This window comes from Desulfobulbus sp., from assembly GCF_030824455.1.
Taxonomy (GTDB): domain Bacteria; phylum Desulfobacterota; class Desulfobulbia; order Desulfobulbales; family Desulfobulbaceae; genus Desulfobulbus.
Genome location: NZ_JAVBXR010000122.1, coordinates 1 through 100164, shown reverse-complemented (window position 1 = coordinate 100164; position 100164 = coordinate 1). Strand labels below are relative to the sequence as shown.

Here is a 100164-nt window from a genome sequence, read left to right as displayed (position 1 = left end):
ACTGCCATAATGAAACCATCCTTTTTTATATTTTTTGGGTTCCTGCTCGTCCTGCAAAAAGTTCCTGCCTCTCTTTGGATCCAAATATGCGCACTTTCTCTATCGCAAACGGTGTGCCAGGATTAAATCTTATCTTTTCAATGGTTTGTCAGCTAATTGCCAGGGGGCGAACCTTCTGTTTCCAACCGAAAACGACAGGGAGTGTTTTTGGCGCGTCAATCTGACTCGTCAGGTGGCGAGCTTTGGATAAAAAGTCCCTGGGTGGGAAAAATGAGCAAAAAATAGCAGCGCGGCAGGAAAAGGGGCAAAGTGTCTTAGGCTTGGTGAAACGAGGAAGATAGAGAGGGAAATCGGACCGATTGGTTGGCGTTAGGCCCGTGAAATCATGGACTACAGCGGCACGTGTCAAAAGGACACGGGGAAAATGAGGGGTGGGACAGAATGACCGAAGTGAAAATTTTTTGCGATAACTATTTGAAAATAAAAGATATATTTTGTTGCTGGGGAGAGTGGTGAATTCTTCCTTTTCCCCGTTCCCTATGGTAGGACGAAACGTAGAATGAAACCTGTGGCTCTCAAAAAACTATCCTCCCGCTTGAGGTTGTAAAAATTATGCGTCCCTCCCCTGATGCTTCTCCATTGGTCCTGACCTTGCCGTCGGAATCGTTCGCCGGATTCGCTTCTCTGCTCCAGCACGGCATGCTTTTTCCCGTCGAGCGGCCGGTGGCCATGCTGCCCTTTCTGCTTACGCTGCCCGGATTCACTGCCGACTACATCAAGCAGACCGTGCAGACCATCTTCATTGACGGCGTTGCCGCCGACAGTCTGGACCGCGAATTGACCGGCGGGTCCACCTTGGCGCTTTCCGCCGCCATGCCCGGACTTGCCGGCGCCATCTTTCGTCGCCAAGGAGTGCACGGGAGTCTGCGCAGTCAGCCAGGCGAAAAGAAGGGTGTTGCAGGGCCTGTTTCGGGATTCATTACCCTGAAGCTGTTCAACAGCATAGCGGCCGACCGGATCCGCGATCTGCTGACCTTGGGTTTTCTGATGCCCGGCAAGGCGGTGCATGATTTTGCCGTTATGCGCGAGGGCTTGTTGCAACCGCCGGCGGTCCTCACCTTGGGCGGGCGGGACCTTGCGTGCGACGAGTTGCTGCGAGTGGTTGGCGAGTGTCCGCTTGTGGCTGTCCGGGCGATTGCGCTGCCGGAAAGGTGATGCAAAAGCCTTGATTTTGAGGCTTTCCAGAGCGAAGGCGACTGACCTCTGAGGCCTGCCGGGCAGGAGAAGGGATGGGCGGGTTACAACTCGAACTGGACCCGCCGGTATTGAATGGCCTCGGCGACGTGGGCCAGACTCGGGGCTTTGACTTCGGCCAGGTCGGCGATGGTGAGGGCAATTTTTAGGATGCGGTGGTAGGCGCGGGCCGACAGCCCGAGGCGGGTGATCGACTGGTTGAGCAGGTCGGCTGAGGCCGCGTCGAGGCGGCAGAAATGTTTGACCTCCTTGGCGCTCATCTGGGCGTTGCAGTAGAGTTTGGCTGCGCCGGCAAACCGTTGCCGCTGGCGGGTGCGCGCCCGGTTGACCCGCTCGCGAATCACGGACGAGGGTTCGCCGGCCGGTTGGCCGATCAACTCCTTGACTTGCACCGCCGGCACGTCGATGTGCATGTCAATCCGGTCCAGCAGCGGCCCGGAAAGGCGGCTGCGGTACCGCTGCACCTGGAGCGGGCTGCAGGTGCAGGCGCGGATTTGATCGCCCAGATAGCCGCAAGGGCAGGGATTCATCGCCGCCACCAACATGAAGCGGGCCGGAAAATTGAGGCTGGTTGCGGCCCGGGCAATGGTCACTGTGCCGTCTTCAAGCGGCTGACGCAGCACCTCAAGCACATGTTTTTTGAATTCCGGCAGTTCATCAAGAAAAAGCACTCCGTTGTGAGCCAGGGAAACCTCGCCGGGACGCGGCATCTGGCCGCCGCCGATCAGGCCGGCGTCGGAAACGGTGTGATGCGGCGAGCGAAAAGGGCGGGTGACAAGCAGCGAAGTCTGTTCCGGCAGCAAGCCGGCGGTGGAGAAAATCTTGGTGGTTTCGATGGCCTCATCCAAGGTCAAATCTGGCAGAATGGTGGGCAAACGCCGGGCCATCATCGTCTTGCCGGTACCGGGAACGCCGCTGAGTAAAAGGTTATGCCCGCCAGCGGCGGCGATCTCCATAGCCCGTTTGGCGTATTGCTGCCCCTTGACGTCGGCGAAATCAACCGCATAACCGTCGTGACGGGCAAAAAGCTCCGCCGGATCAATGACCAGCGGCGTGAGCGCTATCCTGCCCACCAGGAATTCCACTGCCTGATCAAGACGCTCGATGCCGTAAATCTCCAAACCCTGCACAATAGCGGCTTCGGCGGCGTTGGCCGCCGGGACCAGAAAACGGGTGAGCCCTTCCTGGCGCGCGGCCAGGGCCATGGGCAGCACGCCGGGCACTGGCCGAACCGAACCGTCGAGCGAGAGTTCGCCGACGATGGCGGTGCGGGCAAGCAGATCGCTGGGCAGCATGCCGCCCGCCGCCAGGATGCCCAGGGCAATGGGCAGGTCGTAACCGGTGCCCTCTTTCTTGACTGCGGCTGGGGCCAGATTTACGGTGATGCGGCGCTGGGGGAACTCGTAGCCCGAGTTCTTGATCGCGGCCCGCACCCGATCCTTGGCCTCGCGCACTGCGCCCTCGGGCAGGCCGACGGTGGAAAAGCTGGGCAGCCCCTGGGCCAGATCGACCTCCACCTGCACGGGCAGTCCGTCCACGCCGGAAACAGAGCAGCTGATCACCTTGGCAAGCATGGGCGGTTAATCCTTGTAGAGCGCGAGCATGGCCGGAGCATAGTCGCCGTTTTGGTGTTCGTAGATATAGAAAGGGGGTAAAATGTCGATCTGTTCGCCGCCGTTTTTCACTGCCTCGACCAGCACCAGACGGGCATTTTCCGTGCCGGGGTAGGAATAGACCGGCTGCAGCCGTTTGGGCGTGAGCTTGTGCGCGTGCAGGGCTGCGAGCAGGGTGTTGCAGCGCCGGGCCGGGTAGACCAAAGCAACTTGGCCGCGATTTTTGACGCAGAAAGCGCTGGCGCGGATAAAATCGTCAATTGTGCCGTGCAACTCATGGCGGGCCTGGGCGGCTTGGTCATGCTGGTTGATCCGACCGCTGCCCGGTTTGCCGTAGGGCGGATTGCAGACCACGCAATCAACGCTTTCTGCAGCAAAGGTTTCGGTCACGGCGCGCACGTCGCCGCACCTCACCTGGAACCGGTCGGCAAAGCCGTTGAGGCGCACATTTTCCGCCGCCAGCGCCGCCAGTTCGGGCTGCAGTTCCAGGCCGTCGAGTGCAATCTGCGCGTGGCGATGAGCCAGGATAAGCCCGATCACGCCGCACCCGCACCCGAGATCAAGCACCCGCTGCCCTGGTTTGGGCGCCAGGAAGTGGGCCGCCAGCACCGCATCCACCGAAAAACGGTAACCTTCACAACCTTGACGGCAGATCAATCTGCCGTCAAACAGGGTGTCGTTGCTGAAGCGGTGCGGCTGGGTTTGCGGCAAAGGGAACTCCGGTTGGCGGGAGGGCGAAAAAACATCAGGACTGGCGAAGCAACTGTTTTCCTGCTACACTCCGCCGCCTTTGGCAAATGTATCGACAGCGCAGCAATGCTGTTTACCATTTTAATTCAGTGGCGCGCAAGCCGCTTTTCGCCGGCCTGCTTCGGCCCCGGCTCGATCTTCTTTTCCCCACACCACACAAGGAGCGCGTGATGGACGTCTTTATTAGAACCCACTTTTCCGGAGGGCACCACCTGCGCGCCTATCCGGGCAACTGCGAGCGGCCGCATGGCCACAACTGGAAGGTCAAGGTCACGGTGCGGGCAACGCAACTCGATCACCTCGGCATGGGCATTGATTTCAAGCAGCTCAAGCAAGCGGTCAATGCGGTGGTCGACCAACTGGATCACCGCGACCTCAACGATCTGCCGGCCTTTCGCGACATCAATCCCTCCTCCGAACACATCGCGATGTTCCTCTTCAGGTGCCTGAAGGAGCCGCTGCACACCGAGCGGTACGGCCTGTACAGCGTTGAGGTGCGCGAGACCGATTCCAGCGGCGTGGTATATTATGGCGACTGAACCCTTGCTGGTTTCGGAGCTGTTTTACTCAATCCAGGGCGAGTCGACCCGCGCCGGCCTGCCCTGCCTGTTCGTCCGCCTGGCGGGCTGCAACCTGCGCTGCGCCTACTGCGACGCCAGCTACACCTGGGACGAGACCGGCAAACCGATGAATGTTGCCGACATTGTCGCCTGGACCGATCAACAACCCGGCGTGCTGGTGGAGATCACCGGCGGCGAACCGTTGCGCCAGGCCGGGGTCTATCCGTTGATGCAGACCCTGCTCGACGCCTGCCGTTCCGTGCTGCTGGAGACCAACGGCAGCCTGCCGCTGTGCGGCGTTCCAGATGCGGTAGGGATTATTGTCGACCTGAAATGCCCGGATTCCGGCATGGCCGGCCACAATCTGGCCGATAATCTTGCCTTTCTGCGCGAGCGCAAGCGCCGAGGCTGCTTCGATGAAATCAAGTTCGTGCTCAGCTCGCTTGACGATTATCACTGGGCGCGGGAGGTGGTGGAGCGGCATCGACTCGACCGCGTGCTTCCCGTTCTGTTCTCGCCGGTTCGGGAACGGCTTGATCCTGCAACCCTGGCGCAACTGCTGCTCGAGCACCGGCTCAACGTCCGCCTGCAGCTGCAACTGCACACCCTGCTCTGGCCCGGCCAGTCCCGAGGCGTCTGATTTTTTTGAAAAACCGCTTTTCGAATGGCCTGCTTCGTCCTATACTCCCTGAAGCATTTCAAACCAATAGCCCACTTTCCCCAAACAACCTGAAAGGACGCGTCCATGCCTGCTTTGGAAAACACCCGCATCGGAATTATCGGACTTGGTTATGTCGGCCTGCCGCTGGCCGTTGAATTCAGCAAGAAAAAACCGACCGTGGGCTTTGACCTCAAGGCGCAGCGAATCGAGGAACTGCAGCGACATATCGACGTAACCCTTGAGGTGACCACCGAGGAGTTGCAACAGGCGGGCGACCTCAGCTTTACCTGCGACATTGAGACCTTGCGCCCCTGCAACGTCTTCATCGTCGCCGTTCCCACCCCGATCGACACCAACAAGCAGCCGGACTTCACCCCGCTGGTCAAGGCCTCGGAAACGGTGGCCAAGGTGCTGAAGCAGGGTGACGTAGTGATTTACGAGTCCACCGTCTACCCCGGCGCCACCGAAGAAATATGCGTGCCGATCCTGGAGCAGAACGCTGGTTTGGTCTTTAACCGCGATTTCTTCGCCGGCTACAGCCCGGAACGAATCAATCCCGGCGATCATGAGCACCGACTGCCCACCATTATGAAGGTCACCTCCGGCTCCACCCCGGAGATTGCCGACTTTGTCGACGCCCTCTACGGTCTGGTGATCACCGCCGGCACCTTCAAGGCCAGCTCAATCCGGGTGGCTGAGGCAGCCAAGGTCATTGAAAACACCCAGCGCGACGTCAACATCGCCCTAATCAACGAATTGGCCTTGATTTTCAACCGATTGGGCATCAACACCCTGGAAGTGTTGAAAGCAGCCGGCACCAAATGGAATTTTCTCCCCTTCCGGCCCGGCCTGGTGGGCGGCCACTGCATCGGCGTCGACCCCTATTACCTCACCCACAAGGCCCAGGAGGTCGGTTATCATCCGGAAATGATTCTGGCCGGCCGCCGTCTCAACGACGACATGGGCCGCTATATCGCGTCGGAAACGGTCAAGCTGATGCTCAAACGCCGCATCCACGTGGCCGACGCGCACATCCTCATCCTTGGTCTGACCTTCAAGGAAAACTGCCCGGACCTGCGCAACACCAGGGTGATCGACATCATTGCGGAGCTGAACACCTTTGGCGCCAAAGTTGAAGTGTATGATCCTTGGATCAACCCGGATGAGGCCCGCAGGCTCTACGGGGTGACGATGATCGATCATCTGCCGGAAAATCGCTGTGACGCCGTGATCCTGGCCGTGGCCCACCGCGAGTTTGCAGCCCTTTCCATCCAGGATTTGCGTAAGATGTGCAAACCGGCCGCCGTGATCTATGACGTGAAAAACATCCTGCCGTCTGAAGCGGTTGACGGATGCTTGTAATTTCCCTTGGGTAAACCCCCGGCTTTGCCGGGGGACAACAACAGTTTGACGGTTCCGGCAAAATAAAGAAGCCTCCGGTTTCGTGGACCGCTCAAAGTCACGAAAAAGGAGGCTTCATGAACAACGTACAATGTTTAAGCCACACGAAATGGGAATGCAAGTTCCATGTAGTGTGGATACCGAAATGCCGGAGGAAAATGCTTTACGGCCAACTCCGGAAAAACCTCGGGGATGTGTTTCACGATCTTGCCCGACAAAAGGAGAGTCGGGTGTTGGAAGGGCGCCTACAACCCGACCATGTGCATATGCTGATCTCGATACCACCGAAATATGCGGTATCGCAGGTGGTAGGCAATATGAAAGGGAAGAGCGCGATCCATATAGCGTGGACATGCCTCGGCCAGAGGAAGAACTATAGCGGTATGAATTTTTGGGCACGAGGTTATTTTGTTTCAACGGTCGGCGCCGATGAAGATGTTGTGCGGGCGTATATACGCGAGCAAGAACAGGAAGACCATCGTATCGAGCAATTAAACCTTTTCAAATAGTCGACCACCGAATGGTGGTCAGAGAATCTGTTGAATAGACCGCTTTGAGCGGTTCACAATCTTTCAAGCCACCGGCTTTGCCGGTGGTTACTGACTCCAATTTGCTTTCAAGATGACACCATGTATCCATCGCAGCGCTGGAAATTCAGGTGCTGAGTGGTTTTCTTAAGTGCCACCTTGATTGCAATTGCGAATAAGTCTGTTTTTTTTGGTCAAACCTGGCGCATTCCTTTCTATCCTTCCATAAGCAGGTACAATGGCTCTTCTTGTGACCGGCGGCGCCGGTTTTATCGGCAGTAATTTTGTGCTCGACTGGCTGGCGCAGTCGGACGAACCCGTTGTCAACCTCGACAAACTCACCTATGCCGGCAACATGGAGAACCTGGCCGCCCTGGCAGGCGACGCCCGCCATGTTTTTGTCCAGGGCGACGTCTGCGACCGCAGCCTGATCGATCATCTGCTGGCCACCCACCGGCCGCGCGCCATTGTCCACTTTGCCGCCGAAAGCCATGTGGACCGCAGCATCCACGGGCCGGGCGAGTTCATGCGCACCAACATCGACGGCACGTTCACCCTGCTGGAGGCGGCCCGAGCCCACTGGAGCAGCTTGAACGAGGCCGAAGCCCGGCAATTTCGCTTTCACCATGTGAGCACCGACGAGGTGTACGGCTCGCTGGCGCCCGACGATCCGCCGTTCACCGAAACCAGCCCCTATCAGCCCAACAGCCCTTATTCGGCCAGCAAGGCGGCCAGCGATCATCTGGTGCGGGCTTGGCGCCACACCTACAGGCTGCCGGTGACTATCAGCAACTGTTCCAATAATTACGGGCCGTTTCATTTTCCGGAGAAGCTCATTCCGCTGGTGATCACCAACGCCCTGGCCGGCAAGCCGCTGCCCATCTACGGCGACGGCCTGCAGGTCCGTGATTGGCTCTACGTGACCGACCACTGCAGCGCCATCCGCCGTATTTTGGAGGCTGGGCAACCAGGCGAGGTGTACAATGTCGGCGGCTGGAACGAGATGACCAACATCGAAATCGTCACCACCATTCTTCGCCTGCTTGAAGAGCTCAGGCCCGATCCGGCCGGCAGCTACGCCCGGTTGATCACCTATGTGGCTGATCGACCCGGCCATGACCGACGCTACGCCATCGACGCCCGCAAGATCGAACGCGAACTCGGCTGGCGTCCGGCCGAGGTGTTTGCAACCGGGGTGCGCAAGACCGTGGAATGGTATCTGGCCAATCAGGAATGGGTTGGCCGCGTGACCAGCGGCGAATATCGCCAATGGCTGGACTGCAATTATGGAGATCGAAAATGAAGATTCTGCTGACCGGAAAAAACGGTCAACTTGGTTTTGAACTGCAACGGGCCCTGGCGCCGCTGGGAAGCATTGTTGCCGTGGATCGGGAGGAATGCAACCTTGCCGACGGCGACGCGGTGCGCGATCTGGTGCGTTCGGTTGCGCCGGATCTGATCGTCAACCCGGCCGCCTACACCGCGGTCGACAAGGCGGAAAGCGAACCGGAGCTGGCTGCGGCCATCAACGCCCGCACACCGGCGATTTTCGGCGAAGAGGCGGACCGGCTGGGCGCCTGGGTGATCCACTATTCCACTGACTACGTCTTTGACGGCGAAAAAACCGGCGCTTACCGGGAAACCGACCTTACCCGGCCGCTTAACGTTTATGGCCTGACCAAAAGCGACGGCGAGTTGGCCCTTCAACACAGTTGCGCTCGGCATTTGATTTTGCGCACCAGTTGGGTGATCGGCGCCCATGGGCAGAATTTCGCCAAAACAATGCTGCGGTTGGCCGCTGAACGCGACAGCCTCAGCATTGTTGCCGACCAATTTGGCGCCCCAACCTCCGCCGCCCTCCTGGCCGACGTCACGGCGCAACTGGTGGGCCGGGCACAGCGGGAAGGTCTGGAAACCTTCCCCTTTGGCCTCTATCACGCGGTCTCCGCCGGCGTTACTTCCTGGCACGAATACGCCTGCTTTGTGGTTGAGGAGGCCCTCAAGGCCGGTAAAACCTTGCAAGCCGCGCCCGAGAACATCCGGCCGATCACCACCGACGAATACCCCTTGCCGGCCAAACGACCGCTCAACTCCCGCCTGGACGCCTCCTTGTTTGCCGCCACGTTCAACTTGGCCTTGCCGGATTGGCGTTCCGGCGTCGGGCACATTCTTCAACAGATTCTGCAGCCATGACGACACGCAAAGGCATTATCCTGGCCGGAGGTTCCGGCACCCGGCTCTACCCGGTCACACGCACGGTTTCCAAGCAGTTGCTTCCGGTGTACGACAAACCCATGGTCTATTACCCGCTCTCGACCCTGATGCTTGCCGGCATCCGCGAGATCCTGCTGATTTCCACCCCAGAGGACACGCCGCGCTTCCAGTCGCTGCTTGGCGACGGCAGCCAGTGGGGCCTGGACGTCACCTATGCGGTACAGCCTTCTCCGGACGGGCTGGCGCAGGCCTTTGTCATCGGCCGCGATTTCCTGGACGGCAAGCCTTCGGCCCTAGTGCTGGGCGACAACATCTTTTACGGCCACGATTTTCATCAGATCCTCGGCAGCGCCATGACTCGCACCGAAGGGGCCACCATTTTCGCCTATCACGTCCATGATCCGGAACGCTACGGCGTGGCCGAATTTGACGCCGGCGGCACGGTCATTTCTCTGGAGGAAAAACCGCTGCAGCCGAAATCGAGCTACGCGGTCACCGGGCTCTATTTTTACGACAGCCAGGTGGCTGATTTGGCGCAATCGCTGAAGCCTTCCCCGCGCGGCGAGTTGGAAATCACCGACCTCAACCGTCTTTATTTGGAGCAGGGGCGATTGCAGGTGGAAATCATGGGGCGCGGCTATGCCTGGCTGGACACCGGCACCCACGAATCGCTGTTGGAGGCCGGCCAGTTTATCGCCACTCTGGAGCGTCGGCAGGGCCTCAAGGTTGCCTGCCCGGAAGAAATTGCCTATCGGCAGCAGTGGATAGATGCCGAGCAATTGGAAAAGCTGGCGCAACCGCTGGTGAAAAGCGGCTATGGCCAGTATTTGTTGCGTATTCTCAAAAAGCGAGTGTTCTGATGAACGTCACCCTCTTAGCCATCCCTGAAGTGTTGCTGTTGGAACCCAGAGTGTTTGCCGACGCCCGCGGTTCGTTTTTCGAGAGCTTCAATCAGAAGAAATTTGAAAGCGCCGTTGGCAGGAGCGTCCAGTTTGTTCAGGACAACCATTCCCATTCGGTGCGTCACGTGCTGCGCGGGCTGCATTATCAGATCCGGCAACCGCAGGGCAAACTGGTGCGGGTTGCGCAGGGTGAAGTGTTTGACGTGGCTGTGGACCTTCGCAGGCAATCCCCGACCTTCGGTCAATGGGTGGGAGCCATGCTCAGCGAGGAGAACAGAAACCAGCTGTGGATACCCGAGGGCTTTGCCCACGGTTTCCTGGTGCTCAGCGAAACGGCTGATTTTCTCTATAAAACCACCGACTATTACGCCCCGGAATTTGAGCGCACTATCATCTGGAATGATCGCGACCTTGCTGTTAATTGGCCGTCAGGCGCTGAGCCGGTTTTGTCGGCCAAGGATGCGCAGGGACTTTCCCTGCATCAGGCTGAGGTGTTTGCCTAAATCAAGGGGAAAAGCGCAGGTTGGTTTTGCCAGTTGGCGCCTTGTCTCGTTTTCGTGATCAACGTCGTCTTATTCCATTTCTCAATCAAGCGAAGCATGATGCACAGCGCAAAACATCGCCGACGAAGGTTTGTCATATTAAGGCCACAGCCGGAAAAGCTTGTGTCTTGGATGGGAGAGATTGCTGCACAAGACTGAACCTTGATCGCGATGTGAATTCTGAATTGTTGCATCTACTCGGATGTCGAACGAAGTGAGAAATCTCGTGCCATAACGGGATTTCTCCTCGCAGTGCTCGTCGAAATAACGCACTCCCTCCACCCGTAGCCTGGATGCAGTGCAACGGAATCCGGGAACTCATGACATCAAACAAATGCGTTTCACTTTTGAAACGGAAACGGAACAACAGTCTGCGCCGGACAAGGGGCAAGGCTTCGGCAATGCGCAATTTTCTCCTGCAGGCTTGAAACCTTTTGCTTTTATTGTCATTTCTGCTCTAATCCTTTCAGACTCTTTCCCCTCTTATCCTGTGGAGTATGGCTATGGAGCAGAAAACGAAATACGAGGTCACCGTCCTCCTGCCGGCGTATAATGAAGAAGGCGTCATCGGCGCCACCATCGAAAAGATTCGCGCCCTGCATCCAGATTTTGAAATTCTCGTGGTGGACGACGGTTCCATCGACAATACCCTGCACGAGGCCATGGCTGCCGGGGCTAACGTCTGGCCGCACCCCTACAACATCGGCAACGGTGCCGCCGTTAAATCCGGTCTGCGCTGCGCCCAAGGGGAATGGGTGTTGATGATGGACGCCGACGGCCAGCACCAACCGGAAGACATTGCCCGCCTCCTGGAACATCGAGACGCCTTTGACATGGTCGTGGGCGCGAGGACCAAGACCTCGGAAACCAGCGCCCACCGCGATCTGGCCAACTGGGTCTACAATCAGTTTGCCTCCTACGTCACCCGGTTCAACGTCGAGGACCTGACTTCCGGTTTCCGCCTGGTGCGGCTTTCCGTGGCCAAACAGTTCATCTATCTTCTGCCCAACACTTTCTCTTACCCCTCCACCCTCACTCTGGGCTACCTGCGCAGCGGTCGCAGCGTCAAATACATCCCGATTCAAACCAAGGCGCGGACCGGCAAAAGCAAAATCAAATTGATGAAAGACGGGACCCGTTTTTTTCTCATTATTACTAAGATAGCCACATTGTTTTCGCCCTTTCGGGTGTTCCTGCCAATCAGTTTTGCCTTCTTTGTCATCGGCCTCTGCTACTACGCCTACACCTTCTTCACTCAAGGCCGATTCACCAACATGTCGGCCTTGCTCTTCAACAGCGCGATCATTGTTTTCATGATCGGCCTCGTTGCCGAACAGATCAGCCAGATGCGATATGACCGGGTGGAATAGTGTTTGCGCATACCCCTCCACCCCTTTTACTCAATGCATGAATAAACCAAGTGTTCTAGTTGTTACTCGTAATTTACCTCCGCTTGTTGGAGGGATGGAGCGGCTGATTTGGCATGTCGTCGATACCCTTCGTTCGCATTATACCGTGCATGTTGTTGGACCTTTAGGCTGTAGATTCTCTTTGTCTGCTGATGTACATGTTGTTGAAGTAGGGGCGAAGTCAGTGCTTCTTTTTCTCTTGAAAGCCACGTTAGCTGCTTTATGGTCGGCTATACGTCATCGACCGGTCATTGTTTTTGCTGGTAGTGGTTTGCTGGCTCCTGTTGTATGGCCTATAGCTCGTATAACAAAATCTCGGTGTGCAGTTTATTTGCACGGCTTAGACATCCAAGTGGCCCACACTGTTTACCAAACTTTTTGGGTGCCATTTTTTCGCTATTTTGATTGTGTTCTTGTTAATAGTCGTTTCACAAAAAAATTGGCGTTGGGTGTAGGGGTAGTGCCTGACCGTATTCAAATTGTACATCCAGGTGTAGAACTCCCCAATTTTGCAGATGCTGCCGTTCGGTCTCAATCCTTTCGGTCTCGTCATAATTTGGGGCAACGGCCAATATTGTTGTTCGTTGGACGAATAACGGAACGCAAAGGTTTGGCCTGCTTTGTTGAACATATATTCCCATTTATTTCCTTGGAAGTGCCAGATGCAGTTCTTCTGGTTCTTGGTGGTTCCCCTGTCGATGCATTGCAAGGTGGAAGAAATGCAATCCAACGAGTTGAAACAATTTTAAAAGAAAACGGATTGGGCAAGCGAACAATTTTTCTGGGGCAGTGTTCTGATCAGGAATTAGGAGATGCGTATTTTTCGGCTAATATTCTTGTCTTTCCTGTACAAGAAAGTGAATTCGACATAGAAGGTTTTGGCATGGTCGCCCTAGAGGCCGCAGCCCATGGACTGCCAACAGTTGCCTTCGCAGTCGGAGGTATACCTGATGCTGTGTCCAATGGTTGCAGTGGGAAGTTGATTCCTCCAGGGTGCAACATGAGCTTTGTGCAAGCAGTTGTTGAATTGTTGCATGAGAATGCAGGAGTTGAAAAAGTCGTTCGATGCAGGAGGTTTGCTCAAGAATTTGAATGGGGGAACTTTGGACAAAAGATAATAAGATTGTTTCGTAACCTTGTTCGAAACGAAAATTAATTGCACGGAATTTCAGTTGATTTGCGTAATAGACTATTTTGGCAGGGCACAATTTTTCAAGCCACCGGTTTTGCAGGTGGTTGCTGATTTTTGTTTAACAATGGCTGTGTTTCGATGATGAAAGTCAACCCCGAGCCAGCTGTTTGGTTTCCCACCATTAATGCTGGTACTGGCACTGATGTTTTTACTAGGCGGCTAGTTGATGGGTTAAGGCGGTCTAACATACGTGCAGAAATTACTTGGTTGCCGCACAGAGCCGAGTATCTTCCTTGGTCGGTCAATATTCCCCCAATACCCACTTGGGTTAATGCAGTTCACGTCAACACTTGGCTTCATCGACGTTTTTTGCCGAAAAATTTGCCAGTAACAGTTACCTCTCACCTCTGCGTTCATGACCCCGCACTGCGACCGTATAAACGCATTTCTCAGTATTTATATCATCGTTTTTGGATTAAAAGGGTGGAGCGATCCGTTTTGGCGCAAGCAACCTGCGCGGTGGCGGTTAGTCATTATACCGCACAGCAAACTCAGAGAATGTTTGGGCGTTCAAATTTTCATATAATATACAATGGAGTCGATACTCGTCGTTACAAACCCATCTTTCGGGAAAATCCTAATCAGCAATTTCGACTTCTCTTTGTCGGCACCCTTTCGCGTCGAAAGGGTGCCGAGCTCCTGCCTCTTATCATGAATAAGCTTGGGAAAAATTTTGCCCTTCAGTGCATTGGTTTTCCCGAAGCGGGCTTTTCAATCGGGCCTTTGCCGGAAAACATGACGATTCTCGGCTACGTTAATAATGAAGATAAGTTGGTTGGTCTTATGCAATCCGCTGATGCCCTTTTGTTTCCAACCCGTTTGGAGGGACTGCCTTTGACAGTTTTGGAGGCACAAGCCTGCGGATTGCCCGTCATCGCGACAGGTTCTTCTTCTTTGCCGGAAATTGTCGAGAACGGCGGCACAGGTTTTTTGTGTCCTGAAAACGATATTTTTGCTTTTGCCTGTGCTGCTGAACAACTGGCTAATGATGTGGAACTATGGAGAAACCTGTGCCGGGAAGCTGCTCAACGAACACAACGCCGTTTTAGTTTAGAGGTTATGGTGCAACGTTATGTAGAAATTTACAAAGCGGCTATAGCTACATCGCTCTGAAATATTACCGCTTGAACATTCTAACAGCGTGCTCACGGAGTATATGGAACTGTAAAAAAGGGTTATATTAAAATGAGCTGGAAGCCAGGGAAACTTGCAAGAAATACAGTGATTATGGCTTTTGGTATGGGGGTTCGGGCTGTTGCCCAAGCCGTTATAGTTGTCATTACCGCACGTATTCTTGGAGTTGAGGGGTTTGGGAGTTTTGTTGCAGTCCTTTCAATTGCCGGAACCTTGTCAGGTCTTAGTGGTCTGGGAGCTCATGTTATATTGGTGCGTGATGTAGCTTGCGACCCCGGCAAATTCCGGCAAAGCTGGGGCCAGACCCTCATGGCTTTCTTTTGGGGGGTACCAGTCGTTGTGCCATTGTTTTTTGCCATGGCATGGGGGTTTTTGCCTGATAGTATCCCTTGGACCGTAATCTCCTTGATTGGAATCGGTGAGTTGATTCTTAATCCGTTAGCAAACACCGGAACCTATGCTTATCAGGGTTTTGAGCGGATTGGTGCGGCAGCCATTATGCAACTCTCACCTGTTCTCTTCAGATTGTTAGGGGCTGTAATGCTCCTTGTGATCGTCCCCATAACCGCTTCGCCCAATCCCTTAGTGCTTTGGTCATGTTTGTATACGGGGACAACATTCGCGTCCTTACTGTTCATTCATCACCGCGTTGCTAACGAAATTGGTCGACCGATTTTCCCCAATATTCTGAGGTCGTATGCGCATCTAAAAGAAAGCACCCCTTTTTCATTCTGGGGCATAGCCGATAAATTCTATGTAGACGCAGATAAGTTCATGCTCGCCCGTTTTGCGTCGCTGAGTTCTGCTGGTGTGTATTCTGCTGGATACCGCTTTGTGGAGATGGCCTTCCTGCCTCTGCATGCCTTGTTGAATGCAGCTTCCCCACGTTTTTTTCGCTCCGCTCAAAATGGTATTTTAAGTGCATTGAGTTATTCTCGGCGTATTTGTCTAGCTCCTTTGATCTATGCTATTTCTGCTGGTTGCGTATTGTTTTTTGCTGCTCCTATTCTGCCATGTTTACTTGGAAAAGAATTTGAGGAAGCGGTGAACGTCATCCGTTGGTTGGCTTGGTTGCCACTAGTTACTGTTCCTCGACTGCTACTTCAATATCCCTTGGCCACCAATGGCTTGCAACGAACCGGGATGCTGGTCGTGATTGCAGGCGCCTGCGTTAATCTGGCCTTGAATTTTTGTATGATCCCATGGTGGGGTTGGCGAGGAGCAGTGGTGGCTACGTATCTTGCTGAGGTTTTAATGAGTTTGTTAATAGTGAGGTCGATCACTTATTATCGTGCCTGTACGTCAAGGATATAAATAAATTTGGAAGATTTTATGAGCGAATCGTCTTGGCAGAAACATGAACTTGAGTATCTGGGATGTTGTCCTGTTTGCTCATCTTCAATACGTGTATTGGAGCATGGCGGCATTGAAGATAGGGTCTCTGGTATCCCCGGGTTTTGGGATTATTACCGATGCGATGAGTGTGGAGTATTGTATCTTGATCCCAGGCCTACACAAGAGAGTGTCGGGCGGCTATATGAAAACTATTTTACTCATTCCGCTATAGAGGAGCGGGAACGAGCCAATTGGTTGGATAAGTTTGCTCTTGGGATAAGGAACGACTATCTGAACTGGAAGTACGGATATCAATATCACCCACAACAATCTGGCGGCAGTTGGCTCATGTATTTATTGCCACCTTGGTTGCGCCATGAATGGGATCATGTTGCTCGCCACCTGCCTAAACCTTTGCCGGGTAAAAAACGATTACTCGATGTGGGATGTGGCAATGGGGATTTCCTACGTGCCGCCTGTTCGGCGGGGTGGGACGGTTTCGGAATTGATTTTGATCAGAAAGCGTTGGAAATTGCTTCTAAGTGTGGGGTGAAAACGCAACTCGGTTCGCTGGAAGCGCAACAATTTGATTCCTGCACCTTCGATGTCATAACTTTGTCGAACGTGATTGAACATGTCCATAATCCTATTCAACTTCTAGCCGAATGTGCAAGAGTACTTAAACATGGTGGGGCATTTTGGCTGACAACACCCAACACCGATTCCATAATTCGGCAATTTTTTGGACATAATTGGTTGTACTTTATCCCTGACCATTTGGTTTTGTTTAGCGTGGCACAATTGCGTAATATTCTGGAATCGATGGGATTTTATGCAATAATCGAACGTCGCGGGGTTCATGTTCAGAGCCACTGGAGAGCTTCCCTAGCGATTCAACAAGGGAAATTCGGAGTTCAGTCAATATACTTGTCTTCCTTTGTTGGGAGAAAAAATCAGTTGCGTTTTTGGCCACTTGAATTTTTTACATTTCTCACTCCGTCACGACAAGGGGATGTAGTCATACGTGCGATCAAACATTGATATAGCCCTATTTCTCCCCTCCCTTTCCCGTGGCGGCGCGGAAAAAGTATTTTTAGCGCTCTCGGGATTATTCGTTCAACATGGTTTAAATGTTGATTTGCTGGTAGCGCAGCCAACTGGAATTAGACAAGCCAGGATTCCTGATGGGGTAAAATTGATTTGCCTAGGAAAATCCAAGCCAAGCAGGTCGGTTCCGGCATTAGTTCGTTATTTAAGAGATAATAGACCAAAGGTAGTCTTATCGGCCCTGACGCATGCCAATATTGCTTTGGTAATCGCTCATAAGTTTTCCAATGTCGAATCTCGGCTTGTATTAAGCGAACGTACGAATTTGGCAAATGCTCTAAGTCGGTATGGCTCTAATCTCGACGCTTGGTTGACGAAATTATTGGCTAGACAATTCTATCCACTGGCCGACGCAATTGTGGCTGTCTCCCAAGGGGCTGCAATAAGTTTGATACAAACTCTACGGTTATCGACCAATGATGTTAGTGTAATATATAACCCTGTCTTTTTTGAAAAGATTAATGAATCGGCCAGAGAGTCAATCAAGTTTCCCTGGGATGATTCTTTACCGGTAATGATCTCCGCTGGCCGGCTAAGCAATGAGAAAGACTTTCCAATGCTGATGAGATCGTTTACCGAGCTCCAAAAGCAATTGCCCGCGCATCTGGTCATTCTTGGTGAAGGGGAGGAGCGTGTGCACCTGGAACGGTTAGCGAATAAATTTGGAATAGCTAAAAATGTATGGCTGCCAGGCTACATTGGCAATCCTTACCCCTATATCGCTAGGGCAAACCTTTTTGTGCTTTCCTCTCGCTTTGAAGGACTTCCGAATGTCTTGATAGAGGCTTTGGCGTTGAATGTGCCGGTGGTGTCGACCCGCTGTCCTTCCGGCCCTGAGGAAATTCTCGACAACGGCCGTTATGGACATCTTGTTCCGGTAGGCAATGATGCCGCATTGACTGAAGCTATGGCAAAAAGCCTCAACGGGGAAAACCCGCGATTTGACCGCTTAGAAGCACTGGAACGATTTGATCATGAAAAAGTAACCAATGAGTATCTTCGAGTGTTGGGCTTTAAGAATTTGGAGGCATAACTATGACAAGCAATTATCAGCAAGAGATAGAACAAGGACAACGATTTGGCTTCGGGGCCAACTGGCAAAGGTTTTTGGTGGATCTTTCCGAAGCCCGTATTCTCCAGGCTGAGTTGTCGCTGCAAGAATATCTGGGCATAACGTCCTGGGATAATCTCCTTTTTCTGGACGCCGGTTGTGGGAGTGGGTTGTTTTCTTTGGCGGCTCGACGACTAGGGGCAAAGGTTGTTTCGTTTGATTACGATACCGAGGCTGTCCGTTGCGCAAACTTTTTAAAGACACGGTATTTCTCTGACGATTCTGATTGGACCGTAATAGAGGGTTCGGTGCTTGACAGAACATTTCTGACCTCGTTGGGAAAGCATGACATTGTGTACTCTTGGGGTGTGTTGCACCATACGGGTGAAATGTGGCAGGCTATCGAAAACGTTGCTTCTTTGGTTAGGCCTCAAGGGAAATTCTTTATTGCTATCTACAATGACGCGGGCAGGACAAGCAGGTTGTGGTGGCATATAAAGTCGATGTACGTCAAATATCCTTTTTTACGGCCGGTGCTTCTAAGTTATGGGTTTACACGGTTGCGATCAGGCTGGTTCATTCGCGGTTTATTGGCAGGGGATCTCTTGCACAGTTGGAAAATTTATGGAGATCGGTCTAGAGGGATGTCCGCACGGCACGACTTGGTGGATTGGGTTGGTGGGTTTCCCTATGAATATGCCAGACCGGAAGAGATCTTTATGGCTGTAAAAAAGATCGGATTCAGCCTTGAATATCTGACAACAATTGGAGGAGGCACAGGGTGTAATCAATTTGTTTTCCGCAAGAACGATGAAAATGCGGGTGAGCTATAATGTGTGGTTTTGTAGGTGTTTTCTCCCCAGAATCACCTGTTGACCCCGAATGGCTTGAGGCGGCTGCCAATTCCATCCGCCACCGTGGACCTGATGATGCCGGTGTCTACATAGATCAGATGGTTGGCTTTGGCATGGCTCACCGACGGCTTGCGATTCTTGATCTTTCGCCGCGAGGACACCAGCCAATGGTCTCGTCGACTGGACGATATGTGATCGCCTATAATGGCGAAATTTACAATCATCTTGAGATTCGTCGAGCTCTGTTGCAAGAACGAGAGAGTCTCTTATTCAAGGGGACGAGTGACACCGAGACACTGCTGGCGGCGATTGAAAATTGGGGAATACAGAAAGCCCTTAGTCAACTGAACGGAATGTTTGCCTTTGCATTGTGGGATAGTCGAGACAAACGGTTGTGCTTGGCCAGGGACCGCATAGGGGAAAAGCCCCTGTATGTTGGATGGGTAGGAAGATCTATTCATTTTGGCTCCGAACTCAAACCATTTCTTCGAGCATATAATTTACCACTTAATTCGGATGCTATCCCTCTTTTCCTAAGTCTAGGCTATATACCAGCACCTTGTTCGATCCTTAGGGGTGTGTTTAAACTGCCCCCTGCACATTATCTTTGGCTCCACGTGAATGACTGCCATGCTGGCGTGGCAGTTTCCGAGTTTATCTCAAAACTACGTTGCTATTGGTCACTACCCGATAAGGTATCGGACGGCATCACAGCACGCAGAAGTGATTCTCGTAGAAATGAGGATATCACTGGCGAACTGGATGGGTTGTTGAAGCGAACGGTTGAACAGCGCATGATCGCCGATGTTCCACTCGGTATGTGCCTTTCGGGAGGGATCGACTCCTCGCTTATTGCAGCACTCATGCAAGCGTCATCAAACAGACCGATAAAAACTTTCACGGTCGGTTTTAAAGAAGCTGCTTATGATGAATCCCTCTTTGCGAGGAGGGTTGCTGCGCATCTTGGAACCGATCACACGGAGATTGTATTGGGGCCGCAGGATGCTCTGAATCTGATCCCTCAACTGTCATCGGTTTACGATGAGCCGTTCGCCGATTCCTCTCAAATCCCCACCTTGCTTGTGTCAAAAATGCTAAAACAGCATGTAACGGTTGCATTGAGTGGGGATGGCGGAGACGAGTTATTCTTCGGTTATGATCGTTATCGCATCGCTCCAAAATTGTGGAATTGGTATGGACGGTGTCCAATTAAATTCAGGCGTTGGTTGGCAGGCCAAGTTAGCCAAAAATCCGTGAAGAATTACCGTTTTTGGCGATTTGGACAACGGCTTGCGGCCCCTGACTTCGATGCTTTTTATTTGGCGTTTGGTTCAGTTTTGCCCAATCCGGATATATTTCTTGTCGGTACGCCTCCGGTTTGGGAGTTGTTGTCGCAACTGCCCAATTGTCCAATGGGGCGAATGGATCGGATGATGTACCGAGATCAAACACAATATTTGCCGGATGATATTTTGGTTAAGGTGGATAGAGCAAGCATGTCGGTGAGCCTGGAGATGCGTGCGCCGTTTTTGGATCACCATGTCGTGGAGTGGGCATGGAGCCTGCCGTCGACTTATAAATATCGAAATAGTAAAGGAAAGTGGATGTTACGGCAAGTGCTCGGTCGATATCTGCCCAACTCTATGTTTGATCGCCCCAAACAGGGATTTGGTGTTCCTCTTGATGGTTGGCTACGAGGCCCTTTATGTGATTGGGCGGAAAATTTACTTTCTTCTCAAGTAGTCGGGCTGTGTCCGGGATTCTCGTATGATGCTGTAAACAGAATTTGGCGTCAGCACCAGCAAGGAAACATCAATGCCGGATATTTGCTTTGGAACATGCTGATGCTGCTCGCTTGGTTTGAGAAGTGGCGGCCATGAGAATTTTGGCTTTTTCTGATGTGCCACCCTATGTCATCGGTGGTGCTGAAATGCAAACTTGGCGATTGGCGACTTCCTGGGTGTCTATGGGGCATTCGGTCGTGATCGCCGGACACCGAATTCCTGAAAAGAGTGAGGCGGGTGTCCGGCTCATTCGGTTGCCGGTGTTTTATCGTGGAGGCAAGTTGTTGCGTGGAGCGACATATTTTTTCTCGTTGTCCTGTTATCTCATTAAGAATCGGAATGATTATGATTTGCTATACTGTCGCTTTCTTGGTGAAGCTGCCATTAGTATAGCATTACTTAAAAGTATGAAGTTAATCAAACTGCCTTTGGTGGCAGTGCCTGCCGCTGCAGGCGACGAGGATAAAGCTGATATGGCTTTTCTGCGCTCACTCCCAGCAAGTCGCGCAATAGTGGGAATACTCAACCGTCAGTGTGATTGTATAAATTTTATTGCTCCAGGAATCCGGGAATCGCTTGCGGCCATTGGTGTGCAGCCTTGTCGGGCGGCCAGTATTCCAAATGGTGTGCCGATACCTGTGTTAAGGGCCTCAGGACCTATTTCTCGCGTAAAAAAAATATTATTTGTCGGGCGGTTAGTGTATCAGAAGGGCCTGGATACGTTGCTCACCGTACTTGCCAGGTTAATGAATACCGGCCCTGATTTCGAGCTCAAATTAATAGGAGATGGTCCGGAAAGATCACGGCTTGAGTATATGGCTGAAAAGATGGGTTTGAAACAGCAGGTTCATTTTCTTGGCAAGCAACCTCAGTCTATAGTGCAAAAAGAATTGATCGATGCGCATTTGTTTGTCTTGCCTTCTCGATATGAGGGGTTGTCTAATGCTGTATTGGAGGCATTATCCTTTGGGTTGCCTTGTCTAGTTACTAGATGCAATGGAATCGACAGATATTTATCCAACGATAATGGATGGGTATGCGATCAGGGATCCGTCGACCAAATTTATTTGGCCTTATTGGAAGCTTTGAGCTTGACTATCGAAAGATGGAAAGCGATGTCTGATTCAAATCACTTATTAATGGCCAGTACATTTGCTATCGATATGGTTGCCCAGCAAAATATGCAATTGTTTGAAGAGGTGATTGAGAGGAGTAGCTTAGGGGTGTTGTAACTGATTTGTTAACGGGCTGTATCGTCAGATCTATAAATTGAGTGACCATTGATAGAATATAGTAGGTTTTCTCGTCTAATGGGAAGGTCGTTTATAATGTTTTTTTTGTTTGCGTATTCAAGCCAATTCAGGAACATGTCATCTCTAGTTATTATATACTTGTTATTGTTCGCATGGGTCGGAAAGGGGCCATCATAAGGATTTAAGAAAATTGGAGAGAAATTCATGTAGTATCCACGGTTTCCGAGGAAAATGCAGAGGACGCGATTGTTCATGGTGGTGTGTTTATTGAGCCATTGTATGGCTAGGTATTCGGGTCGAAAGGTGGTGATGTATTCGTCCCTGCTGACCTTTCCTTGTAGATACGACAAAGGATTAACAGCGAAAAATTGATTCGTAATATATTGTCCGTTATACCACAACATGAAACCCGGTAGGCAGACTGCTGAAAAAATGATCGCTGTTATTCGTAAAATAGCTGTCCTTGACGATAAACGGATTTTGTTAAGGAGACTATGGACCCCATACATAGAAAGAATGACCAAGGGTGGAACAATGGGCACGATGTAGCGGATGCGCATTGCCTCCTGAAAAAAGGTGAGGAAAAAATAGAGCAGGGCAAACGATAGGAGAAAATTTTGTTCCCGCCGTTGTTGGGCGCCAGGGGGCCGGAAGAGAAAGGCTAGGGCAGGCAGGACCAGGAGAAAGGGCGTCAATTTGCCGTCGAAGTAGCGGGGGTCGTCGTCTTTGCCTTCATAGAAAAAACGGAACGGCAGTAACAGGGACTGCCACCAGGATTCGTTGTAAAGGATTTTTCGTCCGACAAAGGCATTGCTGCCTTGATGGCTGATTTGTTGCAGGGTGTTTGCCAGGCTGGCGGAATCAGTCCCTTGCTGATTATCGTTCGATTGGTGCAGTTTCTGAAACAGCGAGTTGTGCAAGGGATAGATGGGGTTGCCCGTCCAGGCGTAGTTCCGGATAAGCCAAGGGGAAAAGGAAGTCAAAGCGGCCATGCCAAAGACGCAACCCCAAAGCAGCGCTTTGCCGTTGCTCTGTTTTTCCTTGCGGGTGTTTTGTTGGTAGATAATCGGCACAAAGAGAGTGAGGACGACAATTGAAATCAGGCCGTTGTACTTCGTTCCTGCGGCCAACCCGCAGCAGAGTCCCGCCAGCACAAGCGAGCGCCACTTGAAATTTTGTTCCGACCAGTGGAGCAGCAAGAGTAAAGAAGCCGTTGTGAAAAAAACAACCCCCAGATCGACATAGACCGTGATGGACAATTTGACGATAATCGGAACAGAAAGGAAAAAGAGCGCGCCAAGCAATCCGTAGTGCACGCCCAACCGTTTCTTGAGATGCCGGTACAGCAGCAGTCCGGTAAGCAGGGCGAAAAAATAGTGAATGTATTTCGGTATGATGTCGTTGCCGAAATAGAGAGGGATCGTATACAGCAAGTCGAGATTCATCGGGTAATACGAGAAAGGGATCTCTGGAATCTCGTAGATGCCGCCGTGCTTGAGCCACAGTTTGGGGACGAAAAGGTGGTGGGTGAGGGCGTCCCGGTCAACGGGCGGCACCGAGCCGAGGATAATGGTGGCGATAATCAGGGCAAGCAGCAGTAGGATCAGGCCCCAGGTCAGGGCCTTTTCAGGTAGTTTCATTGTTCATTGGGGCCATGAGAAAGTCGAGCAGGAGTGCATAGTGGCCCTGGCTGACCAGATCGAGGATTTTATCCATATCCACATTCATGTAATCGTGAACAATACGGTTGCGGAGACCAATGATGCCGTGCCATTCAGGCAGTTTTTCCTGGCTGATGAGCCCTGTCAGGGCCAAGGTTGCAAAGGCGTCGTAAGCGGAAATGGGCACTTCTTTGTCCCGTACCTTGAGCTGCTGCTTGGCTTTGCCGATGGCATTTTCGATCAGCACTTGGAGCCCATGCAGCACGCCGTTTTGTTCAAGAGGCGAGAGAGGCTGCGAGGCAAGCAGACGAGAACGGGCTTCGTCCAACAAGGCGCCTTGTTGAGTGGCGATACGTTTGGTTTCAGCATGGTACAGGTCAGTGCGCATAGATCTCCTGCCAATAATGGTCTTCCAGCTCTCGCCATGTTCTCCGCAGAAATCGTTGCCAGGGCAGTCCGTCCTCGCCCATGAGGGCAATCCCGTTTTCGGCGATTTCAGCACGCATTGCCAAGCTTGCCCAAGGGGTGTCTATGAGATCAATGGCATTTGCAGGAAGTGCCAGTGCGCTGGCCAAGTTATGGCGCAGGGTTTCGGTGCGGCTCAGTTGCTCCAGCCAGTTCATGTCTTTTTGCCATTGCAAGGCAATGTCCCAGTCGCTGTTTGAGGTGTGACGATTGTCGGCACGGCTGCCAATCAGAACGGCAAACTCCAGGTTGGGCTCGGCACTGAGTGCTCGACAAACGGCGGTGATGTTATTGGGGGGGAGGGTTTGTGTTTGCTTGTGATTGCGTGCCATGGCATCAGCTTGGATCTGAATTTTTTCTGGTCGGTTGCTTTGCCATTATACAGCCGACGCCATGAAAACAACAGGGAGTTGATTGTGTGCCCGGCAGAGAAGGGGGTAAATCCAACCAAAGCGGCAACAGGTACAGCTGGTCGAGTTAATTTGGTAGTAAGAGAAGGAAATCTCTGGGATCTTATCTATACCACCGTGCTGAAGGCAAAGTCTCGGGTGCAAAGAAGTGATTGCTGAGTGCATCTCTACTGATTGGAGGCACCGAAGCAAGGATGAGAATTTCCCAATCAGCAAAATGAGCAATGTGTAGAGGATGAAAGGTAGATGTAGCTTCTTTAATGAAGACAAGTCTTTTAATATAAAATTCCCTTTATAATTTCCGGTGGAATAGTGCCGCTATATACTTTGCCTTCGATTACAAATGCGGGCGTTCCTGTTATGCCCAATTTCATTCCATGCCATACATCATACCGTAAAATTTCTTTTACTTCTTTTGATTCTAATGCCCAGGCAAGTTCTTCTTCTGGTATTTCAATTTTTTCAGAAACTATTTTGAGGTTAAATGATTTTTTGTTGCGGCCAAGTTCGTAGAGTAGATCATTTGTTTGCCAGAACTTCTGTTTGCTTAATGCATAGATGGCCAATTGAGCCATTTTTCCAGACCCTACGTGAAAAGGTTCGGGGACAATAACAGAATTTACTTCATTGTCCATAGGGTAATGATGGTGAACTAGACGAATACGATCTGGATATTTGGCAATAAGTTGTCGAATGTTATAATGGGTTTTATAGCATTGGAAGCATTGATAGTCTGTATACTCATCTATGGTGAGTTTGGGTTGTTCTGCTCCAATCCAAGGGTGGCCTTCTTTTGTGATGCCCGTTAAAATACTTTTGCTTAGGGGTGGCGGAGAATATTGCCAATAATGAGGTGTGCTGATTATGGCAATTGCAACAGTTGTAAAAAAAACAGAAAATATGATTTTGTTTGGCGTGCTGGATTTTAAGTAAAGGATGGATGTTCTAATATTTGCAACAATGGTGCCGTTACCGAACCGACGATGTGTGATCCAAGAGAAAAAAAAGAGCATTAAGCTGATAGTGTAGCTTGAAATACATAGAATGCAGTAGGCGTGAATTTTTATTGCTGTTATGTATCCAAAATAAACGGAGATGATTGAAAAGACCAAACTTAGGATAGTGAGAACACTCCACCTTGATGCCATCACTAAAGAATATCTATATGTTGGTATGAGGAGGAGGGCAAAAAGAAGATATCCTATCACTCCCCAAACAGCAACAGGGAGACCAAAAAGAATAGACCATGGGCTTTGGGCAACCGTATCACAATTGATTGTTTGGCTGATAGCACAAAAGCTTGAATAATTTATGTCGGTATAGCTCTGGTAGTGAGACCACGATAGATATAAAGTGACCCCCAACCCTGATAGGCATAAAAGTGCGACGATAACTGAATAAAACCGATAGGAACTGGGGGGGTGTTTACTCATGATGGATGAGAGAATCTCAGTTGTAACGGATGAGTATCATGCCAGTGAATGAGAAGAAGCGTAATGAAAATGCAAAGGAGAGGGAACCCTCTCCTTTGCATTCAGTTCATGCCAATTAATTGATCTTTAACTAGTTCACTTAATAAATAACTATTACAACATTGACTTAGTAAAAGTGTTAGCGGAAGTCGACCAACCAGCACCAGCTTGAGATGTTCGGTAAGAAAGAGGGCATCTTGTGCTGAAATCTGTAACAACTACTGTGTGTTGCAAGTTACCAGTGGCACTAGTAGCTGTCGTGAGTGCAGCAGTATTACGGTTTGAAAGGGCTGGGAGAACTAGGCCCGTTACACCGGTTCCATCCGCAGCAATACTTCCAGAGAGGCCAGTTTGATGCGATGGAATAGAGAAATAATCTGATAATGAAGCAATGATTGCATTGGCATCTGACTCTGCACCTGAACAGAACGCTTTATTCCGATACGAAATAAAGTTAGGAATTGCAATAGCCGCCAAAATACCGATAATCGCGATAACGATCATCAACTCGATCAGGGTGAAGCCTTTTTCGTTTGCCTGCAGTCTCAGTTTGTTCAGTGTCATTTTGGTACCCTCCGATAGGTGTGTTGGTTGCCGCCAGTCCGTCGTTGGCCAGCGGAATTTTCTTGTTGCCAACACTAAGCACTGTGCGTGCCAATTCTGCGTTTGTTTCAAATTTTCATTTCTTTCGGCTTGTTATCAGCTTTCCTTTGTTTTTTTGCAACGCGCCTCCTACAATGCACTCACGCTAACCGCCCTCTGCTGCTGACAAGGATTGTCCTTAGTTGACAATATTTGTCACCGGTGAGCGGCCCTTTTGTTTTTTCTCCTGTGATTGGGTGTCTGTGCCGTGCGTCCTGGTTTGAAGTTCCATGTCACTGCTACGCTCTGCGTGCTGCTCGCCTTGGCGACCGTGCTGACCTTTTTTGTCGTCGTTTCATTTTGGCTGCGCGAATCCGCCTTGTCCTTGGCGCGGGAAAAGGAGTTGGAGTTGATGCTTTTGGCTGAGCAACGGGAGGCGCTTCCTCCCTGGGGCGGCATGGCTGCGCCTGCATTTCTCGCCGCCTTGGTCACAGAAGGCGTCAAGATTTCTGGAGCCTCCGTGGGCTGTTTCCAGGCTGAGGGCCGGACTGTCGCTTGCTCTCGCGACGATGATGCGAGCCTCGACTCTCTGAAGCAAACCTTGGCCGCATCCTTTCAATCGGGCAAGAGCGTGCGCTCTTTAGGCGGCCTTGCCTGGGTTGCCTTCGTGCCCGGCAAAGAACATCTGGACATTGCTCTGCGGCTGAAAGCCCCGGATCAATCCTTCGGGGCGGTTGCTCTGCGATATACCCTGGAGCCCCACTATGCAAAAATTCGTTCTTTGCTGCGCTACATAGCTGGTTATCTTGGGGTGAATTTGATCATACTGCTGGTCGTCGGGTTTTATCGCTTTCGTGCCGGCGTCTTTCAGCCAGTGGAACATTTGATCCGTTTGACCGATTCCTATATCGATGAGCGCGGCGTGCCTTTTCTCGCCCTGCAGGGCGGAGACGAGTTGGAGCAGTTGGCCGGATCGATGCAGCAGATGTTAGGGCGCATCCAGGCTGATCGAGAAAAGCTGCAGCAGCATGTTGATTCCCTCCAGGCGGCAAATCAGCAATTGATTGCCCGGCGCGAGGAGATGGTGCGCACGGAAAAACTGTCTTCGGTCGGCAGGCTGGCCGCCGGTTTGGCCCATGAAATCGGCAATCCGATTGGGATTGTGCAGGGGTATTTAGGTTTGATCCAGCAGCATGATCTGGGGGAAGAGGAAAAACGGGAATTTTGTGACCGGGCTGATCAGGAGTTGCAACGAATCAGTCGTTTGGTTCGTCAATTGCTCGATTATTCCCGGCCTGCAAGCGGCATTGAAGAAGACGTCGATGTGCATTGGGTATTGAATGAGGCGGTGACGCTGTTACAGCCCCAGCCGCTGCTGGACGGCATCGATTTGACTATTCGTTTTGACGCCGAGAATGCTGTCGTTCACGGCAACTCAGGGCAATTGTTGCAGGTTTTTTTGAATTGCCTGATCAATGCCGCCGACGCCATCCACGCCATAAGCAATGGGAGCGGCGCCATTGAAGTGGCAACCGAGTCGTTTGCCGCCGAAGCGGGCCCAATGCTGCGCGTGACCATTGCCGATACCGGCGTCGGTCTCGCGGAAGAAGAACTCGCCAATGTTTTTGACCCTTTTTTTACCACCAAGGAACCCGGCAAGGGAACCGGGCTGGGTTTGTCGGTGTCCTATGCGTTGCTTCAGGCCATGGGCGGGGACATTACCCTTGCCAACCGCTCAGGCGGCGGCGCTGTAGTTGTTGTTACCTTGCCGGCAAGGAGGGAATAGAGAGAGGATTATTGTGGTTCCGATGCGGTGCAGAGTGTTCCATTATGCCTAAATCAAACGAGGCATGATGCACACAGCACAACCACGTCAACTCGTAGCCTGGATGAAGAGCAACGGAATCCGGGAACACTTCACATCAAGCCCCGGATTCCGCAGGCTGCATCCGGGCTACGGTCGCCGGCCATCTCTCGTTTTGTGGGTCCTGGATGGAGCGTCCCGAGATCCGAAGCCGAGCTTACAGGCTGGCGTCTGAAATTCCGATTCCGCCTGGGTCCATCCAAGCTACTCACTGCTTTGGAGCGCAAGGTGGTGATTCGATGCTCGACATAAAACAGCAAGCCGCTTAAAGGCGAAACCCTATGCACAACAAGCAACGTATCCTGATTATTGACGACGAAGACAACATGCGGCACATGCTTGCGTCCGTGTTGGTTCGCCTTGGGTATCAGGTGGAATCGGCGGCGAACGGCCGTATTGGTCTCGAAACTCTAGCTGCTCAGGAGTTTGATGCCGTGCTCTGCGACATCCGCATGCCAGAGATGGACGGCATGGAATTTTTGCGCCAGGCTACGGCTGCCGGCATCAGCGCCACCATTGTCATGATGTCGGCCTTTGGCTCGGTGGACACGGCCTTGGCGGCAATGCGCCTGGGGGCCTATGATTATATTTCCAAGCCGTTCAAGGCCGACGAAATTGAACTGACTCTGCATAAAGCCGAAGAGCGGGAAGGGCTGAAACGCGCCAACCGCGAACTGCGCGACAAGGTTGCATCATTGGAAGGAGAGTGCGATTTCGGCAAGATGGTGGCGCGAAGCAAAGCCATGCAAGATGTTTTTACCCTGGCCGCCAAGGTTGCGCCGCATGCAACCACGGTGCTGATCACCGGAGAAAGCGGCACGGGCAAGGAGTTGGTGGCTCAAGGCATTCACCAGCGCAGCGGTCGCGCCGCCGGTAAATTTGTGGCTGTCAACTGCGGGGGGCTGCCTGAAAACCTGATTGAAAGCGAACTGTTCGGCTATGTCAAGGGAGCCTTTACCGGCGCCGACAAAAATAAGATGGGCCTTTTTGCCGAGGCGGACGGCGGCACCCTGTTTCTCGACGAGATCGGCGAGTTGCCACTATCGCTGCAGGTGAAACTGCTGAGGGTGTTGCAGGAAGGCGAGGTTCAACCGATAGGCGCTTCCGGGCCGAGTAAGGTCGATGTTCGGATTATCGCCGCCACAGCCCGCGACTTGGCGCAGGAAGTTGGGCTGGGCCTTTTTCGTCAGGATCTATTTTACCGGCTCAATGTTGTGCATATTGTCTTGCCCCCTTTGCGCGAACGCACCGGGGACATCGCTCTGTTGAGCGAATTTTTCCTCAAACGCTATGTGAAAAGGCTGGAGTCGCCGGTTGCCGGGATTGCGCCGTCTGCCATGACGTTGTTGCTCCAACATGCCTGGCCCGGCAATGTTCGCGAATTGGAAAATGTGATCGAACGGGCGGTGGTTTTGGCGGAGAAGAAAGTTGTGCTGCCGGAAAATCTGCCCGATACGTTTGGCGCCCGTCAAAACGGTCGACGGCTCGATGATTTCTTTGGCGGGTTTTCCATCAAACAGGCGCAAAAGATCATGGAAACGTCGCTCATCGGTCGAGCCCTCCAATCCACCGGAGGCAATAAATCCAAGGCTGCAGAACTGTTGGAGATCAGCTATCCTTCATTGCTCAGCAAGATCAAGGAATATGGTTTGGAGCGTGTGGGTGACGGGAAAGAAATATAAAAAGATTTTATATATGGCGCTCCATTGTTATATTTTTTTATATTATTTGCGGTTCTGGTTCTTCCGGCGTCTTGTGATGGGTTTGGCCAGAGGGCCAAGAAAACAGCTGGTTGACGAAGTATACTGGCTTAAAAGCACTCGAAAGGATTACTGGCCTGATTTTTGGTTGCCAGATTGCGGAGGAATTTTTCTATGCAGAATCTATCAGTCCCACCAACGAACAGGCATTGGGTTTCGCAACAGGGGTTCAGCCTTATCGAAGTGATGATCGCGATGGTCATTCTCTCGGTCGGAATCCTGTCAATAGTCGCTATTCAATATCTCATCGTCAATGGCAATACGAACGGCAACGTCGTCACCCAACAGCTCAATTTGGCCCAGAGATACATGGAGCAGTATAAAAATCGGCCGACGCCTGCTGATTTAGAGGACCTGAACTTGGTGAACGTGGATGAAACCGGTCAAGCTGGCGGTCCGTACGATGTCTCCGTTACAGTTGAGAATCTTCCCGCACCCTCAAAGAATGCTGCCGCACGTTTCGTTACTGTCACTGTCAGGCGCAATGGCGGCGTGGGTGGGCATGAAATAGCTATAAAGAGCGTCACGATGGGGAGTGGCATATAATGAAAGCTATAATGAAACCTAACCCTTGGAGAAAATTTACCGCAGCGGAAGGGTTTACATTGGTCGAAGTCTTGATCGTCTTAGCCATCAGCAGCATTCTCCTTGCCTCTGTAACCGGCGTGTTTATCCGTTCGGGGCGAGTATATACAACCCAGAACGCAACCGCAGCTTTGCAGCAGGAGGTACGCCTTGCCATGGAATACATGGTCGGGGAAATGCGCATGGCCGCCTATAACCCGAGGCGCGGTGAGGTTTCTTTTGCCATCAAAACGGCAAGTCCTATTCGTTTTCGCTTTGAGGCGGATCTTGACGAAAACGGTGAGAGGGCCAAAAGCACCAATACAGATGGCGATTGCGAGAATCGTTCCTTTCGTTATTCTCTTGTTAATACAGGTATTCAGATCGTCTGCGGGGAAGGAACCTCTTCTACATCCCCCCCCCAGTATATTCTTGGCGGCACGGACGCCAATGTTCGGGTGACTCAACTTGATTTCGCTTACCGTGATCGCAACAACAAAGACACGAAACTTGTTTCTGAGATTCGGAGCGCAGTCATTACCATCACCGCTCAAGCTCCGGCGGGAAGCGAAGGCTGGATCGAGCGAACTTACAGAACAGTTGTTGATTTTCGCAATGCCGGCCGCAACAGCTGAGGAGAATGCCATGCATAAAGAACAAGGATTACTGTCGCCGCTAAAAATGCCGGTGGCGGCCAACGACCATGGATTTGTCCTGGTGATGGCGCTGGTCATGCTGGTTATTCTCTCCATTATGAGCGCTGCGGCCATGACGGTCCGCAATACCGAACAGCAGGTAATCGTTAATCTCGAAGTGATGCAAAATAATTTTTATGCAGTTGAAGCTGTGACTCTGGAAGGGACAATGGCGCTTGAAAACCTCGCGGACGCCACCTTGCTCAACCTGGACGCCACTACGCTCTCTTGGCTGAAACCGAACGACCCTAAGGATGTCACACCTGACATCAATCTGACCCTGAGTAGTGCATGGGATCAAGGCTCTGCCAGTATAAAACCAGTTGACACCGTCTTGGACAGTGGAACGACAAAGATAACCCCACAGGGCTACAACGATACGAACACCTCTACCGGCGACCGCATCTGGTATGCGGCGTTGCAGGGTAATCTGGCTACACAAGAGGATTATTATGATCTTTGTCCTGACGAAGCAGTTTCCGATGAAGACAAAGTGGTCAAATGCTACAGCGTTTACGGCATGTACGATGTGAAATCCGGTGCAGGCAAGTCCTATCATGGCAGGCGGATGCTCATGGTTGGCTACAAAAAAACGATCTATAAAGAATGAGTTGTCAGGGGCATTGTGGAAAATTCTTTCGAATTTTTGTTAATGGGGCGGGGAAAATGAAGAATATCATGCAAATGTTGATGCTGCTCATGGCTTTGACGATTCTTAATCTTTGCGGAAGCAGTCTGGCTTTAGCGGATAACACCGTTCAGTCTTTTCCCGACGTTACGGTAACGGAAGGCGCTGGTCCTGGGACGGCTACTTTGACCGTAACGTTAGCAGCTCCAGCCGACAGTGATTTGTCTTTTTCCGTGTCAGCGGGATCAGGAACTGCCGATGGAACCGATTATGACGCCTCCGCTGCGACTCTCTCCATCCCAGCTGGGGCGACGAGCGGGGCGACGATCATTACCATTGCAAACGATGCGGTGGTGGAGGCAACTGAAACCTTTGTCGTCACGATAACTCCGACAGCAGGAGTCGTTGTTTTCGGCGGAGCGGCTACAGGCGACAAAACGGCTACGGTGACAATCAACAACGACGATAAATATTCCATCACATCCTTTCCCAGCCTCAGCGTGAATGAAAATGGTGGGTCCGCCATCCTGAAGGTCACGCTGAATCAAGCGGTGATAGCAGGAGATCAGGTTGATTTCACAGTGACGACCACAGATGGGACGGCCGCTGGAGCAGGTGTGGATTACAGCGCCCCCGCATCGCCAAGTTCCATTGTCTCTGGAGATGATCACGCCGATATAACGATTCCCATCACTGATGATTCGCTCGTGGAATCCGCGGAAACATTTACTGTTACTTTCTCTCCAACCTCTGCGAATGTATCAACCGGCCCAGTTACAGCTACGGTTACAATCAATATCCAGGATAAATATACCGTCACATTTGGCAATCAATCTCTTGACGAACCGGTTGGCGCCGTTGCGCCAATGACGTTTGCGCCTCCAGCGCCAACGATAAGCCCAACAATCCAAGATGAACACGACGGCAAAACGATACAATGGACCACCACTTCCGGCTCAGCCACTGCTGGCAGTGATTTTGTCGCCGCAAACGGGGCGCTAACCCTCGGCAAGCCGAGTGGCGTGTCTGGATCCGTCGTGGTGAACATCAAACCTGACGCCGATGACGAAGGTGATCAAAGTTTCACCATTACGCCAACTTCTGGTGGAACATTGTCTCCTGAGCTTTTTCAGTTCGCAGGAAACACTGGAACCATTAAGGACAATGACAATCGTATACGGCCCACCTGGAATGCCGCCTTTGGCGCGGTGACCCTCACGAGTGGCGGCACGAGCATCCCCATAACTTCAGGAACAACGGTGAGCCTGCCTGATGGGCAAGACGCCGTGATTACCGTCAGTGCAACGCACCGTATTCATTCCGTCGCCATTGATTGGAATTATCATTATCTTAATGGCGCCTCGTCTGCCCCTTTGGCCTATGTCACTTCCTCCACAGTTGTCGCTCACAAAGAGATAACCTATACGTTTACCCCTTCAGTTGTGGCCTCATCAGCCTCTTCGTATCACCCTATCGCGGTTCTGTTTGATCCACCAATTGAGATGACCGCCAGTGGCGCCGGAACGATTCTGCATACTACCGGTACAACGACGCACAGTGCGGGGGTGAACCTATCTGCAACCAGTGGGGCGACGACGCAAGTGCTTGCCGACTATGGTCAGAATGAAAGTTTTCAGTTCACCAAAGGTGTGGGAACCTGCGTGGTCGATGTAATTGCGGACGGGGTTTCGAAAGGCGCCTTTAAGAGTGTGAATAACAATTATGACGGAGATGTGTACCAGTTCAACGCTGTAACGACCAATCACACCATTGAAGGCGTTTTTGACGATGCCACCATTACGGTTAAGCTTGCGTCGATGGATGGCGACCCCACTAGAACGGCATTTATACAGAGCGCCGCCAGCGGCAGTGGTTGGCGTGCCTATCGGGCGTCGGATAGTGCTGGCACTAAATTGGACACCGCCCCATTCAAGACCGGGACGCACAATCAAACCTTTTCGATTCCTGGCGATATTCCCACCACCCCCTGCGACACGCAATATATCCTGATCGAGTTTCTATCCGTTGACGGGTATGTGTCGCCGAGTCAATACGTGGTTAACCTGGGCCTTGGTTTCAACGATCAGGTTGTTGAGGGATTGTACGAACCTGAAGCCCAAATTCTTACGGTCGTTTCCACTAACGGCAACGTCACCCTCAGCCCTGAGGGGGCGGCGGCGGTCGGGGTGCAACGTTATCTCTTTCTCCGGAACACCGTCGTGCAGTTGAGCGCCTCCGGCACGCCGCCCTGGATGTTCTCTCTGTGGCAAGGAGATATCGGCAGCGCCACTGCAGCCAATCCTATTATTAACCTCACTATGGATAAGGACCGAACCGTGGAAGCGGTCTTTGTGAAGCCCTGTCAGGATGCCGACGGAGACGGCTACACCGTCGGAACGGGCGGAACGAGTTGTTCGGCGACCACCGTGGATTGCAACGACACCAGTAGCTCCATTTATCCAGGAGCCACGGAAGTTTGCGGCGACGGCATTGATCAGAATTGTGACGGATCTGATCTGACCTGCACCGGCGATTATGCTGACAATGACGGTGACGGCTATACCGAGAACCAGGGGGATTGCAACGACGCCTCTGTCGCCATTGCGCCCGGTTTGTACGATAACCCCGCGACCTCAATTGATGAAGATTGCTACGATGGTCCTAAAGAAAAAGGCTTGGAGGAAACCTGCGTGGCAGCCTCCGATGTTCCCGCCAATGCAGCAGTCAAGCCCGCGCCTTCTCTGATTATGTTTTTGCTGGACGATTCCGGTTCAATGGACTGGGAGTTCATGACCAGCGCCAGCAATCAACTGTTTGAAAATAAATATTACGTCTATAATTATAACGCCATCAGCCGTGCCTACGATGATACTGCCCTCACAACAGCGCAACGGAGAAAATGGCAAAGCCAGTTGACGAGTTACAACCGGATTTATTTCAATCCCAGCGTCACGTATGCCCCCTGGCCCATGTGGGAGGATGTAATCGGCGCCGCCAATGTGCGCAGCCATGAAAAGGCGTATAATCCGACCCTGGCAACATTTCCGGATATTGCTTATGCGGCTGGATATACCCACGCCGACATGGATTTTCCCAGAACCAACACCTATGATCCCAGCAGCACCTACAGCGCCATGTATCATCCGGGTGATGCGAGCGGCAGTCGCAGTAACTATGAAATGGCAATGAATGCTGAATTCCTGAGCGTCAAGGCCGCTGGGCAACAGGTGATCGTGACCAGGGACGCGAGCAGCAACGGAGACAGCACCTATGCGGATGCGGTTGGCCTGTCGACTGATGGGACTCTGGAACTGAGTCAAGGACATTACTATAGTTGGTTCGCCACCAACCCCGCGTTTAAGCCTCTCTATATTTTCGATAACAACGACGGCAGCACTGTCTATTCTGAAAGCGGCACGTGGTATGATTCCAACGGTGAAGTCAAATATGAATGGGAAGGTGACGATAGATACACGGATGGCGCTGACCGTTCGGCATATTGGCGACTCAATCTAACGACCGCTGGCTCGTATTATGTGTATGCCTGGGTCGACGAATATGGATCCAGGGACAACAATGCCCTGTATACAATTTATTATACGGACGCTGGAGCCTTGAAGTCGGTGTCGGTACGAAAGGATCAAAGCCCTACCAACACCACCACCTCGCCATCGAACGGCGCTCGCTGGATTCGACTCACAAACGCGCCATTGCCTTTTGTGGTGCAAACCACGACCAGCGCCACTGTCAGCATTCGCAATGCCCATTATTACACCTTCAACGATCTTGACGGCGACGGCGTGCAAGACACCGGTGAGGATGTGTACCTCGTCAACATCCCTGGCACTGGCTATGCCGAGGGCAGCTATTCACTCGAATTTTATAAAGTGAACGATATCAATAATAACAGTTCGGTAGAAGACGGAGAACTCATTCCCGTGGCCTTTGCCGATGTGCCGGCAAAGGTCAAGCCGGTGCGCCGGGATGTGGCCGGTAACGTGATTACCGACACTGCCAAATTGGCTTATATGGTGCGCCAGGATTTCGCCGACTGGTTTTCCTTTTATCGCCGTCGCATCCTCACTGCCAAGGCGGCTGTTGGTTTGACGGTGGCGGATATGAAAGAGGTGGAATTGGGCATTCACACCATCAACCGAACCTATTCGAAACCGCTGGTTCTCATGCCCACCGCTGACGGCACGGAAAAAATCACCTACCTGACGACGATTTATAACATCAGGCCGGACGGCGGCACGCCGTTGCGTCGCGGGTTGTATGAGGTCGGCAAGTATTTTGAGAAAGGCGCAACCGATGATTACACTGGCTTGAAAACCGCTACCGGATTGTGCACTGGCGATACGTCGGTTTTCTGGGACGCCAACAGCGATGTGGATACAAACACCTGCGATGATTCCGGCGGCGAGTGCCAACGGGCGTATGTCATTGCCATGACCGACGGTTACTATAACGAATCTTTCTCCAGTGTTGGGGATGTCGACACCGCCAGCCCAACGGTTGTCTTTCGCGACAGCATCGGTAAAACCTTGGCCGATGTGACCATGAATTTTTACGATACAGATCTCGACAGCGTCCTTGGCAACAACGTTGCCGCCAAGGGGTTTGACGACAATGCCCGGCAGCATTTGGTAACCTATACAGTCGCGTTTGGTGTCTCTGGTTACTACAAGCCGGAGCTTTTTCCTGACTGTCTGCCCTCCTGCGACACTCCGGGTGAAAGCGGTTGCCCTTCTCTTTCCAGCCTGTCCAAGCTTGCTTATTCCGATTACACGGGCGGCGTCGGTGCGGTTGATGGAAAATTTGCAGGGAAATGTCCTACTTGGTGGGGGGATGATCCGAACACCTCGGGGGAATCCCCCAAGCGCATTGACGACCTCTACCATGCGGCAGTCAACAGCCGAGGCGAGTTCCTTAACGCAGCCGATCCTGCCGAACTGGTTGCGGCCATGCAGACAATCAAAGATTTGATTGCCGATCAGACTGGCACGGCCTCGTCGCTTGCGATCAACGCCAACAAAATAGAGGAAGACACGCTCCTCTTCCAGACCACCTATGATTCCAGTGATTGGAATGGCGACACCCAGGCAAAATGTCTCGACAATACAGGTGTTGTAGCAGCGTGCAGCCGTGTGAGTTGCGAAGCGACCTGCAACACAACATACGAAACCTGCGCTGCCGCCTGTGCGAGCAGCGATGCAACCTGTAAAACCGCCTGCAAAACTTCGTTGAAGACCTGCACCGCCTCCTGTACCGGTCAGACCTGCGACGAGGCGCATGCAACCTGTTCAACCGCGTGTTCCACCGCCAGTTGCAAAACGGCATGCAATGCCACCAAAGACACCTGTCTTCTTAGTCCTCCTGAAATCAAGTGGTCAGCTGCAAAAATAATAAGTCCCCGCACAGCCGATAGTCGCCAGATCATCACGTTTGATAAAGTGGCGGCCGATGGCGTGCCGTTCCGTTGGGATGATCTGACAACTGACATGAAATCGCAATTGCTTGGCAAATCGCAAATTCTTGATTATCTGCGGGGCGATAGCACCTATGAGCGGAAAAACGATACGGCCGGTCTTTTTAATTTCCGTAACCGTTCAAGCAAGCTCGGAGATTTTATCAATGCTGAACCCTATCATTATGCAAATACGACGCTTGGCATTGATTGGGTTTTTGTCGGCGGCAACGACGGCATGCTGCATGTCTTCGACAGCAACACCGGTGAGGAGGTGTTTGCCTATATTCCCCAAATGGTTTTCTCGAAACTGTATCATCTGAAAGAGGAAACCTATAACGACAACCATAAATTTTTCGCTGATGGCTATGTAACGGTCAAGGATCTTGGCGGCAGCGTTGTGTTGGTTGGTGGGCTTGGCAAGGGCGGTAAAGGTTTTTTTGCCCTTGATCTGACCAAGGCGGCTGCGTACAAAAACGACGTTGAGGATAATGCCGATGAAATCGTTTTGTGGGAATACTCTGCCGAGACCTTTGCGACACAGGCCGATATCGTGAAGAATTTAGGATACAGTTTTTCACGGCCGCAGATTGTCGCGTCAAACGATGCCACCGCCAATTGGGTGCTGGTGTTTGGCAACGGCTACGAAAGCCCATCTGGCAAGGCCGTTCTCTTTACCGTTGGTTTAGATAATTTGGGCGGTATCAGGTGGACAAAGATCATCGACACCAACACCGGCAACAACACGAGCGGCAGCGATTGCAATGGGCTGTCAACACCGGCGCTCGTCCTTCCTCAGGGCGATACTGCAAATGATTTTGCGTATGCTGGCGATTTACTGGGAAATCTCTGGAAGTTTGACCTAAGTGACACTGATAGAAACAATTGGGGAATATATTTCAAAGAGACCAGCACTGGAAATAAAAAACCGTTCTTTCAGGCCAAGAGTGATGCTGGGTACAGGCAGCCCATCACCATGCAGCCAGTCATCACCCTCAGTTGTGTAACCGACACTGCAGGGTATATGGTCCTCTTCGGCACTGGGCGTATTCTGAACCCTGATGTGGATTTCCTTGATCAGAGCGTTCAAACCGTTTACGGGCTGTGGGACTGGTCGGCGGCTTGGAAAGCGGCGGGGGATGCAACACCTGAGGATACCTACTTGGGGGTTTTGAGCACTGAAACGACGGCAATTAAATCGTCTTGCCAAACTGTTTGCGGAAACACCCTTGGAAGCATCACCGTCCCCGGCTCCTGCATTTATGAATGTGACGGCGACAGTGAGTGTGAAACGGAATGTAATACGGATTATGCGTCCTGCTACAGCAACTGTGGCGCAGTGAGACCTCTTTCCAACATGACTCAAGTCGTTGGCAGCAGTAGTGCTCCGTATGTTACCTTGCTGCGGCAAACACAGATCTGGGCCGGCGGCATCAATTATAATGACGACGGCACCGTTAAGGAAACCGTCTATGGAGCTACAGATTTCGATATGTACGACCAGATTGCACGGGTCCTTTCCGCTAATCTGATAGATTGGTACAAGCCTTCGCAAAACGTCGCCTTTGGCGCCAGTGGGAAAAAAACAGCAAAACATGTCGGTTGGTATTTCGACCTTCCCGCTAATGGAGAACGCATTGTTCGCGACATGACCGTTGTCAGCGGCAATTTGGTTTTCACCAGCACAATTCCGTCAGATTCGCCCTGTGAAAGTGGTGGAACATCTTATCACTGGTCGGTGAGCTCTTGTTCCGGCAGTCGTTCCGGCAGCACTTTTTTCGATCTTAATGAGGATGAACTTTTTGATTCCAGCGATTACATCAACATTGGCACCGCCGCTAACCCTTTATGGGTCGCAGTCTCGGCCATTGGGGTTGAGGGCATCAGTCCAGCGGTCAATGTGGTTGACACGAATTTTGGTAAACAACGTATGCTCTATCCGGACCATTCTGATGCGGTTGACGCCAAGTCGCCAGTTATGTATTGGCGCGATCTGGACTGGAAATAAAGCTTTGTGACAGTAAAGGAGAACACATGATATTCAAGAACTATTTCTTTCGATGGCCGGTTTTGCTTGGATGTGTTTTGTTGATCTGCGGGGGTGTGGCCGCTGAGCCGCGCTATGATGTACATGGCGACCTCATTCGTCCAGGGGCCGAGGAATTCACCGGGATTTTTTATGGGGCGGGGGAGCCCGACGAGGGAAACATTGTGCGAACAGTGGTTGTTAACGACAGTAGCTATACCATCGACAGTAAAACGATTTTTCGAACCCAAGCAGGCGGGACAACCTCCTTGGCCAGTTTTAGCAACGGTATGGCTGTGAAATTTTACGCCATCGACGCCTTGTTGACTAAAATGTGGCCAACGGGAGCTGCTAAATCCTCAAAGCCTGCTGTCGAAGGGAAAGGGACTCCTGAGGACAATTCCGACTCTTCAGGGGAGAAAAAGCCGGCTTCAGACCCTCGTAAGGAAAACGGTGTCTGGAAAAATTAACGATTGCCGGACAGATGTTTGGCAAATTCCCCAACAGAGGTGTACTGCGTGATGAAACGGTTTTCAAATCGAGGATTCACCCTGATTGAGCTTATGGTGACCATCGCAATCGTCGGGATAGTCAGTGCAATTGCTATTCCCAATATGATTGGTTGGCGGACTGAACGCCAATTGAGAGGGGCGGCCAATAATCTTCTTAGCGATCTCCAGCTGGCGCGCATTCGCGCCATACGCGAGGCGGAAACGGTGACGGCGCTGTTTAATGCGCCTAATTCTTACATCGTTTTTTTGGATAACAACTCCAACGATTTGCTGGATGCCGGAGAGCAGGAGCTGCGCAGGGTGAACATGCCGACAAGTGTAATAATTAGTTCTGCCTCTTTTTTCCCTGGGGGCGTAAGTCGAGTCACCTATGACGCCAAGGGAATGCCTTCCGGTAACGGGACGGTTGCTTTTGACTCCTCAGCGGGAACCATTTCTGTGATTGTCAACTCAGTCGGTCGATTGCGAATTACTCCATAGACAGAACCACCGGCAAAGCCGGTGGGATGTCGTTCATGAAGCCTCCTTTTTCGTGACTTTGACCGGATCACGAGACGGGAGGCTTTTTTATTTTACTGGAACCGTCGACCTGACGGTTATCCCCCGGCAAAGCCGGGGGATAAAGAAATTTAAGGGTTTATAAGCGAAAGCGCTGTTTGATGGAGCGTGAAAAACAGGGCTTTGCGGACCAGCTTTACGCCTTCTCAAGAATGTTGCGGCTGCGTTTGACTGCACAAAGATCGCCGCACATGGTGCACACCTCCTGATCAATGGGCTGGGAAGAGGCGCGGTAGGCCTTGGCTTTTTCCGGGTCCATGGCCAGTTCAAACATGGTGGTCCAGTCGAGATTTTTGCGCGCCTTGCTCATGGCGTTGTCCCAGTCAATGGCGCCGGGAATGCCCTTGGCCACGTCGGCGGCGTGGGCGGCAATGCGTGAGGCGATAATGCCTTCCTTCATATCGTCGGCGTCGGGCAGCCGCAGGTGTTCGGCCGGGGTGACGTAGCAGAGAAAGTCGGCGCCGTTGGCCGCTGCCAGCGCCCCGCCGATGGCCGAGGTGATGTGGTCGTAGCCCGGCGCCACATCGGTGACGATTGGTCCCAGCACGTAGAACGGCGCGCCGTGGCAGAGTTTTTTCTCCAACTGCATATTGGCCACCACTTCATTGAGCGGCACATGTCCCGGCCCCTCAATCATCACCTGCACATCCGCCTGCCAACATCGTTTGGTCAGTTCTCCTAAAATAATTAACTCTTGAATCTGGGCCGCGTCGGTGGCGTCGCGCAGGCTACCGGGCCGCAGACCGTCGCCCAGGCTGAGGGTGACGTCAAATTCGCGGCAGAGTTCCAGCAGCCGGTCGAAATGCTCGTAAAAGGGATTTTCCCGTTCATTGGTGGTCATCCAGTCTAGCAATAAGGAGCCGCCCCGGCTGACCACGTGGGTGAGGCGTGGATTAGTGCGCAGCCGCTGCACTGCCGTCTGGGTCAGGCCGGCGTGGATGGTCATGAAATCGACCCCATCCTCGGCGTGAATCCGCACCACGTCAAAAAAATCATCCACCGAGATGCTGGCCACTTCCTTGCCGTAGCGGGCCACGGCGTCGTAGACCGGCACCGTGCCGATCATCACCGGGCTGATTTCCACGGTCCGTCGCCGGAAGGCGCGGGTGTCGCCAAAGGTGCTCAGGTCCATGATTGCGTCGGCCTTGAGTTCAATCGAGCGCCGCACCTTGTTCAGTTCGTTCTCGACGTTGCAGCAATCCTCGGAAACGCCGAGGTTGACGTTGATCTTGGTGGATAGCCCGGCGCCAATGCCCTTGGCAATGAGATTTTTATGGTTGCGGTTGGCCGGAATGGCAATGCGGCCGTTGGCGACCCGCTCCAGCAGGTCGGCCTCATGGATTCGCTCGGAGGCCAACACCTGTTGCATCTGCGGGGTAAAGCCGCCTGCGCGGGCGGCAGCCATCTGGGTTGCATGGACCATGATCGATTCTCCTTGTTTGAATACAGGTTAGCTGTCTGGGAAGGTTAGATGCAGGCCGCCTGCAACCGGCGGGCGGTGGCGGCGATGTCGGCGGCGCCGACGATTTCGGTGACCAGGCAGACGGTCTTGGCGCCGTGGGCTAGCACCTGGTGCAGATTATGTTCCTTGATGCCGCCGATGGCGACAAAGGGCAGGGGACAGGTGCGCGCCACGTGGTCGAGGTAGCCGAGCCCCACTGGCGCGCAGACGTCTTCCTTGGTCTGGGTGCTGAAGATCGGGCCTACGCCGAGGTAGTCGGCGCCGGAAGCAACGGCTGCGGCCGCCTGCTCGGGGCCGTGGGTGGACAGCCCGATCAGCTTGTTCGGGCCGATCAGTCGGCGCACTTCGGCCACCGGAAAATCATCCTGACCGACATGCACCCCGTCGGCGTCGACCAATTGGGCGATATCCGGGTAATCGTTGACAATGAACACCACCCCGGCCTCGCGGGTCAGTTGGCGGATGGCGCGGCACTCGTCCAGCATTTCGGCAAAACTCTTGTGCGGCCGTTTCTCCCGGTACTGGATCAGGCGAATGCCGCCGGCAATCATCTGCCGCACCACCTCAAGGTTGGAGCGGTCAGCGGAAAATTTGGCGGCGGTGATGCCGTAGACGCCGGCGGGAAAGACGGGTTTACTCTGCGATTGTTCCATGGATAACACCTGGTTGGCTTAAAATAACGGCGCTCATGTGGTTGGCGACGGTGGACACCTTGTGGGCGAACAGGGGCGCGTCGGCGCAGTCGGTGGCAAAATCGCCGACGATGTGGCAGGCGCCGAGCCGCCGGGTGCGAACACCACCCAGATCGCTGCCGGCAATGCCGCAGGCCGAGACCACGATGCGCTCGGGCCCGAAGGCCTCGACCAGCATTTTTTTGTCGGCCTGACGATCAAAGCCTTCGACGATCAGGTCGCAGTCGGCAAAAAGGGCGCGACAGTTGGCGGCGTTGATGCGCACAACCTGTGCTTCGATCCGCAAATCCGGGCGGATGCGCTGCAGATTCTCACCCAAAGCTTCAACTTTGAGCCGGCCGATCTGATCAAAAAAATAGAACTGGCGATTGAGGTTGGAGATCTCCACCCGGTCGAAGTCGACAATCCGCAACCAATCGACCCCGCTGCGAACCAGATTGACCGCCACGTTGGAGCCAATGCCGCCCACCCCTGCAATGCCGATTTTCATCCGATCATGTCCCAGTCTTTAAAGACCGGCTGATAGCCGTGGGCGACAATTGCCCGGGCCACCTCTTCGACGCTGCGGTCGTCGGTGATCTCAAATTGGGGCGTCTGTTCCACTTTGATTTCGGTGTAGCCGCCCACTCCGGTGCTGGAGCCGGCGGAATAGCGAGTTGCGCCCAGCGGCAGAATGCGGTCGCGGAAGGCGGCGCTCTCTCTGGTGGAAACGGTGATCCCGGCCCGGGGGAGAAAGATGCGGAGGGCGGTCATGAACTGGACAAATGTTTTGTCGTTCACCAGATAATCGGGCTGGAAATCGCCCTCGGCCTCGTTGAAGCGCGGCAGCGACAGCGCCACCTCGGTGTTCAGGTAGGTGTTTTCCAGGTAGCGGGCGTGCATGGCGGTGAAAAAAATCTCGCTGCGCGGTTCGGCCAGCCCCAGCAGGGCGCCGAGATTGACCACGCGCATGCCGCCCTGGGCCGCCCGTTCCGGGGCGTTAAGCCGCCAGTGGTAGTCCATTTTTTTGCCGGCCAGATGCACCCGTTTGTAGACCTCCTGGTTGTAGGTCTCCTGGAACATGGTCATGCCGTCCACCCCGGCTTGATTCAACTGCCGATACTCCTCAACCGTCAGCGGATAGACCTCAACAGACACCGAGGCAAAATACCGCTTCAGCAGCCGGGCCGCCTCCAGCAGGTAGTCCATGGGGGTGACGTGGTGGGCCTCGCCGGTGAGAAACAGCACGTGCTGCATGCCGATTGCGGCAATGGCCTTGGCCTCGGTTTCGATCTCTTCCAGAGTGAGTTTGCGGCGCAGGATCGGGTTCTTGTGGTTGAATCCGCAGTAGGCGCAGCCGTTGTTGCAGTGGTTGGAGATGTAGAGCGGAATGAACATCTGGATGGTGCGGCCGAAATACTGCACGGTCAACTGATGGGCCTTGTGCGCCATGGATTCCAAATGCCCCGCCGCCCTGGGGCTGAGCAGGGTGAGAAAATCCATGGGGCTGGGTTTTTCCTTGGCTAGGCTCTGCTCAACGGCCGCATCGGTCACCTGATCAAAAAATCTTGAGAAATCAAAACCTTGGTATTGTTCGACAACTTCAAAAAACGACATAACGTGCTCCTCTCAAAGGTGGAACCAAGGGGTTAGTCATCGAGAAATCCGGTGAGCGGCGACGAGGCCCTAGCCAGGGTGGACTCCTCGGCCATTTCAGCCAGATAAGCGGCGCGTCCGGCCTTGACTGCCAAGTCAAAGGCCCGGCCCATGGCTTCGGGGTCGCGGGCGGTGGCAATGGCGGTGTTGACCAGCACCGCGTCAGCCCCCATTTCCATGGCCGCTGCGGCCTGGGACGGTTTGCCGATGCCGGCGTCGACCACAATCGGCACGGTGCAGTTCTCAATCAGCATCTCGATCAGCGGCCTGGTCTCCAGGCCGCGGTTGGTGCCGATCGGCGCGCCCAGCGGCATCACCGCCGCCGCCCCGGCGTTCTCCAACCGTTTGGCCAGCGGCAGGTCGGGCAGCACATAGGGCAGCACAAGAAAGCCCTCTTTGGCCAGGATTTCGGTGGCTTTGAGGGTCTCCCAGTTGTCCGGCATCAGGTATTTCATGTCGGTGATCACCTCGATCTTGATGAAATCGCCGCAGCCGGCCTCGCGGGCGATGCGGGCGATCCGCACCGCCTGCTCAGCGGTGCGCGCCCCGGAGGTGTTGGGCAGCAGAGTCACGTTGTTGGGAATGTACTCAAGGATGTTCTCCGACTGGGCGGTGGCGTCGATCCGGCGCAGGGCCACGGTGATCATCTGCGAACCGCTGGCGGCCAGCATTTTGGGAATTTGGGCATGGGCGGCAAACTTGCCGGTGCCGGTCAACAGTCGATTGGTAAAGCTCTTGCCCCCGAGTATCAGTACGTCGTCCTTCATGGTTCAGCCTCCGCCGACAAAACTGAGCAGTTCCAGCCGGTCGCCGTCTTGCAACGCGGTAACCGACCACTGTTCCTGTTTGATAATCTGCTGGTTCAGTTCCACAACCAGCGCCCCCGGGGCCAGCCCTTTGCGCGCCGCCAACTCGGCGATGGTGCAGGGCTCTCCGGTTTCTTTGACTCCATTGATAAATAATTCCATACAGTTGCCCCAATAAAAAAAGCCGCTTGTCCTTTCAGGGAAGGGCAAGCGGCTTGAGGCCGGAAAACCGGAGTACGCCCCGGTTTATCAGTGTCTTGTCCGCTTCCCTTCGCCGGTATTATCCGGATCAGGTTCCATGGGTATTATCTCAGGCGTTAGTTACGCCACCCCTCGCGATGTTTGAAGCTATAAAAGAGATGGGTCCGTTTGTCAACTCCGGGATAGGCAGAATGGGAAAAACATGGAAAAGATAAGAAATGCCGAGACGTTAAAAGGCAGATGCCGATATCGTCGGATTGCTGTCGCGGTAAAACTTATGCGATCCGTATTGGCCGATGTAGGATTTGCCGACCGTCCACTTGGGGTCGACGCCCACATGATGATAGAAGGTGGAGCCGCTGGTGAAATCCGGCGTGGTCATGGCCTTGAGGGCGACACGCAGGCTCTCTTGCAGCGGATTGATTTCGAGCGGAACGTAGGATTTTTTCTGAAAGGTCCAGCTGAATTGATTGGGCGCCAGAATGACGTCAACAATGCTTTTGTTGTCCTCAAGGGCCCGATTGAGGGTGACGTGGGCCACGGCGAGCTGACCGATTTCCGGTTCGCCGCGCGATTCGTGGTAGACGTTGAGACTTAACCAGAGCAGACTTTCGACAAAACCAAGAGGCATAGCGCTATACAGCCGCCTCTACGGCCCGGATGGTCGGGAGTTCGCGTGCGGCGAACTGCTCGATGCCCTCCTGCAAAGTGACGGGCGACATGGGGCGTCCCTGAACGGCCCCACGGGGTTGAATCTTGACCGCCTGATCCGGGGTCAATCCGACCAACACGCCGTTGTTGCCATCCCGCTGAAAAGCGGAGCGGATTTGCGCCGGCACTTTTATAACGTTTTCCTGTAATTGTTGCATGAATGACTCCTTTACCCCATTGCAATTTTGGAGTATGAATGGGGAGAATATAGCATCACTGAATCGATCAGACAAGTAAACAATTTCAACACCGGTTCATCAAAGGTTGGAACAGTCGGAAATTCAAGAAAAAATTCGTGGTGTCGTCGAACGCGTCACCTATCATGACGAGGCCAGCGGCTGGTCGGTGCTCCGGGTCGCTCCTTTTCAGAATTACGGCCAGTTGGAAACGGTCACTGTGCACCAGACCAGGGTCTTTGCCGGCTCGACCATGGAGTTCTCCGGGGTCTGGACCCAGCATTCGAAATTCGGCCGGCAGTTCAAGGCGCGGTTCGCCGTTGAGCTTAAACCCGCCGACGCCGGTGCCCTGGAAAAGTACCTTGGCTCGGGCCTGGTCAAAGGGGTGGGGCCCCAGACCGCAAAGCGCATTGTCCGGCACTTCGGCGACCGCACCCTGAGCGTGTTCGAAGAGGCCATCGATGAGCTGGCCGACGTGCCCGGCATCGCCGAAAAAAAGCTGGCCATGATCAAGGAGGCCTGGACCCTGCACCGGGCCATCCGTGAGGTGATGATCTTTCTCCAGGCGCACGGCATCTCGACCCTGTTTGCGGTGCGCATCTACAAGCAGTACGGCGACCGCTCGATCGCCTTGGTCCAGGAAAATCCCTATCGGCTGGCGCAGGATTTCTACGGCATCGGCTTTTTCACCGCCGACCGGGTGGCGCTCTCCATCGGCTTTGCCCCGGATTCGGATCTGCGGGTGCGGGCCGCCATCCGCCATGTGCTGTCCGCCTCGCGCGAGCAGGGCCATTGCTACCTCAGTCGCCAGCAGATTACGACTCAGGTCGAGGAACTGCTCCAGCTGTCGCTAGGGGAACACATCCCCGAGCATCTGGCGGTGATGCAGCGGGACGACCAACTGCGGGTGCGGGTGCTGCCGGAAATGAAAATCGGCGAGCCTGTGCCCTGTTATTACGCCAAATCGCTTTACTACGACGAAGATTATGTGGCCAAACGACTGGCCGGGGCGATTGGCGTGCGCGGCGTTGATCCGGCCCGGGTCTCCGCCTGGATGCACCGCCACACCGAAAGCCAGGCCATGGCCTTGAGCCCGGAACAGGCCATGGCGGTCTGTTCGGCGGCGGATCAGCGCTGCTCGATCCTCACCGGCGGGCCCGGTTGCGGCAAAACCACCGCCACCAAGGTGATCGTGGCCCTGCTCCTGGCCATGAACCTGCGCGTGACCCTGACCGCGCCCACCGGCCGGGCCGCCCAGCGGATGGGCGAAGTGATCGGCGTGCCGGCCAAGACCATCCACCGTTTGCTCGAATTCCAGGGCAGCGGCTTCAAGCGCTGCGAAGAAAATCCGTTGCAGACCGATTTTTTGATCATCGACGAGAGTTCGATGCTCGATGTTTCGCTGACCGCCTCGCTGCTCAAGGCAACCGCCCCGGACACGGCCTTGCTGTTCATTGGCGACGCCGACCAGCTGCCTTCGGTGGGCGCGGGCAATGTGCTGCGCGATCTGATCAACTGCGGCTGCCTGCCCTGTTTCCGCCTCACCACCATTTTCCGCCAGGCCCGGGAGTCGGTCATCATCCAGGCTGCGCATCAGATCAATCGCGGCGAGATGCCCATGCTGGAGTCGCCGTTTAAAACGCCGGCGGTGTGGAAGCAGGCGGACTGTTTTTTCATCGATTCCGCCGAGGCCACCCAGCAGCAGCTGCAGTTTGTCCACCGGGTCAAGAACCGCTACGCCGGCATTGAGGCGCGCGAAGCCCTGTTTGCGCAAACGCCCTATGAGCCGGTTGATCCTGCGGCCCCGGAGTGTTCGGCGAACAGCCCGGTCTACGAGTTCGCCGTGCCCGAGCAGTTCCGCCACGTATCCCTGGGAACCCTGGCCACCGCCGATTCCGCCGCCACCGAACTGCTGGCCCTGGCCAGGAAAACCCATCCTTGGTCCTCGCTCTATTACGGCCTGACCGCGCTTGACGTGGTGCGCAAGCTCTACCAGGAATGGGCGCCCAAGTATTTTCCCGGCGCGGAGATTCAGGTGCTGACGCCGATGATTCGCGGCTCCCTGGGCGCAGCCAGCCTCAACCTGATGCTGCAGCAGAGCGTCAACCCGCCGGACCCGACCAAGGCGCAGATCAGCATCGGCGAGCGGGTGTTCCGGGTTGGCGACCGGGTGATCCACCGCCGCAACAACTACGAATTGAACGTGTTCAACGGCGACATCGGCCGGATTGAGGCCATCGACAACGTCAACCTCAGCCTGGCGGTGGCCTTTTTTCCCGATCAGCGGCGGGTGGAATACACCCGCGATCAGATCACCGAGCTGGATCTGGCCTACGCCATTACCATTCATAAATCGCAGGGTTCGGAGTTTGACGTGGTGATCATTCCGGTGCTCAGTCAGCACTTCCGCATGCTCTTTCGCAACCTGATCTACACCGGCCTGACCCGGGGCAAGAAACTGGCGGTGCTGGTCGGCAGCCGCCAGTCCCTGGCCATGGCGGTGCGCAATCAGGATACCTCGAAACGGCAGACCGCCCTGGATTTGTTGATCCGCGAGTATCGGTCGGCGGGGGCTGGCGCGCCATCGGCTGAAAGGTAAATTTTGGTTAAGCTGGGCGGAGAATCCAGTCTCGCCTTGATAAAATCATTCGTTGTGCTAGGTTATGCTCTCTGAAACAGCGTCGGGCACAGCCCCGGTCTTTGATTGATCCTTTTTTTTACGTGGAAACCATGCCTGCACAGATTATCAGCGGCACAGCAACAGCCAAGGCCATCCGCGAAGAGATCGCCGCCGAAGCGGCGAGCCTCAAAGCCAGCCACGGGCTTATTCCAGGACTGGCGACCATTCTGGTCGGCGAAGATCCGGCCTCCCAGTCCTATGTGGCGGCCAAGAACAAGACCGCCCACGACTTGGGCATCCATTCCGAGCAGCGCACCTTGCCGGCGGCAACCACCGAGGCGGAACTGCTGGAGATTGTCGACCAGTACAACCGAAACCCGGCCATCCACGGCATTCTGGTGCAGCTGCCGCTGCCGCGTCACATCAACGAGGCCAGGGTGTTGTTCGCGATTGATCCGGATAAGGACGTCGACGGTTTTCATCCGGTCAACGTCGGCAAGATGATGCTGGGCGAGCGCTGCTTTCTGCCCTGCACCCCGCACGGCATCCTGGAGCTGCTGCAGCGTTCCGGAACCGAAACCTCCGGGGCCGAGGTGGTGGTGGTGGGGCGCTCCAACATCGTCGGCAAACCGATCGCCAACCTGATGCTGCAGAAGCGCGCCGGCGGCAACGCCACGGTCACCGTCTGCCACACCCGCACCAAGGACATGGATTTCCACACCCGCCGGGCCGACATCCTGATTGTGGCCGCCGGCGTGGCCAAGATGATCAAGGCCGACCAGATCAAGGAAGGTGCGGTGATTATCGACGTCGGCGTCAACCGCATTGGTCAGGCGGCCAGCGGCAAGGCCATCCTGGCGGGCGACGTTGATTTCGACGACGTGGTCAACAAGGCCGGCGCCATCACCCCGGTGCCCGGCGGCGTCGGCCCGATGACCATCACCATGCTGATGAAAAACACCCTGCAGGCGGCCAAACAGGCGGCGGGGATCGTGTAACCGTGATCTGAACCCAACGGCGGCGCCATGAGCGAGCAGAAAAAAGTGTGCAACACCTGCGGCGGCAGCGGCGAGATCGGTTTTTTTCAGGGCGAGAGTCGCTTTTTCATCACCCGCGAAGAGTGCCCGGCCTGCTGCGGCTTGGGTTATGTGATGGAAGGCGAACACGGCAACGGCGCAAACCCGCCGCAACCGCTACAACCGCCGAAACCTCCGCAATACAGCGAAAAAGAATAAAAAAATATGAACACCAATGATCTCTGGGAAGCCCTTGGCTCCATGGACGACAATCAATCCTTCCAGGTGCTGACCCAGCTGTTTGCCCGCTACGAACAGCGGCGCGAGCAGCATCCGGACGACCCCGAAGCCGCGGCCTTTTTTCAGGCCTTGAGCGTTATCCTGGTCCAGGTCCAATCCTGCAACGTCAGCCGCCGCTGACCGTCCCACCGTCTCCCGCGATCAAGCAAACCTCATTTCCTTTACCCACCTTGGATTGAAACATGTCAACCTCTGTTGTTTCCCTTGTTGCAGCCGGATCGGCCGCGCTGTCTGTTTTGTTGTTGCCTTCTATGCGCGCCCTGGCCGATGATCAGTTGGAGCAATGCGTGCAGCGCAAGCTGGCCACAGCCGACGACAGCGTCACCGTGGGCGATCTGCGGCGGCAATGCCTGCAGAACGCGGTCGGCGTTGAGCGCAGTCTGCCCAAGCGGCAAGGAGCGGTGGAAAAACGATTGGAAGCGGAAAAGAAAAACGTGATGCGGCCGTTTAGCATCCTGCCGCACAAGCCCAACTACATCCTGCCGCTGGCCTACAACTCCCACGGCTACAATTCTGAACACCACCGCGCGGCCAACGGCGACAGCGAGTATGATTTTGATCCGGTGGAAGCCCAGTTCCAGATCAGCATCAAGACGCCCTTGGTGGTGGGCCTGTTCGGCGATTCCACCGACGTGTACGCCGCCTACACCAACCACAGCTTCTGGCAGGTCTACAACAGTGAAATATCGGCCCCGTTTCGCGAAACCAACCACGAACCCGAGATGTGGGTGCAATTCAATCCCGGCTGGGAACTGTGGGGCGTGGTCAACGCCAGCAACTCCTTCGGCGTCAACCACCAATCCAACGGCCAAAGCAGCGCCCTGTCGCGCAGCTGGAACCGGCTCTTTGCCACCTTTGTATTCGAATACGGCGATCTCGGCCTCAGCGCCACGCCCTATTACCGCCTCCCGGAAGACGCGGACGACGACGACAACCCAGACATCACCGACTATATGGGCCATTACGAGCTGGGCGCCACCTACAAATGGGACGACCACACCTTCAGCCTGATGACCCGCAATGCCTTTGAATCCGATTTTCATCGCGGCGCGGTCCAGGTCAGCTGGAGTTTTCCCATGGGGGATTGGCCCTATCTGCGCGGTTATGTGCAGTATTACAACGGCTACGGCGAAAGCCTGATCGACTACGATCAGTACGTGAATCGGGTGGGGGTGGGATTGTCGTTGACGGATTGGCTGTAATTCCATTTCCATTTCAAAAGTGAAATAATCCTGTTGGTCATTTCGACGAGCACAGCGAGGAGAAATCTCATTATGGCACGAGATTTCTCACTTCGTTCGAATATGACACTCCTTCGTCGGCGATGTTTTGCGCTGTGCATCATGCTTCGCTTGCTTTGGAAATGGAATAACAGAGAAACTGCCGGTTAAACGACGCAGCATGGATGCACCGCGATGAGATTTTCGGCGCTTGGTTGATTTAATTGGGTGTGCGTCTCTTCTCCATCGTTCCCGCATCCAGAACTGCCCGCACCTTGGCGGACAGGTTCTTGAGAGAAAAGGGTTTCTGGATAAAGTGAACGCCCTCCTCAAGCACGCCATGCTGGGCGATGACGTCGGCGGTGTAGCCGGACATGAAAAGCAATTGCAGGTCAGGGCGGAGCAACAACAACTGCGCCGCGAGATCCCGGCCGTTCATCTCGGGCATCACCACGTCGGTGATCAGCAGATCAATCTTGCCGGCATGTTCCTGACTCAAACGGATGGCCTCGTTCGGCGCGGCAACGGGCAGGACGGCATAGCCCTGGCCTTCGAGCATCTCCTTGGTCATCTCGAGGATCATGGGCTCGTCTTCCACCAATAAAAGGGTTTCGCGGCCGCCCGCGAGCAGTTCCACCGCATCCGTTTGAGCCGTCCGCTCTGCCTGGATCTCATGGCGGGGAAGATAGACCCTAAAGGTCGTTCCCTGGCCCGGCGCGCTGTCGACATCGATGAAACCGTTATTCTGCCGAACGATGCCGTAAACCGTGGCCAATCCCAGGCCAGTCCCTTTGCCAAAGTCCTTGGTGGTGAAAAAGGGTTCGAACAGGTGCGAAATCGTCTCCGCGTCCATGCCAGAGCCATTGTCGCCGAGCGCCAACAGCACATACTCGCCAGGAAAAAAGCCTGGATGTGCGGCGCAGTAGGCCTCGTCGAAGACTGCGGTCCCGGTCTCAATGGTGAGAACGCCTGCCTCGCTGATGGCGTCTCGGGCGTTGACGCACAGATTCACCAGGATCTGGTCGATCTGCGACGGGTCCATTTTGATCGCCCCAAGATTCCTCCCCGGCAACCAAACCAGATTGATGTCCTCGCTGATGAGCCGTCGCAGCATGCTCAGCATGCCTTCCACGATCTCGTTCAAGTCGAGCATTTTGGGGACAACCGTCTGCTTGCGAGCGAACGCCAGGAGTTGCTTGGTCAGGTCGGCGGACCGTTCGGCGGCGTTATGAATGTTCTGCAAACTGGCAAAAAGGGGATGGGTGGGTTCCAGCCGACTCATAGTCAACTCGGTCTGCCCCAGAATCACGCCGAGCATGTTGTTGAAGCGTGGGCCACGCCTCCCGCAAGACGCCCCACCGACTCCATTTTTTGGGCTTGGGCCAATTGGACTTCCAGTTTGCTTTTTTCCTCTGCCGCTCGCCTGCGCTCGGTGAGGTCTATTGTATACCCGGCTAAATAGCTTTTCCTTCCGATCGGAATGGGAAATTTAAACGTTGTATAGCAGCGGCCATTCAATTCCTCATCCTGATGGAGAATCTCGCCACGGGAAACGACCAACCAGTCGTCAGCGGTAATTTTCGCCGCGAATTCGGCTGGAAAAAGCTCCTCCATGGTTTTTCCAGCAATTTGAGACCCCGGTACGCCGATCATCTCCTGGAAATTGTCACTGGCTTTCAAAACGCGACTTTCAAAAGGTACGACCTCCTTGATATAGGCGTAAATAGGCGAGTGCTTGATGAACGAGGAGAGCAGTTCGTTTGATCTGCGCACTTCTTCCAAAATCTGCTTGTGTTCAGTGATGTCGATGTTGATCCCGAGGACGCCTAGTATTTCCGTCCCCTCGCGGATCGGCGCCAAAATGTGATGAAACTCTCGCAAATCGCCATGCTTAGTAACGAGGGCGCACTCTTCTGAGATGATCTCCCCCGCAAGGACGCGGCGATTGTTGGCAGCCCCTTGTTCCAGGGTTTTAGCGTCAAACTGCTGCAATGAAGCTGTGTCTGCCGCCAGGTCGCCCCACAAATTGACGGACTCGTCGCTTTGCATGAGGATGCGCTGGTTGGCGTCGCGCGCCCAAAAGTCGAAAGGCAGGTTGCGCAGCATCGCTCCCAGCAAGGCATCTTTGCGGAGGAGGGCTTTCTCGGCCTGTTTCCGCTCGCTGACGTCGCTGTAAATAACCATGACCCCATAGTCTTCGAGATGAAGCGGAGCGGCCGCCACACTGAGCCAGATGGTTTCAGCGTTTGGCCTCACAATGCCCATTTCGACATGTTCAATCAGAGCGTTCTCGTGCAACGCCCGCATGCCGGCATATTCGTCAACCGGCATCGGGGTGCCGTCTGGGCGGATTATGCGCCATTCCGTGCTGTCGAGAGTCCGCGCCTCGTGATCCTCCTTGGAAAGGCCCAAAAGTTTGGCGGCCATATCGTTGGTTTCGATTATTTTCCCCAAACGATTGGTCACTGTGATCCCAAGGGGAATGTTAGAGAAAAGCACGCGGTATTTCTCTTCGCTTTTGTGTATGGTCTGCTTGGTGCGCCGCAATCGAATCACCGTGACCCAAAGCAGCAACGAAAGCGCCGTCAGCACGAGAATAGCCGCAAACGATGGGATGAGCGCACTGCGGTGGCGATTCCAAAAGGAGATCGGGCGGTTGACGACAAGGGCGCTATCGGGCCAGAGACGTTCAGTGATCTGCAGTTTGGTTGCGACAGTGTAATCAATCATGCATCGAGAGCGACTTTCTTCTATCGCCGTGTGCTCAGAATCTGCCCCACCAAGCACGCGGAGAGCAAGGTCGGCGGCTTGTCGACCGTGCTCCTGCCCCTCCAGCAGCAAACCGCCTACAACGCCAAAACCGAGGTCAGTTGCATGCACCGTGTAAACCGGCGCCGGGCTGACAGATGCAATCAGCCGCGCGCTTTCCTCCCGGGTAAAGGTGCGCCCAGCCTTGTCGGTGACATAGGTCAACAGCAGCACGAGTCCATTGGGCGGCATTGCTCGCAGTTCTTGGCTCAGCGTCTCGACTGGACCATCGGATGCGTAACGCAGCTCTACTTTGTCCGCAAAGCGGGCCAGGGACTGTTCGGTTTCCTGCCGAACCGCAAGGCCGCTGGCGGTATAGTCGTGGATCACCAATACCTTTGCCGCCCCGGGATGCATGGAGAGCGCCATTTCGAGCGTGCCGGCCGCATCCAGCCGCTGGACCACGCCGGTGACCTTTTTCCTGCCGGCAATCATTGCGGGACGATAGCCGTTGATGCCGGCAAAGACGACCGGCGTTTCCGGAAAGAGGTCGTTTGCGTTGCCGACCAGCAGGTCGAGGGCAGGATTGTCGAGGGCGATGATCAGGTCAAAGGTGCGGCCGTGATACTTGTGCACCAGATAGCCCTTGAAAAAGTCGAGATGCGCGGGCGTCGGAAAACGTTTGGCGTCAATCAACTCAATTCTGGGAACCAGATGCGGGCGCCGCGTCCGCAATGCACTGAGAATGCCGGCAATTTCGTTGTCCGACCAGTTCTCGCCTTGATGATAGGAGTTGAGGATAAGGATGTTGGGCTGACGCTGCTCAGCCCACCCCTGCCCGGCAAAGACCAGGCCCCAAAGGGTCAAGGCGAGGAGCCAAAGCGACCACTGCGCAGGGAGAATGTTCGTGGTCATGCCGCGTGAACCGCTGCTTTGGTGATTGACATCTTTTCTGGCCTTTTTTTCGTATTCATTCTGGGGATGAAAGGCGTGAGGCCGCCCTCGCGCAATGTATCTTGCCCAACCCCTGCCGTAAAACGCCGAGCGCCATGGCCAATCCCCCCTCTGTTTTCTCCGGTGTATTATGCCATACAAAGAAGAGTAAAGAAATGTAACGCTCACGAAGAGCACACCAACGGAAAAACAGCGCCGGCGCCATGAACGCCCAGGAGCAGTGGGCTAGATGCAGTGGCCAGATGCAGTCGGGCGTAGGCTGGAATGGCCGCACACGGATCGACCAGCCTCGTTGAAAGACATTGGCCAAGCCATAAAACCTGCGGGGGCGAGATTTGACATTGCGGCGAATATTCGGCTATAAATAAACATAAATACTGTTTTTCAGGCAGGTTAAGGGGATAAATGCGGCAAGGAAGGGGAAACAATCTGTTTTCAACCGCCCAGGAGGCCCATTTTGAGCACGAATCGGACGTCGCGTCTGTTTGATCGTTTTGGCCAGGGAATCCTGCTGGTGCTGATCGGTTTTGCCTTGGTTCTGGCTGCCCTCCTGGGTCTTGATCAGCAGATTATCCAACCGGCGTTTCGGGAATTGGCCAGCACGCAGGCCCTGGAAGACAGTGATCGCGCCTTGGCGGATCTGCACCACGAACTTTCCGCCCTGGCGGAGGTGGCCAACGATTGGGCCTACTGGGACGACGCCTATGCCTTTGCCCACAACCGCAACCAAGCCTTTGTCAGATCCAACTATTCAGACGCCTCCACCCTGTCCGCAGTTAGCGGCATTGATCTGCTTGCCTATTACGACCAGAACGGTCGCCGTTTGCTGGAAGGGGTGTATCATCCCGTGTTGGGACGATCCGTGTCGTTGCAGCTGTTGCTTGGAGAAACCCCGCCCATCTTGACCCTCACGGCGCCCGTCATGCAGCAGGCCCTTGGCATGGAGGGTTGGCTCGCCACCGAACACGGGCTGTTGCTGTTGGTGGTTCGCCCTATCCTCACCTCTTCGCAGCAGGGCCCTGCTCGGGGCATTATGCTCATTGGTCGTTTTTTCAAAGAAACAGACCTTGCGGAACTGGCAAAACGGACCAAGGTGGCGGTCAACCTGTTGCCGCGCTCCATGCTGGCCCCTGCTGAACAGGCGCTGTTTGATCAGCTTTCGTCCCCGTCCATGCAAGGGCGCAAGGTGTTGGAGGGGGGCTTTGTCTATCAGCTCCTGGTCGATATGGGGAGTAAGCCGTTGCTGCTCCTGCGCACGGCGGCGCGCACCGAGATCGCCATGCTGGGCAGACGGACCGGCCGCATTCTTTCGGTGCTGCTCGGCGTTGTGTCGCTGGTGCTGCTCATCAGTTTGGCGGCCTATCGACATCACGTAAGGGCGTCGAAATCCGCTTTAGAGGAGAGCGAATCCCGGTATCGACAGTTGTTTGAATCCGAGTCCGATGCAATTTTTCTGGTGGAAAACCAGACCGGCCGCATCCTTGAGGCCAACCAGGCCGCAGCCCTGCTCTACGGGTATAACCGCAACGAACTGCTGACCATGCGCAGCGCCGATCTTTGGGCTGCACCCGAGGACGCCCCGCAAGGAAGCAGCGACGCGCCCCCTGCCGACGATCAGATGATCGACGTGCCTCTTGCATTCCATCGAAAAAAAGACGGCGCTGTTTTTCCGGTGGAGATCACCGGCCGATTTTTTATCCATAAGGAGCAGTCGGTGCATCTTGCCGCTGTTCGCGACGTCACGACGCGCAAACACATGGAGGCTCAGCTGCGCTTCACCCAGTTTGCGGTGGATAGCAGCGCTGACGCCGCCTTTTGGGTCTCCCCGGAGGGTCGCTTTCTCTCCGTGAATCGGGAAGGATGCCGGTCGTTGGGCTATGCCAAGGAGGAGCTGCTCGACATGACGGTTGCGGACGTTGACGCTGAGTTTCCCCTTGCGACGTGGCCGCAGTATTGGCGGGAATTAAAGGCAGAGGGGAGCAAGCTGCGTGAAAGCGTGCATAAAACGAAGGATGGCAGGACTTTCCCGGTTGAAATTAGAGCAAATTTTGTCAATTTCAATGGCCAGGAATTCAATTTTGCCATCGTGCGCGACATCAGCAAGCGCAAGCAGATAGAGCAGGAACGGCTGCAGATGGAGGCGCTGAAGGGGCAGTTGGAAAAAGAGAAAAGTCTGGGCATTATGGCCGGCGCCGTGGCGCACCACTTTAACAACCAGCTGATGATTGTTGAGGGATTTGTCCAAATGGCCATGGAAGATCAAGACGATGCGGAAAATCATCAAGGAGATCTGGCGCTCGCTTTAAAGGCGGCCAGCAAGGCGTCGCAACTGAGCAAGCTGATGCAGACCTATCTTGGTCAACCGACAGCAGGGCGACGGCCGATGGATCTGGCGGAAGTGTGCCGACAATCGCTCCCCCTTCTTGAGGCGCTACTGCCCAGCGGGGTAGAGCTGCGGACAGACCTTCCGGTTTCCGGACCGATTGTCTTGCTGAGCGTTGAACATATTCAGCAAATCCTGACCAATTTGACGACCAACAGTATTGAGGCGGTTGCGGAGGACTCCGGATGGATTGCATTGCGCGTCGCAACGGTCGCGAGCGGCGATATTCCTCTGATGCATCGTTTTCCGGTGGACTGGCAACCCTTGGACCAGACCTATGCCTGCCTGAACGTGACCGACAACGGCGACGGCATCGCCCCCGAGAACATCGAAAAACTGTTCGACCCATTTTTTACCAACAAATTCACCGGTCGGGGGCTAGGGTTGCCGGTGGTCCTGGGATTGACCAAGGCGCTGGACGGAGCGATCACCGTGGCGAGCAAACCAGGCCAGGGGAGCGTTCTCCAGGTTTTTTTGCCGATTGCCGAGGGTTTCTGCGCCCCGCAGGCGGGCGGCGAAAGCGAGGCGTAAAGCCGCCAACATTCCGTCGACAAACCGCCCAGCTCAATTCATAGCCATTTTTTGCGGCGAAAATAGGTCAGCAGCCCGGCCGGAATCAGAAAAAAGAAGCCCCACAGGATCGGGTAGGACCACTTCCAGCGCAACTCCGGCATGTAGTCGAAATTCATCCCATACACCCCGACCAGGAAGGTCAGGGGAATGAAGATGGTGGCAAACACGGTCAGCACCTTCATCACTTCGTTCATCCGGTTGCTGACGCTGGACAGATAAATGTCGAGCAGGCCGTTGATCAGATCGCGGTAGGAATCCATGGTGTCGATCACCCGTAGGGTGTGGTCAAACACGTCGCGAAAATAGGGCAGGGTTTTTTCTTGGATCAGAGGGCTTTCGCTGCGCTGGACAGCCAGCAGCACCTCGCGCAAGGGGGTGATTGCCTTGCGGATGAACACCAGTTGCCGCTTGAGCAGCTGGATGGTGGCAAAGATTTGCGGTTGCGGCCGGGCCAGCAGTTTGAGCTCGATTTTCTCGATGCTCTCCTCCAGGGTGTCGGCCAGGGCAAAGTAGTTGTCCACCACCAGATCCATCACCGCATAGGTGAGATAATCCGCGCCTAACGCCCGGATGCGGCCCTTGGCGTTGGTCAATCGTTGGTGGAGCCCCTGGAACAGACCGTCGCTTTTTTCCCGGAAGGTAAACAGCAGGCCTTCAAAGAGCAGGATGCTGATTTGCTCGTGCTCAACCTTCAAGGTGTGATCGCCGTTTAAGGTTTTGAGCACCAGGAAGAGATAGTCGTCGTATTCCTCGAATTTGGGCCGCTGATGGGTGTTGAGGATGTCCTCCAGGACCAGCGGGTGGACCGCGAAACTCCGGCCAATGGCCTCCAGGGTCTCGACCATGTCCAACCCTTCGCAATGGACCCAGAGCACCGTGTCGGCGGAGCGGCGGTTGAGAATGTCGTCAATCGAGGTCACCGCCTGTTCTTCACAGTGGCTGCCGCTGTAACTGATCAGGGTGATGCGGCTGGCCGCCGCCGGTTGCTTGCCGACGTGGACCAGCGCGCCTGGCGGCAGGCCGGCTTTTCCGGAGGGGTAGTTGAACGAGGCCGCCATGGTTTACTCCCTGGAAGACTTTAAACGCGGTATGGACCGTTCGACCTGCAGCGTTATATTGCCTTGCCGGTCTGCGGGCAGCGCCGCCGCCAGCAGATGGGCGAGTTGGCGGCGGATGGGCGCGTCCAGGGGCAGGGCCACGCCGTCCAGGGTCAGCGACCACTGACCATCGCGTGTTTCCCGGTTGACCAGCAAGCGGGCCTCGATAAAATCGGCGATCTCCTGAGCCTGATCCAGGCCAAAACACAGTCCTTCCGAGCAGGGCAGATCCGTGGCCAGGGCAACGACGCCGGCTACCTGGTCGCGCAACAGGGGCGCCTCGCTGTCCCGCCGGACCTCGATTTTCGCTACGTCCACAGCCCGTTTAAATCCCTCGGCCACCACGATGTCCGCTTCAGGAAAAAGACGCCTGGCCAGAGGCAGCAGGGCAAGCTGCGGCGGCCGGGTTTGAACCACCAGCTGATCCGGGGCCAGCAGGGCCACGCCGTCGGCCCCGGATTCCTTGTAGAGGGCTGTGTCAGTGTGCGGTGAATCGAACGCGATGCCGCGTTCCTTGGTGGACTTGATCACTGCCACCACATATCCCTTGGCCTTGAGCAGGGCGACCACCTGCCGGGTCAGTGTGGTTTTTCCGGAATTGTGCCAACCTATGAAACTGATGACCGGAGGCATGGGAACTCCTTGTCGGTTGCCGCCGCGGCGGGCGCCGGCGCGGGAGGGATGTTTTTACTGAAAATTGACTTTCAAGATTCTGTGATAGTTATTATAAATTTAATAAGAAAACAACAAGTTAAAATAGGGGCAGGGAAGGGCGCCCCGGCTGTTTTCGAGAAAGATTGGCAGGGCGCAACAAGGCGTCGTCCACTCACTCTTTGCCTCAAGGAGGAGAACCATGCGTGTTCGTTCATTCGTGAAAGTTGGCGTTGTCCTGGCGGCAGTTGCAGCCGTTGCGGCGGTGGGCTTGGTGATCGCCGTCAAATCCATGAATCTCGACCGGATCAAGGAAATGTTGACGACTCAGGTGCAGAGCGTCACCGGTCGGACTCTGACCATAGCCGGTCCGCTGGAATTGCGGCCAGGGCTTGTGCCCGGCGTGACCGCCAAGGGGGTGACCCTGTCCAATCCGCCTGGCTCAATGCGTCCGGAGATGGTCAAGATCGATTCCTTTGAGATGGAAGTGGCCTTGCAGCCGCTGCTCAAACGGCAGATTTTGATCACCCGCCTGATCCTCTCCTCGCCCGACATCCTGATCGAAACCGACGCCAAAGGGCCGGGAAATTTGGATTTCAGCGCGCCTGCCGCCGCTCCTAAGGTCGAGCCCAAGGCCGAACCCAAGGAGGGAGCCGCCTTCAGTCTTGACTTTGTCGAGGTCAAAATCAAAAACGGCAAGGTGGCCTGGCATGACCGCACCTCCAAGAAAACCGAAACCGCTGCCATCCAGGAACTCACCCTGCGGCGGGACAAGACTGATCCGGCCCTGTTGACGGTGCGTCTGGCCGCCAAGGCGCTGAACCATACGATTGAAATGAACGGAACCATGGGCGGGGTCGCCGCTGCGCTTGCCGGCAAACCCTGGCCCCTGAACCTCAACGCGGTGATCGACGGTTTGAAAGTGCACGTGGAGGGCAATGTCGCCGAGCTTGCCGCGTTCAAGGGGCTAAACTTCAAGGCGTCGACCCAGGGTCCGGAGCTGATGGACGCGATTCGCGCCGCAGGCCTGAGCAAGCCGGAAATGCCCCAGATTTTGGGACCCTATGCAATTACGGCCCGGTTGAGCGACGCAGGCAAGCAATTGCAGTTGGCGGATGTGGAGGTGCAGGCCGGCAAACGCGAGGTGCTGTTGCTGAGCGCCAAGGGCGGGGTCAAAGACCTCACCGGGGCGATGGCCGTGGATCTGGCCGTGAACCTGGAAAGCGACAATCCTGCAAGCCTGTCCCAAATGGCGGGCGCCGACATTCCGGTCAAGGGGCCGGTGCAACTCGCTGGCCAGTTGACCGGCGGCGGCAAGACCTGGAAGATGACAGCGCTCAAATCCGTTGTCGGCGCAAGTGACCTTGCCGGCGACGTAGCGGTGCAACTGAACGACCGGCCGCGTGTTTCGGGTAAACTTTCAGCCGCAGCGCTCAATCCGGCTGATTTCTCCGGACAGGCGCAGGCAACAACTCCGACGGCGCAACCAGGCGTGCAAACAGCCAAGGCCAAGCCTAAAGCCAAGGGTGGCGACGGCCGGCTGTTTTCGGATCAACCGCTGCCTTTTGCCCCCTTGCGCGCCTTGGATGCGGATTTGTCGCTGCAGGTGGGCAAGCTAGCGGTGGACGACCGACAGTTGTCCGACTTAGGCCTGACCCTGCAGCTCAACAACGGCCGGCTTACGGTCAAACCCTTTCGTTTTGGTCTGGCCGGCGGCGTGTTTGAAGGGGATCTCCAACTGGATGCGGCCGGCAAGACGCCGACCCTGGCTCTGCGTGTCAACGCCCGTCAGTTCGAGCTGGGCAAGCTCAATAGCGGCGGTCCGATCAGCGGCGGCAAGAGCGATTTGAAGGTGGATTTGAAAAGCAGCGGCGGCTCGGTGCGCGCCCTGATGGCCGGGGCGACCGGCGAGACGAGCCTCAGCGTTGGTGAGGGACGGCTGCAGAACAAGGCCATGGATTGGGCCGCCGGCGATCTGCTCTTCCAGGTGCTGGGCGCAATCAATCCCCTGGCCAAAAGCGAGGATTCCACCCAGATGACCTGCGCGGCGGTCCGTTTTGTCATCCGTGACGGCGTGGCCACCACGGACAAGGGTCTTGCCATGCGCACCGCCAAGGTGGATGTGGTGGGTTCGGGCACGGTCGATCTGCGATCCGAACAGCTGGATCTGGGCATCAAACCCCGACCCCGGGGCGGCGTCGGCCTGAGCCTGTCCTCGCCCCTGGCCGGACTGGTGCGGGTGAACGGCACCCTGGCCAAACCTTCCATGGGCATCGACGCCGGCGGCACGCTCAAAACTGCGGCTTCCGTGGGCGCCGGCGTTGCCACCGGCGGTCTGTCGACCCTGGGCGAGCTGCTGCTCGACAAGGTGTCGGGCGACGACGATCCCTGTCGCACCGCCCTTGGCCAAGCCCCGCAGGGTCAGGCCAAGCCCAAGACGGAGACGCAAAAGTCGCAATCAGGCAATCTGCTCCAGGGGATATTCGGGCGCTGAGGCTATTTCTCAACCAAAAGAAGCCTGCTGCACATGCACACAGCAACATCTCGTCGATGAGGGTGCGTCACATCAACTCGTAGCCTGGATGCAGCTTGCGGAATCCGGGTTTTGATGTGATCTGTTCCCGGATTCCGTTGCACTGCATCCAGGCTACGGTCCGCCGACCAGCTCTCGTTCGCTGGTGTCCAGGCGCCGCATGGGGAACGTTTCGTGGGGCCAGCCAAAACGCTGCGTCATGTCGACCAAGGGAGAAATCTTGCGCCTTCGCGAAATGTTCCTCTGCGAGATTTCTCCTCGCTGTGCTCGTCGAAAAGACGAAGCGGCGTGTTTCACTGTTGAAATGGAAATGGAATAACGGGGCGGGAACGCATCCCGCATCCCGTCCCAGTTACGGTTGCCGCAGCAGGGCGTGCAACCGGGCGCAAAGGTCCTGGAAATCGTGGCTGCTCCGATTGCGGGGGCGGGGCAGTGCAATGGGCACTGTTGCGCCAATTTGCTCGGAGTCGCGATCTAAAACCAGGGCCCGGTCGGCAATGGTCACCGCCTCCTGCACGTCGTGGGTGACAAAGAGGATGGTCTGGTTGCGCTTCTGCGCCAGCCTCAACAACAACTCCTGCATCTCCTCCCTGGTCTGGGCGTCTAGGGCGCCAAAGGGTTCGTCCATCAGCAGAATCTGGGGCGAGCGGATCAGCACCCTGGCCAGGGCCACCCGCTGTTTCATGCCGCCGGACAGGGTCCGGGGCAGGTAGTCGCCGTATCCTTCCAGTCCGACCAGATCAATCAACCGCTCCGTCTCCAGGCGCCGTTGCGTGCCGGAGCTTCCGCCAAGGCCGAACGCGATGTTTTCCCGCACCGTCAGCCAGGGAAAAAGCGCGTCTTCCTGAAACACCACGCACCTATCCGGCCCGGGTTTGACGATCCGCTTGCCGGCCAGCAGACACTGCCCCTGAGTTGGCGCAAGAAAACCAGCCACAATTTTGAGCAGGGTCGACTTGCCGCAACCGCTGCGGCCAATCAGGCAGACCAATTCCCCGGCCCGGATTGACAGGGAAATGCGGCGCAGCACCGGTTCGGCCCCGCCGTTGCGACTGTAGCTGTGACTGAGATTGACAATTTCAAGGAGCGCCGGCGAGTTGTTTACGGTCATGCAGTGCTGCTCCTCAGGATTGCCTGCGGGCGCTCTTGAAACAGAGGCGCATCAGGGCGACCAGCGCCAGATCGCACAGCCTGCCGATCAGGGCAATGAGCAGAACGCCGACCAGGATGACGTCGGTCTGGCCCAGCATCCGCGCATCCATGATCACCGCGCCCAGGCCGTCGGGCACGCCGGTCAGCTCGCCCAGCACCAGATAGGCCCAGGAAACGCCCATGCCCAGGCGCAGCCCGGCGATGATGTTGGGCATGGCCATGGGCAGGAGAACCGCAAAGACTCCGCGCAGCCGACCAACGCCCAGCATGGCCCCGGCCTGGCAGTAGATCGGGGCCACCAGCCGCGCCCCGGTCAGGGCGTTTTGATAGATGGGGAAAAAGGCGGCCATGGCCACAAGGAAGACCGTGGTTTTAACGCCGATGCCAAACCAGATCATGGCCAGGGGCAGCCAGCAGATGCCGGGAACCGCGCGCAGGCCGCCAATGGCGCCGGCCGTCAGGCGGTGGGCCAGGGCCATGCGGCCGGAGACCACGCCCAGGGGAACGCCGAGAGCGGCGGCAAGGGAAAAGCCCAGCAGCACTCGGGTCAGAGAGGCGGCCAGATCGGACCAAAATCTGCCGGCATAGGGCCCCTGTCCGGCGGCGGCAAAGATGTAGCGCAGGCCGGCTTCCCACACCGCAGCCGGCGGCGGCAGCAGGTAGGTAGGGACCATCCCGAACGCGCTTGTCGCCTGCCAGGCGGCCAGGGCTATTAACGGAATCAGCAGGCTGAGCGGGATGTCCTTGGCGTGCATGGCGGTTGGTCTCGGCGCGCGGCGGGTAAGCGGATGATAGGCAGAGGCGGGCAGCGGCAGGGGGTTACGGCGCGACGTTTGAGGCGGCCTGGCCGACGAATCGCAGGTCAAACAGCCGGTCATAATCCGGCTGCCGGTCGATCACCCCCAGGGCCTGCATCCGTTCCCCCAGCGCCCTGGTCCGGCGGACAAAGGCCGCATCCATGTTCCAGGCCAGCTCCATGTTGGTTGCCGCCTGCTCCAGCACGGCCAGCGGCGTGCCAAAGGTCTGCGCCTCGCGCAGCCAGCGGGTCTGATCGCGGTTGAGGGCCTCGGTGGCTCGGGCGTGGGCGTTGACCAGCTTCTGTACTGTCTCGGGGTTTTTCTCGATCATGTCGCGGGTCACCAGCAAGGCGGCGTTGATCGTGCCCACCGACTCGTCGAAGTAGGGCGAGGCCAGCGTTCGTCCATAGCCCTGCTCCACCGCCACGGAGGGGAAGGGCTCGCCGGAGAGAAAGGCGTCGATTGCCCCCCGCGCCAATGCGGTTCCCATGTCAAAGAAATCGACCCGCACCAGAGTGACGTCCGTCATCGGTGAAAGACCGTTGCGGGTCAAAAGTTCGCGCAGCAGAATTTCGTGCATGGTGCCGGGAACATAGCCGATTTTAAGCCCCTTGAGGTCCTCAACTTGGCGCACCGGCCCATCCGTGCGGACCACCAGGGCCGAACATTTGTTGCACAGCGCCGCCACCATCACCACCGGCTGCCCCATGACCGCCGACTGGATGGCGTGGGCCAAGGTGGTCCCGGTCATGTCCAGGCTGCCGGCCAGCAGCGCCGTCTTCTGGTCCGCTGGATTGGTAAAGGGAAACACCGTGACCGTGTCGCCCTTGGCCAGGAACTCCTGATAGAAAAAGGGCTGGATGGTCTGGGCGGTTTTCCAGGTCCCGACCCGGAACTGCTCGGCCTGGGCGAATGGGCAAAGAGTGAGGATTGTCAGCAGGGCAAGGACTGAGGCTGTGGATAACGTAGTTCGCATGGTTGGTTTCTGTTTTTATCAGCGATTGCAAGAGTGCTTTGGTTTTGCTTGCGTTGAATGTGGTTTTTTAGAAATAATCGGAAGGCAAAAAGCCAACTTGTTGACGATCCGGTTAGCCGAGAAGTCAGCGCGCATGTTTTCTTTTTCTTACTGTGTTTCAGTAGGAATACCTGGGTAATTCAGAATTATTAACCTCGCGAAAAGGGTTATTGTTTTGAAGCAAGCTATCCATGTCTAAGTCCTGTACCCATTTGTTTTCAATGTAGCACCATTCTGCGTTGAACCAACCATCTGAGTCGTTCGCAATAGATACGCCAATGCACTTTATTAGGCGTTGGTCATATTTATGAGCGTATGTAAAATTTTTTAGCCCGGTTTGTCGATAAGGCAGCATATCTTTCGTAATTGGTAAAAACACGAAACCGCAGCCTGTCCGAGGAACGGCGATTCGGTACGGGCGAGCGAATGTATCTGTCTTTGCCTTCACAATGCACAATTGAAACCGCTTCTTGAACTCTCGTAGTTCATTTCTTTTGAGCAACGCAAGCTCCCGAATGATCGGGTAATAATCTGTGGGTCCGTTGGCAGAGCTGATTCGATCTGGAAACTTGGAGATAACAGCAGACATGTCCCACTCTTCACTTCGATCTTTCAATTTCCTTAGGTAATCTAAATAATTAAGTGATGGGCGAGCTTCCAGCTCACGGCTTAAGAATTGACCGATAAGGGCTGGTTCGGGGATAGCGTAAAGCTCGGTGCCACAACGATCAATAAGTGACTCGCGGAAACTCAGATATTCCACAACTTCGGTTGGTGTAAGAAGAGTGCGAACTATGTCCAAATAATCGTGGGCAGGAATTATGTGTATAAAACCAGCGGTACGGCTACGATGATGCTTAACACGCCTTTGCTCAGTAGGAAGGGCATTGTGAGGAAGGTACACCACCAACTTGTAAATTTGATGAATCGCTGCGAAGGAAAGGTCGAATGTTTGGCCACATTGATTTCGAACCTCGATACTTTTATTGCGGTTGAGATAGTTCACGGTATCTCGAATCTGTCGGGTGGCCTTTTTAAGGACCTTTCGCTCAAACCATCGCTTTTCCGTATCTGCATTGGCTCCAACGACTATTCCCCGCTCTTTGAGTTGGAAGGCAATGAGCAAATCGCCCAGCCAAATCATGCTGTCGGCAAGCTCAACTTCCATACTGGGCATGGGGCGGAAGGTATTTTCTGAATATACGAATTCCCGAAAGAAGTGCCACTCGTTAAGTGCCGTAAGTTCAGTGGCAAACGTCATGGATTCGCTCGCAACAGTTAAATATTATGTGGCAGCGTCGGCGTTCGAACAACATTGCCTGCATCAAAAACAATTCGACGCCAAATCCGGGTTCCATTCCATTTCCCGGAGCATGGCGGCGCAGTCGAGCACCGAGCGGCCCCGGCCCTTGCCGGTGTCGGCCTGGCCGTCGCGCGGGCTGGAGCCGACCTCGGGGAAGAACAGATTGGCGCCGGCCACCAGGGAGAGGCTGTGCGGTTCGTGGGTGCAATGGGCGCGGACCGTGTCGCCCATGACCAGACGGCTGACCGCCACCATCTGGGCCATGCGCCGCTCGCTGATCATCCCCATCGACTCCTTGGGCGAGCCAGGGAAATTGATCCGGCGCATGATGCCGCTGTAGGTGGCCTTTTCCCGGCGGGCGAGCAGCATCAGATCCACGATTTCCTCCGGCGAATGCTCCGGTCCCACCGGTTCAACGCAATTCATCCATTGCAGGCCGACGTCGTGGAGCACCCGGATGGTTTGAATGCGGCGCTCCGGATTGAAGGGGGTGTCCGTGCCCTCGCCAAGCCGCACCGCGTGGTAAAAGCCGACAAATCCGGCGTCGAGCAGCTGTTCGCCCTCGACGTGGTTGATGTCCCGGGCGTTGGCGACCAAGGGCGTTCGCACCTCTTGCCGCAGGCGTCGGCCAATCTCCAGCAGGCGGGAAAAGGAAAAGGTTCCGGTGCTCATCAGATTAAGGGCGTCGGCGCCTTCGGCCTGGCCTTGCCGAGCCCAGGCCAGGATCTGTTCCAGGGGAAATTCGACCTTGTCGGTGAACAAACCGGCCTGTCGGGTCAGGGAGCAAAAGGCGCAGTCCATCGGGCAGGGCTCGACGTTGAGCCCGATGTGCATGTGCTTTTCGCCTTTCCGGCCGAACTGGGCGCGGGAGAGGTGGTTGGCGCTCTCCATCAGCGCGTAGGTCTCCCGACTTTCCAGATCCAGGCGCATCAGGGCGAGCGCCTCCTCGCGGCTCAACACCGCCGCGTCCCTGCCTTTTTTCAGTATTTCTTCAACGCTTGCGGAAATTTTCCAGCTCATGCCGCTCCTTGTTGTGGGTTCAGATGCAAAGATTGTCTTTGAGATGCGCGATCATTTGGTTGGTTGCCCGGGCCTCTCGGGCAGGGCATCGGGCATACCTGCGGACGTCGTCCAAGGTGTCGAGGTCGCGCAGGGTTTCGAGCAGACAAACCGTCAGCCCGAGTTGTTTGATGATCGCCAGGGTCGCCGGCGCCACCTGGTCGGTGCTCCAGGGGATATTGTGAAATAATTCGGGGCAGTAACTTGTCTGATGCACACCGATCAGACCATACCCGCCGTCAACGGTCGGCGCAAGGACCACGTCATGGCTGCGCAGGGCGTGGGCGGCGGCGGTGAAGACAGCGGCGCCCAGGTCGGGAACGTCGCTGCCCGCCACAATCACCTGGTTGATGTTGCGGGCAAAGCAGTGGGTGAAAGCCGTTGCCATCCGCTCGCCAATGTCGTTTCCCTGCTGGGCAACCACCTGGCGTGCAGCTGCCCCCCAGGACGTGGGCAAGACGGCCTGGGCTTCGGCGTCGTTGCCGTCGTGGAAGAGATGGAGCGCTAGGCCGGAATGCTGGACCGCGCGGACAACATCGTCCGCCATGGCCCGGTAGAGCAGGCAGGCGTTTTCGTTGCCCATGCCGGCGGCTAGGCGGGTTTTCACCCGACCAGGAATCGGCGCCCGCACAAACAGGGCGACGGCGGTGGTGGCGGCCTGGGGTTGGTTCATGTCGTGATTCGCGCGCCCTTGTTTGCTGCAGCCAAGGTTTCGCTCAACCAGAAAAACGGGGCCAGCGCCCCCATGAACCAGGCAAAACAGAGCAGACCGGCAAGACCGTTTAAGAGGCGCCACCTTAGGCAGGGGGCGATGAAACGATCATAGGCGGCGAGCAGGGGCGAGCGGTTGACTCCAAGCAGCGGTTGCATGCAGACGTCGAGGAAGAAGAAGACCTGCCAACAGTTGTCCAGCAGATACCGGCCCAGCCGCAAGAAGGCGCGGACCGAGCCGGCGAATCCCCAATCCTCGCGAATCATGCGCCAGACGAGCGCGAAAAAGGGCGACAGCAGCAACCGGCCGGTTTCCCGCTGCACCCGGTACACGCCCGGGGCGCGCAGAAAAAACGAGGTTTCGCCCAGGCTGTAGAACCCCATCATCATCGCCATCAGCAGGTAACGGCGGTGGAATCCCTCGCTTTCAAAACGACGGGCCGAGGTGGTCAAACAGCCGGGGAGGGTAATCCATTGGCCCTGGGCTCGGATTTTTGCGGCGATGCGCTGATCTTCAAGAAAGGGCAGGCTGGGGTCAAACCCGCCAAGACGTGCGAAAAAATGACGAGAAAGCAGCATCCCCTGGTCGCCGTTGGTGGTGTTGACCCGGTTAAGCGCGGTCTTGCCTTCGAGGTAGCGATAGGCTAGCCGGTTGCGCTGGGTGGTGCGGAGAAAGCGCAGGCGTAAATGACCGGCAATGCTGGGCTGTGCGCGCTCCGCCTGCTGCAAGGCGTTGAGGGCCTTGGCGAGCAGGCCGGGATCGCTCAGGCGGCAATCGGCGTGGAGGAATAAAAAATACTCGCCGCCGGCCTGTTGCGCGGCGGTGTTCATCTGCGCTCCCCGGCCGCGCTCGGCGTTGACCACCTTGGCCCCCAGCGAGGCCGCAAGCGAGCAGGTGGAGTCCGTGGAGCCGCCGTCACCGACCACGATCTCCAGGGAAACGCCCGCCTGTTGGTTGAGATCGGCCAGCAGCAGCGGCAGGGTTTCGGCCTCGTTAAGTGTGGGGATGACAACGGTGAGCAAGGGACGAGCGCCGCCGGCCGCGGGTGAAGGTTCCCGCTCCGCAGGTTCTTTTGCCGCGCAGGCTGTTTTCGCGCACTCTTGGTCGGAACGCATGCTGCTATCGCTTGGTTTTGAATTTGCCGTACAGCACCGGTGCGAGCGCAAACAGTCCGAGCAGCGCAAACGAACCGAGCACCCGAGGCGAGGCGATCCCGGCCAGGGAATCGATGGTGGCGAGGCTGGCGCCGGCGTTGACGTAGACAAATCCGCCGGGAATGATGCCGAGCATGGTGGCCAGGAAAAAGGTGCGCAGCGGCAACCGGGTCAGACCGGCGGCGAGATTGACCAGAAAGAAGGGGAAGGCCGGAACTAGCCGTAAAAAAAGCAGGTAATGGAAGCCGCCGCTTTCAATCTCCCGGTTGATGACTGTCAGTTTGTCGCCAAATCGTCCCTGCACCGCCTCGCGCAGCAGATAACGGGTGGCCAGAAAGGCCAGGGTGGCGCCAACGGTGGCCGCGATGTTGGCGTACACAGTCCCCAAAACTGTGCCGAACAGGGCTCCGGCGGCCAGCGAAAGCATCGCGGCCCCTGGGAGGGACAGGGCCGTTTGCGCGATGTAGAGCAGCATGAAGCCGAGGGCAGTGAGCGCTTTGTGCGCGGCCTGGAACTCCATCAGGGTGTGGTGATGGGCCTTGAGCGCGGCCAGGGTCAGGAATTGTCCCAGATCCAGCCAGAAAAACAGGCAGATTGCCGCTGCCGCGAGACCCAACAGGATGATTTTTGGCGCCTTCATGCGGCCTTCTTGGCCTGGGGGCGGGAAAACGGGAGTTTCAAAAGCGAGCCCAGGCCCAGTTCATCCGGTTTTTGCCATTGTTTCAGGCCAATGGTCATCAGATCGTGACCGTCGCGCGGCTGGGCCCGGTAGGTGCCCAACAGCCGATCCCAACAGGAGAGGTTGAAGCCGAAATTGCTGTCGGTTTCCCGCACGATCACCGAATGATGGACCCGGTGCATATCCGGGGTCACCAGCACCAGCCGCAGCCATTGGTCGAGGGCCGTGGGGATGCGCAGATTGGCGTGGCTGAACAGGGAGGTGGCGTTGAGCAGGATCTCAAACAACAGCACAGAGAGCGGCGAGCACCCGAGAACGACCACGGCGCCGAGCTTGATCGCCAGAGAAAGCAGAATTTCCAGCGGGTGGAACCGGATGCCGCTGGACACGTCGAGGTCCAGGTCGGTGTGGTGCACCCGGTGCAACCGCCAGCAGATCGGCAGGCGATGAAAAAGGCGGTGCTGAGTGTAGATAAGGAGATCCAGGAGAAGCAGGCTTGCCGCTAGTTCCAGCCCGCCGCCGATCTGGAGCCGGTTGAACAGACCCCAGCCCTGGGACTGGGCCAAGGCGGCGACGGCTGCCGGAGCCACCGGAACGATGAGCGTTGCCAGACGGAGCAGCACGGTGTTGAGGACCGTGAGCGACAAGTTGCTGAACCAACGCCGCGATTTGGCCACAGTCAGCGGCCGGCGCGGCCAGATCGCCTCAGCGGCTGCAAAGCCGGCGAACAGCACCAGGAAGGCCGCCAGGCGCAGGGCGTTGGGATGATTCCACAGCGCTGTGAACATCGTCATGAGCGCCGCCAGCGGAGCCAGGCTGCCAGGAATTTTTTAATCGGCCCGGTCAGGCGGGTGCGGTTGTAGGCGTCGGCCAGACGTTTGACGACCTCAGCCTGGGTGGGGTAGGGGTGGATGGCGCGGCCGATGGACGAAAGGCCAAGGTTGTTGGTCATGGCCAGGGAAAAGACGTTGATCATCTCGCCGGCGTGGCGGGCGACAATCGTGGCCCCAAGAATGGCGCCCGTTCCCTTGTGCAGGACCACGCGGGCAAATCCCTGGGTTTCGCCGTCAAGCACGGCCCGGTCAACGTCGGCCAGCGGCACGGTCAGGGTGGTTGCGGCAATGCCCTGGTCGCGGGCCTCCTGTTCGTTCAAACCCACGCGGGCGATTTCCGGGTCGGTGTAGGTACACCAGGGAATGGTCAGTTTTGATGCTTTTTGCCGCCCCATGAACAGGGCGTTGGCAATCAGGATGCGCGCCTGGGCGTCTGCGGCGTGGGTAAATTTGTAGGGGGAGCAGATGTCGCCTGCGGCGTAGACGTGCCGATTGGTTGTTTGCAGGGCGTCGTTGACGCGCACCCCCTGCTGGTCAAAGTCAACCCCGGCCTGCTCCAGACCAAGCCCTGCGATGTTGGCGACCCGTCCCACCCCGACCAGGATCGCGTCCACGGTGACGTCCATAACGGCGCCGTCCCGTTCCAGGTGCAGGATCTTCTCCTGCCTGCTGGTTGCAACTTGGAGGATTTTGGTGTCCAGATGGAGATCCACCCCGTCGCGAACCAGGGCCGCCTGGAGGATTGCGGCGACATCGGCGTCCTCGCGGCGGAGCAGCTGGCGGCCGCGCTGGATCAGGGTGACGCGGCTGCCGAAGCGGGCAAAAGCCTGGGCCAGCTCGCAGCCAATGGGACCGCCGCCAATGATGGCCAGACGCCGGGGCAGTTCGGTGAGCGAGAAGACGGTTTCGTTGGTGAGATACCCGGCCTCGGCCAAGCCTGGAATAGGCGGCGCCATGGCCCTGGCGCCGGTGCAAACGGCGGCTCGGGCAAACCGCAGCTGCTTGCCGTCGACCTCGATGCAATCCTGGCCGACAAACCGCGCCTGGCCGAGAAACACGTCCACCCCGAGTTCGTCGCGGAAACGGCGGGCCGAGTCGTGACGGCTGAGGGTCGCGCGCAAACGCCGCATCCGTTCCATGGCAACGCCAAAATCAAAGGTGAGCTGGTCTCCGCCTTGCACGCCAAACTCCAGGCTGTTGCGGGCGTCAAAGAGGGCCCGCGAGGCGCGGATAAGCGCCTTTGAGGGCACGCAACCCACGTTCAGGCAATCGCCTCCGAGCAAATTCCGCTCAATCAGCGCCACCTTGGCGCCCAGGCCGGCGGCGCCGGCGGCGGAGACCAAACCGGCCGCGCCGGCGCCGATCACCACCAGGTTGTAGCGCCCGCGGGGTTCCGGGTTGACCCAATCGGTCGGACGAACATTGGCGATCAGGGCGTCGTTGTGGCAATCAGCGGGGGAAACAGCGGTCGTGGAGGGCATGACTGTCGCTCCAGGGAGTGGAATCGAAAAGAGGGGCAGGGGCGCGATGGGTTGCCGCCTCGTTTCAGTGTTCGGTCATCTGCGCCTTGTAGAGCATTTCATCTGGATAGATTTCCATGGAATCGCCGAGTTGCAGCGGGAATTCCTTGGGCAGGCTGGTCAAGATCACTCCGAACACCGTGTCGCCCTCGATGGCCTCGACTTCCAGATCCAGATAGCCGCCGTCGGCGCGCGCCGTTGCCCCGGAGCCGATGCTGAAAAAGGCTCGGATGGTGACAACGTCGCCGATGTTCAGTTCACTCAGCTGGACGCCGGGGTAATTGGGAAATTTGCTGGGGTAGTAATCCGGCAGTTTTGCGTTCTCCCGGCTGAACACATGGTAGCCGTTTTCAAGAATATCTTTAAAAAACGGAAAGTTGTTTGTTGGTTGGATTAATTTGATGGTATGTGTTTTCATGACGTGCGCGCCGCAGTTCCCTGTTGATCATAACTGTTGAATATAATGCTATTTTTTTAATACACCTTTTCGCCCCAAAAAAGAAGCGAATTTTCGTGCGCGCTCTATAGCCCAGCCCTTGTGGAGCCGTCGTCCAAACGATACGTGGGCCCCGCCTGCCCCGGAAATCGGCAGGCAGGGCGGAACAATCAGCTCGGAACAGAGGCGATCAACCCTGATGTTGTTTCACCCAGGCGGTGTACCGGTCCATCCAGCCCTGGAGAAAGGCCTTGCTCTCTGGGCCGATGCCGCCGTCCGCGTCGAAAAATCCGTCCTTGGCTTGGAGAAAGGCTTCTGGGGCGCCCAGGGTCGGCGCGTCAAGGTAGGCCAGCACGTTGCGCAGATGCTGTTGCGCCAAGGCCGTGCCGATGGCTCCGACCGAAATGCCGATCACCCCGGCTGGTTTGCCGGCCCAAACACTCTGGCCGTAGGGCCGGGAGCCATGGTCAATGGCGTTTTTCAGCACCCCGGGAATGGAGCGGTTGTACTCGGGGGTGACGAACAGCAGGCCGTTTGCCGCCGCGATTTCACTCTTCATCCGCTTGACCGACGGTGCCTGGTCGCCGTCGTCGTCTTGGTTGTAGAGCGGCAGATCGCCGATCTCCAACTGTTTGAAAGTGAATTCCGGCGGGGCCAGTTTGACCAGGGCGGTTGCCAGGGTGCGGTTGAAGGAATCCTTGCGCAGACTGCCGACAATCACGGCTATGGTGTAGGTGCTCATAAATTCTCCTGTTCATGGAATAATGGGTACGAAACGATTAGTCACGCGCAGAGGGCATCGACCAACGAACACCGCAGGCCGGCCCAAGGCGTGCTTTGTTTTGAGCGTATTGCTACACTTTGACCGTATCAGGCCAATGTCAATACACATTCTCATTTGAATGGGGGCGGAATCGGGGAGCGGTTGGCGCCACGCGTGTTGCTCGCCTGTTGGCCGGTCCTGGCGGCAAGGCTACGGCCGCTTCGGTCCGAACGACTTTATGCGCTGTTTTACCGATAAAATAGAAGCAGTTGCCCGCACGGCAAGCCTTGCCTAATCCTCCTGCTCGTGGTAGAAAGGGGCGTTTTACGGGCAATCGGCGATATTATCCGCTGGCGCCCCGCTGTCCCGGCGCAGATGGAACAGAAACGCCCGGTTTCTCCAGAGTGTTTTGTAGAGCGTCGCTTGCGATTGGTTTCAAGTTTTTGGCCGTCACCAGAGGAGCTGTCCATGAGCAGGGAAAAACGGGATTTTGATCAGGAGGCGGCCTCCTGGGATGAGCGGCCGCAGCGGGTCAAGCTGGCAAAAGACGTGGCCGACGCCATCGTGCGTCTGGGCGGCGTCCATCCGACCATGGACGTGCTGGATTTTGGCTGCGGCACCGGTTTGCTGACCCTGCAGTTGCAGCCGCAGGTTCGGTCCATCACCGGCGTCGACAGTTCACGGGGCATGCTTGAGATTTTAAACGGCAAGATCTCCGGCCGGAAATTGGCCAACGCCCGCACCGTCCTGTGCGACCTGGAAAACGGCGGTGCCCTGCCGGGCAAATACGATCTGGTCGTCAGCAGCATGACCCTCCATCATATCCCCGTGGTTGCGCCTCTGCTGGCCCATTTTTATGGGGTTTTGGCGCCGGGCGGCCGCCTGTGCATAGCGGACCTTGATGACGAGGGCGGTCGGTTTCACGGGGACAACACCGGCGTGTTTCATTTTGGCTTTGAGCGCGATGTTCTGCGCCGCTGTTTTGCCGAGGCCGGATTTGTCGACATCGTCGACGACACTGCGGCCGAGATCGTCAAGAACGACGACAACGGCCCGCCGGCCCGGTTCAGCGTATTTCTGATGACCGGCAAAAAAGCGTAACTCCGTCCACAATTCCGTCTTCCTCGCTTTTGTCACTCGGTTAAGGCCGACCACGCATTCCGCCGCAAGCATCCGCCATGCATAAGATTGCCGCCTTGGCCGCCGTCAGTTTTTTTCTGTTCCTCCTGTGGATCATCTTTCTGGCCGACACCGGGACGCCAAGCGTTTTTTTCGATCTGGCGCGCTCCCTGCCCTATGGCGACAAGCTGGGACATTTCGGTTTGTTTGGCCTGTTCACCGTGTTGTGCAACGCCGCGTGCCGGCATGCAGCGTTCACGCTTGGCGGTTTGCCGCTCTATCGGGGCAGCGTGTTGGTTGCCGCGTTTGCCTTGGGCGAAGAATTGACCCAGATTTTCTTTCCGCAACGCACCCTTGACGCCGGCGATTTGCTGGCCGATCTTGCGGGCATCCTCCTTGGCGCGGTTGTATCTCATTGCCTCTCCAGGCGTTTCTCCTTCCGGAAATCGTAGTTCATCCGAGTGTGCCGACGGGTTGAATCCTGCCCGTACGTTTTCGTCGTTCTGAACCCCCTGATTATTTTCGCCTCCCCTTAACTATGTGGTTGCGTTGACTGCCCACACGGAGTATACAGGCGCCGGTTGCAATAGGGTATACCCCTATATTCCATAAACCGCCTGCGGCGTGCCTCGGGCAAAGGAGAACAGGATGAGTTTGTGCGGAACGGATCAGGACAAGGAACGGGTGGTCAAGCGGTTGCGGCGGATCGAAGGACAGGTGCGCGGCCTCTGCGCCATGGTCGAGCAGGACAAGGACTGCATTGAGGTGCTGCGCCAGATCAATTCGGTCAGCGGCGCCCTGCGCGGCGTCTGGACCCAGGTCATCGGCGACCACCTGCGCGGCTGCATTGCCAAGTCGCTGGTTGAGCACGACGAAAAATTGATCGACGAGTTGATGGAACATCTGGGGAACATTCGTTAGTTGCCCGAAAGGGGCAGCAAGGAAGATTGTGGTGTTGATATTAATCAAGGGAAAATAGTATGATAGGTCGTTTTGCCAAACTTGGCGCGTATGAAGAATTGCTGCAGAATAGAGATTTTATCAAGGTTGGTTGCGGCGCCTTGCTGGCGCTGGCCGGATTTTTGCTTGGCCGACATGTCCCGGACGCGGTTGGTTCTTCGGCGCTGTTGTGGCTCAGCCAGGGGTTGATCCTCGCCTCGGTGGCGATCAACGGTTTGCCGGTCATTCTCGGGGCGATAAAAGGCCTGCTGGCAAGGCGGGTCAACGTCGACGAGCTGCTGGCCCTGGCGATCATCGCCTGTCTGCTCAACGGCGAATTGCTTACCGCCGCGGTGGTCAGCTGCATCATGGTGCTCGGCGCCCTGATCGAGGAGGCCACCGCCGAATCGGCGCGCAAATCGATCCAGGCCCTGATTCAGGTGTCGCCCAAACAGGCGGTGATTGTGACCGACGGCCGGGAGCGGTTGGTGGCGGTCGAGGAGGTGCGGGTCGGGGATATTCTCCTGATCAAGCCGGGCGAGCAAACGCCGGTTGACGGTTTGGTGATTGAGGGGGGTTCAGCGCTGGACGAGTCGGCCATCACCGGCGAGGCCATGCCGGTGGAGAAGCAGGTCGGCGACGCCGTGTATGCCGGAACGCTCAACCATAACGGCGTGCTCCGCGTCCGCGCCGAAAAAGTGGGCGCCGACACCACTCTGGGGCAGGTGATTCGGTTGGTGTCCGAGGCCGAGGCGCACAAACCGAAAACCATCGCCTTTATCGACCGCTTTGCCCAGTACTTCACGCCCTTAATCCTGGGCTGCGCGCTTGCGGCCTGGTTGCTGTCCGGCGAGTTTGGCCGCGCCGTGGCGGTATTGATTGTCGGCTGCCCCTGCGCCCTGATCCTGGCCGTGCCCACCGCCACGGTGGCCGCTATTGGTCGGGCGGCGCGCGCCGGCGTCCTGGTCAAAGGTGGGCAGCACCTTGAGAGCGTTGCCCTGGCCGACGCCATTTTGTTCGACAAGACCGGCACCCTTACCGAGGGCAACCCGAGGGTGGACGCGATCATCCCGGCGGCGGGCGTCACCCGCGACGAGTTGCTGCGGCAGGCGGCCTGCGTCGAGTGCGACGCCACCCATCCCCTGGCCCGGGCTGTTATCCAGGCGGCTCATTACGCCAAAATCACCGTTAACGCGGCCCGCGATCTGTTCACCGAAATCGGGATAGGGGTGCGCGGCAGCGTCGACGGCCGGCTGGTCGAGGTGGGCAGCGTCTATCTCTACGGCGGCGTCGCCGCTGTGCCGGGCGCGCTGCAGCCGCAATTGAACGCTGTCAAGGAGCGCGGCGCCACCCCGCTGATGGTGTACCGCGACAGCCAACCGCTCGGGTTTCTCAGTGTTTCCGACCGGGTGCGGTCCGGGGCCGAGCAGATCGTGACCCGGTTGAAGCAACTGGGCCTGCGCGAGATCGGCATTCTCTCCGGCGACCATGCGCGTTCGGTGGATCTAGTCGGCGCCCAAGTCGGCGTCACCCGTCTTTGGTCCGGGTTGAAACCAGAGGGTAAACTCCAGGTTATTCAGGAGCTGCAGACCAAGCGCGCCAGGGTGATCTTTGTCGGCGACGGCATCAACGACGCGCCGGCCCTGGCTGCAGCCGACGTCGGCATCGCCATGGGGGCCAAGGGAACGGCAGTGGCCCTGGAAACCGCCGACATCGCCCTGATGGGCGACGACATCGGCAAACTGCCCTTTCTTATTGCCCTGGGCCGGCGGATGCTGTTGATCATCAAACTCAACATCGCCTTTGGCCTGCTGTTCAACCTCGTGGCGGTGGTCGCCGGGGCCAGCGGGTTGATGACCCCGATCATGGGCGCGGTGGTGCATAACGTTGGCTCGGTGCTGGTGGTGCTTTCTTCGGCCAGTCTCGTTTTTTTCAAGGAGAAGAGCTTGTCTTAAAAGATGGTCCTGACGCGTTCGGACAGCCTGAGCAGCGGCATGATCAACCCGTTGCAATGACAAGGGATGCGGGAAGCGTTCTGTATCTTGCCGATTGTACAAGCTAATAGGGATACGACCTTGACTTTTTGTTTCTATGGCCCTAATATTTGAAATAGGATTATTTATTATCTTTTCTCGGAGGTTTTATGCAGATCGCATCCAGCGTCGCCGCAACCGCCAATCTTTCCGTGTTGAAATCGGCTAACGAACAACCGCATCTGGCCGGCGAGTTGATCAGCAAAACCATTGAGGGGTTGATGCAGACGCAGACCGTGCAAACTCCGGTTCAGCCCGTCGCGCCAAGCGGAACAGGAACGATCATCAACACGACGGCGTGACCAGAGTGCAGAAAAGATGAGCAAACCGTTCGACCATGAGAACAGGGAGGTTTAACATGAGCGTAGGCAGTGTAGGAAGTTCAACCGGATTTCAGGCATATCAGGCGCCCCCGCAGAAAAGCGGCGGTCAAGTTGTCCAGCAGCAGGCCCCGCCTCCGCCGCCCGAGAAGGCGCCTGAGGAAAGCAAGGAAAGCTCGGCTGTGCAGAGCAAAGAGGCGAGCTCCGCCGCAGAGACCATGGAGTCACAATCGATTAACACCTACGCCTGATCGGCAAAATTGCCGGCGTGTTGAGCGCCGACCATTATTTGACGCGTTGAAGCGTGGCGCAAGCCGTCCGCTGCACCCAAGTGCAGAGGACGGCTTTTTTATTGGTTTTTTTCCAGGCCGCCGCCGGGGAGAAAAGGATTGTAGTTGTTTTTGATCATGATCATCCAGGCGGTGGCGCAGGTGCTGGGGAGGGGATTGGCGTACCAACCAAAGGGGATGAAATAGCGTTTGCTGGCGTAGAGATAGGGCTTGGTGGAAAGCGGCAACAGTTTGTTGTAATTGTTTGGTTTGCCGTTGAAATCAGCGCTTGCGTAGGTGTCGGCGCGCAGGGTTTCCATGGCCGCCAGCATCGATTGCTCGTCTTGACGGAGTGACTCCACAAATTGGCGCGCCTGGGCGTAATTCGGCGAAGCGTCGGCAATGGCCTGATAATGGGCGATCAGGCTACGCACCATGGTGACCGCGCCGGCGGTCCATTCAACCGAAAGCACACCCTGGCGGAAGTTGCCGTCCGGGTCAATGCCGTTGCCGTCCTGGTCGGAAAAGCCCACTCCCCACAGCGTTGTTCCTTTGCCGTAGCCGCCCCAGCGTTTTACCTGGCTCCAGTTGCGATAGCCGGCGCCAAAGCCGAACCAGGCGTCGATCTGCTCGCCACCCAGCGCGGCAATGCCCCAGGTGTTGACGTCCACCGCCTTAGTTTCCAAGCTGGGCTGCCAGCGGCTTGCGGCGCCAGGGGCGTCGGCGCGGCCGCCTTGAACAAACTCGCCGTCCCGCCAGGCGGCATTTTTGAAAAAGGCGAGCAGGCCGTCGGAGGCGCGCGGTTTGTCGGGTGTGCCGATATTGCCGCCGTGGATCATGGCCCCGCTCAACTGGAGCGCCGCCTCGATGCTGGCACGGTCTGTTGGGGAGAGCCCTTTTTCCTGGCGCAGGGTGGTCTGCAACACGCTCTGCAGCACCTGCAACCCCGCATAGAGGCTGATGTTGTTTTCAACCGCGACAAAGTACGGGTCCACCAACTGGTCGCCCTGATTGGCCACCGTGCCGGCCGGAGCGTAGTAGACCGCGCCCAGCGACGACTGCATGGCGGCAAAAGTCGGCAGCATTGCCAGGGCGTTGCCCAGGGCTGGGTCGTGGAAGGGGACGAAGGTTGATTTTTTTTCGATCTGGTAATGGAGTGCGGCCGCCTGCAGGGGGCCGAGCAGCAAGGCCCAGCTGTTTTCGCCGGTGATTGGCTTCCAATCGGTCCAACTGACCTTGCCGGGCTGGTATTCTTTGTTGTCGGCGGGCGGGTTGGCAAGGGTGAGGTGGCGGCTATAGGGCGTGCCGGCAAAGGGATCTTTAGAGAGCCAACTGCGCGGCGTCATGCGAAAGCTGTAGGCACGGCGGGGATCGTCGACCCGCTGGCCATTGTAGACAAACACCGACCCAGCGGTGACCGCCTTGATTTCGTTCGGCGTCGGGTGGCTGCTGTCGCCGCTGTGACCTTCGCGTAGTAGCATGTTTTGATTGCTCGCCAATGCGTAGACGTCTTCGCCGGTGGGCGCCGACAGGCCATTGATTGCCCGGCCGAGCATGACCGCAATCTGCCAGGCTGCGGCGTCGTAGATGTTGGCGCCGTTATGGGTGTTGACCCGCTCGGTTTGGAGATCGCCGGCAACGGACGGCGCAGGGGTCAGGGTGTAGGTGTGCGGGTTGTAGACGTCGACCACCGCGCAATCGGCTGCCGCGCAGACATGCTCGCCCCAGTAGGCGGCGCTGTCGTAAAAACTGAGCGGCAAGCGGCGACCCTGGAGCTTGCCGGCGGTGGCTGTGTACAGGATGCCGCCGGCGGCGCGGTCGCTGGTGAGAAAACGGTAGCTGGCCTCCAGATCGGTCGAACCGGCCAGGGCGGCGGGTTGGGGGCCAGCCAGCAGCGTCGGGAGCAGGGCCAGCAGCAGGCAAGGACGTCGCCTGGCGCGAGGACGTTCCTGGCTGAGAGCCGGACGTCGCATTGGCGGCATGGAGCCTTTCAGGGCAGCTAAGGTCGATTGCGGCGTGGACGCTGGTGCGGTCATGCTTTACGGCCGATCTCCAGACCCATTTGCACCGCCTTTTCCATGATTTCGGTTCGTTCGGCCACCGCGCCTTTGACGTCCACCCCCTGAGCCAGCAGTTCGCCGCTGTAGGTGAATTCCATGGCGTCAAAGGCGTAACGCACGGTAAGGCGCGCCCCGTCGAAGATTTTGCCGCCGTCGGTGGCGGCAACGCTGACCATGTAGCCGCGTCGGTAGTCGCGTTCCGGTTTGATCTCGCCCAGCAGATACTTGCGGCACCACAGGGCCTGGCAGCGGTCAATAAAGGCCTTGGTCTGGGCCGTGACCCCGTAAAAATAGATCGGCGAGCCGATCACAATCCGGTTGGCCGCCTCGATTTTCTGGTACAAGAGCGTCATGTCGTCCTTGAAAATGCACACCCCTTCGGTTTCACAGTGGCCGCAGCCGGTACAGGGATGAATGGACAGGTGCGCCAGATTGACGTGCTCGGCCCGCTGGCCCGCCCGGTGGACGCCTTCCTCGATTTTTTCCAGCAACAGATCGGTGTTGCCGCGTTTGCGCGGGCTGCCGTTCAAGATGAGAATGTTCATGGTCGTGTCATCCTGTGGTTGGTTTGGGGGAGGCGCGGATGGTCTTTCACCTGGATCAGTGCGGCACGCGCCTTTGGCGATGGTCGCCGTGCGGGGCGACTATTCTTTTGTCCCGGATTCTTCCATGTGCCGGGCGAGATACAAGGACTGAAGCACGACAAAGACCAAGGTCAGGCCGAGCATGCCAAAGAGCTTGAAATTGACCCAGGTGTCGCGGTCAAAAAACGACATCACGTACCAATTGGCCCCGCCCATGCACAGAAAAAAGAGCACCCAGGCAAGATTGAGGCGTCGCCAGACCGGTTGCGGCAGCGCAAAGTTGCCGCTCAGCATCCGCTCGATCGCGGTTTTGGGGCCAAAGGCATGGCTGACGAGAAAGGCGACGGCAAAAAGCCAGTTGATCACCGTGGGTTTCCACTTGATGAATTGCTCGTCGTGCAGATACAGAGTCAGGCCGCCGAAGACAAGAATAACCGCCAGGGTGACCAGTTGCATCGGCGCCACGGTGCGCGTTTTTATCCAGGCTACGGCAATCTGCGCGAAGGTGGCGGCAATGGCGACGCCGGTGGCCACATAGATGTCGAACAGTTTGTAGGCGATGAAGAACAACAGAATCGGGAAAAAATCGAAAAGAAATTTCATGGGCAACGCACGCGACTCTTTGAGGAAAAGTTGGCGGATATAAGCAACATTGACGGCATCATACTCTGGCCGGCAATTCTTGTGCAAGGCGGATCGTACATCCCCTCCGCGTCAATGGGTCGGGGTTTGCGGCGCAAATTGCGGCCGGTCGATCCAATACGGCGCGGCAACGCCGGTTTTATAGGCCTCCAGGGCCTCGGGCGACGAGTTGACGCGCAGGTTGCTGAAACTGCCGTCCCCGTTTTCCCAGCGTTCGTGCCAGTACACCGCCAGCCGCACCCTGGGATACTGGGTGGGGATGAGATTGAAGGCCTTGGTGATGAATCCCGCCTTGTCGGCCGGCGGAAATTCGCCCACCCCCCACTCGGCCAGGAATATTGGTTTGTTCGGATCCAACTTGGCGATTTCCTTGTAGGGCTCATCGATCATGGCGACAAAATCGGCCCACCCCTCGGATTTGCTCATCTTGCCGTAGACGCTCAAACCCAGCCAATCCACATATTCTTTTCCCGGATAATAGCTGGCCATGTGGTTCCAGGCGGTTCGCGGGGTGCTGAAGTTGTTGGCGTGGAATCCCCAGAGCACGTTGGTCGCTTTTTTCGCCCGCACCCGATCCACCACATAGCGGTAGGCCTGCTTGAAGGTTTCCGGCCCTTCATAGAGCGGATGGCCGTTATTATGGCCAACCACCTTGCCGCCGCCGTAAAAACAGCCGGACCAGGGAAACCAGGTTCCGTTCATTTCCAGGCCCCAGGTCACCAGCAGGGGTTTGCCGTAGTTTTTTGCCCCCTCGGCCCAGGCGTCGATGTAAGCGTCCCATTTGCCGGCCAGAATGTCGGGAAGTTTGAATCGATCCGGTCCCCGGCTCTCTTCATAGGGTTTGTCCCAGGGCGACCAGAAAATCAGCGGCACCGCCCCATAACCGGCGACGATGCGCACGGTTTTGGTGGGAAAGGCCTGATCGCCCCAGAAATTGCCAAAGGCAATCACCGCCTGGTGTTTGCCAGTCATCTGTTCAAAGGCGGTGAGGGCGTCATAGGTAACCTGGGCCTCGCCTTCGCCGAAATCCACATAGGCCCCGGTGTAGGCCCCGTTGGCGGGCATCGCCAAGGTCAGCGGACCCTTCGGCGCGCTGGTCGTTGTGGTCGTTGTCGCTGCTTTTGTTTCCGGTTCAGCTTGCTCGTTGCAGCCGGAACTCAGCAGGGTCAGAAGAAGGCAGCACCAGAGCGCCAACAGAAAGGCGGGCGGCGCGTGCAGGCGTTGGCGTTGACGTGTGAGCATAAGGTTCACCAGGGAGATGCGGCTACGCTTTGTAGGTGACCGAGGCGGTGCGGTCGAGTTTGCCCCAACCGACCCAGACCCCTTTGAAGGCTCGGAGGATCGCCTTGACGACCACAAAATTGAGCACTGGGCGATAGACAAACCGCATCGGCAGGACCAGCCAGATTTGGCGCAGGGGTTCGCGTTCCACCAGACAGGCGACGGCCGCCAGCAGCAGGTCGGCGGCGAGAAAAACGAAAAAGTAAACATAGAGGATGGTGTTGGCCGGACTCACCAGCAGAGAGAGCAGCAGAATCAGGTCAATGATCGAGCCAAAGGCCACCAGGAAGATGTTGAAAAACCAGGCGCTGGGCAGGCTGAACCACCCCAGGGCCTTGAACCGGGCGTTGAACAGCAGCTCCCGATGCTTCCACAGGCATTGCAGGGTGCCAAAGGCCCAGCGGAATCGCTGCTTGGCAAAGGTGCGCAGAGTCTCTGGGGCCTCGGTCCAGGCGATGGCCTGGGAGGCGTAGCAGATGCGATAGCCGCATTTGTGCAGGCTCAGGGTGAGGTCGGTGTCCTCGGCCAGGGTGTCGGTGCTGATGCCGCCGACCTCCGCAATGGCGCTCAGCCGCAATCCGCTGACCGCCCCCGGCACCACGGTGATGCAGTTCAACTGGTGATAGGCGCGGCGGTCCAGGTTGAAACCGCAGGTGTATTCCAGCGACTGGAACCGGGCAAACAGGGTTTTGGGATTGCCCACCCGGGCCCGACCGCTGACTGCGGCCACGGTGGGGTCGGTGAACGGCTGCACCAGATGGGCGATGGTCTGGGGGGTAAACTGGGTGTCGGCGTCCAGGGTGACCACAATGGCGCATTGGGCTGCGTCTAACCCAGTGCGTAGGGCCACAGCCTTGCCGTGATTGCTCTGGCGGATCAGGCGAATGCGGGAATCGCCCTCGGCCATGGCGGCGACAATGGCGGCGGTCTCGTCCTGGGAACCGTCGTCGACCACGATGATCTCCATGGGGCCGGCATACTCGGTGTTGACGACCGCCCGCAGGGTGTCGCGGATCACCTTGGCCTCGTTGTAGGCGGCGATCAGCACGCTGACCGGCGGCGTGTACGCTTCTGATGCGGGAGCCGTCGCCAAGAGCGCGTCGCCGCGGCGGCTGCGGATCGCCAGCCAGGAAACGACCAGGGTTTTGAGCACGGTCAGGCCGGTGGCCACAATCATGAAGGCCCAGAAGAAATTGGTCACCTCGTGGATGGCGGTAAAGCCGCTTTCGCTGATCATCCGGGTCAGGGGCTGCTGGTTGGTGGGCAGGGCCGGCATCAACTGGTCAGTGGGGATCTCCAGCATTTCGGGCAGGGGCAGGATGCGGTCGCCCCTGGCTTCGAGGTAGTCGATGATGCGCGGCAGGGCGGCAACGGTCTGGCTGCGGTCGCCGCCGGCGTCGTGGAGCAGCACCACGTTGCCGCCCTGCATCCGGCCCCGCTTGATCCGATCAAGCATCACGGCTACGCCGGGTTCGGCCCAGTCCTCGGGGTCCACGTCTTCGGTCACGGTTGCGTAGCCCATGTCCTGGGCCAGTTTGATCGGGACCAGTTCGTCCGGATCGTGGGGATTGGTGTCGGCGTTGTACGGCGGCCGGAACAGGATGGTGGAGTGGCCGGTGATCGATTCGATCAGCCGCTGGGTGGCGTTAAACTCCAGGTGGGCGCGTTCTTCGGAAACCAGGGCGATGTTGGGGTGGCTGTAGGTGTGCACCCCGATCATGTGGCCCTCGCGGAGGATGCGGCGGACGATCCGGGGGTGGTTTTCCATGTTGGCGCCGATCATGAAAAAGGTCGCCTTAACCCCGCGCTGTTTGAGGATGTCGAGGATTTGCGGGGTCCACTCGCTGTCCGGACCGTCGTCAAAGGTGAGGACAACGCCGTCGTCCGGGCCTCGGCCCTGATGGAGAATAGTCAGATAACTGGGGAATTTTTCATAGGTTTCGCTGACCCTTGCCCCTGGCGCGGCTTTTTTGTCGACCTGGATGCGGCGCAACCCCTCGCCGCGCTCGTCGGCAATGGTGATCAGGTTGCCCCGGCCGATATGGGCGATGCCCTCGCCGGGCGGGATGGTTTCCAAAGAAGCCAGATCGGCGCGGCGCAACGGCTTGTCGGTGGCAACGTCCAGAACGTCCCAGACGCCGGGGTCTTCAGTGCCCAGCCGGTTGATTGCAAAACCGCCCACATGACGCTCCCGCGCCGCAGTCAACTGGTTGAGAAAGGTGACCGCGTCGAGGAACCAGATGGTGTGGACCGTGCCCCCATCCTCATAGACAAAATGAGGGTTGGATGCGGCGGGATGAAATTCGCAGGCGGTCTGCGCTGAACGACCGGCGCGGCTCATCACGTCCTGAAAGCTAATGTGCTCGGCCTGTTCCTCGCCCTCGGCCCAGTCGTAACCGTAGGATCCCTGGGAAATGATCCATTGTTCGGGCTTGCCGTAGCCGTCGACCAGGGTGGAGAGCCAGCCGTTAAAAAACTCGCGCGAGGCGATGGGCCCCGGCGGATCGGATTCGGCGTTTTCGTCGTGGAGCATGGCCACAAAACGATCAACGTGGCGGGAGAGAACATCGAGGTCAAAGACCTTCAGCTCGCGGCCCACGGGCACGCAGATCCACAACTCCATGTTTTTTGCGTGCAGCGCTTCAGCCGTTTGCGCCAGCAGACCGCTCATGGCTCTGTGGTAGGTGGGGTCGACCTGCTGCCAGTCAATCACCACCCCGGCGGCGCCCATGCCGGTCAGGGCGGTTGTGAGCTGGGCGATGAACTGTTGCCGGCGCGCCTCAGGCCCGTTGAGCAAACTCTCCACCGTTTCCACCAGCCAGGCGTCGCCCTCGCCCAGATTGCGCAGCAGGGGCATGAGCGCAATGCTTTGTTCCTTGGCCAGATCAACAACCTGCTCGTCGACGACGACCTTGACCGTGCTTGTCCCTTCCTCAAGGGAAAGCCAGTCAGGACAGAGATGGGTCAGTTTGTCGGCGTGCGCCTTGAGGGAATCGAAGCTGTCCGGGTCCCAGCCCTCATACAATCCCAGCCGGATTTCCTGATTATTTTTGGCGGCAAGCGAAGGCGCGGTTGCCGATTTGGTCGCCGCGGCCGAGGCCCGTCCTTTTTCGCTTGAGTGCGGTCCGGCTGTGACTCCTTTTTTTCCCTTGGCGTAGTCCAGCCACAGGGGTTTGGTGGCGGCCTGGTTGTGATCTTTAGCCTGCAGGGCTTTCGCTTTAAGGCGGGATTTGAGTTGTTCCACCGCCGGCGGCAGGATGAGATGCGAGGGCAGCACCAGGGTTTGCACAAACAGCACGGTTGCGACAAACAACAGCAGACCGCCGGCAAAGGATAGGCGGCGCAATCGGGGCCAGCGCTTGCCGCGCCGGTCAAGGAAAACAAAGGAGGCGTCGTGTTCGGCGTCTTTTGTGGGCGGCTCGGGCGACTGCTCGTCGTGCGCCGGGGGCGGTGTGTGCATGGAGGCGTGTGCGTGCTCGAAAAGGTATGGTTTGGTCCGGTCGTCACTGGCGCCGGAGCAGGCTTTGCGTTTGCGTTAACGCCGTGTTCAGGGCAAAGAACGCAGGTGCATGAGCATACCGCTCCCCCTGATTTTTTTCAATCAGGGCTGAGCACCAAAGGGGCAAGCAAAAAATCAGCGGCATCAGGGGCGCAATGCAGACAAAAACCGGCGCGCCGCATTGCGGTTTGGGCGCTTGCCTGGTCAAGGGTGGTTGCTCATGGCGACGGATTGGTCTGTTTACAGGAACATGCAAGGCGGCGAAAATGACCAAAGCGAACCTCAACTGCGGAATATTTTTTCAGTCGTGGAGACCTGCGCCTGCGCGGTAACCCGTCGAGGTGGCCCCTCGCGATTGATCAGATGCGTGCCAACTTTTGGGCGTCAATGCGTGCGCCGCCATAACCGACGTGGGCAGGGTGATCGTTGAGATTGCCAATGTGACAATGCTTTCCCCTGTTTGCCCTGTCGCGTTCGGAAATCAGCCAGTCCGGATGATATGTCCTGAACCAGAGCTTTGTTATTGTACCCGGCCATAACGAATGCCGTGCTTTTTCATTCGTGCCCGGAGCGTGCTGGGATTGACGCGCAGCAATGCCGCCGCGCCATCAGGTCCGCTGATTCTTCCTTTGGTCAGCTTGAGTGCCCGCTCAATGTGGGCAACGACAACATCGTTGAGCGGCAACGGTTCAGCGGCGATGTTGAAGCCGTCAGGAGGACACGGTTTTGTAATCCCAAGGGCGTCGGTTTTGGCCAGAGAGGCAAAGGTAAGCAGCCCATCGCGTTGAATGATAAGCTCCCGCTCCACCATGTTTTCCAGCTCGCGCACATTGCCTGGCCAACGATATTGCATCAGTTGTTCCAATGCTCCCGGAACAATGGCCGGAATGTTTTTGATGCCCATTTCCTTGGCTTTCTTATTGATAAAATGTACGGCAAGCGCCGGAATGTCTTCCTTGCGCTGTCGCAGGGGAGGAATGATCAAAGGAAAGACATTGAGGCGGAACCATAAATCCTCCCGGAACCTGTTCTCCTGCACCATATTCTCCAGGTTGCGGTGTGTGGCTGCAATCACCCGTATGTCGATAGGTACGGCCCGTTGACCGCCCACCCGCTCGATCTCTCTGTTTTGCAGAACACGGAGGAGTCGTATTTGGGCCTGCGCGGGAAGTTCCCCTATCTCGTCAAGAAAAATAGTCCCCCGATTGGCCCGTTCAAAACGGCCGCGCTTCTCGGTGACGGCACCGGTGAACGCCCCTTTCTCGTGCCCGAACAGTTCACTGTCGACCAGGTGTTCCGGTATGGCGCCGCAATTCACTTTGATAAACGGGCCGTCTTTGTAGGCCGAGGAAAAATGAATTGCATTGGCGATTAACTCCTTGCCGGTTCCCGTCTCTCCCAAAAGCAGCACCGTATTGTTCAGCGACGCCACCTGTTTCACCATCTGCATGACGTTGCTCATGCCGCCATCTTGGCCGATGACCTCGTCGGCCGCACTCAAATAAAATTCCTTGCGCAACAGCCGGTTGTCCTCGGCCAACAGCTCGCTGGTGCGTTTGATTCGTTCATGAGCCAGGGCGTTTACCAGGGCAATGGTCACCGGACGCCTGATGCTGGTCAACAATTCGAGGTGTCGTTTTGTAAATTGATCTTTATTTCCCGCCCGCAGAGCAAGAATTCCGCAGAGATTCGCGTCAATCCACAGCGGCAGGATAAGGTCGGCCTTGTCTTCAAGTTTCAATAAAACCGCCAGGTCGGAATGGGGTTTGTTGAATTCTGTGGTGATGATGAGGGGCTCTCGGATCGGCACAGCCTGTATCTGCGCCCAAATTTCCTTGGGGACAGCAACGATCTCCTCCGGAAATTCTTTCTGATTGTCCGTTGCCAGCGCTATGCGGCGGATGGCTCCTAAATCGTCGTCTCTGATGCTCAAGCACATGCCAATGATGGGAAATTGATGCTTGAAATAGTCGAAGACATCGGCCAAAGCCGTTGCAATCTGCAGACTGCCACAGATGCGCAACGTGGTCTCCTTAAAAAAATCGTCCTTTCTGATCATCTCCTGCCACCTGAGTTCCCGCCGCAACGGTCCTTCTCGTCATATTTAACGAATATCCTCGTTTGTTGCCATATATAACACTTTATTTGCCATATATAGCATATATAAATTTAACTCAAACGTATCTATTTGAAAAAATGTATCTTTTCAAGATGGCACGGTTGTCGCTATACCACATTGTAATCAAAAAGCAGCCGTCTGGGTCGGAGGAACGCATGACAAAGAAATTCCTGTGGTGGATCAGCCTAGCCGCATTGACTGCCATTGGTTTGGGGGAGTGGCGGCAGTTGCGTTCCGAAAAGCCAAGTGAAGGTCTTGTAAGCAGTGGAGGCCACATAGAGACAAAAGAATTCGACATTGTCGCTCCAAAAGAGGGGCGAATTGCAAAGATCCTTGTCCCTGCAGGCGGTGTTGTCGCGTGCGGCCAGACGCTTGCCCGCATGGATGCTCGACAGCTGGAAGCGCAATTGCACGAGGCCCGAATCAATCTTCTGCAAGCGCGCAAGAGCGCGGAAACGGCAAGAAGCCAACTGGAAGACTGGATGAAAGAAAAGACTTTGGTTTTGCAACACGCGACGCCGCTAGGCGCGGAAATGAGCGAGGATAACGACCTTCGGCAAAACTCCAACGACGCATCCTCCGACAACGTGTTCGCACTGCAACATTTGCAAAAGGCGGATCTCCTCCCGGAGCAGCGACAACGCGACGTCTACCGCGCCAGAGCGGAAACTGCGATGCGGCGAATAAAGGTCACTGCCGTCAGGTCGCAATTGTTTGCAGCGCAGTCAGCGGTCATTGCCGCTGAAACCGCTATTGAGCGGCTGAAATCCGGCATCGACGCCTGTGTTGTGAAGGCTCCCTGTACCGCCCGAGTCCTCCAGCAATACGCCAAGGACGGCGATCTGTTGGCGCAAGGCGGCAGAGTGCTGCAGCTCCTGGATCTGAGGGAGGTCAACATGACCTTTTTCCGGCCCGCACACGAAGAGAAAATCCTGGGCATCGGCACAGAAGTGCGGGTGGCGCTCGACCTTGCGTCTCCAATCGTTCTGCCGGCGCAGGTGTCGTCCATCGCCGGCGATGCGCAATTTTCGCACGCGGCATGGGGAATCCCGCCGGATCAACACGAACCACAGATCGCCGTTCGCGTGAAAATCGCGCCGGAACTCATCAAAGTTTGCGGCAGCGAGATAAAAGGCGGAGTGACCGGCTGGGTTTATGTGCGCTTTGATAAAAACATCCCCTGGCCGGCGGTTCTGGGCGTCAGATGCCCAGATGCGGTTTGGTGGCCATGCGCAACGGCAAAGCAACGGCAATAAACAGCAATGGAGACGTCGATGAACAATACAATTACCTATTTTAAACAAGTTAACGTATGCGAAGGAACCCAGACATGAAAACAATGAACACCAGAAAATTCCTCCTCTTCTCCTTATTGCTGGCTGCCGCGTTGTTGAGCGCCTGCAGGCAGGAGGACAAAAAAATCGTCGCGCCAGGCCCCGTGGAAGTGGAAGTGACCACCGTCAGGCCTCAACCGGTCAATCTGGCGACGGAATTACCCGGCCGAACCGCAGCCTATCGGATTGCCGAGGTCAGGCCACAGGTGGGCGGTATCATTAAGAAACGAATGTTTACCGAGGGGAGCGAGGTCAAGGCCGGCCAGTTGCTCTATCAGATCGATCCAGACACCTATCAGGCCCGATTCGACAGCGCCAAGGCCGCGCAGGCCAAGGCCGAGGCCCTGGAACATTCCGCCCGGCTCAAGGCCGAACGCTACCGATCCCTGGTGCAGACCAAGGCGGTGAGCGAGCAGGATCAGGTCGAAATGGAGGCCAACTGGAAACAGACGGTCGCCGACGTTGCCGCCGCCAAGGCTTCTCTCGACAGCGCCCAGATCAATCTTGAATACACCAAGGTCATCGCGCCGATCAGCGGCCGCATCGGCAAGTCGACAGTCACCGAGGGCGCCCTAGTCACAGCCGAGCAGGCCACGGCCCTCTCCACCATTCAGCAACTCGACCCGCTGTACGTCGATCTCAATCAGTCGAGCACCGACATGTTGAACCTGAAAAAAGAGCTGTCCTCGGGGCAAACTCAGAACCGCAACAAAGCGCAGTCGCCGGTCAAGGTGCTGTTTGAGAACGGCTCCGAGTACGGCCAAACCGGGGCGCTCGAATTTTCCGACGTCACCGTCAATCAAACCACTGGCACGGTGATTCTCCGCGCGATTGTGGCTAATCCCGGCCATGAACTGTTACCGGGCATGTTTGTCCGGGCGAGGATCGATAAAGGCCAGCGGCCCAACGCCATCCTGATTCCTGCCGCCAGCGTCAGCCGCAACACCAAGGGGCAGGCTGTGGTTTTGCTGGTCAACAAACAATCAATCGTGGAGTCGCGCCTCATCCAAACCGGCCAGAACATGGGCGAGCAGGTGCTGGTTGACGGCGGTTTGGTTGAGGGCGAGCAGGTGATCGTGTCCGGCTTGCAGAAAATCAAACCGGGTGTTCCGGTCAAGGCGCTGACCGTTTCCGCGTCCGACGGCAAACAATCTTCCATCGGCGTCCCGACGTCGGTTGCACAAGCGGAGTAAGTCATGGCTCGTTTTTTTATTGATCGACCAATTTTTGCCTGGGTTATCGCCATCGTCATCATGCTGGCCGGCGCGCTGGCGGTTATCCGGTTGCCGATTGCCCAATATCCCGAGATTGCGCCGCCGGAGGTGAAGATCACCACGAAATATCCCGGAGCTTCCGCCAAAACCATTGAGGACAGCGTCACCCAGATCATCGAACAGAACATGACCGGGCTGGATCATTTTATCTACATGAAATCGGAGAGTTCCAACGCGGGCAAGGTCACGATTACGCTCACGTTTGAATCGGGCACAGATCCCGATATCGCCCAGGTGCAGGTGCAAAATAAGCTGCAGCAGGCGCTCACCTTGCTTCCTCAAGAAGTACAAAAGGAAGGGGTTCAAGTCACCAAAACCAACTCGACTTTTCTGATGATTGTCGGTTTGATCTCCACCGACGGCGGCGTGGATAAAAACGATCTGTCTGATTTCATGGTCTCCACTCTTCGGGATCCACTGAGCCGCACACCTGGTGTCGGCAGTATCACAGTTTTCGGCTCCCAATATGCTATGCGTATCTGGATCGACCCTCATAAGCTCAACAGCTACCAACTTACTCCGCTCGATGTCAGGACCGCCATCCAAGCCCAAAACAATCAGGTTACCGTCGGTGATCTCGGTGGGACGCCATCGATTGCAGGGCAGCAGGTGAGCGCCAGTATGATGGCACAGACGAAGATGAGTTCGCCGGAGCAGTTTGCGCAGATTTTGTTGAAAGTGAACAGCGACGGCTCCCAAATCCGGCTCAAGGATGTTGCCCGTGTGGAGGTCGGCGGAGAAAGTTACGATTCAATCACCACCTTTAACGGTCAGCCGGCCGGTGCTCTGGCCATCACGCTCGCCACCGGCGCCAATGCTCTGAACACCGCCAAGGCCGTCCGTGACAAGTTATCAGAATTGCAGCCATATTTTCCTTCTGGCGTGCAGGTGATCTACCCCTATGACACCACCCCCTTCATTGAGATTTCGATCAAGGAGGTCGCTCATACCCTGATTGAGGCCATCATTCTGGTCTTTTTGGTAATGTATCTCTTCTTGCAGAATTTTCGGGCCACCCTGATTCCGACTATTGCTGTACCCGTTGTTTTGCTTGGCACCTTCGGCGTCATGTCGGCCTTTGGATTTTCGATCAATACACTAACCATGTTTGGTCTGGTCCTAGCCATTGGCCTACTCGTCGACGATGCCATCGTGGTTGTAGAAAATGTCGAGCGGATAATGGCTGAGGAGGGATTGTCGCCCCTTGAGGCCACACGTAAGTCCATGAATCAGATCACCAGTGCCCTGATCGGCATCGCCTTGGTGCTTTCTGCGGTTTTTGTGCCAATGGCCTTTTTTGGGGGCTCCACTGGCGCTATCTACCGGCAGTTCGCCCTCACGATCGTTTCGGCCATGACACTTTCCGTCATCGTTGCGATTATCCTCACTCCGGCCCTCTGTGCCACCCTCCTTAAACCAGTAAAAAAAGGTGACCACGCACAGAAACGCGGCTTCTTTGGCTGGTTCAATCGGGTGTTTGAAAGCAATGCTGACCGTTATCGAGACAGCGTTGCCTATGTGCTCAAACGTGCCGGACGCTTCGGGTTGATCTACCTCTTGCTCATCGCGGGCATGGTCTTTCTTTTCACCAAGTTGCCGACTTCTTTTTTACCAGAGGAAGACCAAGGCGTCTTCCTCACCATGGTGCAACTTCCAATCGGCGCTACGCAAGAACGCACCCAAAAGGTTCTTGATCAGGTGCGCAATTATTACCTTACCGAGGAAAAAGCCAATGTTAATTCTGTGCTGACTGTGGCAGGTTTCAGTTTTGCAGGGAGCGGTCAAAATATGGGGATAGCCTTCGCGCAATTGAAAGATTGGAGCGAAAGAAAAAAATCACAGCAGTCGGCGAAAGCAGTCATTGAGCGGGCCATGGGGCCATTTTCCCAGATCAAGGAGGCTGTAGTTTTTGCTTTCAATTTGCCCGCCATCTCGGCACTGGGCAACTCAACCGGTTTCGACTTTTTCCTGCAGGATCGCGGTGGTTTGGGTCATGATAAATTGATCGAGGCCCGTAACCAACTGCTTGGTATGGCGGCTCAAAATCCCAACCTCATCCGCGTTCGACCCAATGGAATGGAGGATGCTCCGCAATACAACATGGATATCGATTATGAGAAAGCCATGGCCTTCGGGATCACTGTTGACGACATTAACACCACCCTGTCAACGGCTTGGGGTTCATACTATGTCAATGATTTTATAAATAATGGTCGAATTAAGAAAGTCTACCTCCAGGCTGACGCTCCTTACCGCATGCAACCGGAAGATGTCAATTATTGGTATATTCGCAACAGTACCGGAGAGATGGTCCCTTTTAACACTTTTACTACCGGTCACTGGAGTTTTGGTTCGCCTCGATTGGAACGTTTCAACGGGAACCCGGCAGTCGAAATCGTCGGTGAAGCGGCGCCCGGTAAATCAAGTGGCGACGCCATGGCGATCATTGGCCAATTGGTTGCTCAACTCCCGAGTGGCATTGGTTATGAATGGACCGGAGCATCCTTTCAGGAGGCGCAGGCCGGTTCACAGGCCCCAGCCCTCTATGCCATTTCGCTGTTGGTTGTTTTTCTTTGCCTTGCCGCCCTATATGAGAGTTGGTCGGTGCCGTTCTCGGTCATGTTGGCCGTGCCTCTGGGGGTGTTAGGAGCATTGGCTGCGGCTTATTTCCGGGGCATGGAAAACGATGTCTATTTTCAGGTCGGATTACTGACCACCATAGGTCTGTCGGCTAAAAACGCCATCCTGATCGTTGAGTTTGCAAAAAGGCGGTACGACAAAGGCAAAGACATTGTCGAGGCAACTGTTACAGCTTGCAGATTGCGACTTCGCCCCATTCTCATGACATCGCTAGCTTTCATGCTCGGCGTTTTACCGCTGGCTATTAGTACCGGCGCCGGCGCAAATAGCAGGCATGCAATTGGTACGGGGGTTTTGGGTGGCATGCTGTCGGCAACTGTTTTGGCGATTGTTTTCATCCCCCTCTTTTTTGTGGTGGTTATGCGGTTGTTTAAAACCCACCGGGCGTCGGAGATTGCCGTCGTACCGGTTCAGGAGCATTGATATGTTCAATATTGCAAGAAAACATCTAGCTGCCGGGGCGCTGCTGTTCATGCTCGGCGGGTGCACCCTGGCCCCGCACTATCACCGGCCGGATCTGCCGGTGGCCGAAACCCTGCCGGACACTCAGGGAAAACAGCACAATGGCGCTGCGGCGACCAAAGAGACCGTTATTGACGCGGAGCTTGGCTGGCGCGAATTTTTTGTCGATTCTCAACTCCAGCGGCTCATTGAGACGGCGTTGAACAACAACCGTGATCTGCGCGCCTCCGCGCTCACCCTTGAGTCCTACCAGGCGCAATACCGGATTCAACGCTCGGCCCTGTTTCCCTCGGTGAACGGCGACGGGTCCGGCAGCAAGCAGCGCACCCTCAGCGGCGGCAACTATGTCACGGCGGAAACCTATTCGGCTTCGGTGGGCGTCACCGCCTATGAGCTCGATCTTTATGGTCGGGTACGAAGCCTTAAGGACAAAGCCTTGGAAGAGTATCTGGCCATGGAGGAAACCTATCGGAGCAACCGGATCAGCCTGGTGGCCGAGGTGACCACCGCCTACCTGAGTTGGCTGGCTGATCGGGAACTGCTGATTGTCACTGAAGACACCAAAACAATTGAAGAAGAATCCTTTCACCTGATCGAACAGCGCACCCAACAGGGGTTGGCGACGCAGCTGGATCTCGCCCAGGCGCGCACCAGTCTGGAAACGGCCAAGGCAAATCTGGCGAAATACAATCGTCAGGTCGCGCAGGACCTCAACAATCTGACTTTGTTGCTTGGGGCGCCGTTGCCGGCAGGTTTTGCCGAAAAAAAATCTCTGGGCGAACAGATGGCGCTGTCCGCAGTGCCTTCACAGCTGTCTTCACTGGTGTTGCTGCAGCGTCCGGACATCATCGCCGCCGAGCATCAGCTCAAAGGCGCGCACGCCCAGATTGGTGCGGCTAGGGCCGCATTCTTTCCCTCGATCAGCCTGACCGCCAACGCCGGCAAGATCAGCGGCGAACTGTCTGATCTTTTCGACTCCAATTCCGGAACATGGCTCTTTTCGCCGTCGGTTAATCTGCCCATTTTCACAGCAGGAAAGTTGGAGGCTGAATTGGATGTGGCCAAGATCAGTAAGGATCTGTCGGTGGCCCAATATGAGAAAGCGATCCAGACGGCCTTTCGAGAAGTTGCCGACGCCTTGGTTGCCAGCGAGACCTACCGGGAACAATTAAAGGCGCAAAAAGCGAACTTGGAGGCCAACCAAGAGTACTATGCGTTGGCGAGAAGTCGATACGAGCAGGGCGTGGACAGCTTTCTGACCCTCCTGGATGCCCAGCGATCTCTTTATAGCTCCCGCCAGCTGTATTTGAACCTGAAGTTGCTGCAGCAGGTCAACCAGGTAACGGTCTACAAAACGCTGGGCGGCGGTTGGAAGGAACGGCGTTAATCCGACCCGTTCGCGTGATGTGGGGGTGCTGAAACCAGGGGGGCGGCGCAGCTTGAAGAATACCTTTAACCCCGGCCGATGATTTGAGAAAAGCCATGGCGCGAAAAACAAAAAACGATGCGAAAACAACGCGAAACAACATTCTTGACGCCGCCGCGCGGGTCTTGCTGCGCCGCGGCGTCGCCCGAACCTCTCTGATCGACATCGCCCGAGAGGCCGGCGTAACCCGGGGGGCTATTTATTGGCATTTTGCCAACAAGGACGATCTGCTGCGCACCCTGTGGGAGGGCCTGCTCAAGGAAGATGATTTTTTCTTCCAGACCCTGGACGTTAAGGACGAATCGGATCCTTTAGGTTTTTTGGTGGAGCAGCTGTTTGTTTTTCTCAAAAAACTGCCGGCAAACGCCCGACGACAACGGCTGTTTCGCCTGTTCCTCAACGAAAGCGACATGTCCAGCCTGGGCGACTTGTTTCCTTTTGATCGGAAAGTCTTTCAGTTAAAAAGAGTGCATACCATTGAGGCGCTGTTGTCTGACGCCATCGAGAAAAAGCAATTGCCTCCAGGCATTGACGCCAGCTTGGGGGCAATTGCCATTATTTCCTATGTTGACGGCCTGGCGCCCCAGTATCAACTGCTGGTTGACGAGTTGGAGATGCACATAGAAACGCCGTTTCTCATCAATGGGCTGATGCACATGCTGCGCTTTGGATGCATCCGGCAAAGTTGTTGAAAAACAGCTCTGGCCGATCGGTCCCAGCCTGTTTGATGAATGCAGGTGGACGGCACATTCGGCCAAGGGCCGTTAAGGGAGGTATTCCACCTCCAAGATGCGGTCGGCGCTGCGCCCCTGATCGTCGACCACGCTCATCTCGAAACGGCCGGAATGGGAGGGCCGCCAGGGCAGGGCGGCATCACGGGCGCGGGAGCCCAGGTAGCGGTTGTCGGCAAACCAGTACATCCGCTCGCAGTCGGCGTCAATGGCGGCCGCCAAATCAATGGTTTCCGCTGGTTTGGACAGGCGCAGGGCATAGGCCACATTGCTAAGCGGCGAATTGATGCGGGGCGGATTGCCGGTGTTGGCAAGGGGTCCGCCGGCCGGGTTTTGACCGCAAACAGCGGGCTGCGGCGGCAGGCGGCGCGGCAGGCCGGCGTCGCGGAACAGCCGTTGCACGTCCGAAGGCCAGAATTCAAAGACCTCCTGCCGGGTCTGCGCTGGATCAAAGGGCGGGCAGGCGGCCAGACCGGTGCGCTGGTCAATCGTCACCGGGCGATGGAGGGTAGAAACGCGGATTGGCGACTTGCCGGGAATGAACCAGGCGGCGGCGGTTTGCGGGCACCAGCGGTTGGGCAGATCGCCGGAAGCGGCGCAGACCTCAACCCGGATCAGTCCGGGCGGCGGCGGGTCCGGTGCGGGTTGCTCGTCGGCCAGGGTCAGTTCCAGGGCGTCGGTCATGCGGAAGAAGAGCGGGGCCGCAGCCTTGAGCCCGACAAAGGCCGGGTTGGCGCGGCCGTCAAAGTTGCCGATCCAGACCGCCAGCACATAGTCGCCGGCCAGACCCACGGTCCAGGCGTCGCGAAAACCCCAGGAGGTGCCGGTTTTCCAGGCGGTTTTCCAGGCGCGGGCAGTGCTGTCGCGATGATCCGGGCGCGGGTTGGCGCTGAGCATGTCGCGCACCAGAAAGGCGGCCTGGGGCGAGAGCAGCCGGGTCCCGGCGACGGTGGGGTCGTCCTGCCGATAGCGTAGGGGCAGGAGCAGGCCGTTGTTGGCCAGCATGGCGTACAAGCCGACCAACTCCTCCATGGTCAGTTCGCCGCCGCCCAGCACCAGCGACAAGCCGTAATGTTGGGCCGAGCGCAAACGGGCGACGCCGGTGCTGCGGAGAAAATCGTACAGGCTTGGGCTTTGCAGTTGGTTGGCCAGGGCAATGGCCGGGACATTGCGGCTGCGGATCAGGGCGTCGCGGGCTGAAATCGGGCCGACAAAGCGGCCGTCGAAGTTTTCCGGCTGAAAGGGGCCAAAGGCGGTGGGCGCGTCGCTGAGAATCGACAGCGGATGGATCAGCCCCTGGTCAATGGCCAGACCATACAGAAAGGGTTTGAGGGTGGAGCCGGGCGAGCGTTTGGCCAGCGCGCCGTTGACCTGGCCCAGGATGGCGGGGTTAAAGAAATCGGCCGACCCGATCAATGCCTTGACGCCCATGTCGCGGCGGTCAACCAGCAGCGCCGCCCCATTGACCACGCCCTGGCTGCGGCGCTCCGCGATGTATTGGCGCAGAATCCGCTCCAGCAGACTTTGCAGGCGCGGATCAAGGGTGGCGTCGATTACCTTGTCGTCGCCGGCGTTGCCATGGTCGCGCAGCAATTGCTCGGCGAGGTGGGGGGCGACAAAGGGCAGGCGGCTGCGTTCCAGGCCGTTGACGTCCTGATCGAGCAGGCTGGTGGTCGCCGATTCCTGGGGATGACGCCTATGCCACTCCTCGGTCAAACGCTTGCGTGCCGTTTGCTGTTCCCGGTCAAAATCGCCGCGCCGGGCCGGGTTCTGCGGCATCACCGCCAGGGCCAGACTCTCGGCCAGGGTCAAACGGCTGGGCTCCTTGGCGAAATAGATCCTGGCCGCCGCACCCACCCCTTCAATATTGCCGCCCATGGGCGCAAGGTTGCAGTAGGCCTCCAGCAGTTGGTCTTTGCTGTAACGGGCCTCCAGCCAGAAGGCCAACGCGATTTGTTTGATTTTGCCGGGGATGCGGCGGGTGTTGAGCTGATAGAGCCGCCGCGCCAGCTGCATGGTCAGGGTGGAGCCGCCCTGACGCTCGCCCCGGCCGTAGGTGGCCAGGGCGGCGCGCGCCAGCGAAAGGAGATTAACGCCCGGATGCCAGTAAAAATACCGGTCCTCCTTGAGCAGGATCGCCTCCGTGGTCGCGTCCGCCAAGTCCGCCAGCGGCGTCCACAGCCGGTACTGACCATCGCGGGCCAGGGTCAGGCGCAACATCGAGCCGTCGGCGGCCCGGATCAGCCGCGAGGAGGGAATGCCGGCGCTTATCGGTTCGGCCGGCAGCCAGTTGGTCAGCAGCGTCAGCATCCCCAGCAGCAGCAAGACGAGCAGCCCAAACAGCGCCAAACCAAGCAGCAGCGATACGGACCTCATTTTCCGCAAACGTTGAAGACGCCGAAATACCTGCAATCCACGTCTCCCGAACCAAGCGGTTCCCGGCCCTGCAGGCGTCTCGCCGGGCCCGGAGTTCACGGCTCGACGATGGTCAGGACGCCGCTCTCGCCTCGTCCCTGCAGGCCGCGCTCATACATGCCCTCGGCATAGGGCGGCGGGGTGCGGAAGGTCCCGGCATTGGTGGCCCGCACCTTGTACTCGTAGGTCGCGACCTCCCGCGAAAGCCCGGCGTAAAGCACCACCCGGTCGTCGCGGGTGTCGACAAAGGCCGGTTCCCAACCGGTCGCAACCTCCTCGCTGGTCATCGGTTGGTCTGCAGTTTGATCGTCCGCGCCGTCTGCGCTCTCCTCGCCTTCGATCACCTCTTCTTCCAGATCAGCCGGAGCTGCAACCACCGGCTCCACCCCGCCGGGCAGCAAATCGACAATGGCGATTTCGCTCAGCGCGTCGCGCTCGGTGGCCCGCAGCCGCAACCGCACCGTAAACTCCTCGCCCACCTTGACTTGGCTGAGCACCTTGCCGTCCGCGCCCAGGTATTCGCGCAGAATCTCAATCCCCTGTTGCAGAGGGCCTGCCGGTGGTTGGCGATCAAATCCGGCCTCGGTCAGCTGATAGAAGGAGGGCAGGCCCGCGTTCGCCTTGCGCAGCATCACCTTGTCCCAACCCTGGGGCACAGCGGCGTGCAAAGGCCGACCGGCCAGGGCCAGCGGTTGGGCTGTTCCGTCGGCCAGCCCCACCTCGGCGCTCACCTGACCACTTTTGACCGCCACGCTGCGGCCATAGAGGTCAAAGGCCCGAATCAACAGGGCGGCGGACAAAGAATGATATTGATCTTGGGACAGCCGCGCCCCCAGGGCCGGCAACAACTCCGCCGGAATTTTAGCGAGCAGATCCGGGAAGTGCCGGGCAATCAGGGTCAGCAACTCGGCGTCGCGGCTTAGGGCGTCGTCAAAAACGCCCGTGAAATCATCCGGTTCGGGCTGCGCCGCCAGGGTCTGCCAGGGCACGGTGGCCATCAGCTTGTCCGCCTCGCGCCGCTGTTTGAGCAGGGCCTGACTCGCGGCCAGATAGGCGGCGGTCAGATCGGTCCGCCAGGTTTCGCGGTGATGCTTCTCCAACTGCTCCACTATCGCGCCCAGAGCGGTGCTGGTCACCCGACCCTGCCGGGTCAGCAGATACACGGCGCGGGCCTTGGTGCGCAACTCGGCCATTCCCTCTGCCGGTCCATTGGCAATCCGTTCCAGATAGGCGCGGCTCTGCTGCGCCAAATCGGTGGGCACAGCCGCGCCCCGCTCGCCGGCCTCAATCAGGAAATCAGCGGCATAGACCGAAATCTCGGGCTGCACCACCAGATTGCTGGCCCACTGACCAAACCCACCCGCCTCGTTCTGCCGCTGACGCAGGAGGGCAAAGGCCGATTGCAGCGGCCTGAAATCAGCCCTCGCCAGTTCCTCCGGCTTGGCCGCGATCAGGGCGGGCATGGCCTTGGACAACAACTGCTCGGTGCAGGCGTAGGGGTACTGTTCCAGATAGGCGGCCAGTCCCTGGCCCCAGACCAGCGGCGAGTGATCAAAACCCAGCGCAACCGCGCGATATTCGGTGTGCAGGTCGCGCTGCCGCTGCAGGC

The 100164-nt window shown here is 56.5% G+C and carries 84 protein-coding genes, 2 pseudogenes and 1 riboswitch; of the genes and pseudogenes, 46 read left to right on the top strand and 40 right to left on the bottom strand.

Features of this window, described 5'->3' with window-relative positions; all coding sequences use genetic code 11:
• Both RCH93_RS16710 and RCH93_RS16705 read left to right on the top strand, forming a co-directional pair.
• On the top strand, positions 1 to 224 hold a 224-nt coding region (locus RCH93_RS16710; protein WP_306549566.1), incomplete at its 5' end, for a hypothetical protein.
• Between the two features lie 388 nt (positions 225 to 612).
• Positions 613 to 1215 carry a hypothetical protein gene (locus RCH93_RS16705; protein ID WP_306549565.1) on the top strand — a complete coding sequence of 201 codons (603 nt, stop codon included), beginning with the start codon at positions 613 to 615 and terminating at the stop codon, positions 1213 to 1215.
• Between the two features lie 83 nt (positions 1216 to 1298).
• Here RCH93_RS16705 and RCH93_RS16700 read toward each other — a convergent pair whose 3' ends face one another.
• Complete coding sequence (locus RCH93_RS16700; protein WP_306549564.1) at positions 1299 to 2828, bottom strand: YifB family Mg chelatase-like AAA ATPase; 1530 nt, start codon at positions 2826 to 2828, stop codon at positions 1299 to 1301.
• 6 nt (positions 2829 to 2834) lie between these two features.
• Positions 2835 to 3578, bottom strand: a complete 744-nt coding sequence (locus tag RCH93_RS16695) for a tRNA1(Val) (adenine(37)-N6)-methyltransferase (protein ID WP_306549562.1) — start codon at positions 3576 to 3578, stop codon at positions 2835 to 2837.
• A gap of 209 nt (positions 3579 to 3787) precedes the next feature.
• Between RCH93_RS16695 and queD the strand changes: the two genes are divergently transcribed.
• The 18 genes from queD (at position 3788) to RCH93_RS16605 (ending at position 21522) form a co-directional block, all read left to right on the top strand.
• Complete coding sequence (gene queD / locus RCH93_RS16690) at positions 3788 to 4156, top strand: 6-carboxytetrahydropterin synthase QueD (RefSeq protein WP_306549561.1); 369 nt, start codon at positions 3788 to 3790, stop codon at positions 4154 to 4156.
• Positions 4146 to 4817, top strand: a complete 672-nt coding sequence (locus RCH93_RS16685) for a radical SAM protein (protein WP_306549560.1) — start codon at positions 4146 to 4148, stop codon at positions 4815 to 4817. Before queD ends, RCH93_RS16685 begins: the two co-directional genes overlap by 11 nt.
• Before the next feature lie 105 nt (positions 4818 to 4922).
• Positions 4923 to 6200 carry a Vi polysaccharide biosynthesis UDP-N-acetylglucosamine C-6 dehydrogenase TviB gene (gene tviB / locus RCH93_RS16680; RefSeq protein ID WP_306549559.1) on the top strand — a complete coding sequence of 426 codons (1278 nt, stop codon included), beginning with the start codon at positions 4923 to 4925 and terminating at the stop codon, positions 6198 to 6200.
• 116 nt (positions 6201 to 6316) lie between these two features.
• Entirely contained in the window at positions 6317 to 6748 is a 432-nt protein-coding gene (tnpA, locus tag RCH93_RS16675; RefSeq protein WP_306549558.1) for an IS200/IS605 family transposase, read from the top strand.
• Between the two features lie 256 nt (positions 6749 to 7004).
• Positions 7005 to 8069, top strand: coding sequence for a dTDP-glucose 4,6-dehydratase (rfbB, locus tag RCH93_RS16670; protein ID WP_306549557.1), 1065 nt, complete (start codon positions 7005 to 7007; stop codon positions 8067 to 8069).
• Positions 8066 to 8959, top strand: a complete 894-nt coding sequence (gene rfbD, locus RCH93_RS16665) for a dTDP-4-dehydrorhamnose reductase (RefSeq protein ID WP_306549556.1) — start codon at positions 8066 to 8068, stop codon at positions 8957 to 8959. Before rfbB ends, rfbD begins: the two co-directional genes overlap by 4 nt.
• Complete coding sequence (gene rfbA / locus RCH93_RS16660; RefSeq protein WP_306549555.1) at positions 8956 to 9840, top strand: glucose-1-phosphate thymidylyltransferase RfbA; 885 nt, start codon at positions 8956 to 8958, stop codon at positions 9838 to 9840. Before rfbD ends, rfbA begins: the two co-directional genes overlap by 4 nt.
• On the top strand, positions 9840 to 10385 hold the full coding sequence (gene rfbC, locus RCH93_RS16655) for a dTDP-4-dehydrorhamnose 3,5-epimerase (protein WP_306549554.1): 546 nt from the start codon (positions 9840 to 9842) through the stop codon (positions 10383 to 10385). The genes rfbA and rfbC overlap by 1 nt, the downstream gene beginning before the upstream one ends.
• A 337-nt stretch (positions 10386 to 10722) precedes the next feature.
• Positions 10723 to 10977 (top strand): hypothetical protein, encoded by a 255-nt coding sequence (locus RCH93_RS16650; RefSeq protein WP_306549553.1) that lies wholly within the window; start codon positions 10723 to 10725, stop codon positions 10975 to 10977.
• Positions 10928 to 11794: a glycosyltransferase family 2 protein gene (locus RCH93_RS16645; RefSeq protein ID WP_306549552.1), complete on the top strand. Its 867-nt coding sequence runs from the start codon at positions 10928 to 10930 to the stop codon at positions 11792 to 11794. The genes RCH93_RS16650 and RCH93_RS16645 overlap by 50 nt, the downstream gene beginning before the upstream one ends.
• A gap of 37 nt (positions 11795 to 11831) precedes the next feature.
• Positions 11832 to 12989 (top strand): glycosyltransferase family 4 protein, encoded by a 1158-nt coding sequence (locus RCH93_RS16640; RefSeq protein ID WP_306549551.1) that lies wholly within the window; start codon positions 11832 to 11834, stop codon positions 12987 to 12989.
• Positions 12990 to 13103: 114 nt separating this feature from the next.
• Positions 13104 to 14138 (top strand): glycosyltransferase family 4 protein, encoded by a 1035-nt coding sequence (locus RCH93_RS16635; RefSeq protein WP_306549550.1) that lies wholly within the window; start codon positions 13104 to 13106, stop codon positions 14136 to 14138.
• A 72-nt stretch (positions 14139 to 14210) separates the two neighbouring features.
• Positions 14211 to 15473, top strand: coding sequence for an oligosaccharide flippase family protein (locus tag RCH93_RS16630; RefSeq protein ID WP_306549549.1), 1263 nt, complete (start codon positions 14211 to 14213; stop codon positions 15471 to 15473).
• A gap of 6 nt (positions 15474 to 15479) precedes the next feature.
• Positions 15480 to 16535 (top strand): bifunctional 2-polyprenyl-6-hydroxyphenol methylase/3-demethylubiquinol 3-O-methyltransferase UbiG, encoded by a 1056-nt coding sequence (locus RCH93_RS16625; RefSeq protein ID WP_306549548.1) that lies wholly within the window; start codon positions 15480 to 15482, stop codon positions 16533 to 16535.
• Positions 16519 to 17634 carry a glycosyltransferase gene (locus RCH93_RS16620; RefSeq protein ID WP_306549547.1) on the top strand — a complete coding sequence of 372 codons (1116 nt, stop codon included), beginning with the start codon at positions 16519 to 16521 and terminating at the stop codon, positions 17632 to 17634. Before RCH93_RS16625 ends, RCH93_RS16620 begins: the two co-directional genes overlap by 17 nt.
• A 2-nt stretch (positions 17635 to 17636) precedes the next feature.
• On the top strand, positions 17637 to 18485 hold the full coding sequence (locus RCH93_RS16615; RefSeq protein WP_306549546.1) for a bifunctional 2-polyprenyl-6-hydroxyphenol methylase/3-demethylubiquinol 3-O-methyltransferase UbiG: 849 nt from the start codon (positions 17637 to 17639) through the stop codon (positions 18483 to 18485).
• Positions 18485 to 20386: an asparagine synthase (glutamine-hydrolyzing) gene (asnB, locus tag RCH93_RS16610; RefSeq protein ID WP_306549545.1), complete on the top strand. Its 1902-nt coding sequence runs from the start codon at positions 18485 to 18487 to the stop codon at positions 20384 to 20386. The genes RCH93_RS16615 and asnB overlap by 1 nt, the downstream gene beginning before the upstream one ends.
• Positions 20383 to 21522, top strand: a complete 1140-nt coding sequence (locus tag RCH93_RS16605) for a glycosyltransferase family 4 protein (RefSeq protein WP_306549544.1) — start codon at positions 20383 to 20385, stop codon at positions 21520 to 21522. Before asnB ends, RCH93_RS16605 begins: the two co-directional genes overlap by 4 nt.
• A gap of 8 nt (positions 21523 to 21530) precedes the next feature.
• On the opposite strand, the gene RCH93_RS16600 is transcribed toward RCH93_RS16605, so the two are convergent.
• The 6 genes and pseudogenes from RCH93_RS16600 to RCH93_RS16575 all read right to left on the bottom strand — a co-directional run bounded on the left by RCH93_RS16600 (position 21531) and on the right by RCH93_RS16575 (position 26115).
• The gene (locus RCH93_RS16600) at positions 21531 to 23183 is read right to left on the bottom strand and encodes a glycosyltransferase family 39 protein (RefSeq protein ID WP_306549543.1); all 1653 of its coding nucleotides are present in this window, start codon (positions 23181 to 23183) and stop codon (positions 21531 to 21533) included.
• Positions 23170 to 23592 carry a DUF86 domain-containing protein gene (locus RCH93_RS16595; RefSeq protein ID WP_306549542.1) on the bottom strand — a complete coding sequence of 141 codons (423 nt, stop codon included), beginning with the start codon at positions 23590 to 23592 and terminating at the stop codon, positions 23170 to 23172. The genes RCH93_RS16600 and RCH93_RS16595 overlap by 14 nt, the downstream gene beginning before the upstream one ends.
• On the bottom strand, positions 23582 to 24001 hold the full coding sequence (locus RCH93_RS16590; protein WP_306549541.1) for a nucleotidyltransferase domain-containing protein: 420 nt from the start codon (positions 23999 to 24001) through the stop codon (positions 23582 to 23584). The genes RCH93_RS16595 and RCH93_RS16590 overlap by 11 nt, the downstream gene beginning before the upstream one ends.
• A gap of 353 nt (positions 24002 to 24354) precedes the next feature.
• A complete protein-coding gene (locus RCH93_RS16585) occupies positions 24355 to 25092 on the bottom strand; it encodes a thioredoxin domain-containing protein (RefSeq protein ID WP_306549540.1) in 738 nt (245 codons plus the stop codon).
• A gap of 39 nt (positions 25093 to 25131) precedes the next feature.
• Positions 25132 to 25512 (bottom strand): annotated as a pseudogene (locus RCH93_RS17960) (vitamin K epoxide reductase family protein); the annotation flags it as partial.
• A 153-nt stretch (positions 25513 to 25665) separates the two neighbouring features.
• The gene (locus tag RCH93_RS16575; protein ID WP_306549538.1) at positions 25666 to 26115 is read right to left on the bottom strand and encodes a prepilin-type N-terminal cleavage/methylation domain-containing protein; all 450 of its coding nucleotides are present in this window, start codon (positions 26113 to 26115) and stop codon (positions 25666 to 25668) included.
• A gap of 286 nt (positions 26116 to 26401) precedes the next feature.
• Here RCH93_RS16575 and RCH93_RS16570 point away from each other — a divergent pair, with 286 nt between their 5' ends.
• From RCH93_RS16570 to RCH93_RS16535, 8 genes are all read left to right on the top strand, one after another.
• On the top strand, positions 26402 to 27919 hold the full coding sequence (locus tag RCH93_RS16570) for a sensor histidine kinase (protein WP_306549537.1): 1518 nt from the start codon (positions 26402 to 26404) through the stop codon (positions 27917 to 27919).
• A gap of 359 nt (positions 27920 to 28278) precedes the next feature.
• The gene (locus RCH93_RS16565) at positions 28279 to 29679 is read left to right on the top strand and encodes a sigma-54 dependent transcriptional regulator (RefSeq protein ID WP_306549536.1); all 1401 of its coding nucleotides are present in this window, start codon (positions 28279 to 28281) and stop codon (positions 29677 to 29679) included.
• Between the two features lie 192 nt (positions 29680 to 29871).
• A complete protein-coding gene (locus RCH93_RS16560) occupies positions 29872 to 30303 on the top strand; it encodes a prepilin-type N-terminal cleavage/methylation domain-containing protein (protein WP_306549535.1) in 432 nt (143 codons plus the stop codon).
• An 11-nt stretch (positions 30304 to 30314) separates the two neighbouring features.
• Complete coding sequence (locus RCH93_RS16555; RefSeq protein ID WP_306549534.1) at positions 30315 to 30956, top strand: PilW family protein; 642 nt, start codon at positions 30315 to 30317, stop codon at positions 30954 to 30956.
• 10 nt (positions 30957 to 30966) lie between these two features.
• Entirely contained in the window at positions 30967 to 31626 is a 660-nt protein-coding gene (locus RCH93_RS16550) for a PilX N-terminal domain-containing pilus assembly protein (RefSeq protein WP_306549533.1), read from the top strand.
• Positions 31627 to 31682: 56 nt separating this feature from the next.
• Positions 31683 to 39119, top strand: coding sequence for a PilC/PilY family type IV pilus protein (locus RCH93_RS16545; RefSeq protein ID WP_306549532.1), 7437 nt, complete (start codon positions 31683 to 31685; stop codon positions 39117 to 39119).
• 26 nt (positions 39120 to 39145) lie between these two features.
• Positions 39146 to 39607 carry a hypothetical protein gene (locus tag RCH93_RS16540; RefSeq protein WP_306549531.1) on the top strand — a complete coding sequence of 154 codons (462 nt, stop codon included), beginning with the start codon at positions 39146 to 39148 and terminating at the stop codon, positions 39605 to 39607.
• A 51-nt stretch (positions 39608 to 39658) separates the two neighbouring features.
• Positions 39659 to 40129: a GspH/FimT family pseudopilin gene (locus tag RCH93_RS16535; protein ID WP_306549567.1), complete on the top strand. Its 471-nt coding sequence runs from the start codon at positions 39659 to 39661 to the stop codon at positions 40127 to 40129.
• A gap of 214 nt (positions 40130 to 40343) precedes the next feature.
• On the opposite strand, the gene thiC is transcribed toward RCH93_RS16535, so the two are convergent.
• The 8 genes from thiC to RCH93_RS16495 form a co-directional block, all read right to left on the bottom strand.
• Positions 40344 to 41630: a phosphomethylpyrimidine synthase ThiC gene (gene thiC, locus RCH93_RS16530; protein WP_306549530.1), complete on the bottom strand. Its 1287-nt coding sequence runs from the start codon at positions 41628 to 41630 to the stop codon at positions 40344 to 40346.
• A 44-nt stretch (positions 41631 to 41674) separates the two neighbouring features.
• A complete protein-coding gene (thiE, locus tag RCH93_RS16525) occupies positions 41675 to 42322 on the bottom strand; it encodes a thiamine phosphate synthase (protein WP_306549529.1) in 648 nt (215 codons plus the stop codon).
• Positions 42303 to 42851, bottom strand: a complete 549-nt coding sequence (gene thiF, locus RCH93_RS16520; RefSeq protein WP_306549528.1) for a sulfur carrier protein ThiS adenylyltransferase ThiF — start codon at positions 42849 to 42851, stop codon at positions 42303 to 42305. Before thiF ends, thiE begins: the two co-directional genes overlap by 20 nt.
• Positions 42848 to 43957 carry a 2-iminoacetate synthase ThiH gene (thiH, locus tag RCH93_RS16515; RefSeq protein WP_306549526.1) on the bottom strand — a complete coding sequence of 370 codons (1110 nt, stop codon included), beginning with the start codon at positions 43955 to 43957 and terminating at the stop codon, positions 42848 to 42850. Before thiH ends, thiF begins: the two co-directional genes overlap by 4 nt.
• A gap of 32 nt (positions 43958 to 43989) precedes the next feature.
• Entirely contained in the window at positions 43990 to 44763 is a 774-nt protein-coding gene (locus tag RCH93_RS16510) for a thiazole synthase (protein WP_306549525.1), read from the bottom strand.
• A 3-nt stretch (positions 44764 to 44766) separates the two neighbouring features.
• Positions 44767 to 44964, bottom strand: coding sequence for a sulfur carrier protein ThiS (gene thiS, locus RCH93_RS16505; RefSeq protein WP_306549524.1), 198 nt, complete (start codon positions 44962 to 44964; stop codon positions 44767 to 44769).
• An 87-nt stretch (positions 44965 to 45051) separates the two neighbouring features.
• Positions 45052 to 45146, bottom strand: a riboswitch (TPP riboswitch).
• Positions 45147 to 45232: 86 nt separating this feature from the next.
• Positions 45233 to 45634, bottom strand: a complete 402-nt coding sequence (locus RCH93_RS16500) for a cell wall hydrolase (protein WP_306549523.1) — start codon at positions 45632 to 45634, stop codon at positions 45233 to 45235.
• 4 nt (positions 45635 to 45638) lie between these two features.
• A complete protein-coding gene (locus RCH93_RS16495) occupies positions 45639 to 45872 on the bottom strand; it encodes a NifU family protein (protein WP_306549522.1) in 234 nt (77 codons plus the stop codon).
• 106 nt (positions 45873 to 45978) lie between these two features.
• On the opposite strand from RCH93_RS16495, the gene RCH93_RS16490 reads away from it, so the two are divergent.
• The 5 genes from RCH93_RS16490 (at position 45979) to RCH93_RS16470 (ending at position 51028) form a co-directional block, all read left to right on the top strand.
• Positions 45979 to 48489: an AAA family ATPase gene (locus tag RCH93_RS16490; protein ID WP_306549521.1), complete on the top strand. Its 2511-nt coding sequence runs from the start codon at positions 45979 to 45981 to the stop codon at positions 48487 to 48489.
• A gap of 131 nt (positions 48490 to 48620) precedes the next feature.
• Positions 48621 to 49508: a bifunctional 5,10-methylenetetrahydrofolate dehydrogenase/5,10-methenyltetrahydrofolate cyclohydrolase gene (locus tag RCH93_RS16485; RefSeq protein ID WP_306549520.1), complete on the top strand. Its 888-nt coding sequence runs from the start codon at positions 48621 to 48623 to the stop codon at positions 49506 to 49508.
• 27 nt (positions 49509 to 49535) lie between these two features.
• The gene (locus RCH93_RS16480; RefSeq protein WP_306549519.1) at positions 49536 to 49745 is read left to right on the top strand and encodes a hypothetical protein; all 210 of its coding nucleotides are present in this window, start codon (positions 49536 to 49538) and stop codon (positions 49743 to 49745) included.
• 6 nt (positions 49746 to 49751) lie between these two features.
• Positions 49752 to 49946 (top strand): hypothetical protein, encoded by a 195-nt coding sequence (locus tag RCH93_RS16475; protein WP_306549518.1) that lies wholly within the window; start codon positions 49752 to 49754, stop codon positions 49944 to 49946.
• A 62-nt stretch (positions 49947 to 50008) separates the two neighbouring features.
• Entirely contained in the window at positions 50009 to 51028 is a 1020-nt protein-coding gene (locus RCH93_RS16470) for a phospholipase A (protein WP_306549517.1), read from the top strand.
• A gap of 238 nt (positions 51029 to 51266) precedes the next feature.
• Here the strand turns inward: RCH93_RS16470 and RCH93_RS16465 are convergent, their stop codons facing one another.
• On the bottom strand, positions 51267 to 52364 hold the full coding sequence (locus RCH93_RS16465; RefSeq protein WP_306549516.1) for an ATP-binding protein: 1098 nt from the start codon (positions 52362 to 52364) through the stop codon (positions 51267 to 51269).
• Positions 52352 to 54709, bottom strand: a complete 2358-nt coding sequence (locus RCH93_RS16460; protein WP_306549515.1) for a PAS domain S-box protein — start codon at positions 54707 to 54709, stop codon at positions 52352 to 52354. The genes RCH93_RS16465 and RCH93_RS16460 overlap by 13 nt, the downstream gene beginning before the upstream one ends.
• 496 nt (positions 54710 to 55205) lie before the next feature.
• Between RCH93_RS16460 and RCH93_RS16455 the strand changes: the two genes are divergently transcribed.
• Positions 55206 to 57662, top strand: coding sequence for a PAS domain S-box protein (locus RCH93_RS16455; RefSeq protein ID WP_306549514.1), 2457 nt, complete (start codon positions 55206 to 55208; stop codon positions 57660 to 57662).
• Between the two features lie 38 nt (positions 57663 to 57700).
• On the opposite strand, the gene corA is transcribed toward RCH93_RS16455, so the two are convergent.
• Both corA and mobB read right to left on the bottom strand, forming a co-directional pair.
• Positions 57701 to 58762 carry a magnesium/cobalt transporter CorA gene (gene corA, locus RCH93_RS16450; protein WP_306549513.1) on the bottom strand — a complete coding sequence of 354 codons (1062 nt, stop codon included), beginning with the start codon at positions 58760 to 58762 and terminating at the stop codon, positions 57701 to 57703.
• Between the two features lie 3 nt (positions 58763 to 58765).
• Positions 58766 to 59434, bottom strand: a complete 669-nt coding sequence (gene mobB, locus RCH93_RS16445; RefSeq protein ID WP_306549512.1) for a molybdopterin-guanine dinucleotide biosynthesis protein B — start codon at positions 59432 to 59434, stop codon at positions 58766 to 58768.
• Between the two features lie 220 nt (positions 59435 to 59654).
• On the opposite strand from mobB, the gene RCH93_RS16440 reads away from it, so the two are divergent.
• A complete protein-coding gene (locus RCH93_RS16440; protein WP_306549511.1) occupies positions 59655 to 61946 on the top strand; it encodes an AsmA family protein in 2292 nt (763 codons plus the stop codon).
• Between the two features lie 391 nt (positions 61947 to 62337).
• Here the strand turns inward: RCH93_RS16440 and RCH93_RS16435 are convergent, their stop codons facing one another.
• The 12 genes from RCH93_RS16435 to RCH93_RS16380 all read right to left on the bottom strand — a co-directional run bounded on the left by RCH93_RS16435 (position 62338) and on the right by RCH93_RS16380 (position 73387).
• Positions 62338 to 63096 (bottom strand): ABC transporter ATP-binding protein, encoded by a 759-nt coding sequence (locus RCH93_RS16435; RefSeq protein WP_306549510.1) that lies wholly within the window; start codon positions 63094 to 63096, stop codon positions 62338 to 62340.
• 13 nt (positions 63097 to 63109) lie between these two features.
• Complete coding sequence (locus tag RCH93_RS16430) at positions 63110 to 64015, bottom strand: ABC transporter permease (RefSeq protein ID WP_306549509.1); 906 nt, start codon at positions 64013 to 64015, stop codon at positions 63110 to 63112.
• The gene (locus RCH93_RS16425; RefSeq protein WP_306549508.1) at positions 63957 to 64910 is read right to left on the bottom strand and encodes an ABC transporter substrate-binding protein; all 954 of its coding nucleotides are present in this window, start codon (positions 64908 to 64910) and stop codon (positions 63957 to 63959) included. Before RCH93_RS16425 ends, RCH93_RS16430 begins: the two co-directional genes overlap by 59 nt.
• 157 nt (positions 64911 to 65067) lie before the next feature.
• The gene (locus RCH93_RS16420; protein ID WP_306549507.1) at positions 65068 to 66210 is read right to left on the bottom strand and encodes a hypothetical protein; all 1143 of its coding nucleotides are present in this window, start codon (positions 66208 to 66210) and stop codon (positions 65068 to 65070) included.
• A gap of 63 nt (positions 66211 to 66273) precedes the next feature.
• Complete coding sequence (locus RCH93_RS16415; RefSeq protein ID WP_306549506.1) at positions 66274 to 67272, bottom strand: hypothetical protein; 999 nt, start codon at positions 67270 to 67272, stop codon at positions 66274 to 66276.
• Positions 67273 to 67291: 19 nt separating this feature from the next.
• Positions 67292 to 67984 carry a TIGR04282 family arsenosugar biosynthesis glycosyltransferase gene (locus tag RCH93_RS16410; RefSeq protein WP_306549505.1) on the bottom strand — a complete coding sequence of 231 codons (693 nt, stop codon included), beginning with the start codon at positions 67982 to 67984 and terminating at the stop codon, positions 67292 to 67294.
• Positions 67981 to 69045, bottom strand: coding sequence for a TIGR04283 family arsenosugar biosynthesis glycosyltransferase (locus RCH93_RS16405; protein ID WP_306549504.1), 1065 nt, complete (start codon positions 69043 to 69045; stop codon positions 67981 to 67983). Before RCH93_RS16405 ends, RCH93_RS16410 begins: the two co-directional genes overlap by 4 nt.
• Positions 69046 to 69142: 97 nt before the next feature.
• Positions 69143 to 69817, bottom strand: coding sequence for a TVP38/TMEM64 family protein (locus tag RCH93_RS16400; RefSeq protein ID WP_306549503.1), 675 nt, complete (start codon positions 69815 to 69817; stop codon positions 69143 to 69145).
• A complete protein-coding gene (locus RCH93_RS16395; RefSeq protein ID WP_306549502.1) occupies positions 69814 to 70650 on the bottom strand; it encodes a sterol desaturase family protein in 837 nt (278 codons plus the stop codon). The genes RCH93_RS16400 and RCH93_RS16395 overlap by 4 nt, the downstream gene beginning before the upstream one ends.
• Entirely contained in the window at positions 70647 to 72170 is a 1524-nt protein-coding gene (locus RCH93_RS16390) for a mercuric reductase (RefSeq protein ID WP_306549501.1), read from the bottom strand. Before RCH93_RS16390 ends, RCH93_RS16395 begins: the two co-directional genes overlap by 4 nt.
• A gap of 64 nt (positions 72171 to 72234) precedes the next feature.
• Positions 72235 to 72627, bottom strand: coding sequence for a hypothetical protein (locus RCH93_RS16385; protein WP_306549500.1), 393 nt, complete (start codon positions 72625 to 72627; stop codon positions 72235 to 72237).
• Positions 72628 to 72835: 208 nt separating this feature from the next.
• Entirely contained in the window at positions 72836 to 73387 is a 552-nt protein-coding gene (locus RCH93_RS16380) for an NADPH-dependent FMN reductase (protein WP_306549499.1), read from the bottom strand.
• Between the two features lie 489 nt (positions 73388 to 73876).
• Between RCH93_RS16380 and RCH93_RS16375 the strand changes: the two genes are divergently transcribed.
• From RCH93_RS16375 to RCH93_RS16350, 6 genes are all read left to right on the top strand, one after another.
• Complete coding sequence (locus tag RCH93_RS16375; protein WP_306549498.1) at positions 73877 to 74509, top strand: class I SAM-dependent methyltransferase; 633 nt, start codon at positions 73877 to 73879, stop codon at positions 74507 to 74509.
• 77 nt (positions 74510 to 74586) lie between these two features.
• Positions 74587 to 74979 (top strand): VanZ family protein, encoded by a 393-nt coding sequence (locus RCH93_RS16370; protein WP_306549497.1) that lies wholly within the window; start codon positions 74587 to 74589, stop codon positions 74977 to 74979.
• A 196-nt stretch (positions 74980 to 75175) separates the two neighbouring features.
• The gene (locus RCH93_RS16365; RefSeq protein ID WP_306549496.1) at positions 75176 to 75448 is read left to right on the top strand and encodes a metal-sensitive transcriptional regulator; all 273 of its coding nucleotides are present in this window, start codon (positions 75176 to 75178) and stop codon (positions 75446 to 75448) included.
• A gap of 59 nt (positions 75449 to 75507) precedes the next feature.
• Positions 75508 to 77421, top strand: a complete 1914-nt coding sequence (locus RCH93_RS16360; RefSeq protein WP_306549495.1) for a cation-translocating P-type ATPase — start codon at positions 75508 to 75510, stop codon at positions 77419 to 77421.
• 188 nt (positions 77422 to 77609) lie between these two features.
• Positions 77610 to 77801 carry a hypothetical protein gene (locus RCH93_RS16355; RefSeq protein WP_306549494.1) on the top strand — a complete coding sequence of 64 codons (192 nt, stop codon included), beginning with the start codon at positions 77610 to 77612 and terminating at the stop codon, positions 77799 to 77801.
• A gap of 56 nt (positions 77802 to 77857) precedes the next feature.
• Positions 77858 to 78070 (top strand): hypothetical protein, encoded by a 213-nt coding sequence (locus RCH93_RS16350; protein WP_306549493.1) that lies wholly within the window; start codon positions 77858 to 77860, stop codon positions 78068 to 78070.
• Between the two features lie 98 nt (positions 78071 to 78168).
• Here the strand turns inward: RCH93_RS16350 and RCH93_RS16345 are convergent, their stop codons facing one another.
• From RCH93_RS16345 to RCH93_RS16320, 6 genes are all read right to left on the bottom strand, one after another.
• Positions 78169 to 80124: a hypothetical protein gene (locus tag RCH93_RS16345; RefSeq protein WP_306549492.1), complete on the bottom strand. Its 1956-nt coding sequence runs from the start codon at positions 80122 to 80124 to the stop codon at positions 78169 to 78171.
• Positions 80121 to 80693, bottom strand: coding sequence for a flavodoxin family protein (locus tag RCH93_RS16340; protein ID WP_306549491.1), 573 nt, complete (start codon positions 80691 to 80693; stop codon positions 80121 to 80123). Before RCH93_RS16340 ends, RCH93_RS16345 begins: the two co-directional genes overlap by 4 nt.
• A gap of 99 nt (positions 80694 to 80792) precedes the next feature.
• Complete coding sequence (locus tag RCH93_RS16335; protein WP_306549490.1) at positions 80793 to 81335, bottom strand: septation protein A; 543 nt, start codon at positions 81333 to 81335, stop codon at positions 80793 to 80795.
• 111 nt (positions 81336 to 81446) lie between these two features.
• Positions 81447 to 82616 carry a glycoside hydrolase family 26 protein gene (locus RCH93_RS16330; protein ID WP_306549489.1) on the bottom strand — a complete coding sequence of 390 codons (1170 nt, stop codon included), beginning with the start codon at positions 82614 to 82616 and terminating at the stop codon, positions 81447 to 81449.
• Positions 82617 to 82638: 22 nt separating this feature from the next.
• Positions 82639 to 86115: a polysaccharide deacetylase family protein gene (locus RCH93_RS16325; protein WP_306549488.1), complete on the bottom strand. Its 3477-nt coding sequence runs from the start codon at positions 86113 to 86115 to the stop codon at positions 82639 to 82641.
• 559 nt (positions 86116 to 86674) lie between these two features.
• Complete coding sequence (locus RCH93_RS16320) at positions 86675 to 88213, bottom strand: sigma 54-interacting transcriptional regulator (RefSeq protein WP_306549487.1); 1539 nt, start codon at positions 88211 to 88213, stop codon at positions 86675 to 86677.
• A gap of 215 nt (positions 88214 to 88428) precedes the next feature.
• On the opposite strand from RCH93_RS16320, the gene RCH93_RS16315 reads away from it, so the two are divergent.
• The 5 genes from RCH93_RS16315 (at position 88429) to RCH93_RS16295 (ending at position 96101) form a co-directional block, all read left to right on the top strand.
• The gene (locus RCH93_RS16315) at positions 88429 to 89529 is read left to right on the top strand and encodes an HlyD family secretion protein (RefSeq protein ID WP_306549486.1); all 1101 of its coding nucleotides are present in this window, start codon (positions 88429 to 88431) and stop codon (positions 89527 to 89529) included.
• Between the two features lie 56 nt (positions 89530 to 89585).
• A complete protein-coding gene (locus RCH93_RS16310; protein WP_373693313.1) occupies positions 89586 to 90800 on the top strand; it encodes an efflux RND transporter periplasmic adaptor subunit in 1215 nt (404 codons plus the stop codon).
• Between the two features lie 3 nt (positions 90801 to 90803).
• A complete protein-coding gene (locus RCH93_RS16305; protein ID WP_306549484.1) occupies positions 90804 to 93944 on the top strand; it encodes an efflux RND transporter permease subunit in 3141 nt (1046 codons plus the stop codon).
• Positions 93945 to 93954: 10 nt separating this feature from the next.
• Complete coding sequence (locus RCH93_RS16300) at positions 93955 to 95370, top strand: efflux transporter outer membrane subunit (RefSeq protein ID WP_373693314.1); 1416 nt, start codon at positions 93955 to 93957, stop codon at positions 95368 to 95370.
• Positions 95371 to 95465: 95 nt separating this feature from the next.
• Positions 95466 to 96101: a TetR family transcriptional regulator gene (locus RCH93_RS16295; RefSeq protein ID WP_306549482.1), complete on the top strand. Its 636-nt coding sequence runs from the start codon at positions 95466 to 95468 to the stop codon at positions 96099 to 96101.
• A gap of 72 nt (positions 96102 to 96173) precedes the next feature.
• On the opposite strand, the gene pbpC is transcribed toward RCH93_RS16295, so the two are convergent.
• Both pbpC and RCH93_RS16285 read right to left on the bottom strand, forming a co-directional pair.
• Positions 96174 to 98516 (bottom strand): penicillin-binding protein 1C, encoded by a 2343-nt coding sequence (gene pbpC / locus RCH93_RS16290; protein ID WP_306549481.1) that lies wholly within the window; start codon positions 98514 to 98516, stop codon positions 96174 to 96176.
• 95 nt (positions 98517 to 98611) lie between these two features.
• Positions 98612 to 100164 (bottom strand): annotated as a pseudogene (locus tag RCH93_RS16285) (alpha-2-macroglobulin family protein); the annotation flags it as partial.

Bases quoted from the DNA above. Each gene is read 5' to 3' on its own strand.
- RCH93_RS16705 (WP_306549565.1), top strand. From the start codon at position 613: ATGCGTCCCTCCCCTGATGCTTCTCCATTGGTCCTGACCTTGCCGTCG.
- RCH93_RS16700 (WP_306549564.1), bottom strand. From the start codon at position 2,828: ATGCTTGCCAAGGTGATCAGCTGCTCTGTTTCCGGCGTGGACGGACTG.
- queD (WP_306549561.1), top strand. From the start codon at position 3,788: ATGGACGTCTTTATTAGAACCCACTTTTCCGGAGGGCACCACCTGCGC.
- RCH93_RS16685 (WP_306549560.1), top strand. From the start codon at position 4,146: ATGGCGACTGAACCCTTGCTGGTTTCGGAGCTGTTTTACTCAATCCAG.
- tviB (WP_306549559.1), top strand. From the start codon at position 4,923: ATGCCTGCTTTGGAAAACACCCGCATCGGAATTATCGGACTTGGTTAT.
- tnpA (WP_306549558.1), top strand. From the start codon at position 6,317: ATGAACAACGTACAATGTTTAAGCCACACGAAATGGGAATGCAAGTTC.
- rfbB (WP_306549557.1), top strand. From the start codon at position 7,005: ATGGCTCTTCTTGTGACCGGCGGCGCCGGTTTTATCGGCAGTAATTTT.
- rfbD (WP_306549556.1), top strand. From the start codon at position 8,066: ATGAAGATTCTGCTGACCGGAAAAAACGGTCAACTTGGTTTTGAACTG.
- rfbA (WP_306549555.1), top strand. From the start codon at position 8,956: ATGACGACACGCAAAGGCATTATCCTGGCCGGAGGTTCCGGCACCCGG.
- rfbC (WP_306549554.1), top strand. From the start codon at position 9,840: ATGAACGTCACCCTCTTAGCCATCCCTGAAGTGTTGCTGTTGGAACCC.
- RCH93_RS16645 (WP_306549552.1), top strand. From the start codon at position 10,928: ATGGAGCAGAAAACGAAATACGAGGTCACCGTCCTCCTGCCGGCGTAT.
- RCH93_RS16640 (WP_306549551.1), top strand. From the start codon at position 11,832: ATGAATAAACCAAGTGTTCTAGTTGTTACTCGTAATTTACCTCCGCTT.
- RCH93_RS16635 (WP_306549550.1), top strand. From the start codon at position 13,104: ATGATGAAAGTCAACCCCGAGCCAGCTGTTTGGTTTCCCACCATTAAT.
- RCH93_RS16630 (WP_306549549.1), top strand. From the start codon at position 14,211: ATGAGCTGGAAGCCAGGGAAACTTGCAAGAAATACAGTGATTATGGCT.
- RCH93_RS16615 (WP_306549546.1), top strand. From the start codon at position 17,637: ATGACAAGCAATTATCAGCAAGAGATAGAACAAGGACAACGATTTGGC.
- asnB (WP_306549545.1), top strand. From the start codon at position 18,485: ATGTGTGGTTTTGTAGGTGTTTTCTCCCCAGAATCACCTGTTGACCCC.
- RCH93_RS16605 (WP_306549544.1), top strand. From the start codon at position 20,383: ATGAGAATTTTGGCTTTTTCTGATGTGCCACCCTATGTCATCGGTGGT.
- RCH93_RS16600 (WP_306549543.1), bottom strand. From the start codon at position 23,183: ATGAAACTACCTGAAAAGGCCCTGACCTGGGGCCTGATCCTACTGCTG.
- RCH93_RS16595 (WP_306549542.1), bottom strand. From the start codon at position 23,592: ATGCGCACTGACCTGTACCATGCTGAAACCAAACGTATCGCCACTCAA.
- RCH93_RS16590 (WP_306549541.1), bottom strand. From the start codon at position 24,001: ATGGCACGCAATCACAAGCAAACACAAACCCTCCCCCCCAATAACATC.
- RCH93_RS16585 (WP_306549540.1), bottom strand. From the start codon at position 25,092: ATGCTCTTTTTTTTCTCTTGGATCACACATCGTCGGTTCGGTAACGGC.
- RCH93_RS16575 (WP_306549538.1), bottom strand. From the start codon at position 26,115: ATGACACTGAACAAACTGAGACTGCAGGCAAACGAAAAAGGCTTCACC.
- RCH93_RS16565 (WP_306549536.1), top strand. From the start codon at position 28,279: ATGCACAACAAGCAACGTATCCTGATTATTGACGACGAAGACAACATG.
- RCH93_RS16560 (WP_306549535.1), top strand. From the start codon at position 29,872: ATGCAGAATCTATCAGTCCCACCAACGAACAGGCATTGGGTTTCGCAA.
- RCH93_RS16555 (WP_306549534.1), top strand. From the start codon at position 30,315: ATGAAACCTAACCCTTGGAGAAAATTTACCGCAGCGGAAGGGTTTACA.
- RCH93_RS16550 (WP_306549533.1), top strand. From the start codon at position 30,967: ATGCATAAAGAACAAGGATTACTGTCGCCGCTAAAAATGCCGGTGGCG.
- RCH93_RS16545 (WP_306549532.1), top strand. From the start codon at position 31,683: ATGAAGAATATCATGCAAATGTTGATGCTGCTCATGGCTTTGACGATT.
- RCH93_RS16540 (WP_306549531.1), top strand. From the start codon at position 39,146: ATGATATTCAAGAACTATTTCTTTCGATGGCCGGTTTTGCTTGGATGT.
- RCH93_RS16535 (WP_306549567.1), top strand. From the start codon at position 39,659: ATGAAACGGTTTTCAAATCGAGGATTCACCCTGATTGAGCTTATGGTG.
- thiC (WP_306549530.1), bottom strand. From the start codon at position 41,630: ATGGTCCATGCAACCCAGATGGCTGCCGCCCGCGCAGGCGGCTTTACC.
- thiE (WP_306549529.1), bottom strand. From the start codon at position 42,322: ATGGAACAATCGCAGAGTAAACCCGTCTTTCCCGCCGGCGTCTACGGC.
- thiF (WP_306549528.1), bottom strand. From the start codon at position 42,851: ATGAAAATCGGCATTGCAGGGGTGGGCGGCATTGGCTCCAACGTGGCG.
- thiH (WP_306549526.1), bottom strand. From the start codon at position 43,957: ATGTCGTTTTTTGAAGTTGTCGAACAATACCAAGGTTTTGATTTCTCA.
- RCH93_RS16510 (WP_306549525.1), bottom strand. From the start codon at position 44,763: ATGAAGGACGACGTACTGATACTCGGGGGCAAGAGCTTTACCAATCGA.
- thiS (WP_306549524.1), bottom strand. From the start codon at position 44,964: ATGGAATTATTTATCAATGGAGTCAAAGAAACCGGAGAGCCCTGCACC.
- RCH93_RS16500 (WP_306549523.1), bottom strand. From the start codon at position 45,634: ATGCCTCTTGGTTTTGTCGAAAGTCTGCTCTGGTTAAGTCTCAACGTC.
- RCH93_RS16495 (WP_306549522.1), bottom strand. From the start codon at position 45,872: ATGCAACAATTACAGGAAAACGTTATAAAAGTGCCGGCGCAAATCCGC.
- RCH93_RS16485 (WP_306549520.1), top strand. From the start codon at position 48,621: ATGCCTGCACAGATTATCAGCGGCACAGCAACAGCCAAGGCCATCCGC.
- RCH93_RS16480 (WP_306549519.1), top strand. From the start codon at position 49,536: ATGAGCGAGCAGAAAAAAGTGTGCAACACCTGCGGCGGCAGCGGCGAG.
- RCH93_RS16475 (WP_306549518.1), top strand. From the start codon at position 49,752: ATGAACACCAATGATCTCTGGGAAGCCCTTGGCTCCATGGACGACAAT.
- RCH93_RS16470 (WP_306549517.1), top strand. From the start codon at position 50,009: ATGTCAACCTCTGTTGTTTCCCTTGTTGCAGCCGGATCGGCCGCGCTG.
- RCH93_RS16465 (WP_306549516.1), bottom strand. From the start codon at position 52,364: ATGCTCGGCGTGATTCTGGGGCAGACCGAGTTGACTATGAGTCGGCTG.
- RCH93_RS16460 (WP_306549515.1), bottom strand. From the start codon at position 54,709: ATGACCACGAACATTCTCCCTGCGCAGTGGTCGCTTTGGCTCCTCGCC.
- corA (WP_306549513.1), bottom strand. From the start codon at position 58,762: ATGGCGGCCTCGTTCAACTACCCCTCCGGAAAAGCCGGCCTGCCGCCA.
- mobB (WP_306549512.1), bottom strand. From the start codon at position 59,434: ATGCCTCCGGTCATCAGTTTCATAGGTTGGCACAATTCCGGAAAAACC.
- RCH93_RS16440 (WP_306549511.1), top strand. From the start codon at position 59,655: ATGCGTGTTCGTTCATTCGTGAAAGTTGGCGTTGTCCTGGCGGCAGTT.
- RCH93_RS16435 (WP_306549510.1), bottom strand. From the start codon at position 63,096: ATGACCGTAAACAACTCGCCGGCGCTCCTTGAAATTGTCAATCTCAGT.
- RCH93_RS16430 (WP_306549509.1), bottom strand. From the start codon at position 64,015: ATGACCGGCTGTTTGACCTGCGATTCGTCGGCCAGGCCGCCTCAAACG.
- RCH93_RS16425 (WP_306549508.1), bottom strand. From the start codon at position 64,910: ATGCGAACTACGTTATCCACAGCCTCAGTCCTTGCCCTGCTGACAATC.
- RCH93_RS16420 (WP_306549507.1), bottom strand. From the start codon at position 66,210: ATGACGTTTGCCACTGAACTTACGGCACTTAACGAGTGGCACTTCTTT.
- RCH93_RS16415 (WP_306549506.1), bottom strand. From the start codon at position 67,272: ATGAGCTGGAAAATTTCCGCAAGCGTTGAAGAAATACTGAAAAAAGGC.
- RCH93_RS16410 (WP_306549505.1), bottom strand. From the start codon at position 67,984: ATGAACCAACCCCAGGCCGCCACCACCGCCGTCGCCCTGTTTGTGCGG.
- RCH93_RS16400 (WP_306549503.1), bottom strand. From the start codon at position 69,817: ATGAAGGCGCCAAAAATCATCCTGTTGGGTCTCGCGGCAGCGGCAATC.
- RCH93_RS16395 (WP_306549502.1), bottom strand. From the start codon at position 70,650: ATGACGATGTTCACAGCGCTGTGGAATCATCCCAACGCCCTGCGCCTG.
- RCH93_RS16390 (WP_306549501.1), bottom strand. From the start codon at position 72,170: ATGCCCTCCACGACCGCTGTTTCCCCCGCTGATTGCCACAACGACGCC.
- RCH93_RS16385 (WP_306549500.1), bottom strand. From the start codon at position 72,627: ATGAAAACACATACCATCAAATTAATCCAACCAACAAACAACTTTCCG.
- RCH93_RS16380 (WP_306549499.1), bottom strand. From the start codon at position 73,387: ATGAGCACCTACACCATAGCCGTGATTGTCGGCAGTCTGCGCAAGGAT.
- RCH93_RS16375 (WP_306549498.1), top strand. From the start codon at position 73,877: ATGAGCAGGGAAAAACGGGATTTTGATCAGGAGGCGGCCTCCTGGGAT.
- RCH93_RS16370 (WP_306549497.1), top strand. From the start codon at position 74,587: ATGCATAAGATTGCCGCCTTGGCCGCCGTCAGTTTTTTTCTGTTCCTC.
- RCH93_RS16365 (WP_306549496.1), top strand. From the start codon at position 75,176: ATGAGTTTGTGCGGAACGGATCAGGACAAGGAACGGGTGGTCAAGCGG.
- RCH93_RS16360 (WP_306549495.1), top strand. From the start codon at position 75,508: ATGATAGGTCGTTTTGCCAAACTTGGCGCGTATGAAGAATTGCTGCAG.
- RCH93_RS16355 (WP_306549494.1), top strand. From the start codon at position 77,610: ATGCAGATCGCATCCAGCGTCGCCGCAACCGCCAATCTTTCCGTGTTG.
- RCH93_RS16350 (WP_306549493.1), top strand. From the start codon at position 77,858: ATGAGCGTAGGCAGTGTAGGAAGTTCAACCGGATTTCAGGCATATCAG.
- RCH93_RS16345 (WP_306549492.1), bottom strand. From the start codon at position 80,124: ATGACCGCACCAGCGTCCACGCCGCAATCGACCTTAGCTGCCCTGAAA.
- RCH93_RS16340 (WP_306549491.1), bottom strand. From the start codon at position 80,693: ATGAACATTCTCATCTTGAACGGCAGCCCGCGCAAACGCGGCAACACC.
- RCH93_RS16335 (WP_306549490.1), bottom strand. From the start codon at position 81,335: ATGAAATTTCTTTTCGATTTTTTCCCGATTCTGTTGTTCTTCATCGCC.
- RCH93_RS16330 (WP_306549489.1), bottom strand. From the start codon at position 82,616: ATGCTCACACGTCAACGCCAACGCCTGCACGCGCCGCCCGCCTTTCTG.
- RCH93_RS16325 (WP_306549488.1), bottom strand. From the start codon at position 86,115: ATGCACACACCGCCCCCGGCGCACGACGAGCAGTCGCCCGAGCCGCCC.
- RCH93_RS16320 (WP_306549487.1), bottom strand. From the start codon at position 88,213: ATGATCAGAAAGGACGATTTTTTTAAGGAGACCACGTTGCGCATCTGT.
- RCH93_RS16315 (WP_306549486.1), top strand. From the start codon at position 88,429: ATGACAAAGAAATTCCTGTGGTGGATCAGCCTAGCCGCATTGACTGCC.
- RCH93_RS16310 (WP_373693313.1), top strand. From the start codon at position 89,586: ATGCGAAGGAACCCAGACATGAAAACAATGAACACCAGAAAATTCCTC.
- RCH93_RS16305 (WP_306549484.1), top strand. From the start codon at position 90,804: ATGGCTCGTTTTTTTATTGATCGACCAATTTTTGCCTGGGTTATCGCC.
- RCH93_RS16295 (WP_306549482.1), top strand. From the start codon at position 95,466: ATGGCGCGAAAAACAAAAAACGATGCGAAAACAACGCGAAACAACATT.
- pbpC (WP_306549481.1), bottom strand. From the start codon at position 98,516: ATGAGGTCCGTATCGCTGCTGCTTGGTTTGGCGCTGTTTGGGCTGCTC.